At 69.9% G+C, this 114,921-nt stretch carries 103 protein-coding genes, 2 tRNA genes, 5 pseudogenes and 1 riboswitch (1 of these 111 only partly in view); of the genes and pseudogenes, 69 read left to right on the top strand and 41 right to left on the bottom strand.

Annotation, left to right across the window (positions count from 1 at the left end):
- A protein-coding gene (locus ABT009_RS28885; protein ID WP_351301248.1) for a PucR family transcriptional regulator crosses the window boundary here: on the bottom strand, positions 1-469 show its start. Its footprint begins 1,259 nt before the window's first position; 469 of the gene's 1,728 nt are visible here — the first part of the coding sequence; its start codon is at positions 467-469; its stop codon lies beyond the left edge, outside the window.
- 325 nt (positions 470-794) lie between these two features.
- Between ABT009_RS28885 and ABT009_RS28880 the strand changes: the two genes are divergently transcribed.
- The 3 genes from ABT009_RS28880 to ABT009_RS28870 are packed head-to-tail and all read left to right on the top strand — an operon-like array spanning position 795 to position 6,396.
- Positions 795-2,063: an aspartate aminotransferase family protein gene (locus ABT009_RS28880; RefSeq protein ID WP_351301086.1), complete on the top strand. Its 1,269-nt coding sequence runs from the start codon at positions 795-797 to the stop codon at positions 2,061-2,063.
- Positions 2,060-4,951, top strand: a complete 2,892-nt coding sequence (locus ABT009_RS28875) for an FAD-binding and (Fe-S)-binding domain-containing protein (RefSeq protein ID WP_351301083.1) — start codon at positions 2,060-2,062, stop codon at positions 4,949-4,951. Before ABT009_RS28880 ends, ABT009_RS28875 begins: the two co-directional genes overlap by 4 nt.
- A complete protein-coding gene (locus ABT009_RS28870; protein ID WP_351301081.1) occupies positions 4,948-6,396 on the top strand; it encodes an NAD-dependent succinate-semialdehyde dehydrogenase in 1,449 nt (482 codons plus the stop codon). The genes ABT009_RS28875 and ABT009_RS28870 overlap by 4 nt, the downstream gene beginning before the upstream one ends.
- 111 nt (positions 6,397-6,507) lie before the next feature.
- On the opposite strand, the gene ABT009_RS28865 is transcribed toward ABT009_RS28870, so the two are convergent.
- Positions 6,508-7,251: an IclR family transcriptional regulator gene (locus ABT009_RS28865; protein WP_351301245.1), complete on the bottom strand. Its 744-nt coding sequence runs from the start codon at positions 7,249-7,251 to the stop codon at positions 6,508-6,510.
- A 262-nt stretch (positions 7,252-7,513) separates the two neighbouring features.
- On the opposite strand from ABT009_RS28865, the gene solA reads away from it, so the two are divergent.
- From solA to ABT009_RS28785, 16 genes are all read left to right on the top strand, one after another.
- A complete protein-coding gene (gene solA, locus ABT009_RS28860) occupies positions 7,514-8,647 on the top strand; it encodes an N-methyl-L-tryptophan oxidase (RefSeq protein WP_351301078.1) in 1,134 nt (377 codons plus the stop codon).
- Positions 8,648-8,652: 5 nt separating this feature from the next.
- The gene (locus tag ABT009_RS28855; RefSeq protein WP_351301075.1) at positions 8,653-9,660 is read left to right on the top strand and encodes a succinylglutamate desuccinylase/aspartoacylase family protein; all 1,008 of its coding nucleotides are present in this window, start codon (positions 8,653-8,655) and stop codon (positions 9,658-9,660) included.
- Positions 9,661-9,767: 107 nt separating this feature from the next.
- Complete coding sequence (locus tag ABT009_RS28850; protein WP_351301072.1) at positions 9,768-10,868, top strand: ABC transporter substrate-binding protein; 1,101 nt, start codon at positions 9,768-9,770, stop codon at positions 10,866-10,868.
- Complete coding sequence (locus ABT009_RS28845; protein ID WP_351301069.1) at positions 10,861-12,000, top strand: ABC transporter ATP-binding protein; 1,140 nt, start codon at positions 10,861-10,863, stop codon at positions 11,998-12,000. The genes ABT009_RS28850 and ABT009_RS28845 overlap by 8 nt, the downstream gene beginning before the upstream one ends.
- A gap of 3 nt (positions 12,001-12,003) precedes the next feature.
- The gene (locus ABT009_RS28840) at positions 12,004-12,936 is read left to right on the top strand and encodes an ABC transporter permease (protein WP_351301066.1); all 933 of its coding nucleotides are present in this window, start codon (positions 12,004-12,006) and stop codon (positions 12,934-12,936) included.
- Positions 12,933-13,796 carry an ABC transporter permease gene (locus ABT009_RS28835; RefSeq protein ID WP_351301064.1) on the top strand — a complete coding sequence of 288 codons (864 nt, stop codon included), beginning with the start codon at positions 12,933-12,935 and terminating at the stop codon, positions 13,794-13,796. The genes ABT009_RS28840 and ABT009_RS28835 overlap by 4 nt, the downstream gene beginning before the upstream one ends.
- Positions 13,796-15,187: an aminotransferase class III-fold pyridoxal phosphate-dependent enzyme gene (locus tag ABT009_RS28830; RefSeq protein ID WP_351301061.1), complete on the top strand. Its 1,392-nt coding sequence runs from the start codon at positions 13,796-13,798 to the stop codon at positions 15,185-15,187. The genes ABT009_RS28835 and ABT009_RS28830 overlap by 1 nt, the downstream gene beginning before the upstream one ends.
- Positions 15,188-15,213: 26 nt before the next feature.
- Positions 15,214-16,167, top strand: coding sequence for a succinylglutamate desuccinylase/aspartoacylase family protein (locus tag ABT009_RS28825; RefSeq protein ID WP_351301059.1), 954 nt, complete (start codon positions 15,214-15,216; stop codon positions 16,165-16,167).
- Complete coding sequence (locus tag ABT009_RS28820; RefSeq protein ID WP_351301056.1) at positions 16,164-17,624, top strand: aldehyde dehydrogenase family protein; 1,461 nt, start codon at positions 16,164-16,166, stop codon at positions 17,622-17,624. Before ABT009_RS28825 ends, ABT009_RS28820 begins: the two co-directional genes overlap by 4 nt.
- A gap of 22 nt (positions 17,625-17,646) precedes the next feature.
- The gene (locus ABT009_RS28815; RefSeq protein WP_351301053.1) at positions 17,647-18,591 is read left to right on the top strand and encodes an aldo/keto reductase; all 945 of its coding nucleotides are present in this window, start codon (positions 17,647-17,649) and stop codon (positions 18,589-18,591) included.
- 38 nt (positions 18,592-18,629) lie between these two features.
- Positions 18,630-19,295 carry a haloacid dehalogenase type II gene (locus ABT009_RS28810; RefSeq protein WP_351301050.1) on the top strand — a complete coding sequence of 222 codons (666 nt, stop codon included), beginning with the start codon at positions 18,630-18,632 and terminating at the stop codon, positions 19,293-19,295.
- 15 nt (positions 19,296-19,310) lie between these two features.
- Positions 19,311-20,594: an NAD(P)/FAD-dependent oxidoreductase gene (locus ABT009_RS28805; RefSeq protein ID WP_351301048.1), complete on the top strand. Its 1,284-nt coding sequence runs from the start codon at positions 19,311-19,313 to the stop codon at positions 20,592-20,594.
- A gap of 158 nt (positions 20,595-20,752) precedes the next feature.
- On the top strand, positions 20,753-21,334 hold the full coding sequence (locus ABT009_RS28800) for a hypothetical protein (RefSeq protein WP_351301046.1): 582 nt from the start codon (positions 20,753-20,755) through the stop codon (positions 21,332-21,334).
- 55 nt (positions 21,335-21,389) lie between these two features.
- Entirely contained in the window at positions 21,390-22,133 is a 744-nt protein-coding gene (locus tag ABT009_RS28795; RefSeq protein WP_351301043.1) for a YcnI family protein, read from the top strand.
- A 234-nt stretch (positions 22,134-22,367) separates the two neighbouring features.
- A complete protein-coding gene (locus ABT009_RS28790; RefSeq protein ID WP_351301040.1) occupies positions 22,368-23,087 on the top strand; it encodes a hypothetical protein in 720 nt (239 codons plus the stop codon).
- 175 nt (positions 23,088-23,262) lie between these two features.
- Positions 23,263-24,720, top strand: a complete 1,458-nt coding sequence (locus tag ABT009_RS28785) for a PepSY-associated TM helix domain-containing protein (protein ID WP_351301037.1) — start codon at positions 23,263-23,265, stop codon at positions 24,718-24,720.
- An 86-nt stretch (positions 24,721-24,806) separates the two neighbouring features.
- Here ABT009_RS28785 and nicT read toward each other — a convergent pair whose 3' ends face one another.
- Positions 24,807-25,898 carry a Nickel transporter NicT gene (gene nicT, locus ABT009_RS28780; protein ID WP_351301034.1) on the bottom strand — a complete coding sequence of 364 codons (1,092 nt, stop codon included), beginning with the start codon at positions 25,896-25,898 and terminating at the stop codon, positions 24,807-24,809.
- A 28-nt stretch (positions 25,899-25,926) separates the two neighbouring features.
- A riboswitch (cobalamin riboswitch) is annotated at positions 25,927-26,136 on the bottom strand.
- Positions 26,137-26,216: 80 nt separating this feature from the next.
- On the opposite strand from nicT, the gene ABT009_RS28775 reads away from it, so the two are divergent.
- Both ABT009_RS28775 and ABT009_RS28770 read left to right on the top strand, forming a co-directional pair.
- Positions 26,217-26,576: an ArsR/SmtB family transcription factor gene (locus ABT009_RS28775; RefSeq protein ID WP_351301031.1), complete on the top strand. Its 360-nt coding sequence runs from the start codon at positions 26,217-26,219 to the stop codon at positions 26,574-26,576.
- Between the two features lie 62 nt (positions 26,577-26,638).
- Entirely contained in the window at positions 26,639-27,082 is a 444-nt protein-coding gene (locus ABT009_RS28770) for an NlpC/P60 family protein (RefSeq protein WP_351301028.1), read from the top strand.
- A 24-nt stretch (positions 27,083-27,106) separates the two neighbouring features.
- On the opposite strand, the gene ABT009_RS28765 is transcribed toward ABT009_RS28770, so the two are convergent.
- The 3 genes from ABT009_RS28765 to ABT009_RS28755 all read right to left on the bottom strand — a co-directional run bounded on the left by ABT009_RS28765 (position 27,107) and on the right by ABT009_RS28755 (position 29,427).
- Positions 27,107-28,027, bottom strand: a complete 921-nt coding sequence (locus ABT009_RS28765) for a PhzF family phenazine biosynthesis protein (RefSeq protein WP_351301025.1) — start codon at positions 28,025-28,027, stop codon at positions 27,107-27,109.
- Positions 28,028-28,306: 279 nt separating this feature from the next.
- On the bottom strand, positions 28,307-28,558 hold the full coding sequence (locus tag ABT009_RS28760) for a DUF397 domain-containing protein (protein WP_351301022.1): 252 nt from the start codon (positions 28,556-28,558) through the stop codon (positions 28,307-28,309).
- Complete coding sequence (locus tag ABT009_RS28755) at positions 28,555-29,427, bottom strand: Sco1979 family transcriptional regulator (protein ID WP_351301019.1); 873 nt, start codon at positions 29,425-29,427, stop codon at positions 28,555-28,557. Before ABT009_RS28755 ends, ABT009_RS28760 begins: the two co-directional genes overlap by 4 nt.
- A 292-nt stretch (positions 29,428-29,719) precedes the next feature.
- Between ABT009_RS28755 and ABT009_RS28750 the strand changes: the two genes are divergently transcribed.
- Positions 29,720-29,848: a hypothetical protein gene (locus ABT009_RS28750; protein WP_351301016.1), complete on the top strand. Its 129-nt coding sequence runs from the start codon at positions 29,720-29,722 to the stop codon at positions 29,846-29,848.
- A gap of 119 nt (positions 29,849-29,967) precedes the next feature.
- Here ABT009_RS28750 and ABT009_RS28745 read toward each other — a convergent pair whose 3' ends face one another.
- A complete protein-coding gene (locus ABT009_RS28745) occupies positions 29,968-30,786 on the bottom strand; it encodes an SAM-dependent methyltransferase (protein ID WP_351301013.1) in 819 nt (272 codons plus the stop codon).
- Positions 30,787-31,195: 409 nt separating this feature from the next.
- Here ABT009_RS28745 and ABT009_RS28740 point away from each other — a divergent pair, with 409 nt between their 5' ends.
- The 9 genes from ABT009_RS28740 (at position 31,196) to ABT009_RS28700 (ending at position 37,342) form a co-directional block, all read left to right on the top strand.
- Positions 31,196-33,301, top strand: coding sequence for a sensor histidine kinase (locus tag ABT009_RS28740; RefSeq protein WP_351301010.1), 2,106 nt, complete (start codon positions 31,196-31,198; stop codon positions 33,299-33,301).
- Between the two features lie 117 nt (positions 33,302-33,418).
- Positions 33,419-33,853: a roadblock/LC7 domain-containing protein gene (locus tag ABT009_RS28735; RefSeq protein ID WP_351301008.1), complete on the top strand. Its 435-nt coding sequence runs from the start codon at positions 33,419-33,421 to the stop codon at positions 33,851-33,853.
- A gap of 2 nt (positions 33,854-33,855) precedes the next feature.
- A complete protein-coding gene (locus tag ABT009_RS28730) occupies positions 33,856-34,227 on the top strand; it encodes a DUF742 domain-containing protein (RefSeq protein WP_351301005.1) in 372 nt (123 codons plus the stop codon).
- Positions 34,205-34,813 (top strand): GTP-binding protein, encoded by a 609-nt coding sequence (locus ABT009_RS28725; protein ID WP_351301002.1) that lies wholly within the window; start codon positions 34,205-34,207, stop codon positions 34,811-34,813. Before ABT009_RS28730 ends, ABT009_RS28725 begins: the two co-directional genes overlap by 23 nt.
- Positions 34,810-35,412 carry a GAF domain-containing protein gene (locus ABT009_RS28720; RefSeq protein ID WP_351300999.1) on the top strand — a complete coding sequence of 201 codons (603 nt, stop codon included), beginning with the start codon at positions 34,810-34,812 and terminating at the stop codon, positions 35,410-35,412. The genes ABT009_RS28725 and ABT009_RS28720 overlap by 4 nt, the downstream gene beginning before the upstream one ends.
- A gap of 53 nt (positions 35,413-35,465) precedes the next feature.
- The gene (locus tag ABT009_RS28715) at positions 35,466-36,050 is read left to right on the top strand and encodes a helix-turn-helix domain-containing protein (RefSeq protein WP_351300998.1); all 585 of its coding nucleotides are present in this window, start codon (positions 35,466-35,468) and stop codon (positions 36,048-36,050) included.
- Positions 36,047-36,601 (top strand): GNAT family N-acetyltransferase, encoded by a 555-nt coding sequence (locus ABT009_RS28710; RefSeq protein ID WP_351300995.1) that lies wholly within the window; start codon positions 36,047-36,049, stop codon positions 36,599-36,601. Before ABT009_RS28715 ends, ABT009_RS28710 begins: the two co-directional genes overlap by 4 nt.
- A 98-nt stretch (positions 36,602-36,699) precedes the next feature.
- Positions 36,700-37,059: an MmcQ/YjbR family DNA-binding protein gene (locus ABT009_RS28705; RefSeq protein ID WP_351300992.1), complete on the top strand. Its 360-nt coding sequence runs from the start codon at positions 36,700-36,702 to the stop codon at positions 37,057-37,059.
- A 209-nt stretch (positions 37,060-37,268) separates the two neighbouring features.
- Positions 37,269-37,342: transfer RNA gene (locus ABT009_RS28700), tRNA-Pro, on the top strand.
- A gap of 31 nt (positions 37,343-37,373) precedes the next feature.
- On the opposite strand, the gene ABT009_RS28695 is transcribed toward ABT009_RS28700, so the two are convergent.
- Positions 37,374-38,465 carry a tyrosine-type recombinase/integrase gene (locus ABT009_RS28695; protein WP_351300989.1) on the bottom strand — a complete coding sequence of 364 codons (1,092 nt, stop codon included), beginning with the start codon at positions 38,463-38,465 and terminating at the stop codon, positions 37,374-37,376.
- Between ABT009_RS28695 and ABT009_RS28690 the strand changes: the two genes are divergently transcribed.
- A complete protein-coding gene (locus ABT009_RS28690; RefSeq protein ID WP_351300986.1) occupies positions 38,458-38,859 on the top strand; it encodes a hypothetical protein in 402 nt (133 codons plus the stop codon). The two genes, ABT009_RS28695 and ABT009_RS28690, sit on opposite strands and share 8 nt — an antisense overlap.
- 115 nt (positions 38,860-38,974) lie before the next feature.
- On the opposite strand, the gene ABT009_RS28685 is transcribed toward ABT009_RS28690, so the two are convergent.
- The 6 genes from ABT009_RS28685 to ABT009_RS28660 all read right to left on the bottom strand — a co-directional run bounded on the left by ABT009_RS28685 (position 38,975) and on the right by ABT009_RS28660 (position 43,100).
- Positions 38,975-39,670, bottom strand: coding sequence for a nucleotidyl transferase AbiEii/AbiGii toxin family protein (locus ABT009_RS28685; protein ID WP_351300983.1), 696 nt, complete (start codon positions 39,668-39,670; stop codon positions 38,975-38,977).
- Positions 39,667-40,086 (bottom strand): hypothetical protein, encoded by a 420-nt coding sequence (locus tag ABT009_RS28680; RefSeq protein ID WP_351300981.1) that lies wholly within the window; start codon positions 40,084-40,086, stop codon positions 39,667-39,669. The genes ABT009_RS28685 and ABT009_RS28680 overlap by 4 nt, the downstream gene beginning before the upstream one ends.
- Positions 40,083-40,265 (bottom strand): hypothetical protein, encoded by a 183-nt coding sequence (locus tag ABT009_RS28675; RefSeq protein ID WP_351300979.1) that lies wholly within the window; start codon positions 40,263-40,265, stop codon positions 40,083-40,085. Before ABT009_RS28675 ends, ABT009_RS28680 begins: the two co-directional genes overlap by 4 nt.
- Positions 40,266-40,509: 244 nt before the next feature.
- Positions 40,510-41,682, bottom strand: a complete 1,173-nt coding sequence (locus ABT009_RS28670; protein WP_351300977.1) for a serine/threonine-protein kinase — start codon at positions 41,680-41,682, stop codon at positions 40,510-40,512.
- Positions 41,639-42,118 carry a hypothetical protein gene (locus ABT009_RS28665; protein ID WP_351300974.1) on the bottom strand — a complete coding sequence of 160 codons (480 nt, stop codon included), beginning with the start codon at positions 42,116-42,118 and terminating at the stop codon, positions 41,639-41,641. The genes ABT009_RS28670 and ABT009_RS28665 overlap by 44 nt, the downstream gene beginning before the upstream one ends.
- Positions 42,119-42,173: 55 nt before the next feature.
- Positions 42,174-43,100, bottom strand: coding sequence for a hypothetical protein (locus tag ABT009_RS28660; RefSeq protein ID WP_351300971.1), 927 nt, complete (start codon positions 43,098-43,100; stop codon positions 42,174-42,176).
- Between the two features lie 184 nt (positions 43,101-43,284).
- Here ABT009_RS28660 and ABT009_RS28655 point away from each other — a divergent pair, with 184 nt between their 5' ends.
- The gene (locus ABT009_RS28655; RefSeq protein WP_351300969.1) at positions 43,285-43,410 is read left to right on the top strand and encodes a hypothetical protein; all 126 of its coding nucleotides are present in this window, start codon (positions 43,285-43,287) and stop codon (positions 43,408-43,410) included.
- A 146-nt stretch (positions 43,411-43,556) separates the two neighbouring features.
- Here the strand turns inward: ABT009_RS28655 and ABT009_RS28650 are convergent, their stop codons facing one another.
- On the bottom strand, positions 43,557-45,788 hold the full coding sequence (locus ABT009_RS28650) for an alpha-L-fucosidase (protein WP_351300966.1): 2,232 nt from the start codon (positions 45,786-45,788) through the stop codon (positions 43,557-43,559).
- 466 nt (positions 45,789-46,254) lie between these two features.
- Between ABT009_RS28650 and ABT009_RS28645 the strand changes: the two genes are divergently transcribed.
- The 13 genes and pseudogenes from ABT009_RS28645 to ABT009_RS28585 all read left to right on the top strand — a co-directional run bounded on the left by ABT009_RS28645 (position 46,255) and on the right by ABT009_RS28585 (position 58,759).
- Entirely contained in the window at positions 46,255-47,319 is a 1,065-nt protein-coding gene (locus ABT009_RS28645) for a sugar ABC transporter substrate-binding protein (protein ID WP_351300964.1), read from the top strand.
- A 63-nt stretch (positions 47,320-47,382) separates the two neighbouring features.
- Complete coding sequence (locus tag ABT009_RS28640) at positions 47,383-48,945, top strand: sugar ABC transporter ATP-binding protein (protein WP_351300961.1); 1,563 nt, start codon at positions 47,383-47,385, stop codon at positions 48,943-48,945.
- Between the two features lie 4 nt (positions 48,946-48,949).
- Positions 48,950-49,993: an ABC transporter permease gene (locus ABT009_RS28635; protein WP_351301242.1), complete on the top strand. Its 1,044-nt coding sequence runs from the start codon at positions 48,950-48,952 to the stop codon at positions 49,991-49,993.
- A gap of 93 nt (positions 49,994-50,086) precedes the next feature.
- Positions 50,087-51,421, top strand: a complete 1,335-nt coding sequence (locus ABT009_RS28630; RefSeq protein ID WP_351300959.1) for an L-fuconate dehydratase — start codon at positions 50,087-50,089, stop codon at positions 51,419-51,421.
- A pseudogene (locus tag ABT009_RS28625) lies at positions 51,414-52,311 on the top strand (amidohydrolase family protein). The gene ABT009_RS28630 and the pseudogene ABT009_RS28625 overlap by 8 nt, the downstream one beginning before the upstream one ends.
- The gene (locus tag ABT009_RS28620) at positions 52,302-52,739 is read left to right on the top strand and encodes an RbsD/FucU domain-containing protein (RefSeq protein WP_351300956.1); all 438 of its coding nucleotides are present in this window, start codon (positions 52,302-52,304) and stop codon (positions 52,737-52,739) included. The pseudogene ABT009_RS28625 and the gene ABT009_RS28620 overlap by 10 nt, the downstream one beginning before the upstream one ends.
- Positions 52,736-53,779, top strand: coding sequence for a zinc-dependent alcohol dehydrogenase (locus ABT009_RS28615; RefSeq protein ID WP_351300953.1), 1,044 nt, complete (start codon positions 52,736-52,738; stop codon positions 53,777-53,779). The genes ABT009_RS28620 and ABT009_RS28615 overlap by 4 nt, the downstream gene beginning before the upstream one ends.
- On the top strand, positions 53,776-54,537 hold the full coding sequence (locus ABT009_RS28610; RefSeq protein ID WP_351300950.1) for an SDR family oxidoreductase: 762 nt from the start codon (positions 53,776-53,778) through the stop codon (positions 54,535-54,537). Before ABT009_RS28615 ends, ABT009_RS28610 begins: the two co-directional genes overlap by 4 nt.
- The gene (locus ABT009_RS28605; RefSeq protein WP_351300947.1) at positions 54,534-55,166 is read left to right on the top strand and encodes a bifunctional 4-hydroxy-2-oxoglutarate aldolase/2-dehydro-3-deoxy-phosphogluconate aldolase; all 633 of its coding nucleotides are present in this window, start codon (positions 54,534-54,536) and stop codon (positions 55,164-55,166) included. The genes ABT009_RS28610 and ABT009_RS28605 overlap by 4 nt, the downstream gene beginning before the upstream one ends.
- Positions 55,163-56,200 (top strand): sugar kinase, encoded by a 1,038-nt coding sequence (locus ABT009_RS28600; RefSeq protein WP_351300944.1) that lies wholly within the window; start codon positions 55,163-55,165, stop codon positions 56,198-56,200. Before ABT009_RS28605 ends, ABT009_RS28600 begins: the two co-directional genes overlap by 4 nt.
- Positions 56,201-56,235: 35 nt before the next feature.
- On the top strand, positions 56,236-57,276 hold the full coding sequence (locus ABT009_RS28595; RefSeq protein ID WP_351300941.1) for an aldo/keto reductase: 1,041 nt from the start codon (positions 56,236-56,238) through the stop codon (positions 57,274-57,276).
- Positions 57,239-57,961: a FadR/GntR family transcriptional regulator gene (locus ABT009_RS28590; protein ID WP_351300938.1), complete on the top strand. Its 723-nt coding sequence runs from the start codon at positions 57,239-57,241 to the stop codon at positions 57,959-57,961. The genes ABT009_RS28595 and ABT009_RS28590 overlap by 38 nt, the downstream gene beginning before the upstream one ends.
- A 573-nt stretch (positions 57,962-58,534) precedes the next feature.
- Positions 58,535-58,759, top strand: coding sequence for a hypothetical protein (locus tag ABT009_RS28585; protein WP_351300935.1), 225 nt, complete (start codon positions 58,535-58,537; stop codon positions 58,757-58,759).
- A 111-nt stretch (positions 58,760-58,870) separates the two neighbouring features.
- Here the strand turns inward: ABT009_RS28585 and ABT009_RS28580 are convergent, their stop codons facing one another.
- Positions 58,871-60,394, bottom strand: coding sequence for a glycoside hydrolase family 43 protein (locus ABT009_RS28580; RefSeq protein ID WP_351300932.1), 1,524 nt, complete (start codon positions 60,392-60,394; stop codon positions 58,871-58,873).
- 496 nt (positions 60,395-60,890) lie between these two features.
- Here ABT009_RS28580 and ABT009_RS28575 point away from each other — a divergent pair.
- The 3 genes and pseudogenes from ABT009_RS28575 to ABT009_RS28565 form a co-directional block, all read left to right on the top strand.
- A pseudogene (locus ABT009_RS28575) lies at positions 60,891-61,159 on the top strand (beta-xylosidase); the annotation flags it as partial.
- A gap of 81 nt (positions 61,160-61,240) precedes the next feature.
- Positions 61,241-62,767 (top strand): non-reducing end alpha-L-arabinofuranosidase family hydrolase, encoded by a 1,527-nt coding sequence (locus ABT009_RS28570; RefSeq protein WP_502989982.1) that lies wholly within the window; start codon positions 61,241-61,243, stop codon positions 62,765-62,767.
- Positions 62,768-62,998: 231 nt separating this feature from the next.
- Positions 62,999-63,181 (top strand): annotated as a pseudogene (locus tag ABT009_RS28565) (ABC transporter ATP-binding protein); the annotation flags it as partial.
- 19 nt (positions 63,182-63,200) lie between these two features.
- On the opposite strand, the gene ABT009_RS28560 reads toward ABT009_RS28565, so the two are convergent.
- The 5 genes and pseudogenes from ABT009_RS28560 to ABT009_RS28540 all read right to left on the bottom strand — a co-directional run bounded on the left by ABT009_RS28560 (position 63,201) and on the right by ABT009_RS28540 (position 72,508).
- Positions 63,201-65,510: a beta-L-arabinofuranosidase domain-containing protein gene (locus tag ABT009_RS28560; protein WP_351300923.1), complete on the bottom strand. Its 2,310-nt coding sequence runs from the start codon at positions 65,508-65,510 to the stop codon at positions 63,201-63,203.
- Between the two features lie 93 nt (positions 65,511-65,603).
- A pseudogene (locus ABT009_RS28555) lies at positions 65,604-66,656 on the bottom strand (glycoside hydrolase family 43 protein); the annotation flags it as partial.
- A 41-nt stretch (positions 66,657-66,697) separates the two neighbouring features.
- Positions 66,698-69,187: a glycosyl hydrolase family 95 catalytic domain-containing protein gene (locus ABT009_RS28550; RefSeq protein WP_351300920.1), complete on the bottom strand. Its 2,490-nt coding sequence runs from the start codon at positions 69,185-69,187 to the stop codon at positions 66,698-66,700.
- Positions 69,188-69,612: 425 nt separating this feature from the next.
- Positions 69,613-71,592 (bottom strand): glycoside hydrolase family 31 protein, encoded by a 1,980-nt coding sequence (locus tag ABT009_RS28545; RefSeq protein ID WP_351300917.1) that lies wholly within the window; start codon positions 71,590-71,592, stop codon positions 69,613-69,615.
- A 109-nt stretch (positions 71,593-71,701) separates the two neighbouring features.
- Complete coding sequence (locus ABT009_RS28540) at positions 71,702-72,508, bottom strand: type 2 periplasmic-binding domain-containing protein (protein ID WP_351300914.1); 807 nt, start codon at positions 72,506-72,508, stop codon at positions 71,702-71,704.
- A 75-nt stretch (positions 72,509-72,583) separates the two neighbouring features.
- On the opposite strand from ABT009_RS28540, the gene ABT009_RS28535 reads away from it, so the two are divergent.
- Positions 72,584-73,558 (top strand): phosphotransferase family protein, encoded by a 975-nt coding sequence (locus ABT009_RS28535; protein ID WP_351300911.1) that lies wholly within the window; start codon positions 72,584-72,586, stop codon positions 73,556-73,558.
- 36 nt (positions 73,559-73,594) lie between these two features.
- Here ABT009_RS28535 and ABT009_RS28530 read toward each other — a convergent pair whose 3' ends face one another.
- The 5 genes from ABT009_RS28530 to ABT009_RS28510 form a co-directional block, all read right to left on the bottom strand.
- Complete coding sequence (locus tag ABT009_RS28530) at positions 73,595-76,165, bottom strand: glycoside hydrolase family 2 protein (protein WP_351300908.1); 2,571 nt, start codon at positions 76,163-76,165, stop codon at positions 73,595-73,597.
- Positions 76,166-76,230: 65 nt separating this feature from the next.
- The gene (locus ABT009_RS28525; protein WP_351300905.1) at positions 76,231-77,886 is read right to left on the bottom strand and encodes a type 2 periplasmic-binding domain-containing protein; all 1,656 of its coding nucleotides are present in this window, start codon (positions 77,884-77,886) and stop codon (positions 76,231-76,233) included.
- A gap of 51 nt (positions 77,887-77,937) precedes the next feature.
- Complete coding sequence (locus ABT009_RS28520) at positions 77,938-78,936, bottom strand: carbohydrate ABC transporter permease (RefSeq protein ID WP_351300902.1); 999 nt, start codon at positions 78,934-78,936, stop codon at positions 77,938-77,940.
- Positions 78,933-79,934, bottom strand: coding sequence for an ABC transporter permease (locus ABT009_RS28515; protein ID WP_351300899.1), 1,002 nt, complete (start codon positions 79,932-79,934; stop codon positions 78,933-78,935). The genes ABT009_RS28520 and ABT009_RS28515 overlap by 4 nt, the downstream gene beginning before the upstream one ends.
- Entirely contained in the window at positions 79,931-81,241 is a 1,311-nt protein-coding gene (locus tag ABT009_RS28510) for an enolase C-terminal domain-like protein (protein WP_351300896.1), read from the bottom strand. Before ABT009_RS28510 ends, ABT009_RS28515 begins: the two co-directional genes overlap by 4 nt.
- A gap of 409 nt (positions 81,242-81,650) precedes the next feature.
- Between ABT009_RS28510 and ABT009_RS28505 the strand changes: the two genes are divergently transcribed.
- Positions 81,651-84,122 carry a glycoside hydrolase family 31 protein gene (locus ABT009_RS28505; protein ID WP_351300893.1) on the top strand — a complete coding sequence of 824 codons (2,472 nt, stop codon included), beginning with the start codon at positions 81,651-81,653 and terminating at the stop codon, positions 84,120-84,122.
- Between the two features lie 54 nt (positions 84,123-84,176).
- On the opposite strand, the gene ABT009_RS28500 is transcribed toward ABT009_RS28505, so the two are convergent.
- The 6 genes from ABT009_RS28500 to ABT009_RS28475 all read right to left on the bottom strand — a co-directional run bounded on the left by ABT009_RS28500 (position 84,177) and on the right by ABT009_RS28475 (position 91,096).
- The gene (locus ABT009_RS28500; protein ID WP_351300890.1) at positions 84,177-86,312 is read right to left on the bottom strand and encodes a glycoside hydrolase family 36 protein; all 2,136 of its coding nucleotides are present in this window, start codon (positions 86,310-86,312) and stop codon (positions 84,177-84,179) included.
- A 43-nt stretch (positions 86,313-86,355) separates the two neighbouring features.
- Complete coding sequence (locus ABT009_RS28495; protein ID WP_351300887.1) at positions 86,356-86,934, bottom strand: ThuA domain-containing protein; 579 nt, start codon at positions 86,932-86,934, stop codon at positions 86,356-86,358.
- On the bottom strand, positions 86,889-87,056 hold the full coding sequence (locus ABT009_RS28490; RefSeq protein WP_351300884.1) for a hypothetical protein: 168 nt from the start codon (positions 87,054-87,056) through the stop codon (positions 86,889-86,891). The genes ABT009_RS28495 and ABT009_RS28490 overlap by 46 nt, the downstream gene beginning before the upstream one ends.
- Before the next feature lie 52 nt (positions 87,057-87,108).
- On the bottom strand, positions 87,109-89,283 hold the full coding sequence (locus tag ABT009_RS28485) for a beta-galactosidase (protein ID WP_351300881.1): 2,175 nt from the start codon (positions 89,281-89,283) through the stop codon (positions 87,109-87,111).
- 81 nt (positions 89,284-89,364) lie between these two features.
- Complete coding sequence (locus ABT009_RS28480) at positions 89,365-90,111, bottom strand: FadR/GntR family transcriptional regulator (protein ID WP_351300878.1); 747 nt, start codon at positions 90,109-90,111, stop codon at positions 89,365-89,367.
- Between the two features lie 214 nt (positions 90,112-90,325).
- Positions 90,326-91,096 (bottom strand): helix-turn-helix transcriptional regulator, encoded by a 771-nt coding sequence (locus ABT009_RS28475; RefSeq protein WP_351300875.1) that lies wholly within the window; start codon positions 91,094-91,096, stop codon positions 90,326-90,328.
- 124 nt (positions 91,097-91,220) lie between these two features.
- On the opposite strand from ABT009_RS28475, the gene ABT009_RS28470 reads away from it, so the two are divergent.
- A complete protein-coding gene (locus tag ABT009_RS28470; RefSeq protein ID WP_351301239.1) occupies positions 91,221-92,003 on the top strand; it encodes a phytanoyl-CoA dioxygenase family protein in 783 nt (260 codons plus the stop codon).
- Entirely contained in the window at positions 92,000-92,311 is a 312-nt protein-coding gene (locus ABT009_RS28465; protein WP_351300872.1) for a hypothetical protein, read from the top strand. The genes ABT009_RS28470 and ABT009_RS28465 overlap by 4 nt, the downstream gene beginning before the upstream one ends.
- A gap of 713 nt (positions 92,312-93,024) precedes the next feature.
- On the opposite strand, the gene ABT009_RS47480 is transcribed toward ABT009_RS28465, so the two are convergent.
- From ABT009_RS47480 to ABT009_RS28445, 5 genes and pseudogenes are all read right to left on the bottom strand, one after another.
- On the bottom strand, positions 93,025-93,291 hold the full coding sequence (locus ABT009_RS47480) for an integrase core domain-containing protein (RefSeq protein ID WP_502989981.1): 267 nt from the start codon (positions 93,289-93,291) through the stop codon (positions 93,025-93,027).
- An 8-nt stretch (positions 93,292-93,299) separates the two neighbouring features.
- Entirely contained in the window at positions 93,300-93,563 is a 264-nt protein-coding gene (locus ABT009_RS47475; RefSeq protein ID WP_502989976.1) for a hypothetical protein, read from the bottom strand.
- Positions 93,560-94,120 (bottom strand): helix-turn-helix domain-containing protein, encoded by a 561-nt coding sequence (locus ABT009_RS47470; protein ID WP_502989975.1) that lies wholly within the window; start codon positions 94,118-94,120, stop codon positions 93,560-93,562. The genes ABT009_RS47475 and ABT009_RS47470 overlap by 4 nt, the downstream gene beginning before the upstream one ends.
- Before the next feature lie 482 nt (positions 94,121-94,602).
- Positions 94,603-94,959, bottom strand: a complete 357-nt coding sequence (locus ABT009_RS28450) for a hypothetical protein (RefSeq protein ID WP_351300869.1) — start codon at positions 94,957-94,959, stop codon at positions 94,603-94,605.
- Positions 94,960-95,758: 799 nt separating this feature from the next.
- Positions 95,759-95,917: pseudogene (locus tag ABT009_RS28445) on the bottom strand (YbhB/YbcL family Raf kinase inhibitor-like protein); the annotation flags it as partial.
- A gap of 162 nt (positions 95,918-96,079) precedes the next feature.
- On the opposite strand from ABT009_RS28445, the gene ABT009_RS28440 reads away from it, so the two are divergent.
- From ABT009_RS28440 to ABT009_RS28365, 16 genes are all read left to right on the top strand, one after another.
- Complete coding sequence (locus ABT009_RS28440) at positions 96,080-96,520, top strand: nuclear transport factor 2 family protein (protein ID WP_351300866.1); 441 nt, start codon at positions 96,080-96,082, stop codon at positions 96,518-96,520.
- Positions 96,521-96,575: 55 nt separating this feature from the next.
- A complete protein-coding gene (locus ABT009_RS28435) occupies positions 96,576-96,845 on the top strand; it encodes a hypothetical protein (RefSeq protein WP_351300863.1) in 270 nt (89 codons plus the stop codon).
- Positions 96,846-96,972: 127 nt separating this feature from the next.
- Complete coding sequence (locus tag ABT009_RS28430; RefSeq protein ID WP_351300860.1) at positions 96,973-97,578, top strand: response regulator transcription factor; 606 nt, start codon at positions 96,973-96,975, stop codon at positions 97,576-97,578.
- A 67-nt stretch (positions 97,579-97,645) separates the two neighbouring features.
- On the top strand, positions 97,646-99,139 hold the full coding sequence (locus tag ABT009_RS28425; RefSeq protein WP_351300857.1) for a PAS domain-containing sensor histidine kinase: 1,494 nt from the start codon (positions 97,646-97,648) through the stop codon (positions 99,137-99,139).
- 308 nt (positions 99,140-99,447) lie between these two features.
- Positions 99,448-99,777 (top strand): DUF485 domain-containing protein, encoded by a 330-nt coding sequence (locus ABT009_RS28420; protein ID WP_351300854.1) that lies wholly within the window; start codon positions 99,448-99,450, stop codon positions 99,775-99,777.
- Between the two features lie 6 nt (positions 99,778-99,783).
- Positions 99,784-101,352 carry a solute symporter family protein gene (locus tag ABT009_RS28415; RefSeq protein ID WP_351300851.1) on the top strand — a complete coding sequence of 523 codons (1,569 nt, stop codon included), beginning with the start codon at positions 99,784-99,786 and terminating at the stop codon, positions 101,350-101,352.
- Between the two features lie 124 nt (positions 101,353-101,476).
- On the top strand, positions 101,477-102,322 hold the full coding sequence (locus ABT009_RS28410) for an alpha/beta fold hydrolase (RefSeq protein ID WP_351300848.1): 846 nt from the start codon (positions 101,477-101,479) through the stop codon (positions 102,320-102,322).
- A gap of 189 nt (positions 102,323-102,511) precedes the next feature.
- Entirely contained in the window at positions 102,512-103,681 is a 1,170-nt protein-coding gene (locus ABT009_RS28405; protein WP_351300845.1) for an acyl-CoA dehydrogenase family protein, read from the top strand.
- Between the two features lie 74 nt (positions 103,682-103,755).
- Complete coding sequence (locus ABT009_RS28400) at positions 103,756-104,142, top strand: hypothetical protein (RefSeq protein WP_351300842.1); 387 nt, start codon at positions 103,756-103,758, stop codon at positions 104,140-104,142.
- A complete protein-coding gene (locus ABT009_RS28395) occupies positions 104,139-105,401 on the top strand; it encodes an aromatic ring-hydroxylating oxygenase subunit alpha (protein WP_351300839.1) in 1,263 nt (420 codons plus the stop codon). Before ABT009_RS28400 ends, ABT009_RS28395 begins: the two co-directional genes overlap by 4 nt.
- A complete protein-coding gene (locus tag ABT009_RS28390; protein ID WP_351300837.1) occupies positions 105,391-105,918 on the top strand; it encodes an aromatic-ring-hydroxylating dioxygenase subunit beta in 528 nt (175 codons plus the stop codon). Before ABT009_RS28395 ends, ABT009_RS28390 begins: the two co-directional genes overlap by 11 nt.
- A 5-nt stretch (positions 105,919-105,923) precedes the next feature.
- A complete protein-coding gene (locus ABT009_RS28385; RefSeq protein WP_351300834.1) occupies positions 105,924-106,676 on the top strand; it encodes an SDR family NAD(P)-dependent oxidoreductase in 753 nt (250 codons plus the stop codon).
- Positions 106,673-107,644, top strand: a complete 972-nt coding sequence (locus tag ABT009_RS28380; RefSeq protein WP_351300832.1) for a PDR/VanB family oxidoreductase — start codon at positions 106,673-106,675, stop codon at positions 107,642-107,644. The genes ABT009_RS28385 and ABT009_RS28380 overlap by 4 nt, the downstream gene beginning before the upstream one ends.
- Before the next feature lie 188 nt (positions 107,645-107,832).
- Positions 107,833-108,354, top strand: coding sequence for a flavin reductase (locus ABT009_RS28375; protein WP_351300829.1), 522 nt, complete (start codon positions 107,833-107,835; stop codon positions 108,352-108,354).
- Positions 108,355-108,356: 2 nt separating this feature from the next.
- Positions 108,357-109,772, top strand: coding sequence for an amidase (locus tag ABT009_RS28370; protein ID WP_351300827.1), 1,416 nt, complete (start codon positions 108,357-108,359; stop codon positions 109,770-109,772).
- A gap of 118 nt (positions 109,773-109,890) precedes the next feature.
- Positions 109,891-109,981: transfer RNA gene (locus tag ABT009_RS28365), tRNA-Pro, on the top strand.
- A gap of 93 nt (positions 109,982-110,074) precedes the next feature.
- On the opposite strand, the gene ABT009_RS28360 is transcribed toward ABT009_RS28365, so the two are convergent.
- The 4 genes from ABT009_RS28360 to ABT009_RS28345 all read right to left on the bottom strand — a co-directional run bounded on the left by ABT009_RS28360 (position 110,075) and on the right by ABT009_RS28345 (position 114,339).
- Complete coding sequence (locus ABT009_RS28360; protein WP_351300824.1) at positions 110,075-110,584, bottom strand: (2Fe-2S)-binding protein; 510 nt, start codon at positions 110,582-110,584, stop codon at positions 110,075-110,077.
- Entirely contained in the window at positions 110,585-111,457 is an 873-nt protein-coding gene (locus ABT009_RS28355) for an FAD binding domain-containing protein (protein WP_351301236.1), read from the bottom strand. It abuts the gene before it with no gap.
- 96 nt (positions 111,458-111,553) lie between these two features.
- Positions 111,554-112,879, bottom strand: a complete 1,326-nt coding sequence (locus tag ABT009_RS28350; RefSeq protein ID WP_351300821.1) for an MFS transporter — start codon at positions 112,877-112,879, stop codon at positions 111,554-111,556.
- A 191-nt stretch (positions 112,880-113,070) separates the two neighbouring features.
- Complete coding sequence (locus ABT009_RS28345) at positions 113,071-114,339, bottom strand: FAD-dependent monooxygenase (protein ID WP_351300818.1); 1,269 nt, start codon at positions 114,337-114,339, stop codon at positions 113,071-113,073.
- Positions 114,340-114,921: the final 582 nt, after the last annotated feature.

Raw genomic sequence — 114,921 nt, 5'->3', positions numbered from 1 at the left:
TGAACGCCTCGTGGATCCGCTGGCTTCTGCGTATCGCGTCGGCCTGGTTGCCGAGGATGAGGGCGTGTACGACCTGGGTGACCTCCAGGAAGTTGACGTCCTTGGCCAGGGTGACGAGGGGGAGGCCGCGGGTTCGGCAGGCCTGGACGAGTGGGTCGGGCGGGCGGTGGTAGCGGCGGACGAGTTCGATGACCAGGGCCGCGGCTCCGATGTCGGCGAGTTCGTCCACGTACCGGCGTACGCCCGCTGCGTCCTCGGGCAGGGGCATGCCGGTGGTCAGGACGAGTTCGCCGCCTTTGAGGAAGGAGGCGGGGTCCGTCAGCTCGGTGATGTGGACCCACCGGACGGGCCGGTCGAGGCGGGTCACGCCCGTGACGACCTGCGGCTGCCCAGCGGCCAGGACGGGAAGGGCGAGGACGTCGGCCACGGTGAGCGGGCGGCCGGCCGTGGCGGCGTCCCGGTCGGCCACGTGTGCGTCCGGGTCGCCCGCGTTTGCGCCCCGGTCGGCCACGGTCGCGTCCTGGTCGTGCGTGTACGGCGACCCGGCCGTTCGGTGGTTCTCGCTCACGGTGCCTCCCTGCTTGCCCGGTCACTCTGACAAGCGGCGCTGACCTGCGCAAGAGCCGTCCGACGGCGGTCGCGGCGGTGCGAATGGGGCGCGGAGGCCCGGGGCGGTTGACACAACGTCCGAACACCGCGTCCCAGCTGGACAGATCACGCGTTGGCTTCGTCTGTGGCGGCCGAGAAGCTCGGAATACCGCAGCAGACCACAACGCATGGGCCGGGAGACGAACATGACCGCACTGTCGCCGCACCTTCGCCAGGCCACGCCCGTGGTGGCGGTCCGGGGCGAGGGCGTCCACCTCTACGGCGAGGACGGCCGCCGCTATCTCGACTTCACCGCCGGAATCGGCGTCACCAGCACGGGCCACTGCCACCCCAAGGTCGTGGCGGCCGCCCAGGAGCAGGTGGGCACGCTCGTCCACGGCCAGTACACGACGGTCATGCATCAGCCGCTGCGGCGGCTGGTCGACAAGCTCGGCGAGGTGCTGCCGGCAGGTCTGGACAGTCTGTTCTTCACCAACTCCGGCAGCGAGGCCGTCGAGGCCGCGCTGCGGCTGGCGCGCCAGGCCACCGGCAGGCCGAACGTCCTTGTCTGCCACGGAGGTTTCCACGGCCGGACCGTGGCCGCCGCCTCCATGACCACCTCCGGCACCCGCTTCCGCTCCGGCTTCTCGCCGCTGATGAGCGGCGTGGTCGTCACCCCGTTCCCGACCGCCTTCCGCTACGGCTGGGACGAGGAGACCGCCACCCGCTTCGCCCTCCAGGAGCTCGACTACACGCTCCAGACCATCTCCTCGCCCGCCGACACGGCCGCGATCATCGTCGAACCGGTGCTCGGTGAGGGCGGGTACGTGCCCGCGACCCGCGCCTTCCTGGAGGGGCTGCGGGAGCGCGCGGACCGCCACGGCTTCCTGCTCATCCTCGACGAAGTGCAGACCGGCGTCGGCCGCACCGGCCGGTTCTGGGGGCATGACCACTTCGGCGTCACCCCGGACATCCTCATCACCGCCAAGGGTCTGGCCAGCGGTTTCCCGCTGTCCGGCATCGCCGCATCCGAGGAGCTGATGCGCAAGGCGTGGCCCGGCTCGCAGGGCGGAACGTACGGCGCCAACGCGGTGGCGTGCGCCGCGGCCTGCGCCACGCTCGACGTCGTACACGACGAGAAGCTCGTCGAGAACGCCGAGGCGATGGGCGCACGGCTGCGCGCCGGCCTGGAGGCGGTGGCCGACCGGACTGCGGCCATCGGGGACGTACGGGGCCTCGGGCTGATGCTGGCCACTGAGTTCGTCACCGAGGACGGCAGCCCCGACCCCGAGACCGCCGCCCGAGTGCAGCAGGCCGCCGTCGACGAGGGCCTGCTCCTGCTGCTGTGCGGGGCCTGGAACCAGGTCGTGCGGATGATCCCGGCGTTGGTCATCGACGAGGCGGCCGTGGACGAGGGCCTCCAGGCGTGGGCGGCCGCGGTGGAGGCCGGCACCTCGGCAGCGTCGGACCGATGACGGACGCCACCGGCGACCTGGCGGGTCTGCTGACCCGCATCGCCGAGACCGCGCCCGGCCTACGGGTGGAGACGGGGCCGGGACGTACAGGACCGTACGCCTACGACGCCTCCAACTACCGTGTGCCGCCGCGGGCCGTGGCCTTCCCGCGCACCGCCGACGACGTGTGCGCGGTGCTGCGGGCCTGCCGGGAGGCGGGCGTCCCGGTCACCGCGCGGGGCGGCGGCACCAGCATGGCGGGCAACGCCGTCGGACCGGGCGTCGTCCTGGACTTCTCCCGGCACATGAACCGGATCCTGGACATCGACCCGGAGGCACGCACCGCTCGCGTCGAGTCCGGAGTGGTCCTCGACGCGCTGCGGGATGTGGCCGGCGAGCACGGGCTCACCTTCGGCCCCGACCCGTCCTCGCACAGCCGCTGCACCCTCGGCGGGATGATCGGCAACGACGCGTGCGGCAATCGGTCGGTGCGGCACGGGCGGACCAGCGGCCACATCGAGTGCCTGGAGATCGTCACCGCCGACGGCGTGTGCGTCGTTGCAGACCGTGTCGGGCTGCGCGCGGCCGACCCTGACGACCCCGACGCGGTGGCGCGCGTCGCCCGCCTCGAAGCGGACGTACAGCGGCTGATCGCCGACAACCTGGCGCCGATCCGCACCGAACTGGGCCGCATCCCCCGCCAGGTCTCCGGCTACCAACTCCACCATCTGCTGCCGGAGAACGGCTTCGACATGGCCCGCGCCCTGGTCGGCACCGAGGGCACCTGCGCCGTCGTCACGGCGGCGACGGTACGCCTGGTGGCCACCGCACCGGCCTCGGCACTCCTGGCCCTCGGTTACGACGCGGTCGTCGACGCCGCCGAGGACGTCCCCGAGATCCTGCGCTGGTCGCCCACCGCCGTGGAGGGCATGGACGAGGCGATCGTCGCCACGATGCGCGCCCGCCGCGGTCCCGACTCCGTCACCGGACTGCCCGAGGGACGCGCCTGGCTGTATGTCGAACTCGATGGTGACGACGAGGCGACGGTCACCACGCGTGCGGCCGAACTGCTGGACGTGCTCAAGGCCCGGGGCCGGATGACCGGCGGACGGGTCGTGGAGAGCGCGGCCGAACGGCGCTCGCTGTGGCGGGTCCGCGAGGACGGAGCAGGGCTCGCCGCGCGCCTCGTGGACGGCGGGGAGTCCTGGCCCGGGTGGGAGGACGCGGCGGTCGCGCCCGAGAATCTCGCCGGTTACCTGCGGGACTTCCGGGAGTTGTTGGCCGCTCATGGGCTCACCGGCGTGCTGTACGGGCACTTCGGTGCCGGGTGCGTGCACGTGCGCATCGACTTCGACCTCGCCACGGATGCCGGCCGGGCAGCCGCCCGCCGGTTCCTCGCCGAGGCGGCCGCCCTGGTCGTCGAGCACGGCGGGACGCTGTCGGGTGAGCATGGCGACGGGCGGGCGCGCGGTGAGCTGCTGGAGATCATGTACAGCCACCGGATGATCGGGGCGTTCGGCGCCTTCAAGCGGATCTTCGATCCTGACGGGCTGCTGAACCCCGGCGTCATCGTCGCCCCGGCCGCACTCGACGCGGACATGGCACTGCACAACACCCCGCTCCTCGAAACGGTGTTCACCTTCCCGCACGACGAGGACGGCTTCGCGGGCGCGGCCCGCCGCTGTGTGGGCGTGGGCCGCTGCCGCAGCGACGCAGGCGGCGTGATGTGCCCCAGCTACCGGGCCACCGGCGATGAGAACGACTCGACCCGCGGCCGGGCCCGCCTGCTGCAGGAGATGGTGCGCGGGGAGACGATCAAGGACGGCTGGCGGTCGACGGAGGTCCGCGACGCCCTCGACCTGTGCCTCTCCTGCAAGGCGTGCTCCACCGACTGCCCGGTCGGCGTCGACATGGCCACGTACAAAGCCGAGTTCCTGCACCGGCACTACAAGGCCCGGCTGCGGCCCCGCTCCCACTACTCGCTGGGCTGGCTGCCCCTGACCTCCGCCCTCGCCGGATACGCAGCCCGGCCGGTCAACTCGCTGCTGCGCGGGGCGCTCGGCAGACTACTGGCCCGGCTCGGGGGCGTGACCACACGCCGTACGATCCCCGCGTTCGCCTCCCGGCGCGCCCTGCGCTCCGTGCTGCGCGAGACCAGGACCGACGGACAGGCGAAGGCGCTGCTCTTCGTCGACAGCTTCACTCGCGCATTCCGCCCCGAAGTGGCGGGCGCCACCGTCCGCGTACTCGCCGACGCCGGAATCCCCAGCACGGCGCAGGACGGCCTGTGCTGCGGCCTGACCTGGGTCAGCACCGGCCAACTGTCCGTTGCACGCCGCGTGATGGCGCGTACGGTGGCCCGTCTCGACGGCACCGGCGACGGCCTGCCGATCGTCGTGGCGGAGCCCAGCTGCGCGGCCGCACTCAAGCGCGACGTGCCCGAACTCCTCGGCACCGACGCCGCCCGGCGCGTCGCGGCCCGAGTCCACACCCTCACGGGCGCCCTGACCGACCTCGCCGCGCCGGAGTGGAGCCCCCGGCCCCTGCCGGAGAACGTCGTGCTGCAGACCCACTGCCACGAGTACGCCACCTTCGCCGGCCGCCGCCCGCGCAACCTGCTGCGCCGACTCGGCGTACGGACGGTCGACGAGGCCGAGGGCTGCTGCGGGCTCGCCGGGAACTTCGGCTTCGAGGAGCAGCACTACGACACTTCGATGGCCGTCGCCGACCTGGCGCTGAAGCCACGACTCGACAAAGTCGCCGACGGTCCGACCGCGCGGACCGTCGTCGTGGCCGACGGTTTCAGCTGCGCCACCCAAGTCGGCCACCTCGCCGGTGGCCGCGGCGTCCGCGCCCTCCATCTCGCAGAACTGCTCGACCCCGCCGACCAGCCAGGAGAGACACCGTGAGCATCCTCAACGACGTACCCAAGCAGTTGTTCATCGGCGGTTCCTGGGTGGACGCCGCGGACGGCGCCACCATGCCCGTGGACGACCCCGCGACCGGCGAGATCCTCTGTCACGTCGCCGACGCCGGCCCCAAAGACGCCCGGCTCGCGGAGGACGCGGCCGTCCAGGCGCAGGAGGAGTGGGCCCGTACCGCGCCGCGGGCGCGCAGCGAGATCCTGCGCCGCGCGTACGAGATCATCCTCGACCGCGTCGACGAGCTCGCCCTGCTGATGACGTCCGAGATGGGCAAGCCGCTGGCCGAGGCTCGCGGTGAAGTGGCGTACGCGGCCGAGTTCTTCCGCTGGTTCTCCGAGGAGGCCGTGCGCATCGACGGCGGCTACGGCACCCTGCCCGACGGCCGCAACCGCATGCTGCTTTCGCGCCGCCCGGTCGGGCCCTGCCTGCTGATCACCCCGTGGAACTTTCCCCTGGCCATGGGCACCCGCAAGATCGGCCCCGCGATCGCGGCCGGCTGCACGATGATCCTCAAGCCGGCTCCGCAGACCCCGCTGTCCAGCCTCGCGCTGGCCGGGATCCTGAAGGAGGCGGGACTGCCGGACGGCGTGCTGAACGTCGTCACCACCTCCCGCGCGGGAGAGGTCTGCGAGCCGCTGCTGCGCGGCGGCCGGGTCCGTAAGCTCTCCTTCACCGGCTCCACCCAGGTCGGGCGGCTGCTGCTCGTGCAGTGCGCCGACACCGTCGTACGCACCTCGATGGAGCTGGGCGGCAACGCGCCCTTCATCGTGTTCGACGACGCCGACCTGGACGTGGCCGTGGACGGCGCGATGACGGCCAAGATGCGCAACATGGGGGAGGCGTGCACCGCCGCCAACCGCTTCTTCGTCCACCGGTCGGTGGCGGAGGAGTTCGCGCAGCGGCTCGCCCAGCGAATGGGGGCGCTCGTCGTGGGTCCCGGCACCCGGGACGGAGTCGACGTCGGCCCGCTGATCGACAGGGCGGGGCGCGCCAAGGTCGAGGAACTGGTCGCCAATGCGGTGGAACGCGGCGCCCGGGTGCTCGTAGGCGGCCGTACCCCGGAAGGCCCGGGCTGCTTCTACCCGCCGACGGTACTCACCGACGTCGACCCGGAAAGCCGCCTGATGGAGACGGAGATCTTCGGACCGGTGGCCGCGATCCTCACCTTCGACGACGAAGACGAGGTCGTACGCCGGGCCAACGACACCCCCTGGGGCCTCGTCGGCTACGTCTTCACCGAGGGCCTGGCCCGCGCCCTTCGCGTCAGCGAACGACTGGAGGTGGGCATGGTTGGGCTCAACACCGGTCTCGTCTCCAACCCGGCCGCACCGTTCGGCGGCGTCAAGCAGTCGGGCCTGGGCCGCGAGGGCGGCCGGGTCGGAATCGAGGAGTTCCTGGAGTACCAGTACTTGGCGGTGCCGGTGAGGTGACGCGGTCGCGCCCCGTTAAGGGGCGCGGGGCTGTGACATCATGCGGCTCCGCCGCGTGGGCGCGACCAGCCACAACCGACCCGCAGTTCCCCAACTACCTTTTCCGGCTCTTCAAGCGGAGCGCCTGGCCGCGATCTCCGCGGCCGTGTCCGCGACGAGTCGCCCCAGTTCGGGCAGCTTCTCCGCGTCGTACCGCGAATCCGGCATGGACACCGCCACCGCCGCAAGCGGCGTGCCGTCCTCGTCCAGGATGGCCGCGGCGACCGCGCACACGTCCGGCCGGTACTGATTGCGGTTCACCGAATAGCCGTCGGCCCGCACACGCTCCAACTCGGCCCGCAGCTGGTCGGGATCGGCCGGCGTGGAGTCGCTGTAGCTCTCCAGCCCGCGGCTGATGAGTTCGTCCACGTCGGCCTTCGGCAGGTGCGCGAGGATCGCGCGCCCCGTGGCGGTGGCATGCAGCGGTGAGGTGTCGCCGATGGCGTAGAACGTGCGCACCGCGTGATTGCAGTCCACCCGGTCCACCACCACCATGCACTGCAGTGCGTCCGGCACCGAGAGATGGATGGTCTCGTTCAACGCGTCGCGAAGCCGCATCATCGGCTCCCGCGCGGCGGCGAACAGGCTCGAACCCTGAAGCGCAGCCGGCCGGACGGCGAGCACGCGGGCACCGATCTCCCAGCGCGTGGTGTCCTTGCGGTTCGCTCGCAGCCATCCGGCTTCGTTCAGCGTGACCAGAGTTCGCTGGACGGTCGACTTGGGAAGCCCGAAGAGCTTGGTGAGTTCCCCCACGGTCACCGGTTGGTGCTGAGCTACCGCCTCCAGGATCCGCAGCGACCTGGTGACGCTCTTCATTTCCATCGGATTTCCCCCGTTAACTCTGCGAATCCCTTGTGTGCACCCTCTTGACTCCCCTCGAACGGCACTGCCATTCTCGTGCCAGATTCTAGCACAGCGTTCCACAATGTGGCACGGCAGCTTCTCGAGAAGGCTACCGAAGCCCCTAAGCCCGGACGGTGTGAACCCGGCCTCCGCGGCCACCGCCCCCTCCGGAATTCCGAAGTCCGCAAGACCGGGCGCCCCAGCATCCACGCCCCGGGAGACGAAAGGAACCCCCGTGTCTGGCAGCAAGCGCGTCGCCGTCGTCGGCGTCGGAACGATGGGCAGCCAGGCCGCCTGGCGCCTGGCGGCCCGCGGAGCCGAGGTCGTCGGGTACGACCGCTTCGCCCCGGGCCACGACCGCAGCGCCGCCGGCGGCGAGACCCGGATCTTCCGCAGCGCGCACTTCGAGGACTCCCGGTACGTTCCGCTGCTGAAGCACGCCGACGCCCTGTGGGAGCAGTTGCAGCAGGAGGCGGGCCGCGAGTTGCGCCGGCTGACCGGATGCCTGCTGATGGGGCCTACCGAGCACCAACAGATGGCGACCGTCCTTCAGTCCATCGCCGAACACGGCCTCGACCACGAGGTGTTGGACGCCCAGTCCCTCGCCAAGCGCTTCCCGCAGTTCCGGATCGAGGACGGCGACGCGGCCGTGCTCGACCGCCACGCGGGCTACATCAGGCCCGAGCTGACGATCCAGACCGCCGCCCGCCGCGCCGAGCAGCTCGGCGCCCGTATCCACCGCTACACCGCGGTCCGCGAGATCGCGCCGAGCGGCGACGGCGTGGAAATCCGCACCGACGCCGGGAGCGAGCGATTCGACGCGGCCGTGGTCACCGTCGGCCCGTGGGTGAACGACCTGCTGCCGGACCTGCCGTGGGAGGTGGACATCCGCCGGCTGATCAACGCCTGGTACGTGCCCACCACCGACGCCTGGTTCGGCGAGGAGCGCCCGGCGTTCATCCGTACGGCGCCCACCCACTGCTACGGCCTGCCGTCGCCGGACGGCGTGTCCGTCAAGCTCGGCCTGTCCCGCGCCCTGCACCGCCCCGTGAACGACCCGAACCGCCTCGACCGGACGGTGGAGCCGGAGGAACTGGACGTCTTCACCGAACTGCTCGGGCGCTACATGCCCGACCTGCACCCCGACCCGATCCGGCTCTCCGTCTTCATGGAGGGCTACACCGAGAGCAGCCGCCCGCTCGTCGGCCCGCTGCCCGGCAACGACAACGTGGTGCTCCTCGCCGGGTTCTCCGGCCACGGCTTCAAGCTCTCGCCCGCCATGGGCGACATCGCGGCGGACCTCGCGCTGGACGGCACCTCGGCCCAGCCCATCGACTTCATCTCCACCCTCGACCGTGCGGAGGCGTGACACCGATGACCAACAACACGACGACCCCGCAGGCCCTGACCGTCGCCGGGCTGAGCGCCGAGCCCGGCACCAAGGCCCGTGGCACCGTCCGCGCCGACCTGGGCACGCTCACCCTGGACATTCCGCTGACCCTGGTGAGCGGCATCCGCCCCGGCCCTCGCGTGGTGATCACCGCGGGCGTGCACGGCGGTGAGTTCATCGGGGTGGACGCCGCCACCAGGCTCGCGGCCCTGCTGGAGCCCGGCGAGGTAAGCGGCCAAGTCATCATCTGCCCGGTCGCCAACCCCCCGGTCGCGTACCAGGGTCGCGTCGACACCTCCCCGCTCGACGGCGTGAACATCAACCGAGTCTTCCCCGGCGACCCCGACGGCGGCCCCACCGAGCGGCTGGCCGCCTGGCTCTTCGCCCACCTGGTCGACGGCGCCGACGCCTACGCCGATCTACACTCCGGCGGCATCGACGAGACGCTGATCAACTTCGTCGGCTACCGCCTCACCGGCGACGCGGACCTCGATGCGAAAGCCGCGGCCATGGCGCGCTGCCTCGGCATCGAGGACGTCGTCCTCGGCCTGAACGCCGACGGCGGCAACAGCCACGCGGCCGCCGCCCGTCGTGGCATCCCGGCCGTCCTGGTCGAGTCCGGCCAGCTGGGCGAGCGCGACGCGGCCGCGGCCCGCCACCTCGTCGACGGACTCCACAGGCTGCTGCGCCGACTCGGTGTCCTCGACTCGAACGGCACGTCGGACGAGCCCGCCGCCGTACGCGCATGGGTGTGGGCCGGAGCCGTCGCCGCCGAGGCCACGGGCCTGTGGTACCCGGAGTTCACCGCCGGAGACGACGTGACGGAGGGCCAGGTCGTCGGCCACATCATCGACCCGGCCGACGGCGCGGAGCACAAGGTCCACGCCCCGGTCTCCGGGCGGATCTTCTACGGGATGCACGGACTCACGGTCGCCCCCGGCGCCGAGCTGGCTGCCATCGCCGCCCCCGCACCCCGGGACTCCGGCGACTGATACCCCCTGTAGCCCCCCCGCGAACCGCCCGCACGACCAGAACGAGACCCCACCAGCACGCACCCCCACTCTCCCCTCAACACGCACCGCACCCCCAGGAGGCCCCGGTGAGCAATGTCCGGATAGACCGCAGAGTGTTTCTGCGCGGAGTCGGCGGAGTCGCGGCAGGCATCGCCGCCACCTCGCTCACCGCGTGCGGCACCGGCACCAGCCGGTCCGTCGACAGCGGCGGCAAGAGCTCCAAGACGCTCGTCGTCCGCGACAGCGGCGGCACCTACGGCGAGGCCAACCAGAAGGCCATCTACGACCCGTTCACCAAGGAGACCGGCATCCGGATCGAGGTGGTGAACATCCAGTACGCGCAGATGCTCGCCCAGATCCAGCAGGGCCGACCGCAGTTCGACGTCATCGACGACTCGATGGCCGACTTCCTGCGCTTCAAGAAGGCGGACGCGACCGAGGACCTGGACTACGACCGGCTGAAGAACTTCAAGAACGCCGGCATCGCCAAGTCCCTGGTCACCTCCAACGCGATCGGCAAGAACTACTGGGCCAGCGTCATGGCGTACCGCACCGATGTCTGGGGCCGGAAGAAACCTGCCTCCTGGGCCGACTTCTGGGACACCAAGGCGTTCCCCGGCGACCGCGCCCTCCAGGACCTGGACGCGGACCTGCCCGAGCTGGAGTTCGCCCTCCTCGCCGACGGCGTACCGATGGACAAGCTGTACCCCCTCGACGTGGACCGCGCCTTCAAGTCCCTGGACAACATCAAGGGATCTGTCAAGAAGTTCTGGGACACCGGCGCCCTGCCCGGCGTGCTCCTCGGCCGCAAGGAGGTCGTCGCCTCCAGCGTCTGGCACGGCCGCCTCGACGACCTGATCAAGCAGGGCTCGCCGCTCGCCTACCAGTGGAACGGCGCCCGCCGGCAGAGCAACGCCCTCGGCATCGCCAAGGGCGCCGCGAACCTCGACGCCGCCTACCAGCTCATCGATTTCGCGCTGCGGCCCGAGGTGCAGGCCCACTACGCCGAGCTCTACCCGATGGCCCCGTCGGTGCCCGCCGCCTACAAGAAGCTCTCCTCGTCCACCGCCGCGAACCTGGGCAGCTCCCCGGAGCACCTGAAGTCCGGCTTCGACCTGGACGTCGAGTGGTGGCACGAGAACCAGGACGCCGTGGCCAAGCGCTGGCAGGAGTGGATGCATGCCTGAGCTCGACGTGATGTCACAGCCCCCGGTGGTGTCCTCGCCACCGGACACCGGCACCGGAAAACCCCTGTCCGTAACCGGACTGCGCAAGACGTACGGCGGAGTCACCGCCGTCGACGAGGTCTCCATGGAGATCGCGGCAGGCGAGTTCGTGACCTTCCTGGGGTCCTCCGGCTCCGGCAAGACCACCACGCTGATGATGATCGCCGGGTTCTGCGAGCCCGACTCCGGCAGCATCGTCGTGGGCGGCCGTGACGTGACCCGCCTGGCTCCGCAGAAACGCGGCCTGGGCTTCGTCTTCCAGCAGTACCTGCTCTTCCCGCACATGACGGTGTGGGACAACGTCGCCTTCCCGCTGCAACTGCGCGGTGTGCCGAAGGCCGAGCTGCGCCGCCGTGTCAGCGAGACCCTGGAGATGGCCGGGCTGTCCACCATGGCCCAGCGCCGTCCGCGCGAGCTGTCCGGCGGACAGCAGCAGCGCGTCGCGCTGTGCCGGGCCCTCGTCTACCGGCCGCCCGTGATCCTTATGGACGAGCCGCTCGGCGCCCTCGACAAGAAGCTGCGTGACCAGCTCCAGACCGAGATCAAGCGCATCCAGCGCGAACTCGGCCTGACCGTCATCTACGTCACGCACGATCAGGAGGAGGCCCTCGTCCTCTCCGACCGGATCGCGGTCATGCGCGACGGGCGGATCGACCAGTTCGACACCCCGAGGGAGCTGTTCGAGCGCCCGCGCACCCCCTTCGTCGCCGACTTCCTGGGCGCCGCAAACTTCCTCCCCGGCCGCATCGAGGAGCAGACGGGGGACCACACACTCGTACGGCTCGACACGGGCGGTCTGCTGAAGGCCCGCCCGCAGGCGGTCCCGGAGGCCGCGCGGGTACGGGCCGCGGTCCAGCCCGGCCGGCTCGGGCTGTGTCCGGCCGGCGACGGGTTCTGTACCGGGACCGTGGAGACGGTCACCTACGTCGGCACGCTCGTACGCGTCACCGTCCGGCCGACCGGCGGCGCGGACACCGAACCCGTACGGCTGGAGCTCCCGGCCGGACGCGCCCCGGCCACCGGCGAGCGCGTCGGCCTGACCTCCGATCCGGACGACGTCAGTGTCTTCCCCGACGCGGAACAGGGCGGGTGAGCCATGGCCGGATCCGTACTCGCATCGACGCCGGCGCCCACCGTCGCACCCTCACCTGTGCCGCAGAAGGGCCGACTGCGCCGCGCATTCTCCGAGCGCCGCACCCGCTTCGGGCTGCTCAACGCCGCGCCGGTCGTCGTCTATCTGCTGGTCCTCTTCGTCTACCCGATCTTCAGCACCCTGCTCCTCAGCCTCAAGGGCCAGGCGGGTGGCTGGACGCTGCACTGGTACGCCGACGCGTTCCGCGGGGCCAACCTCGAGATCCTGCTCACCACCCTGCGGATCTCCGCCGAAACCTCGCTGCTCAGCCTGGTCATCGGCTTTCTGCTGGCCGCCGCGGTGTCCCGGCTGAAGCCCCTGTGGGCCGGGCTCGTGATGCTGGTCGTCGTCGTCCCGCACTTCATCAGCGCGCTCGTGCGCACCTACGGCTGGATCATCCTGCTCGGTGAACACGGCGTGGTGAACAACGCACTGACGGACCTTCACGTCCCCGGGGCCCCGTTCCAGCTGCTCTACAACGAGATCGGCGTCGTCATCGGCACCACCTCCGTGATGCTCCCGTACACCGTCCTCCTCCTGTACGCCGTGATGCGCGGCGTCGACCGGCGGCTGATGGCCGCCGCGGCCAGCATGGGCGCGGGACGACTCGTGATCTTCCGCAGGGTCTATCTGCCGCTGGTCGCTCCCGGCCTGGTCAATGCAGGAGTGCTCTGCTTCATCCTCTGCCTCGGCTACTACCTCACCCCCGCCCTCATGGGCGGCCCGAAGCAGACCATGGTCGCCTCGCTCATCGACGAGCAGGTCATGAAGCAGAACCAGTGGAACGGCGCATCTGCGCTCGGCATCATCCTGCTGCTGCTCACCTTCGCCGGGCTGCTGCTCCTGAGGTTGCTGAAGTCGGCGGGCGAGGCCGCCAGGAAGCGAGGTGCGGCGTGATCGGACTCCGCCCCACCCTGGCCGGACGCATCAGCCTGGCCGTGTTCTCCACGCTGATCCTGCTGTTCCTGGCCCTGCCGATCGTCGTCATCGTCGTCACCTCCTTCGGCAACGACGCCTTCGGCTCCTTCCCGCCGGACTCCTGGACGCTCGGCTGGTACAAGCAGCTCTTCGCCGACGGCAGCAAGTGGCCGGCCGCGCTCTCGCTGAGCGCCCTGGTCGCCGCGCTGACCACGGTCTTCTCCCTCATCCTGGGCATGACCGCCGCGACCGCACTTGTCCGCAGCGAACTGCCGCTGCGCTCAGCGGTCTACGGGCTCGTGCTCGCCCCGCTGGTGATCCCCCAAGTCGTCATCGCCCTCGGACTGTTCCTGCTCTTCGAGCCCGCCGCGATGCTCGGCAGCCCGATCGCCATCGCCCTCGGCCACACCGTGCTGGCCTCACCCATCGCCGTGATGATCCTCATGGCCACGCTGAAAGGCATCGACGAACGCCTCGAGGACGCGGCAGCCAGCATGGGCGCGGGCCGCCTCACCATCGCCCGGCGCATCACGTTCCCGCTGGCCGCACCCGGGATGGTCGCCGCGGCGGTCTTCTCCTTCATCACCAGCTTCGACGAGTTCTTCATCTCCCAGTTCCTGTCCTCCGTGGACACCGTGACCCTGCCGGTCCAGGTGTTCAACGTCCTCCAGTACGACGTCGACCCGTCGGTGACCGCCGTCAGCGCGCTGCTCATCGCCGTCGCCGTCGTGGCCCTCGCACTCGTCGGCGCGGTGCGCCGACTCAGCGGCTCCGGCAAGCAGGACGGCCTGCTGCCGACCGAGCCCGCAGTGGGCCTGCCCGCCGGAAGTGAGACCTGATGACCACCAGCACCCGCACCCCTGCCGGCGAACTGTCCGCCTCGGCGGCCAGACACCTTCTCCTGAACATGACCCCCAACGGCTCGCTCGGCGCGGACGGCGAGAACCTCTTCGTCGTCCAGCGCGGCGACGGCCCGTACGTCGACGACGCGGACGGCAGACGCTACATCGACGGCCTCTCCGGCCTGTACTGCTGCCAACTCGGCTACTCCTACGCCCCGGAGTTCGCCGAGGCCGCCGAAAAGCAGCTGCGCGAGCTGTGCTTCAGCCCGCTGTGGTCCGCCTCCGCGCACCCGACGGCCATCGAACTCGCCGAACGGCTGTCGCGTATCGCCCCCGTCGACATCGAGCACACCTTCTTCTCCGGCGGCGGCGCCGAAGCCGTGGAGACCGCCTGGAAGATCGCCCGCCGGTACCACGCCCTACGCGGCGAAGGAGGCCGCACCAAGGCGATCGCCCGGCGCGGCGCCTACCACGGGCTGACCGTGGGCGCCCTGTCGTTCACCGACGATCCCGGGCTGAAGGAGCCGTACGGCCCGCCGGCGATCGACACCCGGTTCGTGTCCAACACCAACCGCTGCGGTCTCGCACCCGAGTTCCTGGACGACGCCGTCTTCACCGATCGTCTGCTGGCCGAGCTGGAGACCGCGATCCTGGCCGAGGGCCCGGAGACCATCGCCATGCTCATCGCCGAACCGGTGCAGAACCGCGGCGGCTGCATCACCCCGCCCGAGGGGTACTGGCCGGGGCTGCGGGCACTGGCCGACCGGTACGGCTTCCTGCTCCTCGCCGACGAGGTCATCACCGCATTCGGCCGCCTCGGCGAGTGGTTCGGCGGCGACCGCTACGGCGCCCGGCCAGACATCGTCACCGTCGCCAAGGGCATCACCGCCGGATACGCCCCCATGGGCGCAACGCTCGTCAGCAACCGGGTCACCGAGGTCATCAACCGGCCCGGCGCGGTCCTCAACCACGGCTACACCTTCGCCGGGCACCCGCTGTGCGCCGCCATCGCCCTGCGGGGCCTGCAGATCATGGAACGCGACCGGATCCTGGACAACGTCCGCGACCTCCAGGACCACCTCGCCGCGCGCATGGCGTCCCTCGCCGGGCTGCCGATCGTCGGCGACGTCCGCGGCGCCGGGTTCTTCTACGCCTGCGAACTCGTCGGCGACCAGGACGACGGCGGGTTCAGCGACACCGCCCGCGCCGCGCTCGTCGCCGACCTGATCCCGCGCCGGCTGCGCGAGGCCGGGCTCCTCGCGCGCGTCTACAACCGCGCCGCGCCGCTGGTCCAGATCGCGCCTCCGCTGATCAGCGACCGGCAACTCCTCGACCGTATCGCCGACATCATCGCGGACACCCTCGACGAGGCGTCCGCCCACCTATGAGCCACGCAGTCGAAAGGAACCATCGCATGTACTCCATCGGTCCGCTGACCGTCGCCCCCGGCGAGCGCGCCCAGGGCCTGATCCCGGTCGGCACCAGCACCTACGGCGTGGAGCTCGGCATACCGCTGATCGTCGTCAACGGAACCGAGCCCGGCCCGGTGCTGTGCGTGGACGCGGGCGTGCACGGCGACGAGTACGACGGGCAGGAGGCCATCCGCCGCGTCCTCGCCGAGACCGACCCGGCCACGCTGCGCGGCACGCTGGTCGGCATCCCCTGCATGAACACCCCGGCCTTCGAAGCCGCGGCCCGCAGCAGCGGCCTGGACCACCTCAACCTCAACCGCATCTTCCCCGGCGACGCGGACGGCTCGTACTCCCTGCGCCTGGCCGCCACCTTCGTCGAGCAGGTCGTCCCCGCCATCGACGCATTGGTGGACCTGCACACCGGAGGCACCTTCGGCGAGATCGCCCCGCTCGCCATCCTCCAGGGCGGCTATGAGGAACTGGCCACGGACCTGGCCCTCGCCGCCGGACACCAGCTGATCTGGAAGGGCGGCAAGTGGGGCGGCACGGTCCGCCACCCCACCCTCGCGGCGGGCAAGCCCGCCATCACCATCGAGACGGGCGGCGGCACCTACCGGGAGTCGAACGTCGAGCTGCACATCAACTCCGTCCGCAACATCATGCGGCAGCTCGGCATGACCGACGGCGAGGCGGAGCTGCGCGACACCTATACGGCCGTCTCCGGAACCTTCGCCCGCTCCGCGGCCGGCGGCTTCTTCGTCGGGCACGCCGAGCCGGGGGAGACCTGCAAGGAAGGCGACCTGATCGCCCACATCGTCGACCACTACGGCAACACGCTGGAGGAGGTCCGCGCCCCGCAGGACGGCATCGTGCTCTGGGTGCGGCGGATCCGTACCGTGCATCCGGGCGACGAAGTCGTCATCTTCGGCGAGGTGCAGGGGGAGATCCGGCCATGACAGGCGAACCGCAGTCGACCGAGCTGTTGATCGACGGAAAGCAGGTGCCCGCCGCCGACGGCCGCACCTTCACCGTCCTCGACCCGTCGAACGGGAGCGCCATCGCCCAGGTGGCCCTGGCCGGTGCAGCGGACGTGGACCAGGCGGTGGCCGCGGCCAGAGCGGCGTTCACAGCGCCCGAGTGGGCCCGGATGCGCGCAGCCGACCGGGGCCGGCTGCTCCACCGGATCGCCGAGGCGATCCGCTACCAGGGGGAGCGGCTGGCCCGGCTGGAGAGCCAGGACGTCGGCAAGCCTCTCCACCAGGCGAAGGCCGATGTCGAAGCCGCGGCCCGCTACTTCGAGTTCTACGCAGGCGTCGCCGACAAGCTCGGCGGTTCCACGATCCCGCTCGGGCCCGGTCTCATCGACTACACCGTCCGCGAACCGATCGGCGTCTCCGGCCAGATCATCCCGTTCAACTACCCGCTGCAGAACACCGCGAGGGGCTCCGCGCCCGCACTGGCTGCGGGCTGCACGGTGGTGCTCAAGCCCTCCCCGGAGGCGCCGCTCACCCCCCTCGAGATCGGCAGGATCGCGCTCGAGTGCGGCCTTCCGGCGGGGGTCCTGAACGTCGTCCCGGGTGACGGGGAGACGGGTGCCGCCCTCGCCGGGCACCCGGGCATCGACCAGGTCACCTTCACCGGCTCAGTGCCCACCGGCATCAAGGTCGCCCAGGCGGCCGCCGCCAACGTGGTGCCCTCGGTAGTCGAGTTGGGTGGCAAGTCGCCGGTCGTGGTCTTCGCCGACGCGGACTTCGACCTGGCACTGGGCGCCGTCGCGGGGTCCGCCTTCGGCAACGCCGGACAGACCTGCTCGGCCGGCACCCGGATCCTGCTCCAACGCGGCGCCGAAGAGTTCCTCGACAAGCTGGTCGCGCACGCCGCCTCGCTGCGGCTGGGCCCCGGCCTTGACGACCCGGACGTCGGCCCGCTGATCGCCGCCCGCCAACGCGACCGAGTACAGGGCTACTTGGGCCTGGCCCGGCAGGAGGGCGCCGTGGCGCGCACCGGCGGCGGCGCCCCCGCCGACCCCTCGCTCGCCGACGGCTACTACATCGAGCCGACCGTCCTCACCGGCCTGACGAACCAGGCCCGTTGCGCCCGCGAGGAGATCTTCGGCCCCGTCGTCACCGTCATCGACTTCGAGGACGCGGACGAGGCCCTGAAGATCGCCAACGACAGCCCCTACGGCCTTTCCTCGTACGTCTGGACCCGCGACATCGACAAGGCGATGCGCATGGCCGAAGGCATCAGGGCCGGCCAGGTCTACGTCAACGCCACCGGCGTCGGCACCGGCGTCGAACTCCCCTTCGGCGGCTACAAGCACAGCGGCTGGGGCAGGGAGAAGGGCCTGGAGACGCTGGCGAGCTACACGCAGACCAAGAACGTCTGCATCGGATTCGGGGACCGGTCATGACGGGAACGACAGGAGTCCGCTGATGAGATACCGGACACTCGGTGAACGCGGGCCGACCGTCTCCGTCGTCGGCGTCGGCGGCAACAACTTCGGCTCCCGCCTCGACGAGGACGGCACGAAGGCCGTCGTACACGCCGCACTCGACGCGGGGATCACCCTGTTCGACACCGCCGACATGTACGGCGGGTTCGGCGACAGGGGCGGCTCGCGCGGCGACGGCGAACGGCTCCTCGGCGCCGCCCTCAAGGGACACCGCGACCAAATCGTCCTCGCCACCAAGTTCGGCATGGAGATGTCCCCCGACGGCGAGGCCGACCGCCACGGCCCACGCGGCTCCCGCCCCTACATCCGGTACGCCGTCGAAGCCTCCCTGCACAGACTCGGCACCGACCGGATCGACCTGTACCAGTACCACGAGCCCGACGGCGTCACCCCCCTCCACGAGACCGTCGCCGCCCTCGGCGAACTCGTCGACGAGGGCAAGATCCGGCACATCGGCTGCTCCAACCTCCCTGCCGAACACCTCACCGACGCCTTCGTCAGCACCCAGACCCGCTACCACCTCCTCGACCGCAGCGCGGAGAACGACCTGATCCCCACCTGCCTGCGCCACGGCGTCGGCCTCCTGCCCTACTACCCGCTCGCCAACGGCCTGCTCAGCGGCAAGTACCGACGAGGCGAGCCGCCTCCACCCGGCAGCCGCCTGTCCTGGCGACAGGGCTGGCTCACCGACGCCGCCCTCGACCGCGTCGAGGCACTCACCGCATACGGCACCGAGCGCGGACTCACCCTGCTCCAGGTGGCCGTGGGCGGACTCGCCGCCCTGCCCGCCGTCGGCTCGGTCATCTGCGGCGCCATGACCCCCGAACAGGTCACCGCCAACGCGGCGGCGGCCGACTGGACACCGGACGCGGCCGACCTAGCCGCACTCGACGAGATCGTGTGCCCCGGCGAGCAAGTCGTCTGACGTACCTTCCGAACCCCCTTGAAACGAGGCTGAACCCCATGCGAGAAATCGTCACCTTCGACGCCTACGGCACCCTGGTCGACTTCCAGCTCGGCCCGACCACCCTGAAGGTTCTCGCCGACCGTCTCGACCTGGACGGCCTGGACGTCGACGAGTTCCTCGACGACTTCCGCGTCATGCGCTTCCAGGCCGTCCTCGAGCCCTACCGCCCCTACCACGAAGTCCTGCACTCCAGCCTCGAGAAGGCCATGCGCCTGCACGGCCTGGAGTACCGCACGTCCGACGGCGACGCCCTCGTCGAGGCCGTCCCCACCTTCGGCCCCTTCCCCGAGGTCCCGGACGCCCTGCGCGCCCTGAAGTCCCGCTACGAGATCGCCATCATCTCCAACACCGACGACGACCTCATCGCGCAGAACGTCGCCAACATCGGCGTCGAGTTCGACTACGTCATCACCGCCCAGCAAGCCAGGGCGTACAAGCCGGACCGCCAGACCTTCGAGCACGCGTACAAGACCATCGGCGTCGACCCCTCGCAGGTCATCCACACCGCCCAAGGCTGGGAGTACGACCTCATCCCCACCCGCGACCTCAGCCTGAAGCGCCGCGTGTGGATCAACCGCTACGGCCGCCGCGGCAGCACCGCCTACCAGCCGTACGACGAGCTCCCCGACCTCTCCGGCCTGCCCGCCCTCCTCGGCTGCTGAACAGGAGCCCGCGTCATGAAGCAGATTCCGTACTGGCTCGACACCGCCCCGCCCCTGCCCGACCGTTCGGGCCGGGAACTGCCCGAGTCGGCGGACATCGTGGTCATCGGCGGCGGCCTCACCGGCCTGTCCACCGCCTACCACACCGCCCGCAAGGGCGCCCACGTCGTCCTCGTCGAGAAGGACAAGATCGGCTCGGGCGCCTCCGGCCGCAACGGCAGCATGTGCACCCAGGGCATCACCATCGGCGTCGCCGAGGCCCGCAAGCGCTACGGCCCGCAGCGCGCCCGTGAGCTCTACGACGCCTTCCGCGAGGCAGTCGACGTCGTCGAAGAGCTGACGCAGAAGGAGCAGATCGACTGCGACTTCAACCGCTCAGGACGCCTCGGAGTCGCCTACAAGCCCCAGCACTTCGAGGCCATGCGGGCCACCCAGCGCGACCTCGCCGAGAACTACGACCACGAGACCAAGCTGCTCTCCCGCAGCGAGCTGAGAACGGAACTCGGCTCGGACTACTACCACGGCGCCCTGCTCGACCCGCTCAGCGCAGGCCTGCACGTCGGCAAGTACCTCCACGGCCTCGCCGAGGCCGCCGAACGCGCCGGCGCACAGATCCACGAACGCAACGCGGCCACCGGCCTCACCCGCCTGCCCGGCGGCGAATTCCTGGTCGAGACCCTGCACGGCACCATCCGCGCCAAGCAGGTCATGGCCGCCACCGACGCCTACACCGACAAGGCGATGCCCTGGTTCCGCAAACGGCTGATCAACGTCGGCAGCTTCATCGTCGTCACCGAGCCGCTCGGAGAGGAACAGGCACGGCAGTTGATACCCAACGCCCGCCTGGTGGTCGACTCCAAGAACATCGGCCACTACATCCGCCTCACCCCGGACCACCGCCTAGCCTTCGGCGGCCGGGCCCGCTTCGCCCCCTCCAACCCCGCCTCCGACCTCAAGAGCGGAGACGTACTGAAGCGGGAGATGGCGGAGATCTTCCCGCAGCTGGCCGACGTCCGGATCGACTACGTGTGGGGCGGCAGCGTCGGCTTCTCCTGGGACCGCATCCCGCACGCGGGCGAGGCGAACGGCCTGTACTACTCCATGGGCTACTGCGGCCACGGCGTCCAGATGGCCACATACATGGGCCGGGCGATCGCCGAGATGATGGACGGCCACCCGGAGGCCAACCCCCTGCGCGGCCTCGGCTTCCCCAAGGTCCCCGTCCCCTTCTACAACGGCACCGCCTGGTTCCTGCCGTTCGGCGGCGCCTACTACAAGGCCAAGGACAGGCTGGGCTGAGACGACGGTCGTAACGCTCCCGGGCCGGGGCCTCCACCACGCCACTGGTGGAGGCCCCGGCAGCGCGTGGCAGCGGAGAACGTCCTGCTTCTCGACACCGAGCCCTCATGCGCAGGTGCGGGCAGGGGGCCGTCGTGCTGCGTGGCAGTATCGGGCCCGTGAGTGCGTCCCCGGCGGTACGGAGCCTGCGCGCGGCGGTGTTCGCCGTGCTGAGCGTGCTGCTCGCTGCCGGGGGCCATGCGCTGGCCATGGGCGCGCTGCCGCCGGTATGGGTGCAGATCGTCGGGTTCGTGCCAGTCTTCGCGGCGGGTTGTCTGCTGGGCGGCCGGGAGCGGTCGCTGCCGAGCATCGGAGGCGGGACGCTCGCCACCCAGGGCGGGCTGCACCTGGCGTTCGACGCCGTCCGGCCGCACGCGGTGATGGGCATGCACGGTATGCGGATGGCCCATCCGCATGCGCTGACACCGCATGCCACCGCGGCCCATGTCGGGGCGGCCCTCCTCATGACCTGGTGGCTGCGGCGCGGTGAGGCCGCGCTGTGGTCGCTGCTGCGGTGGGCGGTCGCGTTCGTGCCGGGGCTCGCTGCCTGGTGGCACGTGGTGCAAGGGGCGCCGGGCGTTAGGGTCGCGCGGGGCGTCGTACGGCTGGCCGCCGGTGAGCCGCGCCCTCTGCGGCAGTTGCGGCTGCGGTACGCGGTGCACCGTCGTGGACCGCCGACGGGGATTCCGTACGCGATCTGACCTAACCGGTCCAACGCCCCGACCTCCCTTACCCAGTACGGAGAACCAGCCACTCATGTCCCCGACACGCATCACCCTGCGCCGGGCAGGCACCGTCGCCGCTCTGACCACCGCAGGGCTCCTCACCGCCGCAGGCGCCGCCTTCGCGCACGTCTCCGTCCACCCCGAGAGCTACGCCAAGGGGGCCACCGACGGCGTCCTGACCTTCCGCGTCCTCAACGAGGAGGACACCGCCGGCACCACGAAGGTCCAGGTGTTCCTGCCCACCGACCACCCGGTACTCGGCGTCCTCGTCTCCCCGCAGGACGGCTGGACCGCCAAGGTCACCACCACGAAGCTGAAGACACCGCTCAAAACGGACGACGGCACCATCACCGACGCCGTATCCGAGATCACCTGGACCGGCGGCAAGATCGCACCGGGCCAGTACGAGGACTTCAACGTCGCCTTCGGCCAGCTGCCCGACGACGCCGACCAGCTAACCTTCAAGACCCTCCAGACCTACTCCGACGGAAAGGTCGTCCGCTGGATCGAGCAGGCCGAACAGGGCGGCGACGAGCCGGAGAACCCGGCTCCGGTCCTGAAGCTCACCGCCAGGGGCACCGAGGAAGGCAGCGCCGCGACCACTTCGCCGGCGAGCTCGAAGAGTTCCGGGAGCTCCGAGCCGTCCGCCTCGGACACCCGTGACTCGACCGCCCGCGGCCTCGGCATCGCCGGTCTGGTCGTGGGTGTCCTGGGCCTGGCGGCGGCGGCCTTCGCGATCGTCCGCGGTCGTTCCGCGGGGGCTCGGTCTCAGTAGAGGAGGGTCTCGCTCTCAGTAGAGGTCGTAGAGGACTCGGCCCCGTCGGCGGCACCTTCCGTCGGCGGGGCTCTTGGCCCGCCTGTCGGCTCGGGTGTGCACGCACCCGGGGCTTGGGTAGGTTCCCGTGTGCTGCTGTGTTCTGGATCACGTGCTTCGGGTTTGAGTGCGGTGCAGGGGCGCTGTGCGTACCCATGCAGGACGACCGATGTCCGGATGCGAGGATGAGGCGCCATGACTGCTGGGTGGTTTGCTCGCACGGTTCGGGCCGCGGTGTTCGCGGCCGTCTGTGTGCTGCTCGCCGCCCTGGGCCACGTCATGATGTCCGGAAACCCCGTGCCCGCCTGGGCCATGACCGCCGGCGTGACCGTGACCGGCGCCGTGGGCTGGTGCCTTGCGGGACGTGAGCGCGGGCTTCCGCTGATCGTGTCCATCGTGGTCGCCGCCCAGGCGGCCCTGCACTCGGCGTTCTCGCTCGCGCAGTCGGCGGCTGCGGGATCGGCGAGCGGCTCGGCCTCCGGGGGCATGGCGTCCATGGATGTGAGTTCCATGGGGCGAGACATGGGCTCCATGACCACGGATATGGGCTCCATGCACATGGGGTCGATGCACATGGACTCCATGGACATGGGCCAGATGAGCATGAGTCACATGGATCCCGCGTCGTACGCGATGGGCGGCTCGTCGTCGTTCGGCATGCTCGCCGCTCACCTGCTGTCCGCGCTGCTGTGCGGCCTGTGGCTCGCCTACGGGGAGCGCGCCGCGTTCCGCATCCTGCGGGCCGTGGCCGGTTGGCTGGCCGCGCCGCTGCGGCTCTTGTCCGCCCTGCCCGTCCCGCCGCACCGCCCGCGCCTCCGCGTACGCCGCCGCCGCACGGACCGGTCGCCGCGGCAACTCCTCCTAATCCACGCGATCACCTCTCGGGGGCCACCTCCGGGGACCGCTGTCGCCTGACGACAGCCGGCATCCCGAGGCAGCGGCTCTCTGCCGCACCTCGGGCCCCGGCCGTGCGCCCACTCAGGAGCTGCACGGCCGCTTCCCCATTCGCCGGATCGCGGATCGCCGCACCCTCGTGTGCCGTGCGTTTCGCACCCCCGGACGACCGCCTTCGGATTCAGGAGATCAGCCCATGTCCGTCACATCGGCATCCCGCACGTCGGGAGATGGCTCTGGAGACACCCCGGCAGACAGCCAGGAGGCCCCGGAGCCACAGCCATCGGCCGACCGGTCCGCCTGGGCGTCGCTGCGCCCGCTGGTGCTGCGCCTGCACTTCTACGCGGGTGTGCTCGTCGCGCCCTTCCTGCTCGTCGCCGCCGCGACGGGATTCCTGTACGCCTGCTCCTTCCAGGCCGAGAAGATCGTTTACTCTCACGAACTGCGCGTCCCCGTCGGCAAGAACGAGCTGCCGATCTCGCAGCAGGTGGCCGCGGCCCGCAAGGCCCACCCCGAGGGCACCATCAGCGCGGTCAGGCCTTCACCGGAGGACGGCGCGACGACGCGCGTGCTGCTCTCCGGTGTGAAGGGCATCGAAGCCGACCACACGCTCGCCGTCTTCGTGAACCCGTACACGGGCGAGGTCCGCGGCGCGCTGGAGCAGTACGGGTCAACCGGTGCGCTGCCGCTGCGCACGTGGATCGATGACCTTCACCGCGATTTGCACCTGGGCGAGCCTGGCCGCCTCTACAGCGAGTTCGCCGCCAGCTGGCTGTGGGTGATCGCGGGCGGCGGCCTGGTGCTGTGGTTCGGACGGCGCCGGGCCCAGCGCAAGGTGCGCGGTACGACGGGCCGCCGGCGCACGCTCTCCGTTCACGGCTCGGTGGGCGTGTGGGTCGCGGCGGGGCTGTTCTTCCTGTCGGCCACGGGACTGACCTGGTCGACCTACGCCGGAGCGAACATCGACGACCTGCGGACCTCGCTCGGTCACACGACGCCCACGGTGAGCGCGGGCGTCGCTGCCGGGGGCGAGCACGCCGAGCACGGCGGCGGAACGGCGGGCGGAACGGTGGACGGCACCCAGGGCGCGACCGGCACGGACGTCGGCCTCGACGCCGTCCTCAAAGCCGCCCGCGCCGAGGGCTTGTCGAATCCGGTGGAGATCATTCCGCCCGCCGACGCCTCGACCGCGTACGTCGTGAAGCAGATCCAGCGCAGCTGGCCCGAGAAGCAGGACTCGGTCGCGGTCGATCCGGCGACCGGCAAGGTCACCGACGTGCTGCGGTTCGACGACTACCCGCTGCTCGCCAAGTTGACCCGATGGGGCATCGACGCCCACACGGGCGTGCTGTTCGGCATCGTCAACCAGCTTGCGCTGGCCGCCCTCGCCTGCTGCCTGATCCTGCTGATCGTGTACGGGTACCGGATGTGGTGGCAGCGCGGCCGCGGCTCCGCCTTCGGCCGTCCGCTGCCGCGCGGCGCCTGGCAGGACGTTCCGCCGTATGTACTCGTCCCGCTCATTGCGGCGATCGCGACGCTGGGCTACTTCGTTCCACTGCTCGGCATCCCGCTGGCCGTTTTCCTCGCCGTGGACATCGTGCTCGGTGAGATCGCGTACCGGCGCGGGAAGCGCACGTACACAACGGCCGCCTGACGGCTGACAGGGCGGCGCACGCGTCCGGTGCGCCGCCCTACCGGGAACTCATGGTTTCAGCGGGTGAGCGGTTCGCCGCGTCGAGGTCAGCTGCTCTCGGCAGAGCCGATCGCCCACCTCTGCTCCACCTTGGCCAGCCGCCAGTACGCGAGCGCAGCGGCCCACACGACGACGAACAGTCCGACGATGATGAACCCGACGTTGTCCAGGTCGAGTCCGGCGATCCAGCCGGTCACGGCGTCGCTCAGGTCGAGCTTCTCGTGCAGCACGCCGACCAGTTCGATCGTGCCGATGAAGAACGCGACGGCGATGGACAGGCCGGTGATGGTGAGGTTGTAGAACACCTTGCGTACGGGGTGGGAGAAGGCCCACTGGTAGGCGAAGTTCATGAAGGTACCGTCGAGGGTGTCAAACAGGCTCATTCCGGCGGCGAACAGCAGCGGCAGGCAGAGGATCGCGTACCAGGGCAGTCCAGCCGCGGCGCCGCTGCCCGCCATCACCATCAGGGTGACCTCGGTGGCGGTGTCGAAGCCCAGGCCGAAGAGGAAGCCCAGCGGGAACATCTGCCCGGGCCGCGTGATGGACTTGGTGAAGCGGCCCAGGATCCGGTTCATGAATCCCCGTGAGTCCAGGTGCTGTTCGAGCTCGGCCTCGTCGTAGGCACCGGAGCGCATCGCCCGGAAGACCCGCAGGATGCCGAGGAGTGCCACGAGGTTGAGCGCGGCGATGAGGTAGAGGAAGGTCCCGGAGACGGTCGTGCCGAGGATGCCGAGGGCCTGGTGGGTGCGGGAGTCGTCGTTCATCAGGGTGCCGGCGAGCTGTGCGCCGCCGGCGACGAGGGCGGCCATGACGACGACCACGCTCGAGTGGCCGAGCGCGAACCAGAAGCCCACCGACACGGGCCGTTTGCCGTCGGCCATCAGCTTGCGGGTGGTGTTGTCGATCGCGGCGATGTGATCGGCGTCGAAGGCGTGCCGCATGCCCAGCGTGTACGCGGTCACCCCCAGCCCGATGCCGAACACTTTGGAGCCGACCTCGTAGCGCTCCGGCACGACGAGCAGGAACAGCACGCCGAATGCGACGACGTGGAGGGCGGCGATCACCGCCAGGAGTCCGGCGGTACGGACGGTGTCCTCGCGCCGCCATTGGAAAGCGGTGGGCCCGATGGGCAGGGTCATTCGGTCACGCTCCAGCACCTCGTGGATCACTTCGTGAGATGCCGTGGCCGGTCTCCTGGCTTACGGGTCGTCGTGTCCGTCCCGGCCTTCCCATCCGCCTGGTTTGGCGAACAGTGACCGTGCTCAACTGGGACGGAAACTCCCCGATCACAGTGGCGAGGGCCGCTCCGGCCTGAGCCCCGTCAACTCCACAGGGCTTTCACCGGTCTTCCCGAACACCACGGCCCCCCAACCGTAGAGGCGGACAGCCGCTCCTGCAAAGCTGCACAGCTACGCAGGTATGAAAGGTCACATTCGGCTTCCTGGAACAATGGCCTTATGCATCTCGTTCCCGCGGAGCGCGCCGACCGCCGCACCATCGACGGCCACCGGGTCTGCGACGCCATTGCCGCCATCGGTGAGCCCGGACGCGTACGCGCTTGGGCCGAGCGCTTCTCCCTGCTCGCCGACCCCGGGCGCCTCGCTCTCCTGCTGGCCCTGCACCAAACGGGCCCGCTCGCCGTCTCCGACCTCGCGATCGCGACCGGAATGAACGACCCCGCCGTGTCGCAGGCCCTGCGCCTCCTGCGCGCCGCCGGGATCGTGGCGGGCGAGAAGGAGGGGCGTGTGGTCCGCTACCGAGTGGTCGACCCGGTCATCGCCGACCTGCTGAAGCACTGCATGACCGACGGCGACTGAGCTGCCGGTGCCTGCCGTGCTGGTCCGTCTGAGGTCCAGTGCTCGAATTCCTTGGAGGGCCAGTGCTCGACCAACTCCCGGCCTCGCTCTGGAGTGTTCCCTACGTGGGCCACCGCTTTCCGGGCTCGTCGGCCGTGGCGCGTCGGCCTGACCTGGCGGCGGGCGCGAATTGCCAGCTGTTCGCCTACGAGGTGCTCCGGCACTTCGGCCTGGCTCCGCCGGATCTGCGCTCGAGCGACCTGTGGAGCGATACGCAGGCCACGATCCGCGTCTCGGAGGCGCAGCCGCTGGACCTGCTGCTGTTCAACGCCACGGACAATGCCTACGGAGCGCATGTCGGGGTCTGGGCGGGCGAGGGACAGGTCCTGCACCTATGTGCAGAGGTGGGACGCCCGTCGGTCTGGGAAACGCCCGAGTTCGCCGCACGAGAGCGCTACCAGGTCCTGATCGGCGTCAAGCGCGTGATCGCCCGTCAGTCGCCTGTGTCTCCCGGCAACCGGATGTGAGCGGCGCGTCGACGATGGAGAACCTCAGATCGGACTGACCGGGCCGCGATCCGGCGCCGACGGCATCAACTGCCCGACGTCCAGGTGGACCACGCGCGCGACCTCCGCGATGCCGCCCAGGTGGATCAGCGGCCCCGACTGGCTGTGCCGTGTGGTGGCGGTGATCGTGGCAGGACTGCCGAGGGAGTCGCCCATGTCGACGGCGATGTCGGTGATGCCCTGGCCGGCCAGGTGAGCCGCGAGACAGGCGGTGCTGTTGGCGTTGGCGATGTCCTCCGGGACGCCGATCGACGGGGCGAACATACGAGCCGCGACGCGGCCGGTGCGCGTCGGCACGGAGTAGACGTAGCAGCCCAGGAACCCAAGGCGGTCGCAGGCGGCACGGAGCCGGTCGAGGTCCGGGACGAGGGCGGCGAGACCGGCAGGCGTGGGAACGGGGACCAGCAACCGCGACCGCCCCACCGCGGCGACGCAGATTCCGGGAGCGGGCGGGTCCGAGGCGACGCCGAGCGCGGGCAGGACGAGGTCGCGTTCAGTCGCGGTGGGCTCGCGCAGGTCGACGGGACCGGGCTCGAAGGCGGCCCTGACATACGTCTTCTCCCGCACGGACCAGCCGGCGAAGACACGTCCCGATGCATGGAGGGTGGCCCGGTACTCCTCGCCCCCGGCGCGAGCGGCGAGAAACGCAAGAGCGGCGATCGTCCCGTGGCCGCACGCGGGCAGCTCCCCCTCGGCAGTGAAGAAGCGCAGGGAAACCGACGGACCGCTGGGTCGGCTGTCATCCACGGAGACGAAGACGGCGTGCGACGTTCCCATCTGCACCGGCACGCGGCGGCGTTCGTCGTCGCTCAACGGTGCTTCGTCCATCACCGCGGTGGGGCTGCCGCCCCTGCCGTCGCGCAGGCATGCGCGGACGATCGCCACGGTCAGCTCGCGGCCCCTCATCGGTGGCCGTTGCACGTGGGCCTGTTGACCTCCGTCAGATAGTCCCGGCAGAGCGCCGCGCCGACGGGGCAGCGTTTCGGAAGGCACTTCGTACAGCGCGACACATGAGCCACGTACGCTCGATAGCTCTGCAGATCGGTGGGGATCAAGGTCTCCCGCACGTCACATCTCCTCGTAAGACTGTTCACTGGCCCAGCAACACGATTGCTGGGGTTCACAATTGCTCGGTTGTGCCAGGCGGTTCGCGGCCGGTCGGCCCCGCCTCGCGCCTGGCCGCTTTCAGTCCGACATCAGGTGGTCGGCGAGACCGTTCTTGACGCCGCTGAGGAACGCCGTGATCTCTTGCGCCGTGTAGATCAGGGCGGGCCCGGTGGGATCGGTCGACTGCCGAAGAGCCACGCGACCGTCGGCGAGCTGTTTGGTCTCCACGCACTGGCCCCCGTTGGGACCACTCCACGGAGACTCCCAGCCCTGCTCACCGAGGTCCGACGCGGGCATCCCGTTGTAGACACGGCTGTCGCTGGTGGTCATGAATACTCCTTGCGCATGCGGTTCAGCAGCGTCCTGCTGTCCGCGGACGAGGTCAGCAGCGACATCCGGTCGTGGGCCTCCAGATGGGCCGAGACGTCTGAGCGCTGGTCCAGGTACATGGAGGCGGAGAGAATCTCGCTGTAGACGATGTCGGGCAGCTCCGGCTCCTCGAACCGGAAACACGTGAACGGCGCGCACGCCCCGACGTGGGCGCCCGCGGAGAACGGCACGATGCCGACGCTGACGTGCTCCAGCTCCGAGACCTGCAGAAGCCGGTCGATCTGGTCCCGCATGACCTCGGGCCCGCCCACCGCCCGGTGCAGTACGGCCTCCTCCATCACCACCCGCAGCGTGGGCGCGTCGGGTTTCACCAGCAGACTCTGGCGGCGCAGCCGCAGATCCACTCGCCGCTCCAGGTCCTCCTCGCTCTCGTCGGGGAAGCCCCCGCGAAGGACGGCACGCGCGTACTGGTAGGTCTGCAGAAGCCCCGTGACGTAGTGCGGCTCATAGGTGTGAAGGATCTTGGCGCCGGTCTCCAGGCTCACGTACGCGGTGAACCAGCTCGGCAGCACATCGCGGTACGCGTGCCACCAGCCGGGCTCGTTGGCCCGCTCGGCGAGGGCGACGAACTCGTCGATCTCATGCTGACCGGCCCCGTAGGTCTGCAGCAGCTTCTCGACGTAGAGGGGCTTCAGCCCGACCTCCGCCTTCTCCAGGCGGCGAATGGTCAGCGGCTTCACACGCAGGGCCCTGGCCGCGTCCTCCAGTGACGCGCCCGCGCCCTGCCGCATCTCCTGCAGCCGCCGGCCGAGGATCATACGGAGAACCGTGGGTGCACTGGTGCCGGCGCCCGAACGAGCTTCGCCCACGCCTCTACCCTTCTCCTGACTAACCGTCACTAGCTTGAGTATGGCGGCGACTTGATGATGCCGCCACCCGGATACCAGCGTTCTGAAATTATCAGGGAGGCGGTTGCAGCGTGAACTCGGCGGGGAACTTGGATGACGCCGATGCCAGTTGCGGGGGCCGGGTTCGGTCGGTCCCGGCCGGTGACCTCGCGGTGGCCATCGTCACGGCGACGATGTCGGGCGCATTGCACAGTCATGAAGCGGTCCGGAGGAACCTTGACCCTCTCCCGGACATGAGGTCATGCTCCTGGACATGACCGCGACGACCCTTCTCGTGACGCGGCTCCACGTCGACCTGGGGCGCCTCGCCTCGACCGCGGTCCGCGCCGCTGACGGTCGCGTATTTCACCAGCCGCACGACGGGTTGCTCGCGGAGGCCTGATCCGAAGAGCTGCACGTGGCGGGTGGGACGGAGCCGTACGGCGCGGTCCCACCCGCCCATCACCATGACCACCCGTGCGCTCACGGAGCGGCCGCAGCCGCGATCGGGCCGCGGCGAGGTCAGGGCTTGCGGCCGAGACCACCGTGCTGACCGATCGGCACCGGTTCGCCGGATGACGATTCCTCCGGCCGCCACATCGGAACCGAGACGACTCGCGGCTCCACGAGCTCCAATCCGTCGAAGAACGCCGCAATCTGTTCGACGGGCCGCAGAAAGTACGCGACCGCGCCGGTCTCGTTGTAGCCGTCCTGTGCCTGCTCGTAGGCCGGATCGGTGCCCCGCGAACCGTCGTTGACGGACAGATAGCTCCCGGGCGGCAGACCGTCCATCAGCCGGCGGACGATGGAGCGTGCCTGATCGTAGTCCGCTACGTGGCCCAGGATGCCGCTGAGTATCAGGGCCGTCGGCCGCGTCAGGTCCAGCGTCTCGGCGGCGGCCGCCAGGATACGGTCCGGCTCGTACAGGCTGGCGTCCACGTAGGCGGTCGCCCCCTGTGGGGTGGAGCCGAGCAGGTCGCGGGCGTGCGCGAGCACCAGAGGGTCGTTGTCGACGTAGACGATCCTGGCCGCCGGCGCGATCCGCTGAGCGACCTCGTGGGTGTTGTCCACGGTCGGCAGGCCGGATCCCACATCGAGAAACTGCCGGACACCCGCCTCAGCGACCAGGTAGTGGATGCTGCGCCGCAGGAACGCGCGGCTGCTTCGGGCGATGGTGACGATGTCGGGGAAGGCGGCGCTGTATGCGTCGCCGGCCTCCTGGTCGACGGGGTAGTTGTCCTTGCCGCCCAGCCAGTGGTTCCAGATACGGGCCGAGTGCGGCACCGAGGTGTCGATCTTCTCGTTCGCGGCGGTTTCGGGCGTGGTCACGTGGTCGGTCATGGGCACCGTTTCTCTCAGCGGGTTCAGATCCGGCCGGACGTGGTGTGGTGGCGGCTCGACGGAGTCCGGAGCCGCTGCGAACACCAGTCCGGAATGAATTTCGTACTGTCATCCGAAGCGTCATACCAGAGCGGGACGTTGCTCGCCTGAGTTTGTCAACTGCCCGCCGCACATGATGAGTTGGCGACTACCGTCAGTGTTCGTCGCGCGACGCAGGGCCTTGTCCGGCTTCACGCACCGCACTGCGATGCCGCATGCCTGAGTCGCGCCGCACGTCGGAGCGCACAGGCGCACCACGGCCCACTCCGCACCACTCCGACGTACCCCAAGCAACGCGAAGTACCTCCACGCACCCCCGAAGCACCCCGAAGCACACCCACGCACTCGAAGCATTCGTACTAGGACGCTGATGTCTCACCTTCGTGCACCGGCCGCACGTGCAGACCGCCGTGAAGGCGGGCGGCACGGCAATCCGGGCGGCCGTACCGTGCCGCAGCTGCCCGAGACGCCCATACGGCCGCAGCTGCTGCGCATCGCGGTACTGCCACCCGTCGCGGTCGCCCTGAGCGCGTGCGCCGCCGTGCTGTGCACCGTCCGGTCGACGGGTGTCGCGCCGAGCCCCACGCTGTGGGCCGTGCTCTCCGGCGCCGTCGGGGTCACGCTGGCGGGCATCGTGATCGCCGCCGTCGCGGCCGATCGTGCGGCGAGGACCGTCCGCGACCACGTCGGTGTCCTGCGCCGCACAGCCGCCCGAAACCAGTCCGACCTGCGTGACGTCGTGGAGTCGTTGCGCCGGGGCGACGGCCCGCCGCCGGCTCGTCGTACGCCTGCCCAGGGCGCCCCGACGGGCGACGACTTCGCCCAGCTCGCCGATGAACTCTCCCGCGCCCACGACGTGGCCGTGGCCTCCGTGGTCCAGGCCGCCCAGCTCTCCAGCCAGGCCGGAAGCGAGCAGAAGGTCGAGGTGTTCGTCAATCTCGCGCGGCGGCTCCAGTCGCTCGTGCACCGCGAGATCACGATCCTCGACGACCTGGAGAACGACGTCGAGGACCCCGAACTGCTCAAGCGGCTCTTCCACGTCGACCATCTGGCCACCCGCACCCGCCGGCACGCGGAGAACCTCGCCGTGCTCGGTGGCGCGGTCTCCCGCCGCCAGTGGACCAATCCGGTCTCCATGACCGAAGTCCTGCGCTCGGCCATCGCGGAGGTCGAGCAGTACTCGCGCGTGAAGCTCGTGCCGCCCATCGACGGCACGCTGCGCGGGCACGCCGTCGCCGACGTCATCCATCTGCTGGCCGAACTCGTCGAGAACGCCACCGCGTTCTCCGCCCCGGGAACCCAGGTCCTGCTGAGCGCGGGCAAGGTCACCTCCGGCCTTGCCGTCGAGGTCGAGGACCGCGGCCTCGGCATGCCCGTCACCGAGCAGAACAAGCTGAACGCCCTGCTCGCCGACCCGGACCAGGTCAACGTGGCTAGCCTCCTCCAGGACGGTCGGATCGGCCTGTTCGTCGTCTCCCAACTGGCCCGAAGGCATGGCATCGCGGTGCGGCTCGGGACGAACATCTACGGCGGCGTGCAGGCCGTCATCGTCGTACCTCAGGACCTGCTCGGCGCGGAGCCGGAGCCGGACCAGCCACAGGCGCGCGACCTCCAGGCACCGGCCGTGCCCGGCGTGCCGCGGCCGACGGGGAACCGCGGCACCGGCGGCGACACGGTGGGGGTGCAGGGGCGGCAGCCGGTCACCGTAGCCGAGGCCCCTGTGCCGGCGCACGGCACGCGCATCGCCGTCCCGCGGCAACGGCAGGGGCAACCGCAACCGGCACTGCCCCAGGAACCGGCACCGTCCTCCCAGGAACCGGCGCGGTCACAGGATCCGACACAGCCCGATGAGCCGACGCAGCCCCGGGACGTCGGGTCGCAGCCTTGGCCCCGGATCCTGCCGCAGCCGGATGGGACGGCCCCCCGGCCCGCGCCGTCGCCCGACGGGACCGAGCCGTCCATGGCCTCCGCCAACGGAACTCTGGCTCTCCCGGCCCATGCACCGGCCGATACGACGACCACTCAGCCCGCCGCACCCGCCGCTCAACCCGCGACGAGCAGAGGCCTCGCGCCCCTGCCCGTTCGCGGAGCTCGCAAGACCCGCCCCAACATCGCCGAAGCCCTGCCCGGCATCCGGTCCGAGGAGCGGCAGGCCCCGGCGGAGCACGCCTCCACCCTGCTCACGCCCCGCTCGGAAGCGATGCGCACCACCCCAGTGGAGCGGCCCCAGCTTCCCAAGCGCCGTGCCCAGCAGCACATAGTGCCGCAGCTTCGGGAAGGGCCCGTCCCCCGCCGCGATGAGGAACTCGTGTGCCACGACCCGGGGCTGATGGCCGCGTTCCGGCGCGGCATCGGCCTGGCCGAGGCGCAGTACGCACGCGACCAGGCAGGCGATCGGGCACCCGACCACCGTCCCGATCACCGTCCCGATCACCGTCCCAGCGCCCGGCACGACGGGGGCGAACCGGCCGGCTGACGCGCTCCACCCCACATGTCCCCACGGCCCACATGTCCCCACGCATGTCCCGCACACATGTCCCGCAATCTCCCGCTCCCGCAGACCTTCGTACTACCCCAAGGAGTCGATCCCCCCATGGCGAGCGATGTGCCGACCGGCCATGTTTCCGATCTCGACTGGCTGATGAGCGGCCTCGTGCAGCGCGTGCCGCACACCAGGAGCGCCGTGCTGCTCTCCTCCGACGGGCTCGTGAAGTCCGTGCACGGCCTCGACCCCGACAGCGCGGACCACATGGCCGCCCTCGCGTCGGGTCTCTACTCGCTGGGCCGCAGTGCGGGCGTCCGGTTCGGGGACGGCGGGGAGGTGCGCCAGGTCGTCGTGGAGCTCGACTCCACCCTGCTGTTCGTCACCACCGCGGGCTCCGGCACCTGCCTGGCCGTACTCGCCGGGCGCGAGGCGGATGCGGCCGTGCTCGGCTACGAGATGGCGATGCTGGTCAAGAGCGTCCGTCCGTATCTGGTGACAGCACCCCGGCAGCCCGTCGCCGATCCTTCGGCGATGAGGCCTTGAGCGTGGCGGCGCCGCAGGACGGGCCGTGGTTGGACGGGGCGGCCGGACGGCTCGTCCGCCCCTACACGGTCAGCAACGGCCGGACGCGTCCGTCCGCGGCCCTGGATCTGCTGTCGCAGTTCATGACCACCGGAACCAAGCCCCTCGGCTATCTCGGTCCAGAGCACCGGCAGGTCCTCGACCTGTGCAAGGGCCCGCTCTCGGTCGCGGAGATCGCGGGCCACCTGAAGCTTCCCGCAGCCGTCACGAAGGTCCTGCTCTCCGACCTCGTCGACTGCGGGGCGCTCACCACCAAGCCCCCCGACTTCTACCACAACCCCACTGACCGGTCCCTGCTGGAGGCAGTGCTCGATGGACTACGACGACAGCTCTGACGCCTTCCCGACCGCGCTGAAGATCCTTGTCGCGGGCGGGTTCGGGGTCGGCAAGACCACCTTCGTCGGCGCGGTCAGCGAGATCGCGCCGCTCAGTACGGAGGAGCTGCTCACCACGGTCAGCGCGGCGACCGACAGTCTGGAGGGCATCGAGAACAAGGTCGAGACGACCGTCGCGATGGACTTCGGGCGCATCACCCTCGACCCGCAGCATGTGCTCTACCTGTTCGGTACGCCTGGGCAGGAGCGGTTCTGGTTCATGTGGGACGAGCTGTCCGAGGGTGCTCTCGGGGCGGTGATCCTCGCCGACACCCGGCGGCTGCAGGACTGCTTCCCTGCCGTCGACTTCTTCGAGGAGCGCGGCCTGGGGTTCATCCTCGCGATCAACGACTTCGACGGCGGGTACCGCTACGACCCCGAGGAGGTACGTGCCGCGATAGACCTCGATCCCCGGGTGCCCGTGGTGCGGTGCGACGCGCGGATCTCCAGTTCCGCGATCCAGACCCTGCTGACCCTCGTCAAGCATCTGCTGGCCCACGCCCCGTCCCACGCGCCCAGCCACGGAGCCCATGGAGCCCACACATGAGGTACCACCCGCCCGCCTCCGCGGCCCCTCTCCTGCTGACGCCTGTCGACAACGAGGCCCCCGCGCGGATGCAGCGGCTGCGCTCGCTCGGGTTGGGGCAGCGGCCCGAGCCGGCGCTCGACGCGTTCGCGGACCGGCTGGCAGAGGTGACCGGGGCGCCGTACGCCATGGTCAACTTCATCGACGAGGACCGCCAGTTCTTTGCGGGACTGCATGTGCCCGGCGGCGGGCACGCCGGTATTGAAGGGGTGCATAGGGCACTTAGGGCAGGGACACATGGGGCCGGGGCACATGGGGTGAGCCGCTATATGGCTAGAGACCATGGGTACTGCCCCCATGTGGTCGTCCGACGCAAGGCGCTCGTCCTGGAGGACGTCTGCGACTTTCCGCGGTTCGCCGGGAACCCGGTCGTCGACGAGATCGGGATCCGCTCGTACATGGGCGCTCCGCTCATCGATCGCACTGGCACCGCACTAGGCACTGTGTGTGTCGTGGACACGGAGCCGCGGCGCTGGGGGAGGGCCGGGCTCGAGACGATCAAGTCGATGGCGGCGGAGCTGACCGAACAGCTCCAGGCCCGGGAGGACGGCGGCATCTGACCGTGGCCTGGCTCATATAAGTCCTGTTTCACATCTGGGATAGAATCCCGAATATGAAACAAGACGTGAGTGTGCTCGCCGCCGACCCGGTGGACGTCCGACTCGCGGCGCGCCTGGCGGAACTGCGCGCCGAACGAGGCTGGTCGCTGGGCGAGCTGGCAGAACGCACCGGAATCAGTCGCTCGACGCTGTCCCGCGCGGAGCGCGCGGAGATCAGCCCCACGGCCTCTCTTCTCAACCGGATCTGCGCCGTCTACCAGCGCACCATGTCGCAGCTGCTGAGTGAGGTGGAGGCGGAACCGGCCCAGGTGGTGCGCGCGGCCGACCAGGCGGTGTGGACGGACAGCGCCTCCGGATTCGTACGGCGATCGGTGTCGCCGCCACTCGCGGGCCTGCGCGGTGAGATCGTGGAGGGTCGGCTCGAGGCGGGCGCGGACATCGCGTACGACCGGCCTTCCGTGCCGGGCCTGGAGCAGCACGTCTGGGTCCTCGAGGGGACGCTGCACCTCACCGCCGAGGGCGACGAACACGTCCTGGACAGCGGTGACTGCCTGCGCTTCCGGGTGTGGGGGCCGACCCGTTTCCACTGCCCCGGGCCGAACGCGGTGCGGTACGCGCTGATGGTGGTGGCGCCATGACGCGGACACGGACGCGGATACAGCGGCTGTCGTCGACGGAACTCGTCGCCGCAGCGGACGCCCTGGGTGATCTCCTCAGCGACGTCGTGGCCGGCGGCTCGTCGCTCGGGTTCCTGGCCCCCTTCGACCCGGCCGCGGCCGCCGAGTGGTGGCGGAGCCTGGTCCCCGCGGTGGCGGACGACCGCCTCGCCGTCTGGACCGCACGGGATGGAGACCGCGTGATCGGTACGGTCAGCGTCGCCTTCGTGGACAAGCCCAACGGCCGGCACCGCGCCGAGATCAACAAGCTGATGGTGCACCGCGCGGCACGCGGCCAGGGGCTCGGCCGCACCCTGCTGACCACCGCGGAACGTGAGGCGGCCGCCGCAGGCGTGACCCTGCTGATCCTCGACACCGAGACGGCAAGCCCCGCCGAGTTGCTGTACCGCGCGGCCGGCTGGACCCAGGCCGGCGTGATCCCGGACTTCGCGACGGACCCGGCCGGGACCCTGCATCCGACGACGCTGTTCTACAAGCATGTAGGGCACGAGGCGGTGCAGCCCGGCGCGTGACGCAGTAGGGAGGGCGGATGACGGCCCTCAACGAGGGGGCGTGTGACGCTTTCCGACTCCGACGGGGAATGTCAGCGGCTTTGGCTACGGTTCGTGTCATGCCAGACGCAGACGACGTACGCCGCATCGCCCTCTCGCTGCCGGATACGACGGAGAAGATCGCCTGGGCCATGCCCACCTTCCGCGTAGCCGGAAAGATGTTCGCCACGCTGCCCGAGGATGAGACGTCCATCGCAGTCCGCTGCCCCAAGGAGGAACGCGACGAGCTGGTCCTCTCGGAGCCGGCGAAGTTCTGGATCGCCGACCACGAGGCAGGCTTCGCGTGGGTCCGTGTGCGGCTGGGCGCACTCGAGGACGACGGCGAGCTGCACGACATCCTCGCCGACTCCTGGCGCCAGGCCGCACCGAGCCGCCTGCTCGATACGTATCCGGAGCTGGGACTGCCGGCAGCCGACTGACACGCTGCACAGCGGGCCGACGACGTCTCCCGCTGACCCCGCGCGTGTGCGCTCGACGGCCCGTATGCGCAGGTGGTGGGGACATGCCGGGTCCAGGCGGCGGCCGCCGGCATGTCATCGAGACGAGAAGCCGTGAGCGACCACGGGCCGGAGTGCGGTATGGTTTCCGTGCGCGTTCGGCCAGGGGAAACCCCAGGTCATACGAGCATCGGGACGTGGCGCAGCTTGGTAGCGCACTTGACTGGGGGTCAAGGGGTCGCAGGTTCAAATCCTGTCGTCCCGACTCTGCTTTTCGCAGGTCGGAGGTCGCCTTTTCAGAAATGGGAAGGCGGCCTTTCGTGCGTCCCGGGGTGTGGTGGTCGCAGTGTGGTCGCACGCCAGGGTTGGGGCTGGTTCGCGGTGGTGCTGAAGGCGGGCGGGGCGGGGGAGCGGAGCCGGCGGACGGCCTCGTGGAGGCGACGGATGTGGTCGCGTGGTGGTCGCAGCCACGCCGGCCGGTCCGTCCGACTGCTGGTCTTCTCGGCTCCGGTGAGGGTGTGGTCGATGGTGTCGACGGCTTCGCGGGCGGCCTGTTGGGTGAGGTGGCTGTAGAGGTTCGCGGTGGTGGACAGGGTGGAGTGCCGCAGGGTCTTGGAGACGACGGTGAGGGGGACGCCGGCGGTGATGGTGATCGTGGCGGCCAGGTGCCGCAGGTCGTGCACGGTGATCCGCGGGACGCCAGCTTCCTCGGAGAGCCGGTGGAGCCGGTCGAGCACGAGGTGCGGTCCGAGCGGGTGGCCGTCGGGCCAGCAGAAGACCAGCCCGGCGAACGGATCGGCGGGGTCGCTGTGGGTTTGGGGTGCTGATCGTGCCCGATGCCGGAGGGCGGCGGCGACGCGGGGTGAGATGGCCACCCAGCCGCGGCTCGATCGGGTCTTCGGTGTGGTGATGACCAGCCGGTTGTTGTCGACTGCGGAGAGCGTGGAGCGCACGTAAACAACGCCCTCGTCGAGGTGGACGTCGTTCCAGTGGAGGCCGAGGGCTTCGCCCTTGCGCATGCCGGTGCCGATGAGGAACTCGAACAGGTCGGCCATCTCGGGGTCGGCCTGGCGGCAGTGGGCGAGGAAGCGGGCAGCCTCCTTCGCGGTCCAGATCCGCCGCTCCGGCGACGGCGGTCGGCGCAGGGCGGGGGGACTGGCCGGGTTGTGCGGGAGGCGGTGTTGCCGGACCGCGTCGCCGAGCGCGCTGGAGAGGGTGGCCAGGCACCGGTAGAGGGTGGTCCGTCCACGGCCGGCAGCAAGCTGGCCGGTGGCGAAGGCTGAGATGTGCCGGTGTCCGAGCCCGTCCAGCTTGAGGCTGCCGAAGGCCGGGATGAGGTCGTTGCGGACGTAGTCGCGGTAGCGGGCCATCGTGGTCGGCTTGAGCACCAGCCTTGGCGGCCAGCCAGGTGTTCAGATATTCGGCCACAGTCTGGTCGGGGTCGCCGTTGAACCCGCCGGCCTCACACTCCAGGAATCGACGGAGCGCGGCCTCGGCGGCCTCGTGGCTGTCGAAGCCGCCCCTGCGGACGGTCGTCCGATGATCGTCGGGACTGGGAATGTCGACGGCGAAGGTCCAGGTTCCGTGCTCGCTGTCGGTGAGCAGGTGAGGACAGCGAGCGCCGAGCTGGTGGCGCTGGGTGTCGCGGCAGCCACACCGGCGATAGACACGGCCGCGGCCGAGGGCGGTACGCATGAGGATCGCCTCCAGGAGGCGGAGGAAGTGCCGACATCTCCAGCCTGCGACCACACGCGACCACCAAGCCCGTCACATCCGCGGTGACCAGTGCGTTTCCCGTGTGAGCGCGCCAAGGGCGGGCGGCGACTCTGTGGGCGATTAGCACCATGATTGGCACTCCGGGCGCCGATCAGCCCGGCGCGCGCAGCGGTCCCGCCGCTCAGAGATCGTACGGGTCGTCGTCGCCGTCGGCGTGGGTGCCTTCGGCGAGGCGCTGGGCGAGGCCGTCGAGCCACTCCTGGGCCCATGCGCGCAGGGCGGTGATCTGTTTGGTGGTGAGGCCGTAGGCGGTGAACTCCGTGTCGCTGACCCATTCCAGGGTTTCGAGGCGGTCGTGGAGTTCGGTGAGGTCGAATTCGTCGGGGTGGCGGGCGCCGAGGTTTTCCAGGTCGGCGGTGGTGTAGAGGTCGCGGGCGGCGTGGACGTCGATGAAGTCGCGGGGCAATCCCCGGTCGGCGAGCGCGCGGACCTTGGTGCCGATCAGATCCTCCAGCGCGAGTACAGGGCCGACGTCGAGGACGACGGGCGGCCGCCACAGGGCTTCCTTGAGCACGTCGACTTCGCAGGCGTGGCCGCTGATGGGGTCGGCGGCCAGGAAGCGGGCTTTGAGCGGCTGGATGTCGATGACGGTAATGTCCCAGCCGCGGGCGGTCAGCCCGCCGGTGAGCGTGGTGATGATCTCTTGCATCGGGGCGGGGTGGATGGTGGCGAAGTCCAGGTCCTGGCTGGGACGGTGTACCAGCCCGTGCGCCTGCACGGCGTAGCCGCCCATCAGCGCCAGCCCGTATCTGCTCCCCAGCTGAAGGGCATCGGTGAGTAGCCGCCGGTGGTGCGCGGGGACCTCGTCCAGATTCACGCTGCGGCATCCGCCGATGCCGCCGTGGCCGTCATGCGCAGCTGGGGGAAGGCGTTCTCCCAGGCGGTGCGGACGCCGCGGCCGATCATGCGGCGCAGCCGGGGCCAGTGCGCGCGGAGCAGGTCGGCGTTCAGGAATGTCGTGTAGTCGTCGTGGAAGCCGCTGGTCAGGACGGTTCGGTAGAGGCCGAGGAGAAGTTTCTCGTCCGCGAGGTCGTAGGCGCGCAGTCCAGACCAGGCCACGTGCAGCGGCAGCTCGACGACGCCTGCGCACGGGCCGCGCAGTTCCTCTAGCCGCCGCGGCAGCTGCCGTGCCTCGGGCGCCCAGCGCTGCCGGTGCGTGGCCCCGGCAGCCGACTCCCGCCCCGGCTCGGCGTCGTGAGGGCCGGGCCGCTGGCGCTCGTCGTGCGTCGTCATGGCAGCCAGCGTACGCGGCGCGGGGCCCGAGCGGTGGCCGGTTGTGCCCTCTGCCGGCATCCGTAGGTGTCGATCACGCTGTGTGACGCTCCGGTGTCTTTGTTGCGGTCGCGCATCGGGAGCAGGCGCAGGAGCGCGAAGGTGTTGGTCGCGGCGAGGTAGGCCAGGCGGAGCAGCATGGCGGATCATGATGCCGCCCCTGCCCTGTCTGCGTGAAGATAGGGGACGAGCGGTGGGTACGGCCAGAACAGTGATCAAGGTTGTGATCAGGCCGGATGATTTATCGCATCCGCACTGCTGGCAAAGGAGAGGGTCAGCGGGCCGCGACGGGCGGAGCAGAGGGGCAAGATCCTTGTCGGGCTGTGTGTTTGACACCCCCAGTCACAGCGTGATTGGGAAGGGGTGATCACACCAGGTGTGATCTCACTCGCCCTCGACCCAGCGCGCCATGCCTTCGAAGGCGTCGAGCGTGCGGGTGTGGCCCGGGCCGAACCAATCGCTGCAGTCCCGGCCGAGCCGGTCGTACAGTTCGGCGGCACCGCGCACGTCGCCGCTACGGCCGGTGAGGTCGGCCAGATCCATGCGGGCGGTGACGACGAGGGGGTGGTCTAGGCCGTGCTCCCGGGCCAGCCGCCGGACCTCGAGGTCGGCCGCGCTGAGCTGGCTGGCGAAACCGCTGTCGCGCCGGGGTACCCCGAGGTCAGGGGCGGCACGTCGCTCCTCCATGGCCTCATCGAGGCGGCGCTCCACCTCCGCGATCGCGTGCACGACCGTGCGTGCGTTCTCGGGACGCTGCCGCGGGTCCTTTGCGAGCAGCGCCATGATCAGTTCGTCGAGTCGTGCGGGGACACCCGCCGCCTGCACGCGTGGGGGCTTGGGCACCGTGTCCTGGTGCGCCAGGGCGAGGGCGATCGGATCGGCGCGGTCGTCGCCGAAAGGCGGCCAGCCGGTGACCATCTCGTACATCACGCAGCCCAGTGAGTACAGGTCGCTGCGCTCGTCGCCCGGCTCGGCACGGCACCGTTCCGGCGACATGTACAGGGGGGTGCCAGCATGGCTGCGAGTCTCGGTGACATCGACGAAGCGGGACAGGCCGAAGTCGACGATGCGTACGTCGCTTTCGGCCTCGCGGACGAGTACGTTGCCCGGCTTGATGTCACGGTGTACGACGTCCTTGTCGTGAGCGGCCGCGAGTCCCTGGGCGATCTGGCCGCTCCAGCGGCAGGTTCGGGCCAGTGGCAGAGGTTTGGGGCCCACGCAGTCGGTCAGAGGCTGCCCGTCGACGTACTCCATGACGAGGAACGGGTCGGCGCCGCTCATGTGGCAGTCGTAGATCCTGGCGACGTATGGGCTGTCTACCTTGGCAGCGATCAGGCTCTCGCGCTCGAACCGGCCGCGCACGCTCGCGACGCGTACGGGATCCGGCCGCGGGCCCACCAGCTTGTCCAACGCGGGGAATTTCAGGGCGACTTCACGGGCGAGGACTGCGTCGCGTGCCAGCCACACGTGCCCGAATCCGCCGCTGCCCACGTGACGGACCAGTTCGAAACGGTCACGGGGCCCGGCGAACCGGCGGCCCTCTTGGGGACCGTTCATTCCTGGGCTCCTTCCCGGTGAGGGTCTCCCCCGCACCTGTTTCGAGTGCGCCCGCCTCGCCACGCCAAGCCCGCTCGCCCCAGGACTCCAGCCCCGGCGCCTCGTCGAGGTTCTCCCGCCAGGCCGTGAAAAACACGGTGCGCTGACCCAGAGCCCGGCTCAGGGCGGCGGTGCCGGCGCGGGCATTGTCCCGTCCCTCGCGGCTCAGTTCCTGCTTGCGTACGGGAACCCGCCGCCACTCGGCGATCAGCCAAAAGACGGCGGCGATCGCCAGGAGGATCACGGTGACCCGCGGTGTACCCCGCGGCACGAGGAACGCCGTGACGGCGCTCGCCAGCGACATGGAGGCCGCGGTGATCATCCGGACCCGGTTGAGCCGGACCGACTCGACCTGCTGGCGGGTGCGGTCCTCGATCAGGCTCCGCAACTCGTTCACCAGTAGCTGCTCCGGCACCGTGACGGCCGGGTCAGCGGGCAGGGGACGCCGCCACTCACCCCATGTGACGTCGATCTGAGGGGGCAGCAGCGACCGTGAGTGTTCGATGTAGGCATGGGAAGCGCTCAGCATCTGGGGCCACACCGCGCGCAGCGCCAGCAGGCGCGCCTCCTCTCCAAGGCGTACTGATTCCGGGACGAACACGGCGTTGACCAGCAAGGTGCGCAGATCCACCGGGGTGGCGGCGGCCTGTTGCACCGTGTGCTCCTGACGCCGCCTTCTCGTCGCCGCCGTGCTCGACGACGAGTTCCAGGTAGCGCATACGCGACGCGAGCGTGGCCTCGTCGGCGTCGTGTCGGTCGATGAGGGCGTCGAGGGCGCTGGCCGCGTGCCCGGCCGGGTCCTTGTCTTGGTCCCCGGGGAACGCGCGGTGGAGATGGGTGAGCGTGGCCGCCGGGATGGTTGCCCATTCCCATCCGCGGCGCAGTTCGTCCCAGTCCCCGGCACACACCCGGCTCAGCTCCTCGAAGCGCTTCTCGGGCAGCTCTTCGCCCAACTCGCCCATGTGGTGGGCCACTTGGTTGGTGAGCGTGGACGCCTGGGCCAGGCCGAGACGGTCCAGCCAGCGCTCCATGGCCTGGCGGGTGTAGGCGTGGGCCTGCGCGCCCAGTTCGTTGCAGGCGACGGCGTCGAGGACGACGTGGAAGTCCTCGTCGAGGGCGTAGGGATCAAGCGACTGTAAATAGCGGTCCATCCAGCGGGCGGCCTCATCCAGTTCGCCCAGGCGCGTGCAGGTCAAGGTGAAGAAGAGGTTGGAGCGGGCCTGGTCAAGGGAGTAGGCCTGGGCGCGGGCGCGGCGCATCTGCGGCGCCTTGTGCAGGTGCCGGGCCGCGAGGGACACCATGGCCGGGCCGAGCCAGAAGTCCGGCTCCATGAGCATGCGTTCCTGGGCGCACGCGGCTACCAGGTCCTTGTCCACCACGTCCCGTTCCAGGGCGTCCCTTGGTCAGAGCGTGCACGAGGCCGTGTGCCAGGGCCCGGGTCTTGCGGCGCTGCTCGAACCGCGCGTGCCAGTCGATGGTGAGTCGCGTCAGCTCGGCCTCCGCCAGCGTCCGCGCCTGGTCCTTAGCGTATTGATCGGTGAACTCATCAAATTTTCGCCCCAGTTGGCGTACAGAGTCCTCGACCCGGTCGACCGTGTGCGAGACGTCGCTCAGCTCGGCGGCGACGGTCCTGAACTGGCCGCGCAGTGCGACGACCTCGTCGTGCACCACCTCGACCCGGGCACCTAGCGCGTCGACACCGCGATCCACCTGCCGCAGACCGTTCGCGAAGTCGTCGAGGCCCTCCTCCACATCCCCCTGGTCGCTCACATCGCCCCCCCCGGTAGGTCAGCGCACTCGGTGCCGCGCCCTCGCCCGGCAGCGCGCTCCGCCGGCTATAGCACGGTGAAGGTCCACTGCAGGTTGGTGCTGCTGCCGTAGGTCCACTGCTTGGTGATGGAACCCGATTCGACGTTGCCGCCACTATCGAGGGCCAGGCCGGTGGTGCGGTTGGCGATCGAGTAGCGGTCGCCGCCCCGGTGGGTGATCGTCCACTGCTGGTTGCTGCCACCGTTCCACGGGGCCTGTCTGGCTGCGGAGCCGTCGGCGGTGGCGCCCCAGCCGTCGGCGACCATGCCGTTGGTGCGGTTGACCAGCCTGTAGTAGCCGCCTCCGACCGCCTCCGCCCGCCACTGGAGGTTGGAGCTGCCGTCCCAGGTCCACTGCTTGAGGTTGGACCCGGAGGCGACGTTGCCGCCGCTGTCCAGGGCGAGGCCGTTGGTGACGTTGGTGATCCGGAAGTACGTCGCCGGGTTGAACTGGACCCTCAGCGAGGTGATCTGGTCGTTGTTGCCGGTGACCCGCAGGTCGGAGTTGTCGGCGGTGAAGGTCCAGGAGGTGCCGGTGAAGTTGTCCCCGGAGTAGCCGATGACCTGGTAGCCGGGAGCGGGCCGGAGGGAGGAGAGGGTGCGTGCGCCCAGTCCGGCCGCGGTCAGTTCGGCCTCGGTGTAGTCGCCGACGGTGAGCACGGCGGAGTCGCCGGTGTAGTTGACGTCCTTGAAGGCGATGGCGCCGGCGAGCGGCAGAAGCCCCGGGATCGTGCCGGAGAAAGCCAGCTTCAGGACGTAGACGCCCGCACTGTACGGGACCGAGGACGGCAGGGTGACCGTGAGGCCCGAGGAGCTCTGCGTCGGCGTGGGCAGGTCGATGTAGGTGCCGGCGGTGGAGCCGAGGAGCTTGACCGAGGTCAGCGAGGAGAGGTTGATCCGGTCCGAGCTCAGGGTCTTGATCGTCAGCGAGCTGCCGGGCCAGCCCAGGACGGTGGCGTACAGGACGTTGTTGGCCTTGTTGCGGGTGAAGCGGATGTCCTGCGGCGTACCGGCGTGCGGGGTGGTGAACGCGCCGCCTCCCATCTTCGTCGGGCCTTCGCCGTACGCCGTCCAGGCGCGGGTCGCGTACACCGACTCGCCGAAGCGCTTCAGGTGGTCTCCGATACCGAGCAGGATGTCCTTCTGCGCCTGGGGGATGGTGCCGTCGGCCATCGGTGCGATGTTCAGCAGCACGTTGCCGTTCTTGCTGACCCGGTCGATGAACGAGTGCAGCATCTGCTGGATGCTGTAGTAGCCGATGCCCTGGGTGTAGCACCAGCTGCTGCTGGAGATGCTGTCGTCGGTCAGCCAGTACGGGGTGGTGAGGTCGGCCGGGCCGCCGCGTTCGTAGTCGAAGACCTCGCCCTTGCCGTTCATGCCGTCCTTGTAGGTGGCGACGACCTCACGGCCCCAGCTGTTGGCCTGGTTGTAGTAGTACGACAGGAAGTTCAGGCGCTGTGTCTCGTCGACGGCGTCCAGCTTGAAGTCCTGCCACAGGATGTCGGGCTGGGCGCGGTCGATGACCTCTTTGAGCTTGTCGAACCAGAGCTGGTTCTCCGCGGATGAACCCAGTTGCCCGTAGAGCTTCTTGAGGCTGCCGTCCGTCTGCGCGGGGACGTATTCGTAGAAGCCGTTGAAGTTGTACGCGTGGTGCATGGCCACCAGCAGCTTCAGGCCCTTGGCGCGGATGGCCGTGGAGAACAGCCGCAGCAGGTCAAGACCAGGGCCCTTGTTCACCGAGTTCCACTCGTTGACCTGGCTGTCCCACATGGAGAAGCCGTCATGGTGCTCGGCGACCGGGCCGGCGAACCTGGCGCCGGCGTCGACGAACAGCTGCACCCACTCGTCGGGGTCGAACTTCCCGCCGGCCGACTTCAGCTTCGGCGCGAACTTCACGGTGTTGCCCGCCAGGTCCCGCGCTCCGTTGATGAAGTTGTGGTACGGCCACGCCGACGGCTGGCCGTAGGTCGCGATGTGGTGCTGGTTGGCGTTGCTGCCCGCCTGATACATGCTGCGCGGGTACCACTCGTTGTCGAAGGCGGGGACGCTGAAGGCGCCCCAGTGGAAGTAGATCCCGAACTTCGCGTCCTGGAACCACTCCGGAGCCGGCGGGTGCTGGTCGACCGAGTTCCAGTCGGGCGTGTAGGTGCTGGGCGCCGCCTGGGCGATGCCGGCACTGCACACACCTCCGGCAACGGCCGCCGCGGCTACGCAGGTGGCGCCGGCCAGGAAGTGGCGTCTGTTGATCGAACTCGACATGGAGACATCCCTGGTGCGGAAGAGGACAGGGGAATGCCAGGGGGACACGAGTCGGCGTGGCTGCTGTGCATGGGGCGCCGCTTGTTACGCATGAAGGTCCGCCATGTCTCCCTGGGATGTCAACTGGCGTGCAGGGATGAAAGGCATCGATCGATCAGGCGATTTGCTCTCCTTGCTCGCGTTTGTCACGCATTACGGCCAGTTAAACATGGCATGTCTGGCGAGCCTCCCTGGCTAATTCGAGTCATCGAGCGGCGAGTATTGATGGGATGGATCTAGATCGTGAGAGGTGCCCTCTTCTTCGTTAGTGGGGTTTTTGACCCAGTATTGCGTCGCGAATCGAGCAGAGGGCTGGACAGCACGCCAGTGGGACCCCTATAAACATCCCATCTCTAGCGCGCGGCGATACACAGATGTCGTCGAGGCGAAACATCTCCCGCTACGGGACCGGCGCGAGGAAGCATCGATGAGACTCAGAACCGCCCTCTGTTCCGCCGTTTCCGCCCTCTCCGCACTGGCGCTGCTCAGCGCGTGCGGCAGCGGCTCCACGTCCGCGGCGTCGGCGAGTGACACGCCGCTGGTCGGCGTCGACTACCCGCGTTCCGACACCGACTTCTGGAACTCCTACATCAAGTACACGCCCCAGTACGCCAAGGAGCTGGGGCTGGACCTGAAGACCACCAACTCGCAGAACGACGTCGCCAAGCTCACCGCCAACGCGCAGACGTTCATCAGCCAAGGCGTCAAGGGCCTTGCGATGGCCCCGCAGGACACCGCCGCCATCGCCCCGACCTTGGCGCAGCTGGAGGCGAAGAAGATACCGGTCGTCACCGTCGACACCCGCCCCGACACCGGCAAGGTGTTCATGGTCGTGCGCGCCGACAACCGCGCGTACGGCGAGAAGGCGTGCCAGTGCCTGGGCACCAAGCTCGGCGGCAAGGGCAAGGTCGTGATGCTCCAGGGCGACCTGTCCTCCATCAACGGCCGTGACCGCACCGAGGCGTTCAACGACTGCATGAAGAAGAACTTCCTGGACATCAAGGTGTTCGGCGAGGCCACCAACTGGGACGGCGCTGTCGCCGCGCAGAAGCTCCAGACCGACCTGACCGCCAACCCGGACATCAAGGGCATCTACATGCAGTCCAGCTTCGCCCTGTCCGGCACCCTCCAAGTCCTCAAGAAGAAGGGTCTGCTGGTCGGCCCCGAGGACAAGAAGCACGTGTTCGTCGTCTCCAACGACGGCATCCCCGAGGAGCTCAAGTCCATCGCCGAGGGCAAGATCGACGCCACCGTCTCCCAGCCGGCCGACCTCTACGCCAAGTACGCCCTGTACTACCTCAAGGCCGCGATCGACGGAAAGACGTTCAAGCCCGGCAAGACCGACCACGACAGCACGATCATCCAGGTGCGCGACGGCCTGCTCGAGGACCAGCTCTCCGCCCCGCTCGTCACCGCCGACGGCGGCACCTACGGCGGCGTGCCCAGCGTCAAGAGCGACGAAAAGTCGCTGTGGGGCAACAACCTCGGCTGATTCCTCTGATCCCTCTGATTTCTCATCGGGAACGCAACGGCGTACGAGAACAAGGCGGTTGAGATGAGCGACGGGGAGCGAGCAGTCACCCCCGCGCCCGCCCCGGCGGACGACGGACGGGTCCCGGCGGACCCGCCCGTCGTCGAGGCGGCGGGCATGGTCAAACGATTCGGTCCGACCGTGGCCCTGAACGGTGCCCGGATCACCATCAGGCGTGGCGAGACCCATGCGCTCGTCGGCCGCAACGGGGCCGGCAAGTCGACCCTGGTGTCGGTTCTCACCGGCCTTCAGGCCCCCGACGAGGGAACGGTGACCTTCGGCGGCGAGCAGGCCCCCCGGCTCAGCGACCGCGATGCCTGGCGGGAACGCGTGGCCTGCGTCTACCAGAAGTCGACGATCATCCCCACGCTGACCGTCGCCGAGAACCTCTTCCTGAACCGGCACGACCACGGACGTAACCGGCTCATCAGCTGGCAGGCTACCCGTCGCCGCTCACAGGACCTCCTGTCGACCTGGTCGGTGGACGTCGACCCGCAGACCCCGGCCGTTGAACTGAGCGTCGAACAGCGGCAGTTCGTCGAGATCGCCCGGGCGCTGTCCTTCGGGGCGCGGTTCATCATCCTTGACGAGCCGACCGCCCAACTCGACGGGGCGGCCATCAACCGCCTCTTCGACCGCATCCGCGACCTTCAGCGCCAGGGCGTGACCTTCCTGTTCATCAGCCACCATCTCCAGGAGATCTACGAGATCTGCGACATGGTGACGGTGTTCCGAGACGCCCGGCACATCGTGACCGCGCCGGTCGCGGAACTGGGCCGCGCCGACCTCGTCGCCGCCATGACCGGCGAGGCGGCGGCCGACCGGCGCGAGGAACGGGCCGGCACCCTCGACCCCGGCGCCACGGCCGCGCTGGGCGTCCGCGCGCTGCGGGGAGACGGGTACGACGACGTCAGCTTCCAGGTCGGGGCCGGCGAGATCGTCGGCCTCGCAGGTGCCGCCGGCAGCGGGCGAACCGAGGTCGCCGAGACCGTCGTAGGGCTGCGGGCGGCAACTGCGGGCGAGGTGGAGATCGCCGGGAGGCGGCCCCGGCCGGGCAGCGTGCCCGCCGCGCTCGCCGCCGGCGCCGGATTCGTCCCCCAGGACCGGCACCACCAGGGATTCGTTCCCGACATGTCGATCGCGGACAACACCACACTGTCCGTACCGAAGCGGCTCGGCCAGGGCGGGTTCCTCAGCCGCGGCCGCCGAGACCGGCTCGCCGCCGGCATGATCGAGAACCTCGCGATCAAGACTCCCGGTCCCGAATTGCCCGTCTCCGCGCTGTCCGGGGGCAACCAGCAGAAGGTCGTCATGGCCCGCGCCCTGGCCGACGACCCGCGGCTGCTGGTCCTGATCAACCCGACCGCGGGCGTGGACGTGCGCTCCAAGGAGTTCCTCCTGGGCAAGGTGGAGGAGACCGCGGAGACCGGCACCGGAGTGCTCATCGCCTCCGACGAGCTCGACGACCTGCGCATGTGCGACCGGGTCCTGGTGATGTTCCAGGGCCGTGTGACCTCAGAGATCGCCCGCGGCTGGCACGACCACGACCTCGTGGCCGCGATGGAAGGAGTGGACTTGTATGCCTGAAGTGATGCCGGAACCCGTCCTCGCGGACACTGTCGCGGCCAACGCCGCGGAACCGGAGGCGAAGCGGAGCGCGCTGTTCGGCGGCCGGATACCGCTGGCGCGGCTGCGCGACCTCGCGCTCGTCCCGGCCATCGTGGTCATCGCGATCGTCGGTCAGATCGTCAACCCGGTCTTCCTGCAGGCCGACAACCTCATCAACGTCCTGCAGACCATGTCCGAGATCGCCCTGCTGGTCCTCGCCCAGACGATGATCCTGATCGTCAAGAAGATGGACCTGTCACTGGAGTCCACCATGGGCCTCGCGCCCGGCGTCGCGGCCTGGCTGGTGGTGCCGACCGGCGCGGGACACGGACTCGGACTGCTCCCCGGCGCCTGGTCGGTCCCGGTCACGCTCGCCGTGGGCGCGCTCGTCGGCGTGGTCAACGCCCTGCTGATCATCCGCTTCGGCCTCAACGGCTTCATCGTCACCCTCGGCATGCTGATCGTCCTGCGCGGTGTCCTCACGGGCATCTCCGGTGGCCAGACCTTCTTCCAGCTGCCCGAGTCGATGCTCTACCTCGGTACCGCCGAATGGTTCGGCATGCCCGCGTCCATCTGGATCTGCCTGGTGCTGTTCGCCGTCGCGATCGTGGTGCTCGGCTGGACCAGCTTCGGCCGCTCGCTGTATGCCATCGGCGGCAACGTCGACGCGGCGAAGGCGGCCGGTATCCGCACGGACCGGGTGCTGGGGATCGTCATCGTCACCGGCAGCGTGCTCGCCGCCCTCGCCGGGCTGATGCTCTCCGGACGTCTGGCCTCGGTCGCCTCGGCGCAGGGCAACGGCTACATCTTCACCGTCTTCGCCGCCGCCGTCATCGGCGGGATCAGCCTCAACGGCGGCAGGGGCACCATGTTCGGCGCCTTCAGCGGCATCCTGCTGCTCTTCATGATCCAGAACGTTCTCACCCTCGCCGGCGTCCCCGCCCAGTGGATCGGCGCCCTCAACGGCCTGATCATCCTGGTCGCACTGACCATCTCGCGCATCACGGGCGGCAAGGTCCAGGAGTGATGCGGGCGGCCGTACAGGCCGCCCGAAACCCTCCACCGCCCACGTCTCGTCGCAAGGGGCCGTATCGCCCCTGCCCTCACAGGAGTTGCCGCCATGTCATCCGCCCTGTCCGCTTCCCCGGCTTCTGCCCTTATCACCGCTCTGGACGTGCTGGACGTGCGTTTCCCGACGTCCGAGCACCTGGACGGGTCGGACGCGATGAACCCCGAACCCGACTACTCCGCCGCCTACGTCGTCCTGCGCACCGACGCCGGCGACGGACTCGAGGGCCACGCGCTGGCCTTCACCACCGGCCGCGGCAACGACGTACAGGCCGCCGCCATCGCGGCCCTGGCCCCGCACGTGGTCGGCCTCTCGGTCGAAGAAGTCTGCGGCGATCTCGGCGCGTTCTCGCGCTCCCTCGTCCACGACCCCCAACTGCGCTGGCTCGGCCCGGAGAAGGGCGCCATCCACATGGCCACCGGCGCGGTCGTCAACGCCGCCTGGGACCTGGCCGCCAAGCGGGCCGGCAAGCCCGTGTGGCGCTTCCTCGGCGAGATGTCTCCCGAGGACCTGGTCGTACAGGTCGACTTCCGCTGGCTCAGCGACGCCCTCACCCCCGAGGAGGCCCTGGAGATCCTGCGCCGCGCCGAACCCGGCCGCGAACAGCGCATCGGCCGCCTGCTCGACCAGGGGTACCCCGCCTACACCACCACCCCCGGCTGGCTCGGCTACTCCGACGAGAAGCTGGCCCGCCTCGCCCGCGAGGCCGTCGCCGAGGGCTTCACCCAGATCAAGCTGAAGGTCGGCGCGTCCCTGGAGGATGACGTACGGCGCATGCGCACCGCCCGCGAGACGGTCGGCGACGGCATCCGCATCGCGGTCGACGCAAACCAGAGATGGGACGTGCAGCCCGCGATCGACTGGATGCACGCCCTGGCCCCCTACGACCCGTACTGGATCGAGGAGCCCACCTCCCCCGACGACATCCTCGGCCATGCGGCGGTCCGCAAGGCCGTCAGCCCCATCAAGGTCGCCACCGGCGAGCACATCGCCAACCGGGTCGTCTTCAAGCAGCTCCTCCAGGCCGGTGCGGTGGACATCGTGCAGATCGACTCCGCCCGGGTCGGCGGTGTCAACGAGAACCTCGCGATCCTGCTGCTCGCCGCGAAGTTCGGAGTGCCGGTCTGCCCGCACGCCGGCGGGGTGGGGCTGTGCGAGATGGTGCAGCACCTGTCGATGTTCGACTACGTCGCCGTCTCCGGCACGGTCGAGGACCGCGTCATCGAGTATGTCGACCACCTGCACGAACACTTCGTCGACCCGGTACGCATCGCCGACGGCCACTACCTGGCGCCGACGCTGCCGGGACTGAGCGCGCAGATGCACCCCGAGTCCCTCAAGGAGTACGCCTACCCCGACGGCCCGGTCTGGACCGCCCGTGTCTGACGCCCAGGACCTCGTCGACGCCCACCACCACATGTGGAACCTGGACCTCCGTCCGCAGCCCTGGCTGGACGATCCGGGCCACGAGCCGATCCGCCGCAACTTCAGCTCGCACGCCCTGCGATCGGCCGCGACCCGGCCGATCGCCGGACGGCGACTGACGAGCACGGTGGTCGTCCAGTGCATCGCCTCTGTGCCCGAGACACGCGACCTTCTCGCCCTGGCCGACAGCGACCCGTTGATCGGCGCCGTCGTCGGCTGGGCGGACCTGACATCCCCCGCGATCGGCGACGTACTCGACGATCTGCGGACCGGGTCGGCAGGCCGGTACCTGCGGGCCGTACGCCACCTCGTGCAGGGCGAGTCCGACCCGCACTGGCTCCAACGACCGGACGTCGAGAAGGGATTGCGAGCGGTCGGGGAGCGGGGACTCGGATACGACGTGCTGATCCGCAGCCACCAGCTCCCGCAGGCGATCCGTCTCGCGGAACGGCTCCCCGAACTGCCGCTCGTCCTGGACCATGCCGGCAAGCCACCGCTCGCACGGCAGGACCTGACCGACTGGACGCGGCAGGTGCGCACGCTGGCATCCCCAGGTCCGGTGCAAGGTGTCGGGTCTGATCACAGAAGCCGACCACGAGAAGTGGACCGTCGACGACATCCGCCCGGTATGGGACGCCCTGCTCTCCGCCTTCGGTCCCGACCGCCTGATGTTCGGCTCCGACTGGCCGGTCTGCGTCCTCGCCGGCGGCTGGAACCGCTGGGCCGCCACCGTCGAGGAACTCCTGGACGGCTGCTCCGGCACCGAGATACACGCGGTGCTCGCCGGCACCGCGACGGCCTTTTACCACCTGACCCCTGCCCCGACGAAGGAGGGGACGCCGTGCTTCTGACGGAACTGCTGCACCCCGGGATCCTCGAGTCCCTGGCGGGCGCCGGCCACGGTGCCCGTGTGCTGCTCGCCGACGGCCACTATCCCGCGAGCACCGCCACCGGAGAGCGCGCCGGAACCGTCCACCTCAACCTGGCCCCCGGCCTGCTCGACGTGACCACCGTGCTCGACGTCCTGCTGCGTGCCCTGCCCGTCGAGTCGGCCCATGTGATGGTGCCACCCGATGGCGAACCGGAGCCGCCGGCCATCGCCGAGTACCGCTCGATGCTGGCGCCCGTCCCGGTCGACACGCTCGGGCGCTTCGAGTTCTACGACGCCGCCCGCTCGCCCGACCTGGCGCTGGCGATCGTCACCGCCGACACCCGTACCTACGCCAACCTGCTGCTGACCATCGGCGTCCGCGCTGAAGGGACCCTGACGACACGATGACACTCGCCGTCCGTTACACCGCTGCCCGCACCCTGGCCACGGCTCCCGCCGAAACCTCCGCCCCCGGACCCGGCGAGGTGGAACTGGCCCCCGCCTACGTCGGCATCTGCGGTACCGACCTGCACATCTTCCACGGCGACATGGACGCCCGGGTCCACGCGCCCGCCGTCCTGGGACACGAGATGTCCGGCCGCGTCGTACGCGTCGGCCCGGGCGTCGAGGGCTGGCGGCCCGGTGACGCGGTCACCGTGATGCCGCTGCGCTGGGACGACACCTGCCCGGCCTGTATCAGAGGCCATCAACACATCTGCCAGCACCTGGACTTCATCGGTATCGACTCCCCGGGCGCGATGCAGCAGCGCTGGATTGTGCCCGCCTCGACGCTCATCCGGCTGCCCGACACCCTTCCCCTCGACCGGGCCGCGCTCGTCGAGCCGACAGCGGTCGCCGTGCACGACGTGGGCCGGGCCGAGGTCGCCGAGGGCGAGAAGGTCGTCGTGGTCGGCGGCGGCCCCGTCGGCATCCTCATCGCGCTGGTCGCACGGGCCGCGGGCGCCGAGGTCCGGGTGGTGGAGCTGAGCACTCACCGCCGGCTGCTCGCCGAGGAGTTGGGGCTGACGGCATGGAATCCGGCCGACGACGACGTGCCGGAGCTGGTGCGGCAGTGGACCGGCGACGCGGGCGCGGACGTCGCCTTCGAGGTGTCCGGTGCGGCGGGCGGCGTGGAGACGGCGGTCGACGTGCTGGGTGTACGCGGCCGTCTCTGCCTCGTCGCCATCCACCCCCGGCCCCGCGAGGTCAACCTGCATCGCTTCTTCTGGCGCGAACTGACCCTGGTGGGAGCCCGGTTGTACGACCGCTCCGACTTCGAGAAGGCAGTGACACTCGTCGCGGACGGCACGATTCCGGCCGAGCGGCTGATTAGCAAGGTCGTGCCGCTGACGCAGGCACCCGCCGCCTTCGAGGCCCTGGAGGGCGGCGGCGACGTGATGAAGATCCTCGTGAACTGCACCGACGACGCTCCGGGAGCCGCCGTATGACCTCGTTCGACCTCACCGGGAAGCTCGCCGTCGTCACGGGAGCCCGGCGCGGCATAGGCCGGGCCATGGCCCGCGCGCTCGCCGAGGCCGGCGCGGACGTCATCGGCGTCAGCGCCGCGCTGGAGTCCTCCGGCAGCGCGGTAGAGAAGGACGTCGTCGCCGCGGGCCGCACGTTCGAGGCGATCCGCACGGACTTCGCCGATCCCGAGGCCGTCCGGGCCCTGGGCGCGGACCTGGCCGGGCGCGAGCGGCCGGTGGACATCCTGGTCAACAACGCGGGCACGATCCGCCGTGCCCCGGCAGCCGAACACGCCGACACAGACTGGGAGCTGGTGCTCCAGGTCAACCTCAACGCGCAGTTCGCGCTGACCCGCGCGGTCGGCGCGACGATGGTGGCCCGCGGCCAAGGGAAGATCATCTTCACGGCGTCGCTGCTCAGCTTCCAGGGCGGCATCACCGTCCCCGGCTACACCGCCGCCAAACACGGCATCGCCGGACTGACCAAGGCGCTGGCCAACGAGTGGGCCCCACAAGGCGTGAACGTCAACGCCATCGCACCCGGCTACATCGCCACCGACAACACCCAGGCACTGCAGGACGACCCGGTACGCAGCAAGGCGATCCTGGACCGCATCCCGGCCGGCCGCTGGGGCGACGCCGACGACCTGGCGGGTGCCACGGTCTTCCTCGCCTCGGACGCCGCCGCCTACGTCCACGGCGTCGTCCTGCCCGTCGACGGCGGATGGCTCGGCCGATGAGCGGCACCGACCTGGCCTCCGTACTGGCCGGAGCCCGAGTGATGCCGGTACTGACGGTGCGGCGCGTCTCGACCGCCGGCCCGCTGGCCGACGCGCTTGCGGCGGGTGGTGCCCGGTGCGCCGAGGTCACCTTCCGCACACCGGACGCCGAGCTGGTGTTCAAGGAGATGGCCGCCCACGGTGGCCTGGCCGTCGGCGTAGGCACGGTCCTCACGCCCGAGCAGGCGGAGCGGGCCGTGGCGGCCGGGGCCCGCTTCGTGGTCTCGCCCGGCTTCGACGAGGAGGTCGTCGCGAAGTGCCGCGAGCTGGGGGTGCCCGTGGTGCCCGGCATCGCCACCGCCACCGAGCTGATGCGCGCCCTGAAGGCGGGCCTCGACACCGTCAAGCTCTTCCCCGCCGAGTCGCTCGGCGGCGTGCGGACGCTGCGGGCGCTCGCGGCGCCCTTCCCCCGGATGCGCTTCGTGCCGACCGGCGGGATCGGCGCTTCCCGCCTGGGCGCCTACCTCGCCCACCCGGCGGTCCTCGCCGTCGGAGGCAGCTGGATGGCCACCACCGACCACCTTCGGCGGGGCGACTACGAGGAGATCCGCCGGCTTACCGCCGAGGCGGTGGAGAGGAGCACGACGTGATCGACGTGGTGGCCCTCGGCGAGGTGATGCTGCGCTTCGACCCGGGCGAGGGACGGATCCGCACCACCCGCACCTTCCAGGTCTGGGAGGGCGGCGGCGAGTACAACGTCGCACGCGGACTGTGCCGCTGCTTCGGCCTGCGCACAGCCGTCGTGACCGCCCTCGCCGACAACGCGGTGGGCCGGCTCGTCGAGGACCTGATCCTCCAGGGCGGCGTCGACACCTCGCTGATCCGCTGGGTGCCCGACGACGGCATCGGCCGCACCGCCCGCAACGGCCTCAACTTCGTCGAACGCGGCTTCGGAGTCCGCGGCGCGCTAGGCGTCAGCGATCGCGCGCACACCGCTGTGTCCCAGTTGCGGAAGGGTGACGTGGACTGGGACGCGATCTTCTCGGCCGGGGTGCGCTGGTTCCACACGGGCGGCATCTTCGCCGGCCTGTCCGACACCACGGTGGACGTCGCGGACGAGGCCATGGCCGCGGCGCGCCGCCATGGCGTCACGGTCTCCTACGACCCCAACCACCGTCCCAGTCTCTGGGTCGGCCGGGGCGGCGCCGAGCGGGCCCGCGAGGTCGACCTGCGGCTCGCCCGGCAGGCCGACGTCGTTGTGGGCGCCCTGGGCCTGGCCGGGACGCATCCGGGGCAGGCGCGCATCGGGGCCGACGAGGCGGCGGACGCGCTCGCCGAGGTGGCCGGCCTGCTGCCCGAGGCGAAAGTGCTGGCGACGACCCTGCGCGACGTGCCCTCGGCCGGGGTCAACGACTGGTCCTCGGCCGGCTGGTCCGCCGAAACCGGCTTCGTCACCGGCCCGCGGATGCCCGGCCTGCAGGTCCTGGACCGCATCGGTTCCGGCGACGCCTTCGCCGCCGGTCTGATCCACGGACTGCTCAGCGACACCGGCCTGGAGCGCGCCCTGGCCTACGGCACCGCCCACGGCGCGCTCACCATGACTACGCCCGGAGACGTCTCCATGGCCTCGCTCGCCGAGGTCGAGGCGCTCATCGCGGGCGGATCAGCCCACGTCAGACGCTGACCGGCGCCCCATCGCACGTATCCCAGGAGCACGTCTTGCACCAGCGGAAGATCCAGAACACATGCGTCGAACTCACCGAGCTCGGTTTCGGGGCGTCCGTGATCGGCAACCTCTACCGCGTCACCCCGGTGGACGACGCGAGGGCTGCCGTCGATGCGGCCTGGGAGGCCGGCCTGCGGTATTTCGACACGGCACCGCACTACGGTCTCGGCCTCTCCGAGCGCCGCCTGGGCGCCGCCCTGCGAGGCCGCCCGCGTGACGAGTACGTCATCTCCTCCAAGGTGGGCAGGCTGCTGGTGCGCAACGAGGAGCCACGCGGCGTCGACACCGAGGGCTTCGTCGTACGGGACGACCTGCGCCGGCAGTGGGACTTCAGCCAGGACGGCGTGCTCCGCTCCATCGAGGACACGCTGGAGCGCACCGGCCTGGACCGGCTGGACATCGTCTACCTGCACGATCCGGACGATCACTGGCGGCAGGCGGCCGAGGAGGCCATGCCCACTCTCGCGGAGTTGCGTGACCAGGGCGTGATCGGCGCAATCGGCGCCGGCATGAACCAGTCGGCTATGCTCGCGCGCTTCCTGCGCGAGACCGCCGCCGACGTGGTGATGCTGGCCGGGCGCTATACGCTCCTGGACCAGTCGGCACTGGACGACGTCCTGCCCGCCGCAGGGGAACTCGGCAAGAGCGTGGTGGCGGTGGGTGTCTTCAACTCGGGACTGCTCTCCCGTGACCGGCCCGCCGAGGGCATGAGGTACGACTACCAGGACGCCCCACCGGCCCTGGTCGCCCGGGCTCGGGCGATCGCCGAGGTCTGTGCGGCGCACGGAACCACTCTGCCCGCCGCCGCGATCGCCTTCCCGTACACGCATCCCAGTATCATCAACGTCACCCTCGGTATGCGGAATCCGGAACAGGTCATACGAAACGTGGAACTCCATGATCAGCAAGTCCCGGACGGCCTCTGGGACGATCTCCGCACTCAGGGGCTGATCAGGTCGGACGTGCTCACGGGGCACGGTGAGGGGAGGGATGAGCGTGTCTCTGACGGACAAGGCCATCGAGCAGATACGTGAGCTGATCCGTACCGGGGCCCTGCCGCCGGGCTCGAAGCTCCCCCCGGAGCCGGACCTGGCCGCTCAGCTGGGCCTGTCCCGCAACCTCGCCCGGGAAGCGGTCAAGGCGCTGGCCGTCGCGCGGGTCCTGGAGGTCCGGCGGGGCGACGGCACGTATGTGACCAGCCTGCAGCCGAGCCTGCTGCTGGAGGGGCTCGGCGGGGCGGTGGAACTGCTGCAGGGCGACTCGGTCGCCCTGCAGGACCTCATGGAGGTACGGCGGCTCCTGGAACCGGTGGCCACGGCGCTGGCCGCGACCCGGATCTCCGACGACCAACTGGCCGAGGTCGAAAGGCACTTGGATGCCATGCGCGAGGCCCGCGACGACGTCGAGCGGCTCAACGCCCACGACGCCGCCTTCCACCGCGCCGTCGTCTCGGCCACGGGCAACGAGTCACTCCTCACCCTCCTGGAGGGCATCTCCGGCCGCACCCTGCGCGCCCGCATCTGGCGCGGTCTGGTCGACGACAAGGCCGCGGGCCGCACTCTCGCCGAGCACGAGGCGATCTTCAACGCGCTGTCCACCCGTGACGCCGCCCTCAGCCAGGCCGCCGCCCTGCTGCACGTGAGCAACACTGAGCAGTGGCTGAGGGAGCACCTGCGGTCAGGCGAGGCCCTCCCCTTCGGGACCACAGCGCCGAAGTGACGGGCGCCCGCCAGGTCCTCGTTCCCCCGTCATTCACCCGGGTCGCCGCCACTGCGCACATACCACCAGGAGGCTGACGGGCGGACGTCGATGAACCGCCTGCCATCTGTGCGCCACCGCCCCTCCGCGTCGATCAGTCCGTATGACGCCGCCCTCCTCGCCGCGACGGGCCTGCAAGGACAGAAGCAGGCCATCGACGCCGTGCTCAGCGCGACCGTCCACGCCGCCGAGGCGCGCGCCCCAGCGCGCCACCGGGCCGGCCGCCACCCGCGTCTCGGTCGAGGAAGTCCCTGCCACGCGACCTCGTCGTCGCCGAGACCGGCAGCCTCGGCATCCGCCGCACCGCCGCCACCCGAACCGCCCTGCCGCGGCCTTCGACACCGTGCACGTCGATGGCCACCAGGTGCGGATCAAGCACGGTCCGCACGGCGCCAAGCCCCAGCACGACGACTGGTCACCGCCGCCATACGGCCCGGCCTCCCGCTGCGTGGCCGTCGCCGCCCGCGCGCTCCACGAGAGCACGCGGGCGCCGACGCCCCAGCCACCCTCTCAGGAGGACACAGGAGGACAACCGTGCACGATGACACCCACCTCCACGACGACCCCTCCGTCCTGGCATACCGGCGGCTTCGGCGTCTGGCGGAGATCGGCCCTGCCGCCGTCGCGTACTCGGGCGGCGCGGACTCCGCACTGGTCCTGGCCGCCGTGGTACGCGCTCTCGGACCGGCACGCGTCCTGGCCGTCACCGCCGTGTCGGAGAGCCTGGCCTCCGGCGAACAGTCGGGTTCGGTGACATGAGCCAGAGGGTCGAACCCTTCCGGTGCGGACGGCTCAACACCGAGTACACGCCGCGCACAGCGCCTGCCTCGGTGTGTGCACCGGCTCACGCTGACACGGGCGGCCCGGGCGTCAGGCGGAGGTCGCCGGTTCGTAGTGGAACCAGTCGAATGCGACGGTGCCGTCGGTTGCGTACATGCCGATGACGCGCCCGGTGAAGCCGGTGGCGACCTCGGTGGACAGGTAACGCCCCTCCAGTTCGACGAGGGGCTCCGCGCCCGGGGCGTCGGGGTCGCCGAGCCAGAAGGCGATGGTGTCGGGGCCGGTGGGCTCGATGCCGGCGAATTCGGGGGACGGGGACACGATGTCGGTGGTACGGACCGTCACGGCGAGGGCGAGCGGGCCGGGCGGCACCGGGCGGCGGGCCACGGCCTGGCGCAGCGGGCCAATGCGTGCGATGACACTGACTTCTCCGTCACCGGCCTCCAGGTCATAGTGGTGGGCCTCATCCATGCGTACGCTCAGGCCGCCCCGCCCGGTGCCCGGGTCGAGCAGAGCCGCGGCACGGCAGTCGTGGTGCTGCTGACGGCGGCCGACAAAGGTGTAGACGGGGCGGTCGAGGGTGGGGCCGGTGGCGGTGAGCGTGAGCCAGCCCGCGCGCTCGGTCAGCGACCAGGAGCCGTCGGGGCGGGCGTAGGGCGAGATCCAGTGCGGCGCGAGCGTAGGCGCGTCGAAGTCGTCGCGAGCGGGCAGGGCCGGGAAGGGACGCCAGGCGCCGGCGGGCGCCGGGTGGCGCTCGGGCACAGGCGCGACGACGGGCCAGCCGTTCTCGTCCCATTCCACGGGAGTGAGGAAGGTTTCGCGGCCGAGCACCTGGAAGTTGGGGGTGTAGCCGCGGGGTCGGGTGCCGAGCAGCACCATCCACCAGCTGCCGTCGGGCGCCGTGACCAGGTCGGCGTGGCCGGTGCTCTGGATGGGTCGGTCGGTGCCGCTGTGGGACAGCAAGGGGTTGGCGGGTGCGCCTTCCCAGGGGCCGCGCGGCGAGCGGGCCCGGGCCATTGACACGCCATGGCCGCGCTCGGTGCCGCCCTCGGCGATCAGCAGGTACCACCAGTCGCCGATGCGGTACAGGTGCGGGGCCTCGGGGTACTTCAGACCGGTGCCCGACCAGGTGGGGAAGGGTCCCTCCAGTACCTCACCCTTGACCGGGTCGATCCGGGCGATGTGGATGCCGGGTACGGAGAAGGCACACCAGCAGGTGCCGTCCTCCTCCCATGCCAGGTCCGGGTCGATCCCGGGCAGGTCGATCCACATCGGGTCCGACCACGGGCCCTCGGGCCGTTCGGCGGTCACGATGTAGTTGCCGCCGCCGCTGACGTTGGTATTGATCATCCAGAAGCGGCCGTCGTGGTGGCGGATCGTGGGGGCGTAGAGGCCGCGTGAGGCCATGGAGCCGGGCAACGGCAGCGGCAGTTGCCCGGGGCGGTCGAGCACGTTGCCTATCTGCCGCCAGTGCACCAGGTCCTTGCTGTGGAAGATCGGCACGCCGGGGAAGTACTCGAAGCTTGAGCACACCAGGTAGTAGTCGTCACCGACTCGGCACACGCTGGGGTCGGGGTGGAACCCGCGAATCACGGGGTTGTCGTATGTCCGCACAGGGTGTGATCCCTTCAGAATGCCGGGGGCTTGCCGATCTTGGAGGGGTTGATGATGCCATGACATGAACCCACCGGAGAGGTTGGACGGCGCACAGCCGCCTGCGGCCGTCGATGAGATGCCGGCAGGTCCACATCGGGCAAGCATCTTCGGATCGTCCGCCACCGTCTCCCCGCAGCCACCGCCCCCTGACTGTTCACAGAACAGCACGGACGGTGCTGTGGCCTCAGGTTCGGAGCGAGCATCTCAAGGGCACCCCGGCGGTCGACCGTATGTCGCCACATGGAAGCGACATGGGATGGATTAGCAGGTAACGAGGGGGCTTGTGTCCAGAGTTGGGGTGCACAAGCCTGAAACTACCAGGCTATTCAAGAGTGCTCTCGGCTGGCAGGTGTTTGACATGGGATGTATTTACCTCGCGGGAACCATTGACGAGGGCATGCCCGGTACCTACTGTCCTGCGACAGATCCGTACGCACTTCAACAACCAAGAAAGTGGGATCCCAACCAGCAGAAGTACGCCACCGGCCTCGCCGGCCCCTGGACCGCCTTGACCGACATCGGCGACGCCACTGCCTACGGCTCCCAGACCGGGTTCGTGCTGCCCGTCCAGGGCCCGCAGGGCTACGTCTACCTGGGCGACCGCTGGGGCAACTCCATGGGTGGCACCGTCAACGACTCCTAGTACGTCTGGCTGCCGCTGACCTTCCCCACCCGGAGCATCATGACCTGCCCTGGTACCCGCAGGTGGCCATCGACACTGCGGACAGGCCCTGCCTCCGGGCACGCGCCCCGACGGACGGGCAGCCGCACTCAGTGAAGGAGATGCAGATGATGGGCATGCGTATGGCATTCAGTGTGTCGTGGTGGGGACGCGGGAGGCGTACGGGAGTGCTCGCCGCGGTGACCGCTTTACTGGCGGCGCTGCTGACCGGGTTGGGTGCCGCTGGGACGGCGCGGGCGGCCACGGTGGATACGAGCGCGTCGTACGTGCTGGTCAACCGGGGCAGCGGCAAGGTGCTCGACGTGTCCGGCGCGAGCACCGCAGATGGGGCGGGCCTCACGCCGTGGACCCGCACCGACAGCGCCAACCAGCAGTTCCAGTTCGTCGACTCGGGCGGCGGCTACTACCGGCTCAAGGCGCAGCACTCCGGCAAGGTGCTGGACGTCTACAACTACTCCACCGCCGACCACGCGGACATCGTGCAGTGGAGCGACCTCAACGGCACCAACCAGCAGTTCCGGCTGGCCGATTCCTCGGACGGTTACGTCCGTCTGCTCAACCGCAACAGCGGCAAGGCCGTCGAGGTCGAGAACGCCTCCACCGCGGACGGCGCCAAGGTCGTGCAGTACACCGACTGGGGCGGAGCCAACCAGCAGTGGCAGCTGGTCCGAGTCGACAGCGGCAGCAGCGCGCTGCCGTCGACGTTCCGGTGGTCCTCCAGCGGCGTTCTGGCCGGACCGAAGCCGGACGCCCAGCACCCCGACGTGGCGGCGATCAAGGACTTCTCGATCGTGCGGTACAACAACCAGTGGCTGACCTTCGCGACCACCGCCAGCCCTTCCGGCTGGGGCCTGGTGCAGTTCAACTTCGATGACTGGTCCCAGGCCGCATCCGCACCGCAGACCTACCTCGACACCTCGCCCATGGGTCCCGGCTACCGGGCCGCGCCTCAGGTGTTCTACTTCGCGCCGCAGAACCTGTGGTACATGGTCTACCAGACCGGTCCGCCCACCTACTCCACCAGCACCAACCCCGCCGACCCGCGCTCCTGGTCCGCGCCGCGCACCTTCATCTCCCAGGAGCCGCCGATCGTCACCCAGAACAAGGGCAACGGCACCTGGATCGACTTCTGGGTCATCTGCGACACGGCCAACTGCCATCTGTTCTTCAGTGACGACAACGGCCACATCTACCGCGCCCAGACCAGCCTGGCGAACTTCCCGAACGGTTTCGGAAACACGCAGATGGTGATGTCGGACACCAAGAACAACCTGTTCGAGGCCACCAACGTGTACAAGGTCGCCGGCAGCGACCAGTACCTGCTCCTCCAGGAGGCCATCAGCAACACCTCAGGCCGGCGCTACTTCCGCTCCTTCACCTCCACCAGCCTCACCGGCAGCTGGACCCCCCTGGCCGCCACGGAGAACGAACCCTTCGCCAGCCGCAACAACGTCACCTTCCCCGGCGGGGCCTGGACCGAGGACATCAGCCACGGCGAGTTGATCCGCGTCGGCAACGACCAGACCCTGCCCATCAATCCGTGCCGACTGCAGTACGTCTACCAGGGCATGGACCCCAACGCCGGGGGCGACTACATCCGCCTGCCCTGGCGGATGGGCCTGCTCACCCAGACCAACTCCACCTGCTGACCGCCCGAACCTCGATCATCCATGCACCCCGCCGGACAACTCGCCCGGCGGGGTGACGGCGCTGCTTGCCGTGGCAGCCACCGCAGCCGGTTGCACCTGCCGCACCCGGCGGGCCTCCGCTGCCCCGGCCGCCGGGAGGGAAACAGCTGGGACAGCGGCGGCTGCGGCGTCACGGCATCAGGCCCGCCAAGCGGCCGAGGCGCCAGCTTCCCCGGGGAGATGGCCTCCTCCGCGGCGCCCGACGCGACGGAGGACGACATCCGCGACGTCCTGGTCCGTGCGAAGCTCGGTACCCTCATCGACCGCCTTCCCAACGGCCTGAAGACGCCGGTCGGACACCGCGGCTCCAAGCTGTGGCGCGGCGAGCGGCAGCGCATAGCGATCGCCCGCGCACTGTTGCGGAGCCCCCGGATTTCCCATGTGGCGGGTCACGTCAGCGCACCAGGCGCACTTCGAGCAGCCTGATGGTGGTTGCAGGGCCGACCGCTTCGAACCGAACCTCGACGGGCCCGGCAGGATGGTCCGCGTCGAGCGGGAACACCTGGGAGACTTCCTCGCCCTCGGGGTCCGGTGAGGGTGTGAGCGTGCCCAGCATGTGCCCGTCCATCAGTACGCGGGTCGGTCCGGCACTTCCGTCGGCGAGGTGGATCACCTGCAGGCCGGTGGCGGCACCGTCCGGGTCTGTCAGACGGTAGGACCACCAGCCGGTGGCGGCCCGCCACCTCAGCCCGTCGGTTAGGCCCGACCATGTGCCCTGTCCCTCGAACCGGTGGTCGCTTTCGGGCTGTTGCTCGCCGGCGGCAACGGCGTCAACGGTGCGGTCGTGCAGCGTGAGGGCCGCCTCGTCGGCCGCGCGCAGCTCCGCCCGCCGCTCCTGGAGCCGCTCCGGGTCCGCCACGGGGAAGTAGAGGACGTAGCGGGAGTCGTGGATGCCGGCGAACGGGACGAGGGTGACGGACTCGCCCGGTCGCGCGTCCATGTGATCCAGGGCGAACGCCAACCGATCCGGGGCGAGTCGGCGTACGCCGGCCGCCAGATCGGAGGAGGTCCGGGCGAGTACGACGGGCAGGTGCTCCAGGGGGCGCAACGGGCCGCTGGCGACGTGACCCATCCTGGAGTCGTCGGCGAAGAACCCTGCCAGGTCGTTGCGGTCGCCCTCGGCCGCGAGCACGCTGGGTCCGAAGCGGAACGACACCCACGGCGAGCCGTCGGGAAGCAGCTCGGCGCTGATGCGCGGGTGAAGGCGCACGGCGACCGTGTCTCCTGCGCACCACTGCCGCTCGAGACGCACGTATGTCAGGGGCTGTCCGCCTGCCCCGCGGCTCGTCGTGAGCGGGGCGGGTCCAGCCGCGGGCGGTGCGCCGTTGATACGGACCTGCGGCGTCCCTTCGTGCCAGCTGGGGACGCGTATGTGGATCGCCACAGGGGCGGCGGGGGCCCCGCGTACCACGAGTCCGACCTCGTTGTCGTAGGGGGCCGTCCCGGTCTGCTCGAGCACCAGGTTCTGTTCGGGCAGGCTGAGCCGGGAGGCGATGAAGAGGTTGACGAACAGGTCGCCGCCCTCGACGGTGTACACCAACTCGCCGTACTTCGCGTGGTTCTCCAGCCCGGTGCCGACGCAGCACCAGAAGCAGTTCTGGGGCGTCGACACCACGCGGTAGTGGCCCGGTCGCACCGGTGTGAAATACACCAGCCCGCCCTTGGGATGCAGGGACGAGAGGATGTGGTTGACCGTCGCGCGCTCGTAGTGATCGAGCACCTCGGCGTCCGGCTTTTCGAGGAACAGCGCGCGGCTCAGCTTGAGCATGTTGTAGGTGTTGCAGGTCTCGGGGCCCTCCGGCGACTCCAGCGCAGAGGTGAAGTCGTCGCGGGGATGCAGGTGCTCGCGCACGGAGTTGCCGCCGAAGGTGAACGTCCGGTGCCTGGTCATGGTCTGCCAGAAGAACCGGGCGGCGTCCCGCAGGCCGTGGTCGCCGCCGACCTCGCCGAGCCGCTGATACCCGACCGCCTTGGCGATCTGGGTGTTGGCGTGCATCCCGTCGAGGACGTCGCGGTGCTCGCGCAACGGGCGGAGCAGTGACTGGTCGAGGAAGCGCCGTGCCAGGGCGGCGTACCGGTCCGTGCCGGTGACGTCGGCGAGGTCTGCCAGAACCTCGCACATCCCGCCGAACTCGGTGCGGAGCATGGCTTCGTGGGTGTCGTCGTCCATCCCCGCCGCCATCGGGTCCCACCAGTCGGCCAGCCGTCGTACGGCGGTCAGGGCCAGGTCTGAGCCGGCGTGCCGGTGGGCGTCCAGCAGGCCGGCGAAGAGCTTGTGCAGGTTGTACCACGGTACCCAGGCACCACCGAGCTCGAACGAGTCCCGCTCCACCTGCCCCTCGGCTACCCGCTGCCAGAGCTGCACGCCGTCGGGGATGCCTCCGACGTAGCCGGTGCCCAGGGCGTCCTGGCACTCGACGACGCCCTGAACCAGACGATCGACCATGGCTCTTGGCCGGGGATCGTCCGTCACCGCGCTCATGAGAGCGGCGCCCGACAGTGCGTGCCCGACGGTGTGGCCGTCGAGACCGGAGCTCTCCCAGTTGCCGTAGGACTCGGCGACCGGCGGTAGGCCGGCCTCGCGTCGCAAGGGTGCGAGGAGCCGGTCGGTGTCGAGGGACAGCAGGTAGTCGAGGGCGGTGGCCTGCGCGTCCAGGAACGGGCCGGGGAGAAGGCGTACCGCGCTGCGGGGGAGTGACTGCATCGGTGCTCGTTTCCTTCGTTCGAACCTTGCGGGCCTGCAGCGGAGAGCATCGCGACTGATCGTGCGTGATCAGGAATCGCTCTCGTGCCCACCGTAAGCACTCAGCAGCCGGTCGCACTCCGCCTGGGTGAGGGGGAGCACCGAGCCGTGCTTGGCCTCAGGCGGCAGTCGATAGCTCGTCGACGGGATCCACTTCCCGGAGTCGAGATCGGTGGTCTCGAACGGGACGTAGTTGCGGCCCCCGAACTCGTCGATGAACATGTACCACTTCTCCTCCGTGTTCGACTTGAACACGGCCGGGCCCTCACCACGGCTGATAGCCCCCTCGCCGATGCGGTCGACCACGAAGTCATACGTGGTGGACGTCAGTTCGCGGGACTTCTCGGCGATGATGAACTTCGCGCTGGGAACGGAAGGCGACTGGTCCCGCTCGTCCTTCGTGTAGCGGTAGTACACCCCGTTGTGCTTGATCACGGCTGAGTCGATCACGGCGTGCCCCGGATCGTGCCAGAGGGTGGGCTCGCTGAAGGTGCGGAAGTCCGTGGTGGTGGCGTACAGCATCCTGTTGTACGTCGTGCCCGTGTGATCGGGGTCGTCGTCCGCGTAGAGCTTCGAGGCCCAGAAGACGACGTATGTGCCGAGTTCGTCCGCGTAGCAGGCCTTCGGCGCCCAGGTGTTGCCGGCGGTGTCGGGGGACACCTTGACGAGGCGCTGACCGGTCCAGTTCACCAGGTCGGAGGAGTCCCACACCACGATCGACTTGCTGCCGGCGCGCTCGGCTCTGTCCCAGATGAGCTGCACCTGGTCCTCGGCGTCGCCGGATGTCCGCAGATCCGTTGCGATCAGGTGGAACCTGTCGCCGTCGGGGGAGCGGATCACGAAGGGGTCGCGTACCCCCCCGGTGCCCAGGCTGGAGGCCAGGACGGGTTCTCCGTCGTTCAGTTCCCGGTAGTGCAACGGGTCGTTGCCGTGGCTGAGCGCCATCCGGATCCGTTCGTCGTCGACTGACGGGTTGCCGACGAAATAGACGAGCAGATAGCCGACGTAGACCGGTTTCGGCTGATACACAAACACTCCTGAGTGTGGTGAGGGGGCAGGTCCAGAGAGAGCGGGGATCCGCGGGCCTCGAGAGGGACACCGGCGCACGCGCCGAAGCGCCCTGGGCGGTGTCCTCGCGGGCAGAGGCTTCAGCCGCCCTGGCCGTGTCCGCTCTGCTCCGGCCTGCGGTGCGCTTGGGCCGACGTGCCCGTCGGCAGGGAGATCGTGATCCGTGTGCGTTGCCCGGCGGCGAGGGAGATGTTCCGGGCACGCGGGCCCAGCATGGAGGGACCGACCTGTGCGGAGGTGGTGACGGCCGTGATGCCGCGGCGGCTGATCAGCGTGACGTCCTGGGTCCGGTCCGAGGTGACGGTCACCGTCGTGGTGCCGTCGGACAGATCCCAGTCCAGGCCGTGCACACGGATTCCGCCCCGGCCCCGGATGCCGGTGATCGTACCCTTGTCCCACTGCTCGGGCAGTGCGGGAAGGACTTCCAGAACGCCCGGCCTCGTGTAGAGCAGCGCCTCGGCCAGTACGGCGGGCAGGGCGTTCGCCGCGTCGGCGTTATAGATGTCGAGGCCCGGGTTGTGGGAGGTCATCAGTGACCGGAAGAGCATGTCACCGCCGATGATCTTCCGTAGGTTGTCGTACACCTGGGCGCCGTCCTTGAGCCGGGCGGCCGCCAGAGCGCGGTGCAGGCTGCCGTGCGCGGAGAGGTTCTGATCTCCGCGCAGCTCGAGTGCTCTGAGTGCCGGGGACACGAGGTCGGGGCGTTCCTCCGGGTTGATCTCGTGCAGGGGCCAGACGGCGTACAGGTGCTGGATGTGGCGGTGGTCGTAGTGGTCGGTCAGGCCGGGCCAGGACCATTCGGCGAGGGCTCCGTCCTCGTTGATCCGATAGTCGGGGATCCTGTCGAGCACTGCCGTCCAGCGTTCGACGCCCTCGCCGCTGCCCTGTTCGACGCCGAGGGCGCCCGCGGCGTCGATGGCAGCCTGGAGGGCATGTCTGCCGGCCGTGATGTCGCCGGTGGCGTTGACGGACAGGTGCTCGCCTGTGTTGCCCGGGGCGTTTTCCATGGAGAACGACGGTACGAAGACCGCCTTGCCGTTCGCGTCGGTGCGGGTCAGGAAGTCCTCGTAGAACAGGGCCAGTTCCATCAGGGCGGGACCGAGCTTGTCACGCAGGAACGCATGGTCGCCGGTGATCTCGTAGTACTCCAGGAGCGGGTGGAGCAGCCAGTCGGCGCCGCCGGTCCAGCAGTGGCCGGGGAAATCCCCGCCGTTGAAGTGCAGCATGTGGCCGTACTCGCCGTCGGTACGGGAGGGGGCGAGGAAGCCGCGGGCGCCGTAAAGGTTCTTGGCGTTGGTGCGCCAGTGGTCCAGTTGACCGAGGATCAGGTCGAAGTAGCCCTCCATGGCCTCGGTGAGGTCGAGGATGTTGCCGCCGGCGACCTGGAGATTGACGTTGGCGTCGGTGGTGAAGTCACCGGCCCAGGCGGCGGTCCACGCTCCCGTCCAGATGCCGGTCAGGCGGGGTGGCAGGATGCCGCTGGAGCTGAGGAAGAGGTAGCGGCCGCAGTCGTAGAGCCGCTCCAGCAGCGCAGGGTCGATGACGCCGCGGTTGGCGTTCTGACGGGCGATCAGCTCGGTGGTCGACAGCCGGCGGTCGGGCTCGGGGACGTTCAGGTCGAGGCGGGAGCGGTCGTACAGTTCCGAGTGGATCCTCGTATGGCGGGCGAGGAGAGTCCCGTAGTCGGATTCCAGGGAGGCCAGCCCCGCGTGCAGGGGCCTGGCGTCCCAGGCGGTGGGCGTCTCGTACCTGTCCAGTCGGGTCAGGAGTGTGAGCCTGGCCGCCCCTGTGACGACGACGGTCGAGCCGCTGACGGCGACCTTGCCACCGGTCGGCACGACGCGGGTGACGCCCTCGTAGCCGTAGGCGCCCAATCCCTCGGGGTAGGTGCCGCGCAGGTTCAGCCACCCGGAGCCCTCACCGACGACGGCCAGGGTGGTGAACGTCATGCGGGTGTGCAGGGTGTCGCCCCCGCTGTGGATGGTCGCGGTGTCGTCGAGCGCGGTGTGCACGCCCAGGGTGACGTCGACGGTACGGCCCGGGGCCGGCACCAGTTCGTGAACGACGACCCGGTCGGCGCGGGAGATGAAGACCCGGCGGGACCAGGTGCCGTGCCCGTCCGTCCAGGCGGAGGTGACCTCGCCCGTGCGGAAGTCGGTGATCCGGACGTACTGGTCGGCGGCGGGGCCGTCCGTGGTGGCGATCCGCAGCTCGTACGCGGGGTGGTACGTCTGGGTCCAGCGCAGCTCCCACCCGGCGGCGAAGTCGCGGCACGCTCCGGCGTAGTCCCCGGCCAGCGCCTTGTCCCGCACCGCTTCCAGCCGATCGGCGAGCACCGGCGGGGTGACGCTGCGGGTGCCGTTCGGCAGGACGAGGCGGTGGTGGTCGAAGACGATCTTCTCCAGCGCCGGGTCCCCGTACACCAGGGCCCCGTATTCGCCGTTGCCGGTGAGGAAGCCGTCGGTCCACGAATCGGCGGGAGCGGTGTCATGGATCCCGCGGTCGGGGAGCGCGACCAGGGCCGGCGTGGGCGAGGTCGTGTCGCCCCCGGAACGGCGTACGGAGTGCATGGCTTTCCTGTCTTTCGTGCGGAGGAGCGTCACGGTTCGGCGAGGACGCAGGGGTGCCGGGACGCGGCCGGCCTTCGCCTGACGGTGGCCGACCGTGAGGGGGCGGGGTCTGCGCCGCCGTGCCTGCGGAGTCGGTGGTCGTCCGGTCGCCGTGTGGGGCAGTCGGCCTCCTGGGGGCCGCAGGTGCGACCGGTGGCCTCGTCCACGGTGTGTCCGTCCGGCATGTCGTCTTCGACGGTGGGCCGTTCCCGGCGGGACACGTCTCGCGGTGATCAGGCAGTGGGAGGTGTAGTGGTGGGGCGCCCCGGCCCGGTCGGCGCCGGCGGCGATTCCCGGCACTGGGCCCGAGGGGCGAGGTCCCCTCGGGCCGGGTGACGGTGGCCTCCACGGTGCCGGAGAAGTCCGAGGAGGCCACCGGGGTCCCGTCAGCTCAACCGCGCCGCGACGGCTGCCCCCTCGCGTACGAAGACGGGGATGCGCTCCAGCGGGGCGTCCGCGTCGAGCGTCGTACCGCCCTCCACCACGCTTCCGGTGACCGGGTCGAGCCAGCGTGCTCCGGACGGCAGGTACACCCGGCGGGTCCGCGCGTCCGCCTCGTACACGGGCGCCACCAGCACATCGGGGCCGAGCAGGAACTGGTCGTCCACGTCCCAGGCGCGCTCGTCGTCGGGGAAGTCGAAGAACAGCGGGCGCATCGGCGGGGCGCCGGTGCGGTGGGCCTCCTCGGACAGCTCCCTCAGGTACGGGCGCAGGCGCTCGCGCAGCGACAGGTGGTCCCGGAGGATGCCGTACGCCTCTTCGCCGTAGGACCAGACCTCGTTCGGCCCGCCGCTCATGTCCGCGGAGAACGTGGGGTGGTTGGGCTCACGGTCGCCGTGCAGGCGCATGACGGGGCTGAAGGTGCCGTACTGGAACCATCGGATCAGCAGCTCGCGGTAGGCAGGGTCGTCCGGGTTGCCGCCGCCGAAGCCGCCGATGTCGGTGTTCCACCAGGGGATGCCACTCATCGCGACGTTCAGCCCGGCCCTGATCTGGCGCGACAGGGAGTCGAAGGTGGTGGGGATGTCGCCGGACCACAGCGCGGAGCCGTACTTCTGGCTGCCGGCCCACGCGGACCGGACCAGGGACAGCGGCCGGTCGTCGCCCGCCTCGGCCAGGCCCTCGGCGACGGTACGGGTGTGCAGCACGGGGTAGAGGTGCGCGGCCTCGGCGGCCGGCCCTGCCGCGTAGACGGCGCGCTCGGCGACCTCCCGGCTCAGGTCGGGCTCGCAGGCGTCCAGCCAGAAGCAACTCACGCCCAGCGCATAGTAGTTGTCGTGCAGCCGCTGCCACAGCGCGGCGCGTGCTCCGGGGTGGGTGGCGTCGTAGTACGCCATCGGGCGCATCGGCTCCTCGATACTGCGCGACGGCCATGGGAAGGTGAGGAGGCCGCCGTCCGCGTCCCGCACGAGGTGTCCGGACGCGCGCAGTTCCTCGAAAGTGTCACTGCCGGGCTCGACGGTCGGCCACACCGAGACCGCGAGCCGCACCCCGAGTTCGGTCAGCTCCTTGACCATGGCGGCGGGGTCGGGCCACTCGCTCTCCTCGAAACGCCAGTCGCCCATGTTCGGCCAGTGGAAGAAGTCGCAGACGATGACGGACAGCGGCAGCCCGCGCTCCTTGTACTGCCGTGCCACCGAGAGGAGTTCGTCCTGGGTGCGGTAGCGCAGCTTCGACTGCCAGAAACCGGACGCCCACTCGGGGAGGAGGGGTGGGCGTCCGGTGACCAGGGTGTACGCGTCGATGATCTGGGCCGGGGTGTCGCCCGCGGTGACCCAGTAGTCGACGCGCCCGCCGCCGTCGGCGACCCACCGGGTCGTGTCGGTGCCCAGTTCGACGCGGCCGGTGGCGGGGTTGTTCCACAGCAGTCCGTAGCCGCGGGAGGAGTGCAGGAAGGGGATGGTGGCCACGGTGTTGCCCTGGACGAGGTCGATCACACAGCCCTTCTGGTCCAGGAGCCCGTGAAGATGCTGCCCGAGGCCGTGCAGCCGCTCACCGTCGTACCCCTCGAAGTGCTGTTCCGTACGGCCGCCCGCCGCGTGGACGCGGGGACCGTTGTGGTGGGGGTACGGGGTCTTGTCCGCGAGCAGTTCACGGCCCGAGTCGGCGTGCAGGAACCTCAGCCGGCCGTGGGCCGAGGCCTCGACGGCGAGGCGGCCGTTGACCAGGCGGGCGGAGCCGTCGTCGGATACGGACAACTCGGCGTCGGGGGAGGGCGGGGGGTTATCCAGCGCGCCGGGGGCCGCGGGATCGACGGTCCCCGAGGAGGCCCGCACCCGGACCGCGTGCGGCCCCCAGGGCTCGATGCGGAGGATCTCTTCGGCGGTGTGGCGTTCCAGGCCGCCCGCGCGGATGCTGTAGGACAAGGGATTTCCTCTGTTCTTCTCGATGGCCCGTGCACGTGGCGTCCGTGCGGGGCGTCGGCCGGGGCGGCCAGTGCCGTCCGTGGCGGTAGACGGCACCGGCCTCACCAGGTCAGTGCGACTTGTCGTAGGACTGCTGGTAGATCTGCAGGAAGCGCTCCAACCCGAGCTTGTCGATGTTCTTGACGTACGAGTCCCAGTCGGAGTCGAGGGACTTCTTCCCGGTGATGAACTGCACCGCGCTCTGCTGTACGAAGGTGCCGATGTTCGTCTGGAGCGTGGCGAGCTCGCTCGCCTGCGCCGGGTCGATCCACGCCTCCCCGTACGGGAACGTCTCGGCCTTGTCCGCGTGCGGCTCGTAGCGCTTGGTGGCATCGAAGAGCCGGCGCTCGTATCCGTCCTGCGTCTTGGGGTCCTTGGCCACCGCCTGCGTGTTGCGGAACTCCGCGGTGTTGTTGTACTGCGCGATCGCGCCCCAGTTACCGTTGTCCGTGGCCTTGACCTTGTACTTCGCCTTCAGGCTCTTGTCGAGTGCGATGTCCTTCGGGCCGGGCTCGACCCAGCCCTTGCCCGCCGGGCCGAACATGCCGTTGAGCTCACCCTCCTGGCTGAACACGTAGTTCAGCATCTTGATCGCCTGGATCTGCTCGGTCTGAGAGGCCTTGGTCGTCAGGACGAAGGTCGCTCCGGGCATCGACGGGAAGCCGTACGTCGTGTAGCTCTTGCCCTCCGGGCCGGTCAGCGGAGGCAGTGCGTCATAGTCCCGGTCGCGGCCGTCCTTCTGTCCCTGAGTCACAAAGCCGGGGTGCAGGGCGGTGGCGGAGCCCAGGATCACCGCGCTCGCGTTGTCACCCAGCTGCTTCAGGGCGTCCCCGTTCTGGGTGAAGGCGCTGCTGTCGATCAGACCCTGCTGTGACACTCGACCTGGGCGATCCTGTCCCGGTCCTGGCAGGCCGTCGCCGGGCTCGCTCAGCGTGGCATCAGAATGACCTCCATGACTTCCGTGAACGGCAGTCCGCACGACAACGCCGCAAGTGCCGTCGCACGGCGGCACCAGGTGCCGTCCCGGGAGGTGCGGGCGTTGCCCTCCGGCGGGGCGAATCACGTCTATCGGCTCGGTGACTCGCTGGTGCTGCGCATTCCGCGGAGCAGCTCGTTCGTGGCTGATCTGCGCAAGGAGGTCAAGGTCATTCCCGTGGCGCGGGCGGCGGGGGTGCGGACTCCCGCCGTGGTGGAGTTCGACGATTCGGGGAGTCTGGCGGACGTCCCGTACGTCGTCCTTGAGCACGTTCCCGGCGTCGATCTGGCGGAGCTGCGGCTTTCCCCGTCCGAGAGGGAGAGCGTCTACCGGCAGGTGGGCCGGGAACTGGCGAGGCTGCACCGCGTCGCCCTTGCGGATCAGGATCAGGAACAGGAACCGGGGAACGTTGGCGTCGTGCCGGTGGAGGACGACGGGGAGGATCCTCGGGAACTGGTCGCCCGGCTTCGGGCGGGCGGAATGATCGATGCGGGGGCGCAGGAGTGGCTCGTCGGATGGCTCGACCGGCTGTCCTCGCACCTACAGGGCACGTCCCCGCACGTCCTGCTGCACGGCGACATCGCACCGCAGAACATCATGGTGTCCCCGGACTCCGCGGACCTCGGCGGACTGGTCGACTGGGGCGACGCCGTGTGGGCCGACCCCGCGGTCGAGTTCGCCAAGACGCCGCTGGCGGACGTGGTGACCATGCTCAAGGGATACCGGGAGGAGAACGGAGAGGAACCGTCCGCAGGCTCCGCGGACAACGCCGGCTTCGCGTGGGAGGCGAGGATCCTGCGCCACCATCTCGTTTGGTCCCTGGGCCGGTTGGTGAACCCGGCGGCCAACCCCGGTGAACGGCACTGGACCGCACCCCCGGCCTCCCGCCTCCTCGGCCTGCTCCGGTTCTACGCGTCGGCACCGGAGAAGCCGTGGCGTGACCTGACCTGAGACCCTGGCGCTCGCGGGACACCGCCCGGCGGCCGCTCACAGGCGGCCGAGGACGGACAGGGCGACGATGCCCGGCGCCTCGTCGGCGTCGTCGTGCGGGTGCAGCAGGCGCACCCGGACCTGGAGGGCCACCGTCTCGGTGGCTTCGAGATCGTGCCGCGTGGAGGCGTCGCTTGGCGAAGGGTGAACGGGGACGGCGATCTCGGTCCAGGTGTCCCGGTCGCGGGACGCCTCGACGACGAAGCGGTGCGGACCGGGTTCCGTGAACTCCACCCGCACGCCGCTGACCGTCACCAGACGCTCCAGGTCGACGGCCACCCACGGCGCAGGGTCCAGGGCCGAGGGAGCCCAAGACGTCTCCGGCGTACCGTCGTTGACGTGGAGCGAGGCGCGGCCGGGGAGGTGGCTGCTGCACCTTGTCGGGTTGTCCCGGCCGAAGACGGTGCGACCACCTGGCCGTGGCGCTGCGGCGGTGGGCGGTGTCGGGTGGCGGTCGAGGGGGACGGGGGACGGGCCGTCCAGGGGCGGTCCGTCCGTCGTCCGCAGTTCCAGGACCGCGTCCGGGAGGTTCTCGGAGGTGGCTCGGATGCGGGTCGTGCCCGCGTGGTACGAGCGGAAGAACGCCGCGGCCGCTCCGTCGCGCAGCGCGCACAGGGCGTTCCCTTCCGGACCGCCCGGACCGCCCGGACCGCTCGGAGCTTCCGGATCATCCGGCACGAAGCGGATGCGGCGGCCGGTGGCGAACTCGCCCGGACCGTGCTCGATGGTCAGGGTCACGGGCGCGCAGGCCGAGACCGGATGTCCCGCGGTGTCGGTGAGGGTGACCGTCACATGGATGTCGTCGGTCCCGTCCGCGTGTTCCAGGACGGTGCGGTCCGCGGACAGCCGCAGCCGCGCGGGCTCGCCGGGGTTCGGCCAGGCGGGCGGGGGGATGTGGCGGTAGTGGGCGCGGTACCAGTACCAGGAGCGTTTGGGCAGGCGCGCGTAGTCGACCAGGCCCATGGAGCCGAAGTGCCGGCCGGCGATGCTGCCGTGGTCGAAGCCGCACCACACGGCCTCGCCGCTGCGCCAGGGCTGCCGCCACGGGAACGGGGTGTCGCCGGAGGGCTCGTACTCCTTTGCCAGGTCGCCCCAACCGGGGGCGTACGGGCCGGGCCGGTCAGTGATCACCGAGCCGTACTCGGAGACGAGATTCGGCACCCCCGGGTCGGGGAAGAGCCAGGCGCCGTCGCCGTTGTAGCCCGCGAGATCGCCGATGCGGTCGGTGCCGCCGCGCTGGACACCGCCGACGGCCGCCGGACGGCTCGCGTCCAACTCGTGGGACAGCTCGACGAGTTCGGCGAGGAAGCGGCGGACCTCGGGCAGGACCCCGTCGTCGCAGAAGAACGCCTCGTTGCCCATGCTCCAGGCGATCACGGACGGGCTGTTGCGGTTGATGCGGATCATCTCGGCGAGTTGGGAGCGCACGCTCGCCTCGAACCCCGGCCGGTGCTTCTCCTCGACCGGGTAGGAGCCCCCGCTCCACGGCGAGGTGCCGCCGGGGCCCGTGCCCCAGAAGACGCACTCGGACCAGACGAGCAGCCCGATCTCGTCGGAGTGTGTGGTGAACACGGGGTCATGGGGGTAGTGCGAGCCGCGTACGAAGTCGAAGCCGGCCGCCTTGACGGTGTCCAGGTCGCGTCGGACGGAGCGGTTGGTGACCGCGTCGCCCCAACCCGCCTGGTCCTGATGGACATTGGCGCCGAGGAGGTAGCGGTGGGTGCCGTTGAGGGAGAAGCCGTGCTCGGCGCTCCAGGTGAAGTGGCGGAAGCCGAAGGGGGTTTCGTAGCGGTCGAGGGTTGTGCCGTCCGGGGCCGTGAGGGTGGAGACGGCCCGGTAGAGGAGGGGTGTCTCGGGGCTCCACATCCGGATGGCGGACAGCGCCCGCGTGCGGTGCGTGACCGTCACCGTTGCCCCGGCGGCGAACTCCGCAGGCGACGAGTGCACGGTGGCGGCGAGGTGGCCGTCCGGGTCCAGGACGTGGGTGGTCAGGCGTGCCCGGACCGCGTGCGGCGAGCTGTTGCGCACCTCCGCCTCCACGTGCACCACGGGGCGTCCGTGCTCGACGCCCGGCGTGGTGACGCGCGTGCCGCACCAGTCGACGTGCAACGGGTTCAGGGTGTCGAGCCATACGTCCCGGTACAGGCCGCCGGAGAAGACGTGTTCTCCCGCGAGCGGTGCGATCTCGGGGTTCCATGTGTTGTCGACGCGGACCGCAAGGACGTTGCGGCCCGCCCGCACATGGGCGGTGATGTCGACCGGGAAGCCCGTGTACCCGCCTTCGTGGTGGCCGGCGTGTGCCCCGTTGACGTACACGTCGGCCACCTGGAACGCGCCCTCGAACTCCAGCCGGACCACCCCCGACACAGCCACCTTGTCCAGGTCGAGCTCGCGCCGGTACCAGCCGGCGCCGACGTAGAACGTCGACTCCTGGAAGTAAGGCAGGCTGAAGGAGTGGGGCAGTCCGGCCGGCCGCCAGTCACTGTCGTCGAAGTCCGTGCGCGCAGCGTCCGGCGGGTCGCCGAGGGCGAAACGCCAGTCGCGGTTGATGTTGGTGCGTCGTCGCATGTGTCCTCGTCAGTCGTTCTTGCGGCCCCGGTGCGCGTGCGGCAGCCGGGCGTATGAGAGGGCGGTCACTGCGAGGCGTCGTACGCCTCCTGGTACAGCTTCAGGAACTGCTTCAGGCCGAGCTTGTCCAGGTCGGCCTTGTAGGTGTCCCAGTCCGCGTCGAGGGACTTCTTGCCGGTGATGAACTGCACGTTGCTCTGCTGGACGAAGGTGCCGATGTTGGTCTGCAGGGTGGCGAGTTCCTGCGCCTTGGCGGGGTCGATCCAGGTCTCCTCGAACGGGAAGATCAGGTCCTTGGGGGCGTGCGGCTCGTACAGTTTGGTCGCCTCGTAGAGGCGGCGTTCGTAGCCCTCGGGGGACTTGATGTCCTTGGCGGCCGTCTGCGCGGTGCGGAAATCGGCGGTGTTGTTGTATTGGGCCAGCGGTCCCCACCCGCCGTTCTTCGGGGGGTTCGCGACGGCCTTGAACTCGGCCGGCTTCCCGTCGGTGCCTGTCTCTCCTGCCGCCGCGTCGGTCCATCCCTGCGGCCCGAAGGTGCTGTCGAGCCTGCCCTTGTCCGTGTAGATGTAGTCGAGCATCTTCATGGCCTGGATCTGCTCGGTCTGGGTGGCCTTGTTGGTGAGGACGAAGGTGGCGCCCGGCATGGACGGCGAGAAGTAGTCCGCGTACTGGGTTCCGTCGGGGCCCTTCAGGGGCGGCAGCGGGTCGTACTGTTTGTCCCGGCCGTCCTTCTGGCCGATCGTCACGTACTGGGCGAGGTTGCCGGTCGTGACGGCGCCCAGGCGTACTGCCCCCGCGTTGTCGCCCAGCCGTCGCAGGGCGTCTCCGTTCTGGGTGAAGGATCCGCTGTCGATCAGGCCTTCCTTGTAGAGGGACCTGATGTACTTCAGGCCTTCACGCCATTCGTCCTTGTTCGCCTGGATGTCGGTCTTGCCGTCGCGCAGGACGAGCGTGGGGTTGGCGTCCACCGTCGTGGCCATGGGCGCGTAGGTGAAGGCGTTCATCAGGTAGTTGATGACCGAGTCCGTCACGTTGCCGCTCAGCGCGATCTCGTCCGCCTTGCCGTTGCCGTTCGGGTCGTCCTTCTTGAAGGCGCGCAGGACGTCGCGGAACTCCTCGGGCGTCTGGGGCTGCTTGAGGCCGAGCTTCTTCAGCCAGGTGGTGTTGAGCCACAGCTTGCCGTAGTACGAGCAGTGGTAGCAGTCCACCCACTGCGGTATGCCGTAGATGTGCTTGTCGGGGGCCGTCGCCATCCGCTGGTAGGCGGGCTCCGCCTCGAAGGCTTTTTGGATGTTCGGCCCGTACTGCTTGACGAGCTGGTCCAGGGGCTGGATGACGCCCTGGCGGGACAGCTTGAGGAGTTCGGTCTGCGAGAACTGGTCGACCCACGGGACCAGCAGGTACAGGTCGGGCAGATCGCCGCTCGCCAGGGATATCTGGCGCTTCTCCTTCGCGGACGTGGCGTCGTAGGTCGTGGTCTGCCATCGCAGGGTGATGTTGAACTTCTTCTCCAACACCTTGGTGAAGGCATTGTTCTTGAGGCCGCCGTCGGTGCCCTGGGGGGCGAAGACGTCAAGGGTGACGTGGGGATTGCCCGTGATCTTGGGAAGCGGCTTGGACGCGTCGGCGCCCGGGGCGGGAGAGCCACTGGTACAGGCGGCGAGGGTGGCGAGCAGCGCGCCGGCGGACGCCACTTTGGTGAGCCGGGGTGAACGAGGCATGACGAGGTCCCTTCAGTGAGGTACGGGGAGAAGAAGTGGGAGCGAACCGGCTCAGCCCTTGATCGCGCCGATCATGATTCCCTTGGTGAAGTAGCGTGCGACGAACGGGTAGATGAGCAGCACCGGCACGCTGGCGATCACGATCAGGGAGTACTTGAGCAGGTCGGCCATGTGTTGCCGTTGCAGCAGCTCCGCCGCGTTCGAGGCGCTGCTGGCGTCGTTGTTGAGGATGAGGACGTTGCGCAGCACCAGCTGGATCGGATACAGATCCGAGTCCCTGAGATAGAGCAGGGCGTCGAAGTAGCCGTTCCACTGGACGATGGCGTACATCAGCGCGATCACCGCGATCATCGGCTTGGCCAGCGGCAGGGCGACCTTCCACAGGAAGCGCAGATCACCGCAGCCGTCGAGCTGGGCCGCCTCGTACAGCTCGTCGGGGATCATTGTGCGGAAGTACGTGCTGGCGATGACGACCTGCCACACGCCGATGGCCTGCGGGACGACCAGCGCCCAGCGGGTGTTGAGCATGCCCAGTTCCTGGACCACCAGATACGTGGGGATGAGGCCCCCGGAGAACAGCATGGTGAACACCACCGCGCCCATCACGGGACCACGCCCGAACAGGCTCTTGCGCGACAGCGGGAAGGCCAGGGCGATGGTGAGCGCGACGCTGACGAGCGTCCCGACGACCGTGTAGAAGACCGAGTTGAGGAAACCCGTGACGATCTGCGGGTCGCTCAACGCCACCTTGTAGCCCTGCCATGTGAAGTCGACCGGCCAGAACAGGACCTGGCCCGAGGACACGGCGGTGGGGTCGCTGAAGGAGCTGGCGAGGATGTTCAGCAGCGGCAGCAGTACGACCGCGAGGAACGTCAGCAGCAGGAGGTACGTGCAGAACAGGAACATCCGGTCGACGCGGGTTTCCTGGATTCGGCGGGGCGCCCGCCGCAGGACGGGGAGGCGGCGCGGCCGGCCCGGACGTGATCCGCGGACCAACTCCTCGTCGGGCCATTCGACTTCGGCCACTGCCGTGTCATGGGTCCGGCTCATGACCACACCCCGCTTCCGGTGACGCGCTTGGCGATGACGTTCACGAAGACGAGCAGGCAGAGGTTGACGGCCGAGTTGAGCAGTCCGACCGCGGTCGCCTGGCTGAAGTCCGCGTTGAGCAGTCCGGTCTTGTAGACGTAGGTGGCGATGATCTCCGAGGCGGAGAGGTTCAGCGGGTTCTGGAGGAGGAACGCCTTCTCGAACCCGATCGCCATGATGTTGCCGACCGCCAGAATGAGGACGATCACCGCGGTCGGCATGATGCTCGGCAGGTCCACGTGCCAGATCTTCTGCAGCCGCGAGGCGCCGTCCACGCGGGCCGCCTCGTAGAGGGACTGGTCGACGCCGGCGAGGCTGGCCAGATAGATCACCGCGGAGTAGCCGGCCGTCTGCCAGATGTCGGACCAGACGTAGATGTGCCGGAAGTAGGAGGGGTCGGCGAGCAGGTCGACGGCGTCGACGCCGAAGAATCCGAAGACGTGGCTGGTGAGCCCGACCTTGGGCGAAAGGATCATGATGATCATGGAGACGACGACGACCGTGGAGATGAAGTACGGCGCGTACGTCACCATCTGGACCGTGCGCTTGAACAGGCCCTGCCGGATCTCGTTCAGGGCGAGCGCCAGGATGATCGGGATCGGAAACGCCGCGAGGACGGCGTAGAAGGACAGCAGGAAGGTGTTCTGCACCAGCTCCCAGAACGTCGGGTTCGCCAGGAACGCCTGGAAGTGCCGGAGGCCGACCCACGGGCTGCCCCAGATGCCCTGGATCACGTTGTAGTCCTTGAACGCGATCACGCCGTTGGCCATCGGGATGTACTTGAACACCAGCAGGTGCGTCAGCGGCACCAGCATCAGCGCGTACAGCGTCCAGTGGCGGCGCAGACTGCGCCGTGCCCGCTGCCGTGCGCTGGTCTTCGTCAGTCCCTTGCCCTGCTTCCCGGGAGAGGTGGGCCGGGTCAGCTTTCCCTCCCCTTGGAGCGAGTTGATTGGTGTCATGCCGCCGGCTCCTGACTGCTCCAGACCCGGCCCTGCGGGTAGCGGTGGGCGGCCACGATGTCCGGCAGGAGCTCGGCGCCGAGGCCGGGGGCGGTGGGCGCCAGGTAATGGCCGTCACGGACGCGGACGGGATCGGCGAAGTGCTCGTGGAGGTGGTCGATGTACTCGATCTCGCGGCCCTCCGTGGAGCCGCTCACGGCCACGAAGTCGAACATCGCCAGGTGCTGCACCATCTCGCACAGGCCGACGCCCCCGGCGTGCGGACAGACCGGGACGCCGAACTTCGCGGCGAGCAGCAGCACGGCCACGTTCTCGGTGACGCCGGCGGTACGGCTCGCGTCCAGCTGCAGGACGTCGAGGGCGCCGGCCTGGAGGAACTGTTTGAACATGACCTGGTTGTGGACGTGTTCGCCGGTGGCGACCTTGACCGGGTGGATCGCCCGGCGGATGGCGGCGTGCCCGAGGACGTCGTCGGGGGAGGTGGGCTCCTCGATCCAGTACGGGTCGAACGGCGCGAGCGCCCGCATCCGGTCGATCGCCTGCCCCACGCCCCAAGCCTGGTTGGCGTCGACGGCGATCCTGACGTCGGGGCCGACGGCCTCCCGGGCCAGGCGCATCCGGCGCAGGTCTTCGTCGGGATCGGCGCCGACCTTCAGTTTGATCTGACGGAAGCCGTCGGCGACCGCCTCCTTCGACAGCCTCACCAGCTTGTCGTCGTCGTACCCGAGCCAGCCGGGCGTCGTCGTGTAGGCCGGATAGCCGCGCTCCAGCAGCAGGCGGGTGCGCTCGGCGCGTCCGGGCTCGGCGCGGCGCAGGATGCCGAGCGCTTCGTCGCGGGTGAGCGCGTCCTGGAGGTAGCGGAAGTCGACGAGGTCGACGAGCCGCTCGGGGGACAGCTCCACCAGCAGGCGCCAGACCGGCTTGCCCTCGCGCTTCGCGTACAGGTCCCAGACCGCGTTGACGACGGCCGCGGCCGCCATGTGGACGACGCCCTTGTGCGGCCCGAGCCAGCGCAACTGGCTGTCATCGGTGAGCCGGCGCGAGAACCCGCCCGGATCCGCGAGGACTTCCCGCACGGGCAGCCCGACGACCAGCGGGGCAAGTGCCTTGATCGCGGCGACCTGGACATCGTTGCCGCGGCCCACGGTGAAGGCCAGCCCGTGGCCCGCGCCGCCGGTGCTCGTGCGGAGGGTGACGTAGGCGGCCGAGTAGTCGGGTTCCGGGTTCATCGCGTCGGACCCGTCGAGCTCGCGCGACGTGGGGAAGCGGACATCAACCGCTTCGACAGCGCAGATCAGTTCAGTCATCGCGTGATATGTCCTCGGTTCGCTCAGCGGGAGGGGTGTCTCGCGGTCAGGGGAACCGCCCCTCGACACGTGTCAGGGATGTGTCGGCACGGCTACGGCCGACGTTTGACATGGGATGGATTTATAGGGCCGCCGGGGAGCCGTGTCCATACTTCGCACACGAGAAGGCTGCATTGGCATCGACTGAGCAGGAAATATCCGCTTAATCTCGGGTAGTTGTCGGTGGTGCGGACATCCTCTGCGTATCGATGTCATGGGATGTCTCGTCGGCGTTGCCTTCTGGTCCGTCAGGACCGCGTGGACCGGCCGGCTCGTCGCACCCGACGGACCACCTCATGCCGAGAATCGACCAGCAGACGACGAATTCTTCCCACGCGCATGCCGCGCGGCCGCTCCTAACGTGCGTGTCATGGCGGAGACCAAGGGAAGTAAGAAGGCCATGGGCACCGGCGATCGACCCGTGCGTTGGGAGCGGACGGCGGACGGAGTACGGCTGACCTGCCGCGGACTGTCCCTGCGGGCGGTCTGGGAGGGGCCCGGCATTTTGCGGGTCGCAGCCCGCCCCGCGTCTGACGGCGCCCCCGTCCTGGCCGACGGCCCGATGCTCGATCCGCGCCGCGAGCGACGACCCGGACCCTTCACGCTCGATGAGAAGCCCGACGAGCTGGTCATGTCCGACGGGGCGCTGGCCCTTGCCGTCGACCTCGCCACGGGGCGGCTCAGCTACCGCGACCCCGCCGGGAAACCGCTCTTCAGCGAGGTGGAGGCAGACGCGATCCGGATGGAGCTCCGCACACCGGGAACGTCGAACGGCTCCACTTCCGGCTCCACTTCCGGCTCCACTCCCGGTTCCGCTCCCGGCTACCGGGCAGGCCTCGGACTGCGGCTCACCGACGGCGAAGCCCTGTACGGCCTCGGCCAGCACGAGGAGGGCCGACTCGACCGGCGGGGCACGACGCAGTACCTGTACCAGCACAATCTCAAAGTCAGCATTCCCTTCCTGGCCTCTCCCCGCGGCTGGGGCCTTTTGTGGCACGGCTACAGCGCGATGACTTTCCAGGACGACGCGGCAGGCTGCCGTCTCCAGGCCGCCTGCGTGCCGGAACTCGACTACTTCGTGCTGGCGGGACCCGGACTCCACGACGTGGTCCGCCGCTACCGGCAGGTGACCGGGGCCGCGCCGATGCCGCCGCGCTGGGCCTTCGGCTACCTCCAGTCCAAGGAGCGCTACCACGACCAGGAGGAACTGCTGGCGGTGGCCCGCCGCTACGCCGAGCTGGGGCTGCCGCTGGAGGGCATCGTGCTCGACTGGATGTCCTGGCCGGACGGTCTGTGGGGGCAGAAGTCCCTCGACCCGGCGCGCTTCCCGGACCCCGACGACCTGTGCCGCCGCCTGCACGCCATGGGCACCCGACTGATGGTCTCCATCTGGCCGCACCACCACGGCGACGGCCCCGACCAGCGAGAACTCGCCGCCGCTGACGCCCTGCTGGCCAACGGAACCACCTATGACGCCTTCGACGCGAAGGCCCGCGCCCTGTACTGGAAGCAGGCCGAGACGGCCCTGTTCGCCAAGGGCATCGATGCCTGGTGGACCGACTGCTCGGAACCCTTCGAGGCCGACTGGAACGGTGCGACGGAGCCGTCCCCCGAGGAGCGGATGCGCATCAACACCACGGAGGCCGAGCGCTACCTGGGAGCGGCCCGCAGCAACGCCTACTCCCTCCTGCACAGCCGCGGGATCTGGGAGGGACAGCGGGCCACCGGCAGCCCCAAGCGGGTGCTCAACCTGACCCGGTCCGCCTACGCCGGCCAACAGCGCTACGCCACGTTCAGCTGGTCCGGCGACACCAACGCTACCTGGGAGACGCTGCGCCGCCAGGTCGCCGAGGGACTGAGCTTCGCCGCCTCCGGCCTGCCGTACTGGACCACCGACGTCGGGGCCTTCTTCCCCGGCAGGGTCATCCCCGGCATGGACGCGGCGTGGTTCCTGCGCGGCGACTTCGACACGGGTGCGGAGGACCCCGGCTACCGCGAACTCTTCCTGCGCTGGTTCCAGTACGCCACCTTCCTGCCGATGCTGCGCCCACACGGCACCGGCACACCGCGCGAGATCTGGCACTACGGCGAACCGGGCGACCCGGTCTACGAGACGCTGGTCCGGTTCATCCGCCTGCGCAAGCGGCTGGTCCCCTACCTCTACTCCCTCGCCGCACAGGTGACGTCCGAGAACGGCACGATGTTCCGGCCGCTCGCCTTCGACTTCGGCGACGCCCCGGAAGTGACCGCCGCGGACGACCAGTTCATGCTCGGCCCGGCGTTGATGGTCTGCCCGGTGACGAGGCCACAGCGGTACGGACCCGATGCGGTCCCGGTGCGCGACGCCCCGCGCAGCCGCGGTGTGCTGCTGCCCTCGGCGACCGACGGCACAGACGGCACGGACTGGGTGGACGTCTGGGACGGCGCTCGCCACGCGGGCGGCCGCCGTATCGAAGCCCCGACGCCGCTGGAGCGGCTGCCCGCCTACGCCCGCGCCGGATCGGTTCTTCCCCTCGCCCGTCCCGACTCCGGCCCGGAGGATCTGGACATCCTCGTCTTCCCGGGGGCGGACGGCTCCTTCGAGCTGTACGAGGACGAGGGTGACGGGTGGGGCTACGAGCAGGGTGCGAGCACGCGCACCGCGCTGCGCTGGAACGAGGCCACCGGCACGCTGACCGTCGGCCGCCCGGCGGGCGACTACCCGGGGCGCCCGGCCCGTCGCGCGCTGCGCGCCCGCCTGGTCGAGCCCGGCCGAGGCTGGGCCGACTCGTCGGCGCCGTGGGTCACCGCCGAGCAGCAGGGCCAGGAGCTGCGGATTCCCTTGCGGCAGTCGCGACCGTAGTCGCGGGAGTCCTGACCTCGGGCGGTGTCCCGCGTCCCCACCCGCCCGGACGGTTCACTCCGGACGGGCGGAGAGGCGCAGCAGTACCGCTGAAGGGGCCGACGGGAGGAACACACGGAGCGCCGCGCTCTTCGGGTCCCACGAGGCTCGCGCCTTGGTGGTGGAGGGGTACAGGACGTCGACACGGACCGGCGCACCCTGAAGGCTCGGCAGAGGGAGCACCGTCGAGTCCTCGGAGCCGTCACCGGGGCGCCGCCATACCGTGACATAGGCGGTGTCGGGGGTGTGCAGGGCCAGGGAGATCCACGGGTCGTCCCAGCCGGGCAGGCCCAGCGGCCAGGAGGGCACCGCGGTCGCCACGTCGTTCCGGATCGCCTTGTGGACCGCGACCGCCTCGTGCGTCAAGGAGCGTGCGTCGGGGGTGAGTTCGGGGAGGCGGCCCGACAGGTGAATGCGGCCGAGCAGCGCGCTGGCCATGGTGAAAGCGACCTCGTCCAGGGAGTCCTCGGGCTGCGGATAGGCCCAGACCGCTCCCTGCTCCGGGGTGACCGCGGAGGGGGCGGCTGCCGCGATGGGGGCGTACAGCTGCAGGTTCTGCTGGTCGCTGGTGGAGTGCAGCTGGACGCGGGAGAGGAGGGCGTGGTCGGTGCGCATGCCGCCGGAGGCGCAGTTCTCCAGGACGAGGCGCGGATGGCGGTCCAGGATGCCTTCCAGCCAGTCGAGTTGGGCGCGGTTGTGGCCGAGCAGGCCGTCCGCGGGGGTCTCCCCGGGGTGGCTGCTGGTGCCCGAACCGGAGTCCAGGTTGTAGTCGAGCTTGAGGTATCCGATGCCCAGTTCGCCGACCAGGCGGTCCACCACCCGGTCCAGGTGGCCGCGGGCGGCGGGGTGGCGCAGGTCGAGGTGGTAGCGGCCGGTCTCCAGGACGCGGGCGCCGTGGCGGCGGAAGAACGCCTCGTCGGGCAGGGCCGCGGCCACCGGGCTGCGCACGCCCACCACTTCGGGCTCCAGCCACAGACCCGGGACCATGCCGTGCCCCCGTATGCGGTCCAGGACCTCGTGGATGCCGCGCTCACCGGGGAAGCGGGAGGCGGCCGGCTCCCACGCGCCGACGCTGTCCCACCAGCCGCCGTTCTCGTCGTCGTACCAGCCGGCGTCGATGACGAAGTACTCGGCGCCGGCCTCGGCGGCGGCGTCGATGTGCGGCAGCAGCCGGGCCGTGGTCGGGTCACCCATCAGGCAGTTCATGTAGTCGTTGAAGATCACCGGCAGGTGGTGGTGGTCGGGGTGCGGGCGGCGGATCGCACGCCGGTAGCGGGTGAGTGCGGCGAACGCCTCGTCGACGCCGCCGGTCTCGGCGAGGGCGAGAGCGACGGGGACGGTCGTGAAGCTCGCCCCCGGTTCCAGCCGGTGCGACCAGCCGTGGGCGATGTCGCTGGGGCCGGACAGGGCCAGGAACGCGGCATCGGCGCGCTCCCCGCACTCCCACAGCCAGCCGCCGCCGTTGTGCTCGATCTGCCACAGCCAGGTCCGTCCGGTGCGGCGGTCGCTCAGTCCGCCCATCGGCAGGTGACCCGCGCTGGACCAGGAGCCCTTCCCGGACGTGGTGAAGCAGCCCTTGCCGTTGGGTCGGTGGACGCGGGCGTTGAGCGCCGGGACGGCCTGCCGCAACGGGCGCCGCTGCCAGCGGTATTCGGCCAGCCACTCGTTCTCCGCCCGGAGCAGGTCCGCGGTGTCGAGCTGCGCGGCGTCCGTGGTCAGCACGCCCAGCACCAGGGAGGTGACCGACTCCAGGTCGAGCCGTTCCCGACCCCCGTTGTGCAGTTCTACGTGGCCGCGCAGGACCGGGATGCTGTCGGGCGAGCGGTAGACCACGTGCGCGGTGAGGCCCGTCTCGGGATCGTGCATGCGGACGGTCAGCTGGTGCCAGTCCCCGTCCCGCCGGGTGTCATGGCTGCGGTAGCGCAGCCGTGCGCCGATGACGCTGTCGATCAGACGCTGGCTGGACCAGTGCCGGCCGTGGCCGCCCACGACCGCCTCGACCAGCGGCAGCGGCGCCCCCGAGCCCTTCGGCACCGGTGCGGCATCGGGGCCGCCGACGTGGCGGAGCCGTGGACGGCCGTCCTGGTCCGCATCGATGACGAGGCGCAGTGCATCGTGCCCCCAGTCGAGGAGAACGCGGTTGTCGGTCACGAGCGGGTTTCCCTTCTCTTCCTTGGTGCTCTTGGCCGGGGTGTCAACAGGCGGTACGCGCGGCGAACGCCCGGCTCGCGTGCACGGGTACGGCCGCGGGCCGCACGCAGGTGCTGGTCACGGGGAGCGCCTGTCCACTTTCGGATGCGGCGAGCAGCATCTCCATGACCTCCAGGACGTGGTAGGCGGGCCGGCCGCTCGCGCGGTGCGGGGCGCCGGAGGCGTGCGCGCTGGCCAGGTCGGCGATGCCGTAGCCGCGGTCGCGGCCGGGTAGCCGACTCGCACGGGGACGTCCTCCCGGTCCTTGGCCTCCGACCCGGCCGGCAAGAGGCGCACCGGGCCGTCGAAACAATTGCAGGTAGTACTGCTCGATGGTGACGGTGAACGGTCCGGTTCCGGCCAGCACCGGATGATCGGCCATGCCCGGCACCGGACGCGCCTCGAAGGTCGTGGACTCCCGTGCGTGGTGCACGAACTGTCCGCCGGTCATCAGCTGATAGCGGGTCTCGGCGCGGTACGCGTCGACGATGCCGCCGTGCCAGCCGGCCAGGCCGGTCTCCGCCCGGACGGCCCGGCTCAGGCCTCCGCCTGCGGGCCGGTGATCTCGCCCATCGTCCAGCACTGCACCACCAGGTCCGTGGCCGCGAGCAGTTCCGCGTCGAGGTAGCTGTCGAGGGTGTCGGAGACGGTCACCGTGTAGCCGTCCGCCTTGAGCGCGGTGACGTAGCGGTCGGTGGCGGCCACGGGGACGCGCCCGTCCCAGCCCCGCGGACGACCAGGGCACGCTTGGCGGATGTCACCGGACCTCCCCAGGGGAGGTGGAGGAGGCGGGGGAAGGGAGGGACGCGGGCTCGGTGGCGAGGACGCGGACGTCCCAGGCGCCGAGCCGCACGGGCGTGCCGGCCGGGACGGCGCCGCCGTCCAGGGCGTCGGTCAGGTCGACGTCCTCGGGTGCCTGGGCGACGGCGGGCTCCCAGTTCCAGTTATGGACCACGTGGACGCGCCGCCCGTCCTCGGCGGTGCCGGTCGCGACGGTGACGGAGTCCGGCAGGTCCCGCCAGCCGGCGCACGGGGCGGGTGCGAGCCACGCGGCGAGCGCGCGGGCGAGCTCGCGCCCAGGCACGGTCCCGACACAGGTGACGCGTCCCGCGCCGTGACGGCGGGTGGTGACGGCGGGCCACCGCTCGAAGTGCGGGTGCTCGTACGTGGCGAGGACGTCGGCGTCGTCCACGGCGAGTCCCTCGACCCACCGGGTCGCCACGGCGCCGGCGCCCAGCATGAGGGGGCTGCCCGGGGTGGAGCGCAGCGGCAGGTCTGTGTGGAGGTTGCTGAACTCGTCGTAGCGCACGCCCGCGGCCTGCACCAGGCGCGCCGGCGTTACCTCGTGGCGTGCCCGCGCCTCGTTGTCGCCGTAGCCGGTGCGCGGCCCGAGCACGAGGTGGCCGCCCGCCTCGGCGTAGGCGGCGAGCCAGTCGAGCATGCCGTCGTCCGCCACGTACAGTCCCGGCGCGATGAGGACGGGGTGCCGCTCGGCCGCCGCCTCGGGGGCGATTCCCGGGAGTTCGCCGCAGGGGTCGTGCAGCTGGCGGGCGTGCAGGATCCGTACCTGTCGTCCCGCCTCGAACGCTCCTCGATAGAACGGGTCGAAGATCCCCTCGTACGCGCCCGCGTCCGGGCCGCCGTCCGGGGCCGAGAGCGGCGGGTGCTTGTGCATCAGCCATTTGCTGGGTGCGGAGTACACCATGGCGATGTCGGCATCCGGGGTGATTCCGGCGACGAGGTCTCCCGCTCGCTCGAACTCGCCGCCCAGCCGGGCGAGTTGGGCGTAGACGCGACCCGGTCGTCCGCTGTGCGGAAGGATCCCGCCCCAGTATGTCTCGGTGCCGAAGTGCAGGGTGTGCCAGTGCCAGTACTCGATCATGCGGGCGCCGCGTGCGACCAGTGCCCACGCGGCCTGCCGCCACTGGCCGTCGAAGGCGGGCCGGTTGTCGGAGGGGCCACCGATGGCCTGGGCGTTGGTCTCCGTGATCAGGAACGGCTCCTGGCGTGAGGAGTAGATCCGGTCGGCGCTCCGGTGCAGCGCCCATGCCCCGTACGCCATCCACTGCTGGGGCAGCTTCTCGCGCGGCGGCTCGGGCATCGTGAGACTGTCCTGCATGTCGTAGTACGGGTTGCCCGCGGTGACGTCCAGTGCGTCGGTGAGTTCGTCGTCCTCCAGGCCGGGGGAGCCGTAGGCGAGGCAGGTGGTGACGAACTGCTCCGGGCGTGCGTACTCGCGCACGATGCCTGCCTGCCAGGCGATGAACTCGGTGGTCCGGCGCGCCTGGAACGCCTGCCAGGCCAGGTCGTACTGGGGCTGGGTGTTGCCCTCCGGCTTCCACAGGTCGGCCCATGTGGTCAGCCGGTGCGACCAGTACACCAGCCCCCACTCGCGGTTGAGGGTCTCCACATCGCCGTAGCGCTGCCGCAGGTCGTCCACGAACCGCTGGAAGACGCCGTGGTTGTGCGGCAGCCGCGGGCCGGGCTCGTTGTCGACCTGGAAGCCGATGACCGCGGGGTGGGAGGCGTAGCGGGCCACGATCGCGCGGATTACCCGCTCCGCGTGGAAGAGGAACGCCGGGTGGGTGATGTCGACCTCCTGGCGGGCGCCCCACGCGGCGGGGTGGCCGGCGGCGTCCTCGGCGGCGATCTCCGGGTATTGCCGGGCCAGCCACGGCGGCACCGCGTAGGTCGGGGTCCCCAGGACGACGGATATGCCGCGTTCGTGGGCGCCGTCGAGAACCGGCCGCAGCCAGTCCAGCTCAAAGCGCCCGTTCTCCGGCTCCCAGGTGGACCAGACCGACTCGCCGACCCTGATGACGGTGAACTTCGCCTCCGCCATCAGATCGAGGTCGGTCTTCAGTCGCTCGTAGGGCTGGTACTCGTGGTAATAGGCGGCGCCGAACAGGACGCGCGGGGGCAGAGATGTCATGCGGGAGACCTCGCGGAGAAGTGGGCGAGAAGGAGCGGAGGAGTGGGGGTCCCGGCATCCGGGACATGATGGGGCGGACGGTCAGGCGGGGTCCGGCCGCGTGAGCAGCCCGGGACCGTCGATGCTCGGGGTGGCGGCCTCGGCGGTGCGCAGGTGCTCCCTCAGCCACCGCTCGGTGCTGCTGACGTGCAGGAGTACGGCGGCCTGGCCCAGGGCCGCGTCCCGGTTGGCGAGAGCCGTGAAGATCGCCTCGTGCTCGCTGAGCGTGCGCTGTGCGGCTTGGTCGTCGACGAGGCCCCGCCAGATGCGGGCGCGCAGAGTGCGGCCGGAGACGCCTTCGAGCAGGGTGAACAGCGACTCGTTGCCGGTGGCCCGGACGACGGCCCGGTGGAAGGTGGCGTCGTGCGCGTTGAGCCGCTCGACGTCGTCCCGCGCCTCACGCATCGCATCCAAGTGATGCTCGATCTCGGCCAGTTGATCCTCGGAGATCCGGGTCGCGGCGAGTGAGGTGGCGGCCGGTTCGAGGAGCCGGCGCACCTCCATCAGGTCCAGCAGTGCGCCGGGGTCGCTCTGCAGCAGCTCCACCGCGCCGCCGAGCCCTTCGAAGAGCAGACTCGGCGCGAGACTCGTCACGTACGTGCCGTCACCCCTGCGCACCTCCAGGACCCGGGCGACGGACAGCGCCTTGACGGCCTCGCGCGCAAGGTTGCGGGACAGGCCCAACTGCGCCGCCAGTTCCGGCTCCGGCGGCAGCTTCGAGCCCGGCGGCAGGACACCGGTGCGGATCAGTTCACGGATCTGCACGATGGCCTTGTCGGTCAGCGACACTCCGGCCTGCCTTCCCCTCCGCGGTGCATCTGACCCCGCACTCCATTGATGGGATGTATGTATAGGCGCCAAGGGTCGTCGCCGTCCAGACCTTGTGCCAAGAAAGGTCAACCAGCCCTGGAAATCGCCGAGGTGTGCGTGGGTGCAGTCTCATTGGGAGTGTAAAAGCATCCCACCAATTCTTGAACGTGCTCCGTGCCGCGTGCGGCGCAGGTCATCGGCCCCGGATCGCCCGTGGTCCCGCGCCCAGTTCGCGGTGGCAGGCCTTGTTGAAGGCCTGGAGGTCCGGGATGCCGACGGCGGCGGCGACGGCCGGGATCGGGAGGGTGGAGGCGCTCAGCAGGTGGCGGGCGCGTTCCAGGCGGCGGTGGCGGATGTAGGCGACGACGGTGCGGCCGGTGTGGGTGGTGAACAGGCGGGTGAGGTGCCCGGGGGAGACCCCGGCGGCGCGGGCCACGGCGGGGACGGTCAGCGGGTCGGCGAGATGAGCCTCGAGGTAGGCGGCCGCGGCGGCCACCACCGGATGGCCGTGCCCGTCCTGCTCCGCGCCGCCGCTCAGCTCCGCCACGCGCCACAGCACCGTCCACACCTCGGCCGCCGCCCGGGCACGCGAGTACGGGAAGGCGGCGACAGCCCGCCGCAGGAGTCCGGCGAGCAGGGCGCCCTCATCCCCGGTGTCCTGCATCAGCGAGAAGGGCATTCCCGGCCCGGCGCCCGGCAGGCGCAGATGGACGTACAGATGCTCGGACCGACCACGGTAGTGATAGTGCACCTCGGTGTCGGGCGGGACGAGGCTGACCCGGCCGGGGAGGATGGCGTGCTCGGCACCGCTGCCGATCACTAGCCGGGCCGCGTAGCTGTACAGGTGCAACTGCCAGAGGTCGGGCAGCCGGAAGACGTCGTGGTCGGAGACGACGCCATGGACGCCGACACCGGCGTTCACGACCTCGGGCGGCTCGTCGAGGCACGGGGCGATGCTCAGCATGATGCCGAAAATCTACCAGCGAGCGGCGAATTCATCCCACGACAACACCTCCACGCACGCATACCTTCGCCGTATGCCGACCACTCAACAGCCGGACCAGCAACAGTCCCTCAGTTCCGTCGAGATGGCCCGCTTCGTCGCGCAGGGATACCTGCGGCTGGACGGAGTCGTACCGCGGGAGATCAACGAGGAGGCGATCGCCGCCCTCGACCACGAGCTCCCGCCCGTCGCCTACGGCACCCCGCTGTCCAAGGCGTTCGACGACTCCACCTTCATCCCGCGCCTGCTCGCCGTTCCGGCCGTCGCCGGCGCCCTGAGCAGCCTGGTCGGGCCGGAACCGGACGTCGACCACCACGCCGTGCACGTGCGCGGCCCGCACGAGGGCGAGGCGCAGGACCTGCACGGGGACGCGATCATCGACGTCCGCCCGGACGCCTTCGACATCCAGCTCATGTACTACCCGCACGAGGTCACCGCCGACATGGGCGGCACCCTGTCCGTGCCCGGCAGCCACCTGCGCCGGATCAACGAGACCGACATCGGCCGGGTGCAGAACCTGCGCGGCCAGACCCGGCTGACCTGCCCGGCAGGCACCGTCGTCCTGGTCCACCACGGCATCTGGCATGGCGGACGGCGCAACGACACCGGCCGCCGCCGCTACATGTACAAGATCCGCTTCAACCCGACCGTCCCGCAGGTCCGCCTCTGGGACACCGCCGACCTCGACGACCCGGCCGTCCTGCGCGAACTCGCCATCGGGTTCCCTTGGTACGAGCAGGCCACCGGCCGCCTGGAGATTCACAACAGGGCCCTGCTGTGGCGTGCCCTGACCGGCGACGCCGGCTTCGACATCGACCACTGGGTCACCCGCGTCACCAACCGACCCGCGATCAGGGGGCAGAAGTGATCAGCACCGAGCCGCGCCAGGAAGTCCTCGTCCTCTACCTCTCCACCTCGGCCCTCGACTCCCCGGTCGTCGGCTGGTCGCGCTACGACGGCACCGGCCGTACCCGCCCCACCTCCGGCGACAGCGACGAGCCCCCGTACAAGAGCGGCCTCGACGCTCTGCTGGACGGCTGGCGCCTCTTCCAGGCCTCCCAGCTCCTGCCGCCCTACCCCGGCCACGAGTACGACACCTCGTTCCTCAAGCACGAGTTCTTCTTCGAGAAGTTCGGCCCGGCGGTCTCCGGAGAGGCGGACAAGACTCCTGAATAGGAGCGGACAAGACACCTGGACAGGAAGAGGGGCGTGACGGACCGGGAGGAGGGTCCGTCAGCCCTTTCGCGCCGCCGATGAGGGGGATGCCTGCGGCGCGGCCACGGGGGAGGCCCGGCCCGGGGGAGGGTCGGGCCGCCGTGCGGTCAGGGAGCAGATCGCGCACGGCGCGCGACACGTCGATGTCCGGTGGGGCCGTGGACATGAGCCAGGGTGTGCCGTTGTCGCTGACTGCCATGAGCGCGAGGAAGGCGAGGCTGCCGCCCCGATCGGAGGCCTTGTCCAGCTGCCAGTCCTTCACCTCCGCGACCAGACGCGCGGCTCCGGCGCTTTGCCGGGCGAGTTCCTCGAAGGCATCCAGAACGAGGCCGCGGGTGGCCGGGTCGCCGGTGGTGTGCGCGACGCGCCGCAGCCGCACCATCGCCATCTTGGCAGCCGACGTGGTGACAGAAGTGTCCTCGAGGATGCGTCGGCACAGTGCGATCACCGCGTGCGAGTATTCCCGCTGCTCCGCCCCATCGATACACCACGGCCCAGGCCAGGCGGCCGATGTGCTCGTTGCGAACGGCGCTTTCCATCACAGTGCTCAGCACGTTCGGTTTGCCAGAACAGGCGATCTTGCCCAGATTGTTGAGATGCTCCACTGTCCCGTGACGCACGGTCAGGTCGGCCAGAACACTGACCGCACGGTCGTCTCATGCGGGAGCCCTTACTCACCTGGCTGGTCGAGACAGCACAGGAGCCCTCGCTGGACGACGTACGGCACGATCAAGCGCCTGGACAACGGCACTCCGCGCCCGGGCGACTCCCTCGACGTCATGCAGGGCACGCAGCGGAGCAGCCTGGCCAAGGGCCCGGTGGGGCCGGTGTTCGTTGTAGTGCTGCTCGAACTCACGTAGCACGTGCAGCAAATGGCGCTGGTTCCAGACCAGGGTGCGGTCCAACAACTCGCGTCGGCAGGTCTGCACCCAGCGCTCCATGATCGAGTTCATGCGCGCATCCGGATCCCTGTGATCACCACGCGCAGCCCGGCATCCTTGAGCACAACGTCGAACGCCCTGGTGAACTTCGAGTCCCGGTCCCTGATCATGAACTTCGCCTTCGCGCCCACATCCTCGAGGTCCATGGCAAGGTTGCGCCCGAGCTGCGTGACCCACTGCCCGGTGAGGTGCGCGGTAGCCCCGAGGATCCGGACGCGCCGGGTGGCGTGCTCGATGGCGGCGAAGACGTAAAGCCGTGTCCCGGTAATCACGGTGCGGGTCTCGAAGAAGTCGCACGCGAGCAGCGCCTCCGCTTGGCTGCGCAGGAAGTCGGCCCACGTCCTGCGCTCGTGCTGGGGGGACGGGTCGGGTCGATGCCATGCGCTTTCAAGATTTCCCAGATCGTGGAGGCGGCGACCTTGACGCCGAGTGCGGCAAGCTCGCCGTGGATACGCCGGTAGCCCCACGAGCTGTTCTCGCGCGCCAGCCGCAGGACCAGAGCGCGGATGGAGCGGACGGTGCGCGGGCGTCCCCGCCGCCGGGACGTGCAGGTCGCGGCGTGACGTCGTTTCAGGAAGTCGCGACGCCAGCGCAGGATGGTGTCCGGGCGCACCAACAGGTGCAGCTGCCGAAGCTTGTCCATCGGCAGGTGGTGGAGCAGCCCGGCGAGCAGGAACCGGTCGCTCGGTATGAACGCAGGCTTGTCGACCTGGCGTTGCAGAATCGCGAGCTGGTGCCGGAGCACCAGGATCTCGATCTCCTTGCCGCGGTCGCTCATCGGCAGCAGGCGTATGAGCGAGAACGTGTTCGTCATGGCGAGGTAGGCCAAGCGCAGCAGATCATCATGCCCGAGTAGCCACCGCACCTGCGAGCCGCGGGGCGGCGCAAGTGATCGTTGATCAGCCCTGTGGCCTGCGCGGATGATTTATCGGCATCCGCAGTGTCGGCGGAGCGCCGCAGGCGGATTCCGTCCAGGAGACCGACGTGGCCGAGGCACCTGCCGGATGCCTCCGGTGTGTGGCGATCCGGTGGCGGTCCGACGCGGCGGCAACCCGCACTGACTGATCAGTCTTCTGCCCGGTCGAAGAAGTGTCGGTTCCTGCGTGAACTTCGCCAAGGCGCCCTCCCAGAAGTCCGAAGGGTAGGCAAGGGTGCCGGCGGCGATCGCCTCTGTGATCATGTGGCGGACGCCGGGAAGCACGGTGTAGGTGTGACGGATGCCGTATTGCGTCAGCAGCTTGCTGAAGGCTCTTCCCGTCGTGGCGGTGAGGAGGGCGTCGATGGGGTCGCTGTTCGAGGGGAGAGGAAGCGTCAACCACGATCCCAGATGGTCGCTTTCACGTTCAGCTCGGAAGGGCCAGGCATGCTCGTCACCGTGAAGTAGCCCAGACGGCCGTCCTGGGTTCTGAGACAGGCCATGGACCCCTCCTGAACGGCCAGGGCCCGCCGCGCCAACTGGCCGCTCATTTCGGAGCACTGCCGGTATTCCGGCGGCTCCGGACCATCCCATGCCGCAATGGCGGAGGCGACGACTTCGCCGGGGTGGCAGTCGCACTCAAGGCCGAGATCACCGATCATCGCCTGAGTCGGTGGCACGTTGTCCAACCACCATCCCGTGGGCGCCCCGTTGCTGTAGAGGAGCAACGTGCCCTGCCAGCGCACCTTCACGGTCGGGGCCGTGGGCCTGGGCGCCGACGTGGGCGGAGCCGAACTCGGTGCGGGCGACGAGGGCGTCGGTGAATCTTCCGAAGACGACGTGTCCGGGGCCGGGCTGGGCGTGGGTGACATGGTGGGGGACGGCGGCGATTCACCGGCGCCGGAGGGCTGTGGCGAGTCAGCCGAGGGGCTCGGGGGCGGGCCGGCCGCCTGGCCCGTGTCACCGCCCACGGCCCCTGTGTCCGACAGATTTTGCACGTAGAGCAGCACCCCCAGCAGGAGCGCGAACACCCCGATGCCGGCCACGGCCCCCCGTACCTTCGGCGAGGTGAGGGCGGGAAGCTCTGCCCCACCCAGATTCACGGACTGCCCGATCACGGCGCCGACGAGAAGCACCACGCCAACCATCCACAGCGACCCAACGAAAGCAAGCAAGTCATCACTCCCACGCAGGCGTTCGCCCGGACCCGATCACGGTCGGCTGCCCTGGAGGCAACGGATAACGACCGTACCGACCACCGCCCGAACCGGACCAGCCCTGACGGCGCTCGACAAGGACCGTGACGCGGAGCACGACGTCGCCCGCAGGCGGCCATGACCGCCTTCCGGGGTGTTCTACATGTCCGCGGCTGGTTGTGGCCCGACCGGCTACGGCATCTTCGCGTTGATGTGCACGGTGAACCAGGCCGCGAAGGAGAGCCAGAGGACGAGGAGGACGGCGCGGGCCGGCTGTGTGGACGCGGAACGAGGCGTGGGTGCGTTCCGAGAGGGTGTCGCCTGGTCTCCGTTGGCCAGCGTGTAGAGCAGTTCGCAGGACCGCGCGGCCGAGGATGTGGTCGGCGATGTTGAAGCCGAGGAAGGCCGGGGTGGCCTTGGCCGGGACGCCGATGGACTCGACGTCGAGGGCGTGCACCACGATGAAGGAGCGGTGCGGGATGTGACCGGCCGGCGGAGCGGCGCCGATGAGTCGGCCACGTTCCGGGGCCGGACCGTCGTGCGGCGCGGGAGTAGGGGAAACCTTTACAGCGGGAAGGGCTTTTCCCAGCTGCGTGCTGTGATACCTGGGTTGTCGCGGAGTCCTCGGGCACTTAGCCTCTTGCGAAAGATCTCTCCGGCATTCGAGGAATCGCCCATGGCATTTCCGCGCGACCGGGTGATGAACACCCTGACACGCTACCTGCAGTTGTGCGATGTCCCCGTCCCCGACGGTGCGGAGGGCGAGCTAGGTGATCTGTTCACCGATGACGCGGTCTGGGAAGGTGTGGGACCGAAGTACGGCGACAAGTTCGGCCGTACCGTAGGTCGAGAGGCCATCGTCGAAATGATATCGGCGTACTTGCCGCCGAACAGTCACTTCCGGGAGAACGTTCACCTGCTCTTCCCCGGAAACATCGATCTCGGGGACTCGACAGCCCGGGGAAGCTGGCTGATGCAGCAGCTCTCGCGCTATGAATCGGGCGCTGCCGAGGTCATGGTGGCCAGGCTGGACGTGACCTTCCGGTTCGACGCGCGGCGGGCGCTGATCCGCCGGTTCCGGACCGAGCAGCTCTTCAGCGCTCCGCTGGTGGGGTGAGTGCGGTCGTGTGCATGGAGGGAGAGTTGTGGGCACGGATGGAGAACGGAGAACGATGACCGGCTCGGGCGGGCGTACCACCTTCCTGACCTGCTATGCCGACCTCCACGGCTACGGATGGCATCACGTCGACCTCTTCGTCCACGACGCCGCGGGCAAGGAGATCAACTGGGTCCACTGGCAGGCCGATGAGGACGGGCCGGACGCCGCTGACCTCGCGACCGCCCGCGTCGAACCGGCGCTGCGCCGGACCAGCGAGTGGGAGCACGGGATCCGGGCGGACGGCAGCAGCTACTGGATAGCGCAAGCGGCGTGGGACGAGTGAGTCGGAGGTGACGGCGATGCAGGGCCACCACGCGCCCCCGGGACCGCAGGGCCACCACGCGCCTGCGAGACCGCAGGGCCACCACGAGCCCCCGGTTCCGGCGGACAGTCAACCGCCGGTCAGCGTCGTGTACATCATCGACGATGATCAGGAACTGTGCAGGTCACTGGCCTGGCTTCTGGAGTCCGTGAGAATCAGGTCGCAGTGCTTCACCAATGTGAGGACCTTCCTGGAGTCCTACGACCGGGACCAGCCCGCCTGCATGGTGCTGGATGTGCGCATGCCGGAAGTGAGCGGCTTTCAGCTGCAGGAGATCCTGAACCAGGCAGGGTCAGCCATCCCGGTCATCTTCGTGTCCGCCCACGGCGACATCAGGATGTCGGTGCGGGCACTGCAGAACGGAGCCGTGGACTTCCTGGAGAAGCCCTACGATCCGCAGCACATGCTCGAGGTCGTCCAGCAGGCGCTGCGGACCGCGCAGGAACGATTCGCCCGGGCTGTCAGGCAGCAGATGCTCCAGGCGCGCCTCGGGAACCTCAGCCCCCGTGAACGGGAGATCCTTCGCATGGTGATCGACGGCGTACCCAGCAAGAACATCGCGACCCGGCTGGGGATCAGCACGAAGACCGTCGATGTGCACCGCACCCGCATCCGGGAGAAGGCCGGTGCCGAGAGCATGGCGACTCTCGTCCGGGACGTGCTCCAGGCGGGTCTCGGACTGCCGTCGCAGTGATTCCGCCGGTCTTAGTGATTCTGCCGGTCCTAGTGATTCTGCCGTCCCAGTGATACGGAGCAGCGGGGTGGACGACATTGAACTCGCCGACTACCGGGAGCTCGTGCAGGCCCTGAAGTACTGCGTGCTGCTGCACGACGCCGAAACGTACGAAATCCTCTGGGCGAACAGGGCCGCCTGCGAACTGCTGGAATGGACGGTCGACGAGCTGAAGCCGCTCAAGGCGCCGGACATGTCCAAGAACGCACTGCAGTACAGCCGTGAACTAGGACTCCGCTGGCTGCGACGGGCGGTCGACCACGGAGTGAGCGCCACCGAGTGGTGCTACCGGTCGAAGAGCGGCGAGGAGATTCTGACCGAGGCCATCGCGATCAGGGTGGAGCTGCCGTCCCGGCCGGTCCTGATGGTGCAGTTCCGCGACATCGCCGCGGAGAAGGCCACCCAGCGCGACCTGTTCCGGACCGAGGGCCGGCTGCGGGCCTTCCTGCGCAATCTCGCGGAGGGCATCGTCGTCCTCGACGATGACGGTGTGGTGGTCTTCGCCAGTGAGTCCGCCGCCAAGCTGCTGGACGTGAACGTCGCCACACTGACCGGATCGGACTTCGCCTGGTTCTGCGATCCCGAGTCCCGGGCAGCCCTGAGCGAGAGCATCGAGATGACGTCCAAAGGCGCGCCGCCCCAGGATTCGAGGTACCGGCTGGCCGCGCCAGGCGGCGAACCCCGGTGGTACGCGGGCACCTGCCAGTACATCGAGATCGAGAGCGACCTGCGCGGCCATCTTCTGCTGTTCCACGACATCTCCGACCGGGTGCGCGCGGAGGAGGAGCACCGCAGGGACAACCAGTACCTCAACCACCTGGCCAGGTACAACGCGATGGGGGACATGGCGATGGCCATCGCACACGAGGTCAGCCAGCCCCTCGCCGCCGCGTACAACTTCATCGAGGGCGCCCGGACCAGGCTGGGCGAGTCCGGCCTCGACGAGCACGAGCAGGTGGCCTGGGGGCTCGACAACGCCAAGCGCCAGATCGAGCGATCGAGCCGGATCCTCAAGAGTTTGAGGCAGTACGTCGTACGGCTCGAGCAGTCCGAGCAGCTGATCGACCTCAACGCGATCGTCAGGGACTGCCTCTACTTCATCGACCTGCGAGCCCAGCAGCATTCCGTCGCCCTCGCGCTCGATCTGACGGCCGAGCCTCTCCTGGTGCGCTGCGAGCAGGTCCTCATCGGACAGGTCGTGATCAACCTCGCCTTCAACGCCATCGACGAGATGGCGCGATGGCCGGTGGAACAGCGAGGAGTGGAGCTGGCCACCAGGCGCTCGGACGGGCACGCAGAGCTGGTCGTCCGCGACTACGGGCAGGGGCTCTCCGCGGTTCCCGGAGGCAAGGTCTTCGACGGTGTCTTCACGTCGAAGGAGAACGGAAACGGCATCGGTCTGGCGCTGAGCCACCGCATCGTGACCCGTCACCGCGGTCGCATCGAGGCCGTGGAGAACACTCCTCGTGGAGCGGCCTTCTCCTTCGCCCTCCCGTCGGCATGCGAGGGCGCGGAAGGGTAGCGGCACCCGGCCCGCAGAGCATCACCGGGGCGCCGTAAAGGATTCTTTATTCGCGTAGGGAAACCCCGCCAAGGCGTCAGTGGATTCCCAATTGCGTGCCGTTCCGGCACGGAAATAGCATCCCCGCACATCCGGAAAGCGGAAATTGTCAGCTGACAAACCGTCAAATGACCATCGTCAGATGACCATCAAATATCTGCCAATGGGTCGCCGACCCGTCCTGTTTCATCGGTGTTTCCGCCTACCGCAATCCACTGCAGTTGCCGCAAGTCCTGCGCTGAACAGCATCACCGGAGACGGGAGCAGACGTGACCGAAGAATCACATGACCTGCAAGCCGGCGCGAAGCTACTCGAAGGAGCCGCGAGACCGGACAACACGACGCTGGAGAGCATAGCGGCGCAGCGGATCAGGCTCGCCCTCACGTTCTCCGCCGCGGTGTGCCTCGTCTTCTTCCCGCTGCCGATCCTCGGCCAGTTCACCTCGACACTCGACGGCCTGGCCTTCGGCGGGCTGACCTGGGCGTGGGTCTTCGCGTTCCTGCAGTTCGTGGTCGCTGTGCTGGTGGCGGCCCGTTACGCCGCACGCGCCGCCGGGCTTGACGCGGCGACGGCCGAAGTCCTCCGGAAGAAAGGCTGAGCGGCCATGGACCTCGTCTCCGCCGGCATGTTCCTCATACTCGTGCTGATCACCCTCGGAATCACCTGGATCGCGAACCGGCGCAGCAGTTCCGCAGCGGACCATTTCGTCGCCGGCGGGCAGCTCTCCGGGCGGCAGAACGGCATCGCCATCGCGGGTGACTACATTTCCGCGGCTTCGTTCCTCGGTGTCTCCGGTGCGATCGCGCTCGCCGGATTCAACGGCTTCTACCTCGCCGTCTTCGTCCCGGTGGCCTATGTGCTCGCGTTGCTGCTGGTCGCCGAACCGCTGCGGAACCTCGGCCGGTACACGCTGGCCGATGTGCTCGCCACGCGGTTCCCCGGGCGTGACATCCGTACGGTCATGGCCGTCAGCACGGTCGTGGTGAGCACGCTCTACCTGGTCTCGCAGTTCGTGGGCGCCGCGCTGCTGGTCACGCTGCTCTTCGACATCGACTACGTCGTCGCCGTGCTCGTCATCGGCGGTCTCACCACCGTCTACACCCTGCTGGGCGGAATGCTGGCGACCAGCTGGATCCAGATCGTCAAGACCACGCTCATGATGGCGTGTTCGGCGGCGCTCTTCCTGCTGGTCCTGTACAAGTACGACTTCAACCCCCTCGGCGCGTTCAGCGAAGCCCTCCACACGTTCGGGCGGCAGGCGGTCGCCCCCACCCGGACCACGCCGTTGGCCGGCTTCGACCAGCTGTCCATGGTGTTCGGCCTGGTCCTCGGCGTACTCGGGCTGCCCCATGTGATGATCCGGTTCCTCACCGTCCCGGACGCCAAAGCGGCACGGTCGTCCGCCGTCACCGCGATCTGGGTGTTCACCGCCTTCTACCTGATGATTCCGGTGATCGGATACGGAGCGGCCCAGCTCGTCGGCAAGGAAGCGATCGCGAAGCAGCATCCTGCCGGGAACCTGGCCGTCGCGCAGCTCGCGGAGAAGCTGGGCGGCGGAGTGCTGCTGGCCTTCGTGGCGGCGGTCGCCTTCGTCACCATCCTCGCGGTACTCGCCGGCCTGGTGATGGCGACCACCGGCGCCATCGCTCACGACCTCTACGGCCAGGTCTTCAAGCGCGGAACCGCCACCCCGCGCGGCGAGATGTACGCCGCTCGCATCGCGACCCTGGCGACCTGCGGGATCGGGCTGGCGGTGGCGCTCGCCGCCCAGCGCCAGAACATCGCCTTCCTGGCCTCGCTGGCCTTCGCCGTGGCGGCCAGCGCCAACATGCCGGCCCTGCTGCTGACGATCTACTGGCGGGGCATGACCGCACGGGCGGTGATCAGCGGCATGGTGGTCGGGCTGGTCGCATCCCTGGGGATCATCCTGCTCAGCCCGGCAGTGAACGGGCCGGACGCGGTCCTCGGCTTCTCGAACCCCGCCCTGGTGTCGGTCCCGCTCAGCCTGCTGGTCTCGGTGGCGGTCGCCCTGGCGTTCCCCGTCCGCGGTGACGAGGCCGACCGCGGCAGGGCCACCTTCCTGGCCATGCGCCTCAAGGCGCTGACGGGATACGACTCCGCTTCCCGCCAGATCGAGCAGCCGGCTGCCGGTGCGAGCACGGCCGTCGGCTGACCGGGAGCGGCACAGCGACGCGCGGTCGTGAGCGGGCGCCTGCCGGGCCGGACCCGGCAGGCGTCCGGAACCGCATGGATTCCGCAATGAGTTCGGCACTACTGAAGAAAGGATCAGCATGCAGATGAATGGAACAGGCGAGGACGGCATCAGGACGACGACGGTCACGGGAGCGGACGGGGTGCTGCTTCACGTACTGGACGCCGGCCCCGAAGACGCTCCGGCCGTCGTACTCCTCCACGGGTTCCTCCAGTCGGCCTGGAGCTGGGTGCAGCAGCTGACGGCACCGGGGCCCCTGCGGATCATCGCGCCGGATCTCCGTGGCCACGGTCTGTCCAGCAAGCCTGATACCGGTTACGGCGAGGAGCGGGCGTGGGCGGACGACGTGGCGGCGGTGATCGCCGCGCTGGGGCTTGAGCGGCCCGTCCTGGGCGGCTGGTCCTACGGCGGGCTGGTGGTGATGGACTACATCGCGGTACACGGTGACTCCGCGCTGTCGGGCGTGCTCACGGTGGATGCGTCGCTCACGGCCGGCGTACCGGGGGCGGAGCGGCTTTTCGGCTCGGAATTCTTCGGTCTCGTGCCCCAACTGCTTGCCGAGGATACGGAGTCGGTGGTCGCGGCCCGGCGGACACTGCTCGAGCTGTTCACCGCGCGTCCCCTCGCACCGGCCGACCTGCTGACCCAGCTCGGGGCGAGCGTGCAGACGCCGACGCGAGTCTGCGGGGCCCTGCTGGGCCGTGCACTGGACCGCACCGATGTCGCGGCCTCCGTCACGGTCCCATGGCTGGCTGTTCACGGCAGCGAGGACCGGGTCGTCGCGACCGCCGCGGCGGACCACATCGCATCTGCCCAGCCGGCCGCGCAGATTCAGCGATGGGACGGCGTCGGGCACGCACCCTTCCTGGAGGACCCCGCTCGGTTCGGCAAGGAACTGGCTGCCTTCGTTACGAACAAGGCCCGTCGCTGACTCCGTGGGCGAGCGGGTGACGTGAGGACCGCGCGGCGCTCCCTCGGCCATAAAGAAATCCTCATGCCCGTGCAGGAATTACTCAAAGTCGTTGTATTCGACCCCGATTGTGGGAGCCGTGAACCGAAATTACCGTCATTGCGCAGTGGCCGGCCCCAGGCCGAACCTCGCTGACGCACAAGGAGACCGATGATGACGCGAACTCTCGAAGTATCAGCGGACCGAGACCCGGACCGACCGGCGGCGGCGCTGACCTTCGAGGAGGTCCTCGCGCATGTCGCGGACCGCCGCGCCGAGTTCACCGAGAAGCGTCACGTTCCGCGCGACCTGATCGAGGAATTCAAGCAGATCGGTCTCTACCGTGCGTCGACGCCGAAGCGGTTCGGCGGCGACGCCCTGCCGCCCGCGGAGTTCCTGCGCCTGATCGAGCGGATCTCCGCGGTGGACGGATCGGCGGGCTGGGTCGCGAGCTTCGGGTTGTCGGGCGTCTATCTGGCGGGCCTGCCCCTCGACACCCAGGCCGAGTTGTACGCCGACGGGCCCGATGTGGTCTTCGCCGGAGGGCTGTTCCCGCTGCAGCCGGCCGAGCGGGTGGACGGCGGCTTCAAAGTGACCGGGCACTGGCGGTTCGCCAGTGGCTGCAAGGGCGCCGACCTCCTCGGCGTGGGCATCGGCGTGGGCGACTCGTCGTCCGGAAAGCCGCGTACCGCCGTCCTGCGTCCCGAGCACGTCGAGATCGTGGAGAACTGGGACGTGGTCGGCATGGAGGGCACCGGCAGCCACGACCTGAAGGTCGACGGCGTCGTCGTCCCGGAGGAGTGGACGTTCGTCCGGGGGGCCGAATCCTCCGTGGACGAGCCGCTCTACCGCTACCCGACCATCGCCTACGCCGCGCAGGCGCTGGCCGTCGTCAACCTGGGCATCGCCCGCGCCGCCCTGGACCACACCATCCGAGCAGGCGCCGGCCGGGCCGGCCTCACCGGCGCCCCCAAGCTCGCCGACCGCGCCTACTACCGGATCGCCGTAGGCAAGGCGGAGGCCGCACTGCGTTCGGTCCGCTCCTTCTTCTACGAGGTGACCGAGGAGGTCTACCAGTCGGTCGCCGACGGCGTGCCCGCCACCGCCGAGCAGGCCGGCGTCCTCCGCCTGGCCGCGACCCACGCGGCAAGGGTGGGCTTCGACGTCGTCCGCGACGCCTACACCCTCTCCGGAACCGCGGCCATCGCCGCGGACCATCCCATGCAGCGCTACCTGCGCGACGCGTCGGTGGTGCCGCAGCACGCGTTCCTCACCGAGGGGATGTACGACGGCGCCGGGGCGGTCCTGATGGGCGCCGAGCCCTTTCCCGGCTTCGTGTAACCCCCGCCGTCCGAGACTTCGTTCACTGTCAGCCCCGCCGTCCGGCGCGGCCGTGAGACACCGAAGGGATCGACATGCCCGAGCCAACTCCCGCCCCCCTGCGGGTCCTCTTCTGCATCGGCATCAACCAGAACTTCTTCGACCTGCCCGCCGGCACGGGCGGCCCGGTCTGGAAGGCGTTCTCCGGCATGATGGACGAACTCGCCGCCATGCCCGGGGTCGACGTCCTCGGTGACATCGACGACGACCAGCACATGGTCGGCCCGTCCGCCTCCTGGCCGTGGACCTGCTACATCCTGGCCGACGTCGCCGACCAGAAGACGGTCGCCGCGGCCTGCAACTTGTTCCGCACCACGCCGGTCGGCGACCACCTGCTGTGGCGCTACGCCACGATCGAGGCGCGCATCGGCCGCCCCCTGACCACGCCGCCGAGCGTGGGCGGCGAGGTGGCGGGCCGGTGAACGTGAGCAGCATCGCGAACCTCGCCCAGGACGACCGGGTCTCGTCCGCCCTCTACACCGATCCGGCGCTGTTCGAAATGGAGATGAGCCGGATCTTCGAGCGGTCCTGGGTCTGGGTCGCCCACGAGAGCGAGATCCCCAAGGCGGGCGACTTCCGCACGGCATGGGTCGGCCGCCAGCCCGTGATCGTCAGCCGCGACCGCCGCGGCGGCATCAACGTCCTGGTCAACCGCTGCCGCCACCGCGGCGCCAGCCTGTGCGAGGTGCCGAAGGGCAACGGCAACGGCTTCACCTGCCCCTACCACGCCTGGTCGTACGCCCTGGACGGCAAGCTGCGCGGCATCCCGTACCCCGACGGCTACGAGGACGTACTGGAGAAGAAGGACTTCGGCCTTCAGCGCCTCAGGGTGGGCGTCTACGCCGGGATGATCTTCGCCAGCTTCAACGAGGACATCGAACCCCTGGAGGACTTCCTCGGCGGGGCGCGGCTGTGGATCGACCGGTTCATGAAGCAGGGCGCCGGCTACCCGATCAAGGTGCAGGGGGAGCACCGGTTCCGCTTCCGCGGCAACTGGAAGATCCAGCTGGAGAACACCACCGACGGCTACCACTTCCCGATCGTGCACCGGTCGTGGATGGCGTCGGTCGACGCCGAGACGGCGAACATGCTGTCCTTCATGACCGACGAGAAGGCGGTCACCCACTCCCTGGGCAACGGCCACAGCGTCATGGTCATGGTCCCCGAGCACGTCGATCTCGACGAGGACGACGGCACCGAGCAGCTTCAGGAACGGTTCAGCCACGTCATCGAGGAGCTGTCCCGCGAGTTCGACCCCGACAAGGTCCGGCGCATCGTGCGCTCGATGCACGGCGCCGGGTTCAACCTGAACCTGTTCCCGAACGTCGCGATGTCGATGTCGTTCTTCCGCGTCCTGCGGCCGATCTCCGTCGCGGAGACCGAGATCCGGCACATGGCCCTGGGCCTGGACGGCGGCCCGGAGACCGTGAACCGGGAACGCCTGCGCATCCAGGAGCACTTCCAGGGTCCGTTCGGCTTTGGCAGCCCCGACGACTCCGAGGCCTGGGACCGGGTGCAGCGCGGCGTGGCGGGCGGCCCCGACATGCCGATCCTGGTCAACCGGGGGCTGGAACGCGAGCGCAAGGCCGACAACGGCGACCGGGTCTCCCACGCGACCGACGAGACGGGCATGCGCGAGGCCTATGCGATGTGGAAGAGGATGATGACCGATGCTCACTGAGCAGACGATGGCCGACCTCACCGGCCTCACCACGCCGGACCTGACCGACGCCCGGACGAGCGCCGCGGTCGGACTGGTGTGGCGCGAGGCGCGGCTCCTCGACGCCAAGCGGTACGAGGAGTGGGACCGTCTCTGGGCCCCCGACGGCAGGTACGTCATCCCCATCGACCCGGAGACCGAGGACTTCGAGGCGAGCCTCAACATGGTCTACGACGACGACCGCATGCGGCGGATGCGCATCGAGAGGCTGGTCTCCGGCTACTCGATCTCCGCCGTGGCGGCGGCCCGGACCGTACGGACCGTGTCCAACTTCATGGTCGTACGGACCGAGGGGGAAGCCGTTGAGCTGAACTCCGCGCAGGTGCTGGTCGGTTACAAGCGCGAGGAGACCTTCGTGCTCGGTGCGGACCTTACTCACCGGATCGTCTTCGACGGGGGTGAGCCACGGATCGCCCGCAAGGTGATCCGGCTGCTCAACTCGCAGGAAGCGGTCAGCGCGACGGGATTCCTGCTGTGAGCGGCGTGAGCGACGCCGTGAACAGGGTGGCCGTCATCACCGGCGCGGCCCGGGGCATCGGACAGGTCATCGCGGCCCGGATGCACGCTCAGGGCTACCGGGTCGCTCTCGCCGACCTCGACGGCGAGGAGGCCGCCAAAGCCGCCGCCGCGCTCGACCCGGGGCAGGGGACCACCGTCGGCCTGGCCATGGACGTACGCGAGAAGTCCGCGTTCGAACGGGTCCTCGACGAGGTCACCGCCCGCTGGGGGACGGCGCACGTGCTGGTCAACAACGCCGGGCAGTCGAAGGTCGAGTCCCTGATGGACATCACGCCGGAGAGCTTCTCTTCGGTGGTGCGGACCAACCTCGACGGCGTCTTCCTCGGCAGCCAGGTCTTCGGGGCGTACTTCGCGGACCGCGGCCATGGCCGTATCGTCAACATGGCGTCCCTCGCCGGGCAGAACGGCGGCACGACGACCGGGGGGCACTACGCGGCGGCCAAGGGCGCAGTCGTGACCTTGACCAAGGTGTTCGCACGCGAACTGGCCCCGCGCGGCGTGACCGTGAACGCTGTGTCGCCGGGGCCGCTCGACCTCCCGGCCACCTACGACCTGATCGGCCCGGAGACGGCGGCGGCGCTGAAGAAGAACATCCCGGTCGGCGAACTGGTCTCGCCCCTGTTCGTCGCCGACACGGTCGCGCTGCTGGCCTCCGCGCACGCCGATTCGGTGACCGGCGCCTGCTGGGACGTGAACGGCGGGCTGTACGTACGATGATCACAGTCCGCGTCACCGCCATCGCCGACGAGACCGACACGGTCAAGTCCTTCCGCCTGGTCCGGTCCGACGGCGCACCGCTCGGCCCGTATCCGCCCGGCGCGCACATCGACGTGACGGGCCCGACCGGGATCACCCGGCAGTACTCGCTGTGCGGGCCGCCGTACGAGACGGACTCGTTCCTCGTGGCGATCAAGCGCGAGACCCCGTCGCGCGGCGGCTCTGACGCGATGCACGACACCGTACGGGTGGGCAGCGAACTGCGCATCAGCGAACCGCGCAACCTTTTCGGCCTCGCGTCGGGCGCCGCGGAGCACGTGCTGGTGGGCGCCGGCATCGGCATCACACCGCTGCTCGCCATGGCGCACCAACTCCACAGGGAGGGACGGGACTTCCGGCTGCACTACTTCGCCTCCGCACGCGAGCGGGCTGCATTCCAGGACCTGCTGGAGGGGTCCGGCTTCGCCGGGCGGGTGCGGTTCCACTTCGGCGTGCCGCGGCACGGACAGCAGGCCGCGCTCGACGCGATCCTGTCGGACCTGGACCCGGACCAGGACGCGGACCCGAACTTCGGCACCCACGTCTACACCTGCGGCCCGAAGGAGTTCATGCAGCGTGTCACCGCCACCGCGTCCCGCTCCCTGCCCGAGGACCGCGTGCACATCGAGCACTTCCAGCCGCCGGATCCCTCCGGCGGATCCGGCGAGGAGTTCGAGCTGGAACTCGGCACCGGCGAGGTGTTCACGGTCCCGGCGGACCGCAGCATCGTCGACGTCCTGGCGGAGAACGGCTTCGACGTCGACACCTCCTGCCGGGAGGGAATCTGCGGAACCTGTGTCCTGCCCGTTCTCGAGGGGGAGCCCGACCACCGCGACAACTGCCTCACCCGGAAGGAGAAGGCGGCGAACGACCAGATCGCCACCTGCGTCTCCCGGGCCCGTGGCCCGCGTCTCGTCATCGATTTCTGATCCTTCCGAATCGGGGCGGGAGTCACCGTGCTGAGGAAAGAGTCACTGCGCTGGGGAAATCACCTAATCCCCGGCTCATTTCTTCAAAAAGAGCAAAGTCGCCCGCAATTACGACGCCGTTGCTTTCTCCCTAGTGTCGGAGCGAAAGGTCGAGGAAGAAGCGGATGCGGAGAACCGAGGAGACGAGAATGCTGACGAAAACAGCCGGCCCCAGTCGGGCCGACTTCCGCGAGGCGATGGCGCACCTGCCGGCGGCCGTCAACATCCTCACCACCGACGGCCCCGGGGGCCGGTACGGGATGACGGTGAGCGCCGTCTGCTCCGTCACCGACGCCCCGCCCACGGTCCTGGTCTGCGTCAACCGCGGCAGCGCCACGCACGACGTGATCAGCGGCAACCGCAGGGTGTGCGTCAACGTACTCGGTGGTCACCACGAGGAACTGGCCATGCATTTCTCCGGCGCCACCAAGGTCCCCATGCCCGAGCGTTTCGCCTGGGACATCTGGGACCCTGCCGAACCGGTCCCCGTCCTGCGCGACGCGCTGGTCACCATCGTCGGCACGGTTCGCGACCGGAAGCCCATGGGCTCCCACAGCGTGATGTTCGTGGAGGTCGAACGGGTCCGCGTCCGGCACGGCGACAGCCTGGTCTATTTCAACCGGCGGTTCCACCGACTCACAAGCCCTCACGACACGGCCGGAGCCGAGTGACGATGACTGACACGCTCCGGGTTCCGCCGCCCCGGACGGTGGAGGCGATCACCAGTGGCCGGGTCCGTCCGAGCGAGGTCGTCACCGCGGCGCTGGAGCGTCTGGACGCGACGGAACCGCACCTCAGGGCCTGGGTCCGGGTCGACCGGGCCGGCGCGCTCAGCACGGCCGGGGAACTGGACGGCCGTCCGGGAGACGGACTGCGCCTGCGCGGTGTCCCGTTCGGGGTGAAGGACATCATCGACGTACGCGGAACACCGACCGAGTGTGGGTCGCCGCTGCGCCGGGGCCGGATCGCCGGGGCGGACGCATGGGTGGTCGCCCGGCTCCGGGAGGCCGGCGCGATTCCGCTCGGCAAGACCGTGACCACGGAGTTCGCCTACTTCGCCCCGGGGCCCACGCGCAATCCCCACGACCTGGCGCGTACCCCCGGTGGTTCGTCGAGCGGCTCGGCCGCCGCTGTCGCGGCAGGGGTGGTGCCGCTCGCGCTCGGCAGTCAGACAGCGGGCTCGCTCACCCGCCCGGCGGCGTTCTGCGGCGTCGCGGGGTTCGTGGCGCCGGTCGGCTCGTGGCCGAGTACGGGGATCACCGGCCTGAGCCAGAGCCTCGACTCGGTCGGTCTGGTCACCGCCTCGGTCACCGACCTCCGCCTCGTCCACGGCGTCCTGTCCGACGGGCCGCGTACGCCCGCCCCGCCGGCCGCGTCGTACCACCCCAGGCTGCGGGTGTGGACCGCGGCCGAACTGGGTGACGTGCAGGAGCCGATGCGCGCCGCCCTGGCACGGGCGGCCGAGGGGATCCGCGCGCTGGGCGCCGCGACCGAGGACCTGGACTGGGCCGCGCGCACCCCGGGCCTCGTGGCGGCGCACACCACCGTCATGGCGTACGAGAGCGCCCGCGCCCTGGTCGACGAGGCCCGGCATCCCGACAGGCTGAGCGCGGCGCTGGGTGAACTGCTCGCCACGGGACGCCGGATCACGGACGGCGACTACCGTGCGGCCCTGACCGTGGCCGCGCGGGCCCGCGCCGACATCCTGGCGGTCCTGACGGACGCCGATGCGATCCTTGCTCCGGCCGCCCTGGGTGCGGCACCGCACGGCCTCGCGGCCACCGGAACCCCGGTGCTCAGCCGCCCCTGGCAGCTGCTCGGCCTGCCGGTGGTCACGGTGCCCGGGTACACCGACGACGAGGGCATGCCGCTCGGCCTGCAACTGATCGGCCACCCCGAGCGCGTGGACCTGCTCTTCGCCCTGGGGGAGCGACTCGAACGGCTCGCCCGCGAAGCGTCCTCGCGGGGGCCTGCGAAGCGGTATCTCCGCCACGCCGTCGAGAACGGTGCCCTGACCGTCCCCCAGGGGACGGGACCGGGCATCTGGACGGACCCCGAGAAGCCGGCCCGCCACCACCGGGACCGGTGACCGGGCCTTCCTGGAAAACCAGCCCTCCAACGACGCAGGGAGTATCACCATGCCGCTGCGGAGTGGAAGTGGCATCGAAAAAGCATCAATGTCCGGTAACAGGCAACGACTGCGTTCACGGGCGCGGAACGGCTGCCCAGGTCTTCAAACCAAGATCGCGCACTTGACTGGGGGTCAAGGGGTCGCAGGTTCAAATCCTGTCGTCCCGACAGTGATGTCGGATGTTTCCGCAGGTGAGGGGCGCTCTTCGGAGGGTCCCTCACGCATGTTTGGGAGCGGATTGGGAGCCCTTTTCTGCTCCGTCAGAGATCTGCGGCCGTGATGGCCTGGGCCGCACGTGAGCGGTGGAGGGCCGTCCGCACCGCGGCGACGATGTTCGCGTAGCCCGTGCACCGGCACAGGTTGCCGGCGAGGGCCGATCTGATCTCGTCGTCGGAGAGCTCCCTGCCCTCGCGCAGCAGCGGCTGCAGCGAGAGCAGGATGCCGGGCGTGCAGAAGCCGCACTGGAGCGCGTGCTGCTCGTGGAAGGCCTGCTGCAGCGGGTCGAGGCTCCCCTCGGGGAGACCGTCCGTCAGGCCCTCGACGGTGCGCACCCGGTGGCCGTCGGCCTGGACCGAGAAGAGCAGGCAGGCGCGGGCGGGTTCGCCGTCGAACTCGATGGTGCAGGCCCCGCAGACGCCGTGTTCGCAGCCCACGTGCGTGCCCGTCAGGCCTGCCTCGTGCCGGATGAAGTCGGAGAGCAGCAGCCGGGGCTCGACGGTTGCCCGATAGTGCCGGCCGTTGATCTCGACGTCGATGTCACGTGTGGTCACTTACGAGCCTCCAGCCCGTTCGGCAGCCGTGCCGATGGCACGGCGCAGGAGTGTTCCGATCAGACTCGCGCGGTACTCGGCGGAGCCGTGCACGTCGTCGGGGGGTGTGATGGCGGCCGTCGCGGCCCGGGCAGCCGCGGCGGCGGTCTCGGCGTCGACGACGGCACCGGTCAGGACCTCCTCGGCGAGTTCGGACCGGTGGGGACGCGCCGCCGCCCCGAGGAGGGCGACGGACGCGTCCGTACAGACCCCGCCGGCGTCGAGCGTGAGGACGACGGCCGCGCCGCCGAGGCTGCGGTGTCGGTGGCGCCGGGCGTACTCGACGAACGCGGTGCCGGTCCGCTCCGGCAGCGGCGGAACCTCGATCCCGACCAGGAGTTCGTCGGGGCCGAGGGCCGTCCCGCCGGACGCCGGGAAGAACTCCCGCCAGCCGAGGGTGCGCGTCCCGCGGACCGAGCGGGCCTCGAACCGCGCGTCCAGGGCGACCAGGGCGGCGGGGATCTCGGAGGTCGGATCGGCGTTCATCACACTGCCGCCGACCGTGCCTCGGCTGCGTATCTGTGGATGAGCCACCCAGCCGACGGCCTCGCGCAGCAGCGGCCAGCGCTCGGCGACGGCGGAGGACCGCTCGATCTCCGCCTGCCGCGTCATCGCGCCGATCCGCAGCGTCGCGGGGGAGGGGCGGAGAGCGGAGATCTCGGCGACACTGTTGATGTCGATGACGTACTTCGGGGTGACCTTGCGGACGTTGAGTAGCGGGACCAGGCTCTGCCCGCCGGCCAGGACGGCCGCCTCGCCCTGGTGCTCCGCCAGCAGGGCGAGGGCTTCGTCGAGCGTCTTCGGGTCGTGGTAGTCGAACGGGGGCGGTTTCAGCGAAGCTCACATCCGATCACGTCACTTGCCGGCGCGGGGCTCGGCACGATGGCTCGTGGGGCGCGGTACGTCCCGCGCGGCGCCGGGGGCGGGCCGTCAGGCACGGTGGAGGTCGACCGTGCGGGTGTCACCGAGTGCGGCGGCGCAGACCGCGCTGATCGCACAGAATACTGCCGTCATGATCGACACCGAGAGTATCCCGGCGCCCGACCCGGAGAGGATCGAGGCGAGCAGGGGGCCGACGCCGCCGCCGATGAGACCCGCGAACTGATAGGCGGCCGAGGCGCCGGTGTAGCGGAACCGCGTCGGGAAGAGCTCGGCCAGCAGCGAGCCGACGACTCCGACGGTGGCGGCGTTGAGGAACGTCATGCTGATCACGAACACCAGGGTGATCAGTACCGCCGAGCCGGTGGCGACGAGGTCGTAGACGAAGAACGAGAAAACGCCGGCGAGCAGGGCGGCCGGGATGTAGACGATCCGCCGGCCGACCCGGTCCGAGAGCCAGGCGAAGAGCGGCACGGTCAGCAGCATGCCGGCCAGCGAGATGATCAGTCCGTTGAGCAGCACCTGACGGGGTACACCGGCGGTGGTCGTGGCGTAGGAGACGAGGAACGTGGTGACGAGGGCCTGCGCCATGAAGGGGCCGGCGTAGAGGCCGATGCCGGCCAGGACCCGCAGCGGCCCCTCCCGCAGGAGGGCGACGAGTGGCGTACGGGCCGGTGTCTCCTGCGCGGCGGCGCGCTGGGCGAGGAAGACCGGGCTCTCCTCGATGCGCAGCCGGATGTACATCCCGATCACGATCAGCACGGCCGACAGCAGGAACGGCAGCCGCCAGCCCCAGGAGAGGAACTGCTCCTCACGGAGCCCGCCCAGCGCGCCGAAGGCGGTGTACGCGAGGAGCACGCCGCAGCCCGAGCCGACGCCGGTCGCGCTGCCGAAGAGGCCGCGGCGCGAGCTCTCGGCGTGCTCGACCGACATCAGGACCGCGCCGCCCCACTCCGCGCCGACCGCGAGCCCCTGCACCAGGCGCAGGACGACCAGCAGCACCGGCGCGAGGGAGCCGATCTGGGCCGAGGACGGCAGCAGTCCGATGAGGAAGGTGCTCACGCCCATCACGGCCATCGTCCAGATCAGCACGGACTTCCGGCCGATCCGGTCGCCGTAGTGGCCGCCGATGAGCCCGCCGAGCGGCCGCGCCGTGTACCCGATCGCCAGCGTGGCGAACGAGGCGATGGTTCCGACGGCTTCCGAGGTGCCGTCGAAGAAGACCTGAGGGAAGACCAGGCTCGCGGCGGTGCCGAAGGCGATGAAGTCGTAGAACTCGACGGTCGTCCCGAAGAAACTGGCGGCGTAGATTCGCCGTCCCTGACGACTGCTGTGGCTCACCGCACCGGCGGCGGGGGCGCTCTGCTCGATGGTCATGGTGTCCTCTCAGGCGAGAAGGCTGTGGGGAACCGGGACCCGGCATCTCCGGTGACGCCTGGCTCGGGGTGGCCCCGCCGGCTCGCGGGCCGCGGCACGGGGGCCGGCGGTCCGCGGGCTTGGGGGCCCGGACGGCGGGATCCGCCCCCGTCGTCCGGGGGCGGTTCGGCGTGCGGGGTGGAGGCGGGGGCCTAGCGGTGGACGAGCGGGTAGGACTGCGGCATCGCGTCCGGGTCCCGCAGGGGCGTGCCGCGCCAGAGCCATTCGTAGGAGACGTCGGACTCGCCCTCGAAGGTGCGCAGGAGACGGTCGCGCTCTTCCTGCTGCGGCCCGTCCGCGAGGTGGTAGAAGTGCATGTTCTTCAGCGAGGCGTCCTGCACCATGCCGGCGTGGGTCGCGCGGCGGGAGACGTACCGCAGCAGTGCGTCCGGGATGCCGGCGCGGGTCACCGCGGAGAGCTCCTCCGCGAGGACCGCGGCGTCCTCGATGGCCTGGGAGGCGCCCTGTGCCTGGTAGGGCAGCATGGCGTGGCAGGCGTCGCCGAGCAGCGCGATGTGTCCGTCCGCCCAGAACGGGTCGCGGCGCTGCCGGAACAGTGCCCACTTGCTGGAGACGCCCTCGGCCTTGGAGAGGATGGTGGCGATGCGGTCGTCCCAGTCGGAGAAGGCCTCGACCATCTCGTCAACGGTGGCCGGCGCGCTCCAGCGCTGCGAGATGTCCAGGGTGTTGGGCACGGACGCGCCGACGTTGAGGTACTCGCCGCCGCGGATCAGGTAGTGCACCAGGTGGCGGTCGGGCCCGTACCACATGGTCGACTGGAACCGGTCGAGGAGGAACCGGGTCGCCGGGTCCGCCGCGATCTTGTCGCCGGGGATCAGGGCGCGGTAGCACATCTCCCCCGAGAAGACGAGGCCGTCGGACAGGCCGATGGCGCGCCGCACGTTGGAGCGGACGCCGTCGGCGCCGATGAGGACGTCGCCGGCGAAGCGCCGGCCGTCCGAGGTGACCGCCACCGGGCGCGCCGCGTCGGAGCTGTCGACCGAGACCACCTCGGAGGCGGTGTGCACCTCGACGACGGGCCCGGGCCGGTCGGGGTCGAGGCACGCCTCGAGCAGGACGCGGTGCAGGTCGGCGCGGTGGAAGTGCCAATAGGGGGCCCCGTACTCGCGCCAGACCGCCTCGCCGAGCGGGCGGGTGGCGATGACGGAGCCGTCCTTCCAGCGGCGGCGCACCTGGTCGGTCGGTTCGGTGCGGATGGCCTCGAGCTGGGGCCGCAGGCCGAGGGCGAGCAGGACGCGGCTCGCGTTGGGCGCGGTCTGGATCCCGGCGCCGACCTCCCCCAGCTCGGGCGCCTGCTCGAGAACGGTGCACTGCACACCCCTCTGACGGAGCGACAGGGCAGCGGTCAGGCCGCCGAGACCGCCGCCCGCGATGGTGACGGCGTGGGTATGGCGGGACATGTTCCTCCTTGCTGCGAGCGATGACGGGACGGGCGGCTTCCTGCCCGGACCAGGGGCATCGGGGCCGGCGCGGGTGCCGGTTCTCCGGCCCGGCGGTACCGGTTGCCGTCCCAGTTAATACGAACACAAACTATCTGCTCGGGCAAGGCTCGATGCTCCTTTTAACCCGGCGGTAATACGGGGGCGGAAGTGGTGCCCGCGACGCCGGGCTCGCGTGCGGCCCAGAGCGCGGCGGTCCTGCGCCGGAACGGACATCTTGCTCAACAGACCGGTCTCACCAGCCGTTTCCGTGGTCTACCCGTCAACCCGGCAGGAATTCTCACGCTCGATCACGGACAGGGGGTGACGCGGAATCGCTCATGCGTGGCGGTCCGGCCGGTCTTGACAGGCTCGCTCCCCGGCGAGAATCATCAGTGTTCAAACGATTTCCGTGTGCAGCTGTTCCGTGTGCAGCTGGACGGTCTCCTGGAGGCGTCAGTGAACCCCGCCCTGTTCAACGAGCTCTGTCTGGAACAACTCACCCTCAGCCGGGTCACCGAGGGCGAGACCGTCGCGGTCCTCAGCCGCGGTGACGAGCGCCTG

The sequence above is a fragment of the Streptomyces sp. NPDC002896 genome, from assembly GCF_040295225.1.
GTDB lineage: Bacteria > Actinomycetota > Actinomycetes > Streptomycetales > Streptomycetaceae > Streptomyces.
The sequence above is the reverse complement of the archived record's forward strand: the minus strand, read 5'-3'. Positions and strand labels throughout refer to the sequence as shown.

Excerpts from the sequence above, each read along its gene's own strand:
- ABT009_RS28560 (WP_351300923.1), bottom strand. The coding sequence starts at position 65,510 with ATGCAGTCACTCCCCCGCAGCGCGGTACGCCTTCTCCCCGGCCCGTTC.
- ABT009_RS28740 (WP_351301010.1), top strand. The coding sequence starts at position 31,196 with ATGTCTCACCTTCGTGCACCGGCCGCACGTGCAGACCGCCGTGAAGGC.
- ABT009_RS28415 (WP_351300851.1), top strand. The coding sequence starts at position 99,784 with ATGGACCTCGTCTCCGCCGGCATGTTCCTCATACTCGTGCTGATCACC.
- ABT009_RS28675 (WP_351300979.1), bottom strand. The coding sequence starts at position 40,265 with ATGCTGCTCCGCCTGGCCTACCTCGCCGCGACCAACACCTTCGCGCTC.
- ABT009_RS28820 (WP_351301056.1), top strand. The coding sequence starts at position 16,164 with ATGACAGGCGAACCGCAGTCGACCGAGCTGTTGATCGACGGAAAGCAG.
- ABT009_RS28720 (WP_351300999.1), top strand. The coding sequence starts at position 34,810 with ATGAGGTACCACCCGCCCGCCTCCGCGGCCCCTCTCCTGCTGACGCCT.
- ABT009_RS28505 (WP_351300893.1), top strand. The coding sequence starts at position 81,651 with ATGGCGGAGACCAAGGGAAGTAAGAAGGCCATGGGCACCGGCGATCGA.
- ABT009_RS28370 (WP_351300827.1), top strand. The coding sequence starts at position 108,357 with ATGACTGACACGCTCCGGGTTCCGCCGCCCCGGACGGTGGAGGCGATC.
- ABT009_RS28725 (WP_351301002.1), top strand. The coding sequence starts at position 34,205 with ATGGACTACGACGACAGCTCTGACGCCTTCCCGACCGCGCTGAAGATC.
- ABT009_RS28705 (WP_351300992.1), top strand. The coding sequence starts at position 36,700 with ATGCCAGACGCAGACGACGTACGCCGCATCGCCCTCTCGCTGCCGGAT.
- ABT009_RS28435 (WP_351300863.1), top strand. The coding sequence starts at position 96,576 with ATGACCGGCTCGGGCGGGCGTACCACCTTCCTGACCTGCTATGCCGAC.
- ABT009_RS28650 (WP_351300966.1), bottom strand. The coding sequence starts at position 45,788 with ATGTCGAGTTCGATCAACAGACGCCACTTCCTGGCCGGCGCCACCTGC.
- ABT009_RS28405 (WP_351300845.1), top strand. The coding sequence starts at position 102,512 with ATGATGACGCGAACTCTCGAAGTATCAGCGGACCGAGACCCGGACCGA.
- ABT009_RS28865 (WP_351301245.1), bottom strand. The coding sequence starts at position 7,251 with ATGAAGAGCGTCACCAGGTCGCTGCGGATCCTGGAGGCGGTAGCTCAG.
- ABT009_RS28610 (WP_351300950.1), top strand. The coding sequence starts at position 53,776 with ATGACCTCGTTCGACCTCACCGGGAAGCTCGCCGTCGTCACGGGAGCC.
- ABT009_RS28520 (WP_351300902.1), bottom strand. The coding sequence starts at position 78,936 with ATGAGCCGGACCCATGACACGGCAGTGGCCGAAGTCGAATGGCCCGAC.
- ABT009_RS28440 (WP_351300866.1), top strand. The coding sequence starts at position 96,080 with ATGGCATTTCCGCGCGACCGGGTGATGAACACCCTGACACGCTACCTG.
- ABT009_RS28615 (WP_351300953.1), top strand. The coding sequence starts at position 52,736 with ATGACACTCGCCGTCCGTTACACCGCTGCCCGCACCCTGGCCACGGCT.
- ABT009_RS28400 (WP_351300842.1), top strand. The coding sequence starts at position 103,756 with ATGCCCGAGCCAACTCCCGCCCCCCTGCGGGTCCTCTTCTGCATCGGC.
- ABT009_RS28470 (WP_351301239.1), top strand. The coding sequence starts at position 91,221 with ATGGCCCGCTTCGTCGCGCAGGGATACCTGCGGCTGGACGGAGTCGTA.
- ABT009_RS28775 (WP_351301031.1), top strand. The coding sequence starts at position 26,217 with ATGCATCTCGTTCCCGCGGAGCGCGCCGACCGCCGCACCATCGACGGC.
- ABT009_RS28605 (WP_351300947.1), top strand. The coding sequence starts at position 54,534 with ATGAGCGGCACCGACCTGGCCTCCGTACTGGCCGGAGCCCGAGTGATG.
- ABT009_RS28785 (WP_351301037.1), top strand. The coding sequence starts at position 23,263 with ATGTCCGTCACATCGGCATCCCGCACGTCGGGAGATGGCTCTGGAGAC.
- ABT009_RS28790 (WP_351301040.1), top strand. The coding sequence starts at position 22,368 with ATGACTGCTGGGTGGTTTGCTCGCACGGTTCGGGCCGCGGTGTTCGCG.
- ABT009_RS28515 (WP_351300899.1), bottom strand. The coding sequence starts at position 79,934 with ATGACACCAATCAACTCGCTCCAAGGGGAGGGAAAGCTGACCCGGCCC.
- ABT009_RS28525 (WP_351300905.1), bottom strand. The coding sequence starts at position 77,886 with ATGCCTCGTTCACCCCGGCTCACCAAAGTGGCGTCCGCCGGCGCGCTG.
- nicT (WP_351301034.1), bottom strand. The coding sequence starts at position 25,898 with ATGACCCTGCCCATCGGGCCCACCGCTTTCCAATGGCGGCGCGAGGAC.
- ABT009_RS28345 (WP_351300818.1), bottom strand. The coding sequence starts at position 114,339 with ATGTCCCGCCATACCCACGCCGTCACCATCGCGGGCGGCGGTCTCGGC.
- ABT009_RS28390 (WP_351300837.1), top strand. The coding sequence starts at position 105,391 with ATGCTCACTGAGCAGACGATGGCCGACCTCACCGGCCTCACCACGCCG.
- ABT009_RS28475 (WP_351300875.1), bottom strand. The coding sequence starts at position 91,096 with ATGCTGAGCATCGCCCCGTGCCTCGACGAGCCGCCCGAGGTCGTGAAC.
- ABT009_RS28410 (WP_351300848.1), top strand. The coding sequence starts at position 101,477 with ATGAATGGAACAGGCGAGGACGGCATCAGGACGACGACGGTCACGGGA.
- ABT009_RS28830 (WP_351301061.1), top strand. The coding sequence starts at position 13,796 with ATGACCACCAGCACCCGCACCCCTGCCGGCGAACTGTCCGCCTCGGCG.
- ABT009_RS28825 (WP_351301059.1), top strand. The coding sequence starts at position 15,214 with ATGTACTCCATCGGTCCGCTGACCGTCGCCCCCGGCGAGCGCGCCCAG.
- ABT009_RS28745 (WP_351301013.1), bottom strand. The coding sequence starts at position 30,786 with ATGACCGACCACGTGACCACGCCCGAAACCGCCGCGAACGAGAAGATC.
- ABT009_RS28570 (WP_502989982.1), top strand. The coding sequence starts at position 61,241 with ATGGCATTCAGTGTGTCGTGGTGGGGACGCGGGAGGCGTACGGGAGTG.
- ABT009_RS28805 (WP_351301048.1), top strand. The coding sequence starts at position 19,311 with ATGAAGCAGATTCCGTACTGGCTCGACACCGCCCCGCCCCTGCCCGAC.
- ABT009_RS28645 (WP_351300964.1), top strand. The coding sequence starts at position 46,255 with ATGAGACTCAGAACCGCCCTCTGTTCCGCCGTTTCCGCCCTCTCCGCA.
- ABT009_RS28350 (WP_351300821.1), bottom strand. The coding sequence starts at position 112,879 with ATGACCATCGAGCAGAGCGCCCCCGCCGCCGGTGCGGTGAGCCACAGC.
- ABT009_RS28375 (WP_351300829.1), top strand. The coding sequence starts at position 107,833 with ATGCTGACGAAAACAGCCGGCCCCAGTCGGGCCGACTTCCGCGAGGCG.
- ABT009_RS28380 (WP_351300832.1), top strand. The coding sequence starts at position 106,673 with ATGATCACAGTCCGCGTCACCGCCATCGCCGACGAGACCGACACGGTC.
- ABT009_RS28875 (WP_351301083.1), top strand. The coding sequence starts at position 2,060 with ATGACGGACGCCACCGGCGACCTGGCGGGTCTGCTGACCCGCATCGCC.
- ABT009_RS47480 (WP_502989981.1), bottom strand. The coding sequence starts at position 93,291 with ATGGAGCGCTGGGTGCAGACCTGCCGACGCGAGTTGTTGGACCGCACC.
- ABT009_RS28635 (WP_351301242.1), top strand. The coding sequence starts at position 48,950 with ATGCCGGAACCCGTCCTCGCGGACACTGTCGCGGCCAACGCCGCGGAA.
- ABT009_RS28510 (WP_351300896.1), bottom strand. The coding sequence starts at position 81,241 with ATGACTGAACTGATCTGCGCTGTCGAAGCGGTTGATGTCCGCTTCCCC.
- ABT009_RS28715 (WP_351300998.1), top strand. The coding sequence starts at position 35,466 with ATGAAACAAGACGTGAGTGTGCTCGCCGCCGACCCGGTGGACGTCCGA.
- ABT009_RS28760 (WP_351301022.1), bottom strand. The coding sequence starts at position 28,558 with ATGACCACCAGCGACAGCCGTGTCTACAACGGGATGCCCGCGTCGGAC.
- ABT009_RS28640 (WP_351300961.1), top strand. The coding sequence starts at position 47,383 with ATGAGCGACGGGGAGCGAGCAGTCACCCCCGCGCCCGCCCCGGCGGAC.
- ABT009_RS28535 (WP_351300911.1), top strand. The coding sequence starts at position 72,584 with ATGACTTCCGTGAACGGCAGTCCGCACGACAACGCCGCAAGTGCCGTC.
- ABT009_RS28855 (WP_351301075.1), top strand. The coding sequence starts at position 8,653 with ATGACCAACAACACGACGACCCCGCAGGCCCTGACCGTCGCCGGGCTG.
- ABT009_RS28765 (WP_351301025.1), bottom strand. The coding sequence starts at position 28,027 with ATGAGGGGCCGCGAGCTGACCGTGGCGATCGTCCGCGCATGCCTGCGC.
- ABT009_RS28750 (WP_351301016.1), top strand. The coding sequence starts at position 29,720 with ATGACCGCGACGACCCTTCTCGTGACGCGGCTCCACGTCGACCTGGGG.
- ABT009_RS28485 (WP_351300881.1), bottom strand. The coding sequence starts at position 89,283 with ATGACATCTCTGCCCCCGCGCGTCCTGTTCGGCGCCGCCTATTACCAC.
- ABT009_RS28840 (WP_351301066.1), top strand. The coding sequence starts at position 12,004 with ATGGCCGGATCCGTACTCGCATCGACGCCGGCGCCCACCGTCGCACCC.
- ABT009_RS28795 (WP_351301043.1), top strand. The coding sequence starts at position 21,390 with ATGTCCCCGACACGCATCACCCTGCGCCGGGCAGGCACCGTCGCCGCT.
- ABT009_RS28680 (WP_351300981.1), bottom strand. The coding sequence starts at position 40,086 with ATGACGACGCACGACGAGCGCCAGCGGCCCGGCCCTCACGACGCCGAG.
- ABT009_RS28530 (WP_351300908.1), bottom strand. The coding sequence starts at position 76,165 with ATGCGACGACGCACCAACATCAACCGCGACTGGCGTTTCGCCCTCGGC.
- ABT009_RS28735 (WP_351301008.1), top strand. The coding sequence starts at position 33,419 with ATGGCGAGCGATGTGCCGACCGGCCATGTTTCCGATCTCGACTGGCTG.
- ABT009_RS28880 (WP_351301086.1), top strand. The coding sequence starts at position 795 with ATGACCGCACTGTCGCCGCACCTTCGCCAGGCCACGCCCGTGGTGGCG.
- ABT009_RS28815 (WP_351301053.1), top strand. The coding sequence starts at position 17,647 with ATGAGATACCGGACACTCGGTGAACGCGGGCCGACCGTCTCCGTCGTC.
- ABT009_RS28710 (WP_351300995.1), top strand. The coding sequence starts at position 36,047 with ATGACGCGGACACGGACGCGGATACAGCGGCTGTCGTCGACGGAACTC.
- ABT009_RS28670 (WP_351300977.1), bottom strand. The coding sequence starts at position 41,682 with ATGAACGGTCCCCAAGAGGGCCGCCGGTTCGCCGGGCCCCGTGACCGT.
- ABT009_RS28550 (WP_351300920.1), bottom strand. The coding sequence starts at position 69,187 with ATGCACTCCGTACGCCGTTCCGGGGGCGACACGACCTCGCCCACGCCG.
- ABT009_RS28630 (WP_351300959.1), top strand. The coding sequence starts at position 50,087 with ATGTCATCCGCCCTGTCCGCTTCCCCGGCTTCTGCCCTTATCACCGCT.
- ABT009_RS28810 (WP_351301050.1), top strand. The coding sequence starts at position 18,630 with ATGCGAGAAATCGTCACCTTCGACGCCTACGGCACCCTGGTCGACTTC.
- ABT009_RS28845 (WP_351301069.1), top strand. The coding sequence starts at position 10,861 with ATGCCTGAGCTCGACGTGATGTCACAGCCCCCGGTGGTGTCCTCGCCA.